The sequence below is a fragment of the Microbacterium sp. BH-3-3-3 genome (genome assembly GCF_001792815.1).
In the GTDB taxonomy this organism is placed as follows: Bacteria; Actinomycetota; Actinomycetes; order Actinomycetales; family Microbacteriaceae; genus Microbacterium.
Genome location: NZ_CP017674.1, coordinates 685,786 through 798,854, shown reverse-complemented (window position 1 = coordinate 798,854; position 113,069 = coordinate 685,786). Strand labels below are relative to the sequence as shown.

General features: G+C 71.0%; 108 protein-coding genes (2 of these 108 only partly in view). 83 read left to right on the top strand and 25 right to left on the bottom strand.

Features of this window, described 5'->3' with window-relative positions; translation table 11 throughout:
• Positions 1–768, top strand: the end of a protein-coding gene (infB, locus tag BJP65_RS03780; RefSeq protein ID WP_181015974.1) for a translation initiation factor IF-2. The gene continues 2,046 nt to the left of window position 1, outside the view; 768 of the gene's 2,814 nt are visible here — the last part of the coding sequence; its start codon lies off the left edge, out of view; it ends in the stop codon at positions 766–768.
• A 217-nt stretch (positions 769–985) separates the two neighbouring features.
• Positions 986–1,486: a 30S ribosome-binding factor RbfA gene (gene rbfA / locus BJP65_RS03775; protein ID WP_070408258.1), complete on the top strand. Its 501-nt coding sequence runs from the start codon at positions 986–988 to the stop codon at positions 1,484–1,486.
• Between the two features lie 359 nt (positions 1,487–1,845).
• Here rbfA and BJP65_RS03770 read toward each other — a convergent pair whose 3' ends face one another.
• Positions 1,846–2,724 (bottom strand): A/G-specific adenine glycosylase, encoded by an 879-nt coding sequence (locus BJP65_RS03770; RefSeq protein WP_070408257.1) that lies wholly within the window; start codon positions 2,722–2,724, stop codon positions 1,846–1,848.
• Between the two features lie 194 nt (positions 2,725–2,918).
• Here BJP65_RS03770 and BJP65_RS03765 point away from each other — a divergent pair, with 194 nt between their 5' ends.
• The 5 genes from BJP65_RS03765 to BJP65_RS03745 all read left to right on the top strand — a co-directional run bounded on the left by BJP65_RS03765 (position 2,919) and on the right by BJP65_RS03745 (position 6,244).
• Complete coding sequence (locus BJP65_RS03765; RefSeq protein ID WP_070408256.1) at positions 2,919–3,422, top strand: hypothetical protein; 504 nt, start codon at positions 2,919–2,921, stop codon at positions 3,420–3,422.
• Positions 3,422–4,315, top strand: a complete 894-nt coding sequence (gene truB / locus BJP65_RS03760; RefSeq protein ID WP_070408255.1) for a tRNA pseudouridine(55) synthase TruB — start codon at positions 3,422–3,424, stop codon at positions 4,313–4,315. Before BJP65_RS03765 ends, truB begins: the two co-directional genes overlap by 1 nt.
• On the top strand, positions 4,312–4,680 hold the full coding sequence (locus BJP65_RS03755) for a hypothetical protein (RefSeq protein WP_070408254.1): 369 nt from the start codon (positions 4,312–4,314) through the stop codon (positions 4,678–4,680). The genes truB and BJP65_RS03755 overlap by 4 nt, the downstream gene beginning before the upstream one ends.
• A 203-nt stretch (positions 4,681–4,883) precedes the next feature.
• Positions 4,884–5,303 carry a hypothetical protein gene (locus BJP65_RS03750; protein WP_055936972.1) on the top strand — a complete coding sequence of 140 codons (420 nt, stop codon included), beginning with the start codon at positions 4,884–4,886 and terminating at the stop codon, positions 5,301–5,303.
• Entirely contained in the window at positions 5,300–6,244 is a 945-nt protein-coding gene (locus BJP65_RS03745) for a bifunctional riboflavin kinase/FAD synthetase (RefSeq protein ID WP_070408253.1), read from the top strand. The genes BJP65_RS03750 and BJP65_RS03745 overlap by 4 nt, the downstream gene beginning before the upstream one ends.
• Before the next feature lie 101 nt (positions 6,245–6,345).
• Here the strand turns inward: BJP65_RS03745 and BJP65_RS03740 are convergent, their stop codons facing one another.
• Positions 6,346–7,713, bottom strand: coding sequence for an MFS transporter (locus BJP65_RS03740; protein WP_070408252.1), 1,368 nt, complete (start codon positions 7,711–7,713; stop codon positions 6,346–6,348).
• Positions 7,714–7,912: 199 nt separating this feature from the next.
• On the opposite strand from BJP65_RS03740, the gene BJP65_RS03735 reads away from it, so the two are divergent.
• From BJP65_RS03735 to BJP65_RS03725, 3 genes are all read left to right on the top strand, one after another.
• Positions 7,913–10,426 carry a cation-translocating P-type ATPase gene (locus BJP65_RS03735; protein WP_070408251.1) on the top strand — a complete coding sequence of 838 codons (2,514 nt, stop codon included), beginning with the start codon at positions 7,913–7,915 and terminating at the stop codon, positions 10,424–10,426.
• Positions 10,427–10,701: 275 nt separating this feature from the next.
• Entirely contained in the window at positions 10,702–12,861 is a 2,160-nt protein-coding gene (locus BJP65_RS03730; protein WP_070408250.1) for a DEAD/DEAH box helicase, read from the top strand.
• A 156-nt stretch (positions 12,862–13,017) separates the two neighbouring features.
• The gene (locus BJP65_RS03725; protein ID WP_055834994.1) at positions 13,018–14,046 is read left to right on the top strand and encodes a 6-phosphofructokinase; all 1,029 of its coding nucleotides are present in this window, start codon (positions 13,018–13,020) and stop codon (positions 14,044–14,046) included.
• Positions 14,047–14,285: 239 nt separating this feature from the next.
• Here the strand turns inward: BJP65_RS03725 and BJP65_RS03720 are convergent, their stop codons facing one another.
• Both BJP65_RS03720 and BJP65_RS03715 read right to left on the bottom strand, forming a co-directional pair.
• On the bottom strand, positions 14,286–15,179 hold the full coding sequence (locus BJP65_RS03720) for a hypothetical protein (protein ID WP_070408249.1): 894 nt from the start codon (positions 15,177–15,179) through the stop codon (positions 14,286–14,288).
• A gap of 402 nt (positions 15,180–15,581) precedes the next feature.
• A complete protein-coding gene (locus BJP65_RS03715; protein WP_070408248.1) occupies positions 15,582–17,696 on the bottom strand; it encodes a S9 family peptidase in 2,115 nt (704 codons plus the stop codon).
• 195 nt (positions 17,697–17,891) lie between these two features.
• Here BJP65_RS03715 and BJP65_RS03710 point away from each other — a divergent pair, with 195 nt between their 5' ends.
• The 4 genes from BJP65_RS03710 (at position 17,892) to BJP65_RS03695 (ending at position 22,003) form a co-directional block, all read left to right on the top strand.
• A complete protein-coding gene (locus BJP65_RS03710; RefSeq protein ID WP_070408247.1) occupies positions 17,892–19,106 on the top strand; it encodes an inorganic phosphate transporter in 1,215 nt (404 codons plus the stop codon).
• Positions 19,103–19,432: a peptidase gene (locus tag BJP65_RS03705; RefSeq protein ID WP_070408246.1), complete on the top strand. Its 330-nt coding sequence runs from the start codon at positions 19,103–19,105 to the stop codon at positions 19,430–19,432. The genes BJP65_RS03710 and BJP65_RS03705 overlap by 4 nt, the downstream gene beginning before the upstream one ends.
• A 61-nt stretch (positions 19,433–19,493) precedes the next feature.
• Positions 19,494–20,393: a phosphodiesterase gene (locus tag BJP65_RS03700; RefSeq protein ID WP_070408245.1), complete on the top strand. Its 900-nt coding sequence runs from the start codon at positions 19,494–19,496 to the stop codon at positions 20,391–20,393.
• A gap of 146 nt (positions 20,394–20,539) precedes the next feature.
• Entirely contained in the window at positions 20,540–22,003 is a 1,464-nt protein-coding gene (locus BJP65_RS03695; protein WP_055835015.1) for an aspartate ammonia-lyase, read from the top strand.
• Between the two features lie 149 nt (positions 22,004–22,152).
• Here BJP65_RS03695 and BJP65_RS03690 read toward each other — a convergent pair whose 3' ends face one another.
• The gene (locus tag BJP65_RS03690) at positions 22,153–23,019 is read right to left on the bottom strand and encodes a fumarylacetoacetate hydrolase family protein (protein WP_070408244.1); all 867 of its coding nucleotides are present in this window, start codon (positions 23,017–23,019) and stop codon (positions 22,153–22,155) included.
• Positions 23,020–23,102: 83 nt separating this feature from the next.
• On the opposite strand from BJP65_RS03690, the gene BJP65_RS03685 reads away from it, so the two are divergent.
• The 3 genes from BJP65_RS03685 to BJP65_RS03675 all read left to right on the top strand — a co-directional run bounded on the left by BJP65_RS03685 (position 23,103) and on the right by BJP65_RS03675 (position 25,485).
• A complete protein-coding gene (locus tag BJP65_RS03685) occupies positions 23,103–24,263 on the top strand; it encodes a PrsW family intramembrane metalloprotease (protein ID WP_070408243.1) in 1,161 nt (386 codons plus the stop codon).
• Between the two features lie 145 nt (positions 24,264–24,408).
• A complete protein-coding gene (locus BJP65_RS03680; protein WP_055835024.1) occupies positions 24,409–24,774 on the top strand; it encodes an FKBP-type peptidyl-prolyl cis-trans isomerase in 366 nt (121 codons plus the stop codon).
• A 150-nt stretch (positions 24,775–24,924) separates the two neighbouring features.
• The gene (locus tag BJP65_RS03675; protein WP_055835027.1) at positions 24,925–25,485 is read left to right on the top strand and encodes a YceI family protein; all 561 of its coding nucleotides are present in this window, start codon (positions 24,925–24,927) and stop codon (positions 25,483–25,485) included.
• Between the two features lie 123 nt (positions 25,486–25,608).
• Here BJP65_RS03675 and BJP65_RS03670 read toward each other — a convergent pair whose 3' ends face one another.
• From BJP65_RS03670 to BJP65_RS03660, 3 genes are all read right to left on the bottom strand, one after another.
• Positions 25,609–26,529: a DMT family transporter gene (locus tag BJP65_RS03670; protein ID WP_082509310.1), complete on the bottom strand. Its 921-nt coding sequence runs from the start codon at positions 26,527–26,529 to the stop codon at positions 25,609–25,611.
• 220 nt (positions 26,530–26,749) lie between these two features.
• Complete coding sequence (locus tag BJP65_RS03665; protein WP_070408242.1) at positions 26,750–28,051, bottom strand: MFS transporter; 1,302 nt, start codon at positions 28,049–28,051, stop codon at positions 26,750–26,752.
• Complete coding sequence (locus BJP65_RS03660; RefSeq protein ID WP_055835037.1) at positions 28,048–28,269, bottom strand: DUF167 domain-containing protein; 222 nt, start codon at positions 28,267–28,269, stop codon at positions 28,048–28,050. Before BJP65_RS03660 ends, BJP65_RS03665 begins: the two co-directional genes overlap by 4 nt.
• 179 nt (positions 28,270–28,448) lie before the next feature.
• Between BJP65_RS03660 and rpsO the strand changes: the two genes are divergently transcribed.
• The gene (gene rpsO / locus BJP65_RS03655; RefSeq protein WP_055835040.1) at positions 28,449–28,718 is read left to right on the top strand and encodes a 30S ribosomal protein S15; all 270 of its coding nucleotides are present in this window, start codon (positions 28,449–28,451) and stop codon (positions 28,716–28,718) included.
• A 560-nt stretch (positions 28,719–29,278) separates the two neighbouring features.
• On the opposite strand, the gene BJP65_RS03650 is transcribed toward rpsO, so the two are convergent.
• On the bottom strand, positions 29,279–30,355 hold the full coding sequence (locus BJP65_RS03650; protein ID WP_070408241.1) for an isopenicillin N synthase family oxygenase: 1,077 nt from the start codon (positions 30,353–30,355) through the stop codon (positions 29,279–29,281).
• 251 nt (positions 30,356–30,606) lie between these two features.
• Here BJP65_RS03650 and efeU point away from each other — a divergent pair, with 251 nt between their 5' ends.
• The 3 genes from efeU to efeB are packed head-to-tail and all read left to right on the top strand — an operon-like array spanning position 30,607 to position 34,144.
• Positions 30,607–31,611 (top strand): iron uptake transporter permease EfeU, encoded by a 1,005-nt coding sequence (gene efeU / locus BJP65_RS03645; RefSeq protein ID WP_070408240.1) that lies wholly within the window; start codon positions 30,607–30,609, stop codon positions 31,609–31,611.
• Complete coding sequence (efeO, locus tag BJP65_RS03640) at positions 31,608–32,837, top strand: iron uptake system protein EfeO (RefSeq protein WP_070408239.1); 1,230 nt, start codon at positions 31,608–31,610, stop codon at positions 32,835–32,837. Before efeU ends, efeO begins: the two co-directional genes overlap by 4 nt.
• Before the next feature lie 2 nt (positions 32,838–32,839).
• A complete protein-coding gene (efeB, locus tag BJP65_RS03635; protein WP_070408238.1) occupies positions 32,840–34,144 on the top strand; it encodes an iron uptake transporter deferrochelatase/peroxidase subunit in 1,305 nt (434 codons plus the stop codon).
• Positions 34,145–34,188: 44 nt separating this feature from the next.
• On the opposite strand, the gene BJP65_RS03630 is transcribed toward efeB, so the two are convergent.
• Positions 34,189–35,241, bottom strand: a complete 1,053-nt coding sequence (locus BJP65_RS03630; RefSeq protein WP_070408237.1) for an acyltransferase family protein — start codon at positions 35,239–35,241, stop codon at positions 34,189–34,191.
• Between the two features lie 180 nt (positions 35,242–35,421).
• Between BJP65_RS03630 and BJP65_RS03625 the strand changes: the two genes are divergently transcribed.
• The 3 genes from BJP65_RS03625 (at position 35,422) to BJP65_RS03615 (ending at position 38,120) form a co-directional block, all read left to right on the top strand.
• Positions 35,422–36,624, top strand: coding sequence for an LLM class flavin-dependent oxidoreductase (locus BJP65_RS03625; protein WP_156784934.1), 1,203 nt, complete (start codon positions 35,422–35,424; stop codon positions 36,622–36,624).
• 1 nt (position 36,625) lies between these two features.
• Complete coding sequence (locus tag BJP65_RS03620; protein ID WP_055835059.1) at positions 36,626–37,270, top strand: FMN reductase; 645 nt, start codon at positions 36,626–36,628, stop codon at positions 37,268–37,270.
• A 247-nt stretch (positions 37,271–37,517) separates the two neighbouring features.
• Entirely contained in the window at positions 37,518–38,120 is a 603-nt protein-coding gene (locus BJP65_RS03615) for a bifunctional 2-polyprenyl-6-hydroxyphenol methylase/3-demethylubiquinol 3-O-methyltransferase UbiG (protein ID WP_070408236.1), read from the top strand.
• A gap of 104 nt (positions 38,121–38,224) precedes the next feature.
• On the opposite strand, the gene BJP65_RS03610 is transcribed toward BJP65_RS03615, so the two are convergent.
• Positions 38,225–39,007 carry a DNA/RNA non-specific endonuclease gene (locus tag BJP65_RS03610; protein WP_070408235.1) on the bottom strand — a complete coding sequence of 261 codons (783 nt, stop codon included), beginning with the start codon at positions 39,005–39,007 and terminating at the stop codon, positions 38,225–38,227.
• Positions 39,008–39,121: 114 nt separating this feature from the next.
• Positions 39,122–39,733 carry a VTT domain-containing protein gene (locus BJP65_RS03605; protein WP_070408234.1) on the bottom strand — a complete coding sequence of 204 codons (612 nt, stop codon included), beginning with the start codon at positions 39,731–39,733 and terminating at the stop codon, positions 39,122–39,124.
• Between the two features lie 133 nt (positions 39,734–39,866).
• On the opposite strand from BJP65_RS03605, the gene BJP65_RS03600 reads away from it, so the two are divergent.
• Positions 39,867–41,831, top strand: a complete 1,965-nt coding sequence (locus BJP65_RS03600) for a GDSL-type esterase/lipase family protein (RefSeq protein WP_070408233.1) — start codon at positions 39,867–39,869, stop codon at positions 41,829–41,831.
• Positions 41,832–41,940: 109 nt separating this feature from the next.
• On the opposite strand, the gene BJP65_RS16930 is transcribed toward BJP65_RS03600, so the two are convergent.
• Positions 41,941–43,272 carry a lytic transglycosylase domain-containing protein gene (locus BJP65_RS16930; protein WP_070408232.1) on the bottom strand — a complete coding sequence of 444 codons (1,332 nt, stop codon included), beginning with the start codon at positions 43,270–43,272 and terminating at the stop codon, positions 41,941–41,943.
• A 301-nt stretch (positions 43,273–43,573) separates the two neighbouring features.
• On the opposite strand from BJP65_RS16930, the gene BJP65_RS03590 reads away from it, so the two are divergent.
• From BJP65_RS03590 to BJP65_RS03570, 5 genes are all read left to right on the top strand, one after another.
• The gene (locus tag BJP65_RS03590) at positions 43,574–45,871 is read left to right on the top strand and encodes a polyribonucleotide nucleotidyltransferase (protein ID WP_055937040.1); all 2,298 of its coding nucleotides are present in this window, start codon (positions 43,574–43,576) and stop codon (positions 45,869–45,871) included.
• Positions 45,872–46,096: 225 nt separating this feature from the next.
• On the top strand, positions 46,097–47,122 hold the full coding sequence (locus BJP65_RS03585) for an aldo/keto reductase (protein WP_070408231.1): 1,026 nt from the start codon (positions 46,097–46,099) through the stop codon (positions 47,120–47,122).
• Between the two features lie 78 nt (positions 47,123–47,200).
• Positions 47,201–47,803, top strand: coding sequence for a histidine phosphatase family protein (locus BJP65_RS03580; RefSeq protein WP_070408230.1), 603 nt, complete (start codon positions 47,201–47,203; stop codon positions 47,801–47,803).
• A gap of 65 nt (positions 47,804–47,868) precedes the next feature.
• Positions 47,869–48,681 (top strand): 4-hydroxy-tetrahydrodipicolinate reductase, encoded by an 813-nt coding sequence (gene dapB / locus BJP65_RS03575; RefSeq protein WP_070408229.1) that lies wholly within the window; start codon positions 47,869–47,871, stop codon positions 48,679–48,681.
• Positions 48,678–49,130 (top strand): hypothetical protein, encoded by a 453-nt coding sequence (locus BJP65_RS03570; RefSeq protein WP_070408228.1) that lies wholly within the window; start codon positions 48,678–48,680, stop codon positions 49,128–49,130. Before dapB ends, BJP65_RS03570 begins: the two co-directional genes overlap by 4 nt.
• 72 nt (positions 49,131–49,202) lie before the next feature.
• Here BJP65_RS03570 and BJP65_RS03565 read toward each other — a convergent pair whose 3' ends face one another.
• The 4 genes from BJP65_RS03565 to BJP65_RS03550 all read right to left on the bottom strand — a co-directional run bounded on the left by BJP65_RS03565 (position 49,203) and on the right by BJP65_RS03550 (position 51,610).
• The gene (locus BJP65_RS03565; RefSeq protein WP_070408227.1) at positions 49,203–50,123 is read right to left on the bottom strand and encodes a TIGR01777 family oxidoreductase; all 921 of its coding nucleotides are present in this window, start codon (positions 50,121–50,123) and stop codon (positions 49,203–49,205) included.
• The gene (locus BJP65_RS03560) at positions 50,116–50,541 is read right to left on the bottom strand and encodes an OsmC family peroxiredoxin (RefSeq protein WP_055835097.1); all 426 of its coding nucleotides are present in this window, start codon (positions 50,539–50,541) and stop codon (positions 50,116–50,118) included. Before BJP65_RS03560 ends, BJP65_RS03565 begins: the two co-directional genes overlap by 8 nt.
• A 105-nt stretch (positions 50,542–50,646) precedes the next feature.
• Complete coding sequence (locus BJP65_RS03555; protein WP_070408226.1) at positions 50,647–51,180, bottom strand: DUF4395 domain-containing protein; 534 nt, start codon at positions 51,178–51,180, stop codon at positions 50,647–50,649.
• Positions 51,173–51,610, bottom strand: a complete 438-nt coding sequence (locus tag BJP65_RS03550; protein WP_055835104.1) for a thioredoxin family protein — start codon at positions 51,608–51,610, stop codon at positions 51,173–51,175. The genes BJP65_RS03555 and BJP65_RS03550 overlap by 8 nt, the downstream gene beginning before the upstream one ends.
• Positions 51,611–51,703: 93 nt before the next feature.
• Between BJP65_RS03550 and BJP65_RS03545 the strand changes: the two genes are divergently transcribed.
• Genes BJP65_RS03545 through BJP65_RS03535 form a run of 3 tightly spaced genes read left to right on the top strand, consistent with a single transcriptional unit; the run spans position 51,704 to position 53,818 of the window.
• A complete protein-coding gene (locus BJP65_RS03545) occupies positions 51,704–52,564 on the top strand; it encodes a thymidylate synthase (RefSeq protein ID WP_055937062.1) in 861 nt (286 codons plus the stop codon).
• A complete protein-coding gene (locus BJP65_RS03540; RefSeq protein ID WP_070408225.1) occupies positions 52,561–53,061 on the top strand; it encodes a dihydrofolate reductase in 501 nt (166 codons plus the stop codon). The genes BJP65_RS03545 and BJP65_RS03540 overlap by 4 nt, the downstream gene beginning before the upstream one ends.
• 1 nt (position 53,062) lies before the next feature.
• Positions 53,063–53,818 (top strand): SDR family oxidoreductase, encoded by a 756-nt coding sequence (locus BJP65_RS03535; protein WP_070408224.1) that lies wholly within the window; start codon positions 53,063–53,065, stop codon positions 53,816–53,818.
• 51 nt (positions 53,819–53,869) lie between these two features.
• On the opposite strand, the gene BJP65_RS03530 is transcribed toward BJP65_RS03535, so the two are convergent.
• Positions 53,870–54,406, bottom strand: a complete 537-nt coding sequence (locus BJP65_RS03530) for an NUDIX hydrolase (protein ID WP_070408223.1) — start codon at positions 54,404–54,406, stop codon at positions 53,870–53,872.
• 102 nt (positions 54,407–54,508) lie between these two features.
• On the opposite strand from BJP65_RS03530, the gene BJP65_RS03525 reads away from it, so the two are divergent.
• From BJP65_RS03525 to BJP65_RS16750, 11 genes are all read left to right on the top strand, one after another.
• Positions 54,509–55,480, top strand: a complete 972-nt coding sequence (locus BJP65_RS03525; protein ID WP_156784800.1) for an endonuclease domain-containing protein — start codon at positions 54,509–54,511, stop codon at positions 55,478–55,480.
• Positions 55,481–55,588: 108 nt separating this feature from the next.
• The gene (gene dapA / locus BJP65_RS03520; protein WP_055937074.1) at positions 55,589–56,566 is read left to right on the top strand and encodes a 4-hydroxy-tetrahydrodipicolinate synthase; all 978 of its coding nucleotides are present in this window, start codon (positions 55,589–55,591) and stop codon (positions 56,564–56,566) included.
• 76 nt (positions 56,567–56,642) lie between these two features.
• Positions 56,643–58,319, top strand: coding sequence for a ribonuclease J (locus tag BJP65_RS03515; RefSeq protein WP_055835128.1), 1,677 nt, complete (start codon positions 56,643–56,645; stop codon positions 58,317–58,319).
• A 100-nt stretch (positions 58,320–58,419) separates the two neighbouring features.
• Positions 58,420–58,911 (top strand): GNAT family N-acetyltransferase, encoded by a 492-nt coding sequence (locus BJP65_RS03510; RefSeq protein ID WP_070408222.1) that lies wholly within the window; start codon positions 58,420–58,422, stop codon positions 58,909–58,911.
• 50 nt (positions 58,912–58,961) lie between these two features.
• Positions 58,962–61,697 carry a DNA translocase FtsK gene (locus BJP65_RS03505; protein ID WP_055937082.1) on the top strand — a complete coding sequence of 912 codons (2,736 nt, stop codon included), beginning with the start codon at positions 58,962–58,964 and terminating at the stop codon, positions 61,695–61,697.
• Positions 61,697–62,284 (top strand): CDP-diacylglycerol--glycerol-3-phosphate 3-phosphatidyltransferase, encoded by a 588-nt coding sequence (gene pgsA / locus BJP65_RS03500; RefSeq protein WP_055835138.1) that lies wholly within the window; start codon positions 61,697–61,699, stop codon positions 62,282–62,284. Before BJP65_RS03505 ends, pgsA begins: the two co-directional genes overlap by 1 nt.
• Positions 62,281–62,808: a CinA family protein gene (locus BJP65_RS03495; protein WP_055835141.1), complete on the top strand. Its 528-nt coding sequence runs from the start codon at positions 62,281–62,283 to the stop codon at positions 62,806–62,808. The genes pgsA and BJP65_RS03495 overlap by 4 nt, the downstream gene beginning before the upstream one ends.
• A gap of 202 nt (positions 62,809–63,010) precedes the next feature.
• On the top strand, positions 63,011–63,319 hold the full coding sequence (locus BJP65_RS03490; RefSeq protein WP_055835145.1) for a helix-turn-helix domain-containing protein: 309 nt from the start codon (positions 63,011–63,013) through the stop codon (positions 63,317–63,319).
• Positions 63,320–63,340: 21 nt separating this feature from the next.
• A complete protein-coding gene (locus BJP65_RS03485) occupies positions 63,341–63,565 on the top strand; it encodes a DUF3046 domain-containing protein (RefSeq protein WP_055835152.1) in 225 nt (74 codons plus the stop codon).
• Positions 63,566–63,815: 250 nt separating this feature from the next.
• Entirely contained in the window at positions 63,816–64,871 is a 1,056-nt protein-coding gene (gene recA / locus BJP65_RS03480; RefSeq protein ID WP_055835155.1) for a recombinase RecA, read from the top strand.
• Between the two features lie 359 nt (positions 64,872–65,230).
• Positions 65,231–65,833, top strand: a complete 603-nt coding sequence (locus tag BJP65_RS16750) for a regulatory protein RecX (RefSeq protein WP_181015972.1) — start codon at positions 65,231–65,233, stop codon at positions 65,831–65,833.
• A gap of 225 nt (positions 65,834–66,058) precedes the next feature.
• On the opposite strand, the gene BJP65_RS03470 is transcribed toward BJP65_RS16750, so the two are convergent.
• Positions 66,059–68,623 (bottom strand): LuxR C-terminal-related transcriptional regulator, encoded by a 2,565-nt coding sequence (locus BJP65_RS03470; RefSeq protein WP_156784799.1) that lies wholly within the window; start codon positions 68,621–68,623, stop codon positions 66,059–66,061.
• A 268-nt stretch (positions 68,624–68,891) separates the two neighbouring features.
• Between BJP65_RS03470 and miaB the strand changes: the two genes are divergently transcribed.
• Genes miaB through BJP65_RS03455 form a run of 3 tightly spaced genes read left to right on the top strand, consistent with a single transcriptional unit; the run spans position 68,892 to position 71,817 of the window.
• Positions 68,892–70,439 carry a tRNA (N6-isopentenyl adenosine(37)-C2)-methylthiotransferase MiaB gene (gene miaB / locus BJP65_RS03465; protein ID WP_070408220.1) on the top strand — a complete coding sequence of 516 codons (1,548 nt, stop codon included), beginning with the start codon at positions 68,892–68,894 and terminating at the stop codon, positions 70,437–70,439.
• A complete protein-coding gene (gene miaA / locus BJP65_RS03460; RefSeq protein ID WP_070408219.1) occupies positions 70,436–71,371 on the top strand; it encodes a tRNA (adenosine(37)-N6)-dimethylallyltransferase MiaA in 936 nt (311 codons plus the stop codon). The genes miaB and miaA overlap by 4 nt, the downstream gene beginning before the upstream one ends.
• Positions 71,368–71,817, top strand: a complete 450-nt coding sequence (locus BJP65_RS03455) for a GNAT family acetyltransferase (RefSeq protein ID WP_070408218.1) — start codon at positions 71,368–71,370, stop codon at positions 71,815–71,817. Before miaA ends, BJP65_RS03455 begins: the two co-directional genes overlap by 4 nt.
• A gap of 77 nt (positions 71,818–71,894) precedes the next feature.
• Here BJP65_RS03455 and BJP65_RS03450 read toward each other — a convergent pair whose 3' ends face one another.
• The gene (locus BJP65_RS03450; RefSeq protein ID WP_070408217.1) at positions 71,895–72,557 is read right to left on the bottom strand and encodes a pentapeptide repeat-containing protein; all 663 of its coding nucleotides are present in this window, start codon (positions 72,555–72,557) and stop codon (positions 71,895–71,897) included.
• Positions 72,558–72,695: 138 nt separating this feature from the next.
• On the opposite strand from BJP65_RS03450, the gene dapF reads away from it, so the two are divergent.
• Positions 72,696–73,550, top strand: a complete 855-nt coding sequence (gene dapF, locus BJP65_RS03445; RefSeq protein ID WP_070408216.1) for a diaminopimelate epimerase — start codon at positions 72,696–72,698, stop codon at positions 73,548–73,550.
• An 85-nt stretch (positions 73,551–73,635) separates the two neighbouring features.
• Here the strand turns inward: dapF and BJP65_RS03440 are convergent, their stop codons facing one another.
• A complete protein-coding gene (locus BJP65_RS03440; protein ID WP_055937108.1) occupies positions 73,636–74,280 on the bottom strand; it encodes a class I SAM-dependent methyltransferase in 645 nt (214 codons plus the stop codon).
• A gap of 99 nt (positions 74,281–74,379) precedes the next feature.
• On the opposite strand from BJP65_RS03440, the gene hflX reads away from it, so the two are divergent.
• On the top strand, positions 74,380–75,897 hold the full coding sequence (gene hflX / locus BJP65_RS03435) for a GTPase HflX (RefSeq protein WP_055835183.1): 1,518 nt from the start codon (positions 74,380–74,382) through the stop codon (positions 75,895–75,897).
• 175 nt (positions 75,898–76,072) lie between these two features.
• On the opposite strand, the gene BJP65_RS03430 is transcribed toward hflX, so the two are convergent.
• Genes BJP65_RS03430 through lexA form a run of 3 tightly spaced genes read right to left on the bottom strand, consistent with a single transcriptional unit; the run spans position 76,073 to position 79,714 of the window.
• Positions 76,073–77,959 (bottom strand): prolyl oligopeptidase family serine peptidase, encoded by a 1,887-nt coding sequence (locus tag BJP65_RS03430; protein ID WP_070408215.1) that lies wholly within the window; start codon positions 77,957–77,959, stop codon positions 76,073–76,075.
• Positions 77,959–78,990: a hypothetical protein gene (locus tag BJP65_RS03425; RefSeq protein ID WP_070408214.1), complete on the bottom strand. Its 1,032-nt coding sequence runs from the start codon at positions 78,988–78,990 to the stop codon at positions 77,959–77,961. Before BJP65_RS03425 ends, BJP65_RS03430 begins: the two co-directional genes overlap by 1 nt.
• Positions 78,991–79,024: 34 nt before the next feature.
• Positions 79,025–79,714, bottom strand: coding sequence for a transcriptional repressor LexA (lexA, locus tag BJP65_RS03420; RefSeq protein WP_055835192.1), 690 nt, complete (start codon positions 79,712–79,714; stop codon positions 79,025–79,027).
• Positions 79,715–79,971: 257 nt separating this feature from the next.
• Here lexA and BJP65_RS03415 point away from each other — a divergent pair, with 257 nt between their 5' ends.
• Genes BJP65_RS03415 through BJP65_RS03390 form a run of 6 tightly spaced genes read left to right on the top strand, consistent with a single transcriptional unit; the run spans position 79,972 to position 84,351 of the window.
• A complete protein-coding gene (locus BJP65_RS03415; protein WP_055835195.1) occupies positions 79,972–80,322 on the top strand; it encodes a LysM peptidoglycan-binding domain-containing protein in 351 nt (116 codons plus the stop codon).
• A gap of 45 nt (positions 80,323–80,367) precedes the next feature.
• The gene (locus BJP65_RS03410) at positions 80,368–81,462 is read left to right on the top strand and encodes a histidinol-phosphate transaminase (RefSeq protein WP_082509313.1); all 1,095 of its coding nucleotides are present in this window, start codon (positions 80,368–80,370) and stop codon (positions 81,460–81,462) included.
• Entirely contained in the window at positions 81,459–82,073 is a 615-nt protein-coding gene (gene hisB / locus BJP65_RS03405; RefSeq protein ID WP_070408213.1) for an imidazoleglycerol-phosphate dehydratase HisB, read from the top strand. Before BJP65_RS03410 ends, hisB begins: the two co-directional genes overlap by 4 nt.
• Complete coding sequence (gene hisH, locus BJP65_RS03400; RefSeq protein WP_070408212.1) at positions 82,070–82,720, top strand: imidazole glycerol phosphate synthase subunit HisH; 651 nt, start codon at positions 82,070–82,072, stop codon at positions 82,718–82,720. The genes hisB and hisH overlap by 4 nt, the downstream gene beginning before the upstream one ends.
• 46 nt (positions 82,721–82,766) lie before the next feature.
• Positions 82,767–83,513 carry a bifunctional 1-(5-phosphoribosyl)-5-((5-phosphoribosylamino)methylideneamino)imidazole-4-carboxamide isomerase/phosphoribosylanthranilate isomerase PriA gene (priA, locus tag BJP65_RS03395; protein ID WP_055835208.1) on the top strand — a complete coding sequence of 249 codons (747 nt, stop codon included), beginning with the start codon at positions 82,767–82,769 and terminating at the stop codon, positions 83,511–83,513.
• The gene (locus BJP65_RS03390; RefSeq protein WP_083285689.1) at positions 83,497–84,351 is read left to right on the top strand and encodes an SseB family protein; all 855 of its coding nucleotides are present in this window, start codon (positions 83,497–83,499) and stop codon (positions 84,349–84,351) included. The genes priA and BJP65_RS03390 overlap by 17 nt, the downstream gene beginning before the upstream one ends.
• Positions 84,352–84,665: 314 nt before the next feature.
• On the opposite strand, the gene BJP65_RS03385 is transcribed toward BJP65_RS03390, so the two are convergent.
• Complete coding sequence (locus BJP65_RS03385) at positions 84,666–85,091, bottom strand: DUF1844 domain-containing protein (RefSeq protein WP_374754276.1); 426 nt, start codon at positions 85,089–85,091, stop codon at positions 84,666–84,668.
• Between the two features lie 245 nt (positions 85,092–85,336).
• Between BJP65_RS03385 and infC the strand changes: the two genes are divergently transcribed.
• From infC to der, 28 genes are all read left to right on the top strand, one after another.
• Positions 85,337–85,987, top strand: coding sequence for a translation initiation factor IF-3 (infC, locus tag BJP65_RS03380; protein WP_374754282.1), 651 nt, complete (start codon positions 85,337–85,339; stop codon positions 85,985–85,987).
• 47 nt (positions 85,988–86,034) lie between these two features.
• Positions 86,035–86,229: a 50S ribosomal protein L35 gene (gene rpmI / locus BJP65_RS03375; protein WP_055835219.1), complete on the top strand. Its 195-nt coding sequence runs from the start codon at positions 86,035–86,037 to the stop codon at positions 86,227–86,229.
• A 29-nt stretch (positions 86,230–86,258) separates the two neighbouring features.
• A complete protein-coding gene (rplT, locus tag BJP65_RS03370; RefSeq protein WP_055835222.1) occupies positions 86,259–86,642 on the top strand; it encodes a 50S ribosomal protein L20 in 384 nt (127 codons plus the stop codon).
• A gap of 102 nt (positions 86,643–86,744) precedes the next feature.
• Positions 86,745–87,542: an RNA methyltransferase gene (locus BJP65_RS03365; RefSeq protein ID WP_055835225.1), complete on the top strand. Its 798-nt coding sequence runs from the start codon at positions 86,745–86,747 to the stop codon at positions 87,540–87,542.
• Positions 87,543–87,618: 76 nt separating this feature from the next.
• A complete protein-coding gene (locus tag BJP65_RS03360) occupies positions 87,619–88,377 on the top strand; it encodes an amino acid ABC transporter ATP-binding protein (protein ID WP_055835228.1) in 759 nt (252 codons plus the stop codon).
• 133 nt (positions 88,378–88,510) lie between these two features.
• Positions 88,511–89,410 (top strand): glutamate ABC transporter substrate-binding protein, encoded by a 900-nt coding sequence (locus BJP65_RS03355; RefSeq protein ID WP_070408211.1) that lies wholly within the window; start codon positions 88,511–88,513, stop codon positions 89,408–89,410.
• 60 nt (positions 89,411–89,470) lie between these two features.
• Positions 89,471–90,127, top strand: coding sequence for an amino acid ABC transporter permease (locus BJP65_RS03350; protein ID WP_055835234.1), 657 nt, complete (start codon positions 89,471–89,473; stop codon positions 90,125–90,127).
• A complete protein-coding gene (locus BJP65_RS03345) occupies positions 90,124–91,023 on the top strand; it encodes an amino acid ABC transporter permease (protein WP_070409826.1) in 900 nt (299 codons plus the stop codon). The genes BJP65_RS03350 and BJP65_RS03345 overlap by 4 nt, the downstream gene beginning before the upstream one ends.
• Positions 91,024–91,078: 55 nt before the next feature.
• Positions 91,079–92,119 (top strand): phenylalanine--tRNA ligase subunit alpha, encoded by a 1,041-nt coding sequence (pheS, locus tag BJP65_RS03340; RefSeq protein ID WP_055835237.1) that lies wholly within the window; start codon positions 91,079–91,081, stop codon positions 92,117–92,119.
• Positions 92,119–94,629: a phenylalanine--tRNA ligase subunit beta gene (gene pheT / locus BJP65_RS03335; RefSeq protein WP_070408210.1), complete on the top strand. Its 2,511-nt coding sequence runs from the start codon at positions 92,119–92,121 to the stop codon at positions 94,627–94,629. The genes pheS and pheT overlap by 1 nt, the downstream gene beginning before the upstream one ends.
• Before the next feature lie 347 nt (positions 94,630–94,976).
• Positions 94,977–96,026: an N-acetyl-gamma-glutamyl-phosphate reductase gene (gene argC, locus BJP65_RS03330; protein ID WP_070408209.1), complete on the top strand. Its 1,050-nt coding sequence runs from the start codon at positions 94,977–94,979 to the stop codon at positions 96,024–96,026.
• Positions 96,023–97,180, top strand: a complete 1,158-nt coding sequence (gene argJ / locus BJP65_RS03325; protein ID WP_070408208.1) for a bifunctional glutamate N-acetyltransferase/amino-acid acetyltransferase ArgJ — start codon at positions 96,023–96,025, stop codon at positions 97,178–97,180. Before argC ends, argJ begins: the two co-directional genes overlap by 4 nt.
• A complete protein-coding gene (argB, locus tag BJP65_RS03320) occupies positions 97,177–98,079 on the top strand; it encodes an acetylglutamate kinase (RefSeq protein WP_055835264.1) in 903 nt (300 codons plus the stop codon). The genes argJ and argB overlap by 4 nt, the downstream gene beginning before the upstream one ends.
• Complete coding sequence (locus BJP65_RS03315) at positions 98,076–99,293, top strand: acetylornithine transaminase (RefSeq protein ID WP_070408207.1); 1,218 nt, start codon at positions 98,076–98,078, stop codon at positions 99,291–99,293. The genes argB and BJP65_RS03315 overlap by 4 nt, the downstream gene beginning before the upstream one ends.
• A complete protein-coding gene (argF, locus tag BJP65_RS03310; RefSeq protein WP_055835270.1) occupies positions 99,290–100,213 on the top strand; it encodes an ornithine carbamoyltransferase in 924 nt (307 codons plus the stop codon). The genes BJP65_RS03315 and argF overlap by 4 nt, the downstream gene beginning before the upstream one ends.
• A complete protein-coding gene (locus tag BJP65_RS03305; RefSeq protein WP_083285688.1) occupies positions 100,192–101,316 on the top strand; it encodes a heparan-alpha-glucosaminide N-acetyltransferase domain-containing protein in 1,125 nt (374 codons plus the stop codon). The genes argF and BJP65_RS03305 overlap by 22 nt, the downstream gene beginning before the upstream one ends.
• A gap of 22 nt (positions 101,317–101,338) precedes the next feature.
• Positions 101,339–102,769, top strand: a complete 1,431-nt coding sequence (argH, locus tag BJP65_RS03300) for an argininosuccinate lyase (RefSeq protein ID WP_070408206.1) — start codon at positions 101,339–101,341, stop codon at positions 102,767–102,769.
• A gap of 51 nt (positions 102,770–102,820) precedes the next feature.
• Positions 102,821–103,468 carry a SatD family protein gene (locus tag BJP65_RS03295; protein WP_070408205.1) on the top strand — a complete coding sequence of 216 codons (648 nt, stop codon included), beginning with the start codon at positions 102,821–102,823 and terminating at the stop codon, positions 103,466–103,468.
• Entirely contained in the window at positions 103,465–104,175 is a 711-nt protein-coding gene (locus BJP65_RS03290; RefSeq protein ID WP_070408204.1) for a hypothetical protein, read from the top strand. Before BJP65_RS03295 ends, BJP65_RS03290 begins: the two co-directional genes overlap by 4 nt.
• A 116-nt stretch (positions 104,176–104,291) precedes the next feature.
• Complete coding sequence (gene tyrS, locus BJP65_RS03285) at positions 104,292–105,605, top strand: tyrosine--tRNA ligase (protein ID WP_055937169.1); 1,314 nt, start codon at positions 104,292–104,294, stop codon at positions 105,603–105,605.
• Position 105,606: 1 nt separating this feature from the next.
• A complete protein-coding gene (locus BJP65_RS03280) occupies positions 105,607–106,395 on the top strand; it encodes a DUF4184 family protein (RefSeq protein WP_070408203.1) in 789 nt (262 codons plus the stop codon).
• Between the two features lie 281 nt (positions 106,396–106,676).
• A complete protein-coding gene (locus BJP65_RS03275; RefSeq protein ID WP_082509317.1) occupies positions 106,677–107,579 on the top strand; it encodes a ParA family protein in 903 nt (300 codons plus the stop codon).
• Between the two features lie 82 nt (positions 107,580–107,661).
• Positions 107,662–108,501, top strand: coding sequence for a ScpA family protein (locus BJP65_RS03270; RefSeq protein WP_083285923.1), 840 nt, complete (start codon positions 107,662–107,664; stop codon positions 108,499–108,501).
• Positions 108,491–109,150 (top strand): SMC-Scp complex subunit ScpB, encoded by a 660-nt coding sequence (gene scpB, locus BJP65_RS03265; RefSeq protein ID WP_070408202.1) that lies wholly within the window; start codon positions 108,491–108,493, stop codon positions 109,148–109,150. Before BJP65_RS03270 ends, scpB begins: the two co-directional genes overlap by 11 nt.
• A complete protein-coding gene (locus tag BJP65_RS03260) occupies positions 109,147–109,953 on the top strand; it encodes a pseudouridine synthase (protein ID WP_055835286.1) in 807 nt (268 codons plus the stop codon). Before scpB ends, BJP65_RS03260 begins: the two co-directional genes overlap by 4 nt.
• A gap of 54 nt (positions 109,954–110,007) precedes the next feature.
• On the top strand, positions 110,008–111,141 hold the full coding sequence (locus BJP65_RS03255) for a prephenate dehydrogenase (RefSeq protein WP_070408201.1): 1,134 nt from the start codon (positions 110,008–110,010) through the stop codon (positions 111,139–111,141).
• Complete coding sequence (gene cmk, locus BJP65_RS03250) at positions 111,134–111,859, top strand: (d)CMP kinase (protein WP_070408200.1); 726 nt, start codon at positions 111,134–111,136, stop codon at positions 111,857–111,859. The genes BJP65_RS03255 and cmk overlap by 8 nt, the downstream gene beginning before the upstream one ends.
• On the top strand, positions 111,849–113,069 hold the 5' portion of the coding sequence (der, locus tag BJP65_RS03245) for a ribosome biogenesis GTPase Der (RefSeq protein WP_055835296.1). The gene runs 303 nt beyond the window's last position; only the first 1,221 of its 1,524 coding nucleotides appear in the window; it begins with the start codon at positions 111,849–111,851; the stop codon falls past the right edge of the window. Before cmk ends, der begins: the two co-directional genes overlap by 11 nt.

Here is a 113,069-nt window from a genome sequence, read left to right as displayed (position 1 = left end):
GCCGGCGACGTCTTCATCGTCACCGAAGAAGACCGCACCGCGCGTCAGATCGCCGAGAAGCGTGAAGCCGCCGAGCGCAACGCCCAGCTGGCCAAGGCCCGCAAGCGCATCTCGCTCGAGGACTTCACCCGTGCTCTCGAAGAGGGCAAGGTCGAGTCGCTCAACCTCATCATCAAGGGTGACGTGTCGGGTGCCGTCGAGGCGCTCGAGGAATCGCTGCTCAAGATCGAGGTCGACGACAGCGTCCAGCTGCGCATCATCCACCGCGGTGTGGGTGCGATCACCGAGTCGGACATCAACCTGGCCACGATCGACAACGCGATCGTGATCGGCTTCAACGTCCGTCCCGACACGAAGGCCCGCGAGCGTGCCGCCCGTGAGGGTGTCGACGTGCGGTTCTACTCGGTCATCTACAACGCGATCGACGATGTCGAGCAGTCGCTCAAGGGCCTGCTCAAGCCGGAGTTCGAAGAAGTGCAGTCGGGTGTTGCCGAGATCCGCGAGGTGTTCCGCTCCTCGAAGTTCGGCAACATCGCCGGTGTCATCGTGCGATCGGGAACGATCACGCGAAACGCCAAGGCTCGTGTCATCCGCGACGGTGTCGTGCTGGCCGATGGCCTGGCCATCGAGTCGCTGCGTCGCTTCAAGGACGACGTCACCGAGGTGCGTACGGACTTCGAGGCCGGTATCGGTCTCGGCAAGTTCAACGACATCCAGATCGGTGATGAGATCGAAACGACGGAACTCATCGAGAAGCCGCGAGGCTGATCCACGGGGCGGGGGTCGCGCTGTTCGGCGCGGCTCCCGCTTCGGCCTGCGGGGGTGCGCATTCCCCCGAGCAGAGCGGGGCCCCTACCCCGATGCTCGGGAGAATGCACACCCCCTCCGGCCTACGCTGGGTGCAGCGGCGAACGGCGCCACCTCACCCGGCGGATGAGCCACGGGGCGCTCGACTCGCGGCGGTAGTGAAACAAAGGAGAAGGCAGTGGCAGGAGAGCGACAGGCACGAGTGGCGGACCGGATCCGCGTGGTGCTCGCCGAACGTCTCGAGAAGGGGCTGCGTGACCCGCGGCTCGGTTTCGTGACGATCACCGACGTACGCGTCACGGGCGACCTGCAGCACGCGTCGGTGTTCTACACCGTCATGGGCGACGAAGCGCACCGCAACGACACCGCGGCGGCGTTGAAGTCGGCGACCGGACTGCTGCGTAGCGAGGTGGGAAAGAACCTCAACACGCGCCTCACCCCGTCGCTGGAGTTCATTCTCGACGCCATTCCCGAGAACGCCGACCACATCTCGGCGCTGCTGCGCGAAGCGCGCGAGCGCGACCAGTCGGTCGCCGGTCTCGCCGCCGCGGCCACGTACGCCGGCGACGCCGACCCGTACGTCAAGCCGCGCGAAGACGACGCCGACGACGAGCTCGACGGAACTGACGAGGACGCCGCCGACGACGCCCCCGACGACGAAGACGCACCGCGGGCCTGAGCCCGCGCGACGACACGGCCGGACGCCGCCCCTCGGGGCCGGCGTACGGCCGTTTCTCGTGTCGTGGGCGTGCCGAACTCCTGAGAATCGGCGCGCTGAGTGGTCGCGGAGCGGCTGTATGGCTGCGGAGAGGCGGCTTCTCAGGAGTTCGGCCCGGGGCGGCGGCAGAGACCGGCCCGGGCGGGGGCGCGGCGAGCGGCGTGAGCCGGGCGGCAGGGGCCCGGCACGACGCGGGCCGAACTCCTGAGAAATCTCGGGTGAGCGGGCTGTCGTCGACAGACGCCGCGTCGGGGAAGCAGCCGCTCAGGAGTGTGGCCCGGGCACGCCTCGGCGGCGCCGGCGGCAGCATCGGGCGGGACTCAGGATGCCGGGTGGCCCGGCAGGTGCAGAAGGCCGTCGGATGCCTCGGCGAGGCCGTCGGCGATGAGCGAGTCGATCGCGCGGTCGCGCTGAACGGCATCAGGCCAGTCGGGGACGACGGCGAACAGGGCGACGGGCGCGGGGGCGGCCTCGCGCAGTACCTTCAGCACCGCGCCGCGCGCCTGGCGGTCGCTGCCCTCGTACTTCGCCTGACGTCGGCGGCGGTCCTCCGACTCGGGGTATCCAGCCGCGCGCCAGGCGCACTGCGCCGCCAGCGGGCAGACCTCGCATCTCGGTGACCGAGCCGTGCACACGATCGCGCCCAGCTCCATCGCCGCCGCGTTGACGATGGCCGACTCGACGATGTCGTCGGGCAGCTCGGCATCCATCCGCGCCAGGTCGGCCTTGTTCGGGGACCCCGGCTGCGCGCGCCCCTCGACGACGCGGGCGAGGACGCGCCGCGTGTTCGTGTCGACGACCGGATGCCGATCCCCGTACGCGAAGACCGCGACCGCGCGCGCCGTGTAGTCACCGATGCCGGTGAGGGCCAGCAGCGCGTCGACGTCGCGCGGAACCACACCGTCATGGCGATCGCGGATCTCGACCGCCGCGCGGTGCAGCCACAGGGCCCGCCGCGGGTAGCCGAGATTGGCCCACTGCGTCACGGCGTCGGCCGGGGGAGCAGCGGCCAGGTCCGAGGGCGTCGGCCATCGCGTGAGCCATGCTTCGAGGTGGGGGATGACCCGTGCGACCGGGGTCTGCTGCAGCATGAACTCGCTGACGAGCGTGCCCCACGCGCCGAACCCCTCGCGGCGCCACGGAAGATCGCGCGCCGCGTCGCGGTACCACTCGATGAGCGGGGCGGCGAGTGCGGGCATCCGTTCAGCCTAGAACGCCGCGGGCGGGCGGAGCGTGCGGGGAGGTCGCGAGAAACGCCGATCGTGCCGAGACACGCGGTGTCGCGCCGTGTCTCGGGAGGATCCGCGTTTCTCGCCACGCGCGGGCCGGATACGCCGGGGGTGAGAGCCTCGGGCGGGGGTGCGATGTCGGTGGTCGACCGTAGGCTGGAGGCATGTCGTCCGAGAACACCGCCCCCGAATTGCCGCGGAGCCTGCGCGACCTGATGCGGCAGAACAACCGCGCGGGGCGCGTCGTCGTCGCCGTCGACGGGCTCGACGCCGAGGCGGCGGGCGCCTTCGCCGATGCGTTCGCGGCCGCTGTCGACGAGGAGGGCACGGCGGTCTTCCGCGTCGGCCTCGCCGACGGGGCGCCGCGCGCCCGTGAGCGCCTGATCGCGCCCTTCCGAGCGGGCGAGTCGTTCGGGTCGGGCGAGGCCGCCCCCGCCGACGCGGTGCTCGTCGTCTCCGGACGCTTCCTCCACGCCTCCGAGGTGCGCGGACTCTGGAACTTCTCGATCTGGCTCGAGAGCAACCCGCCCATCGGCACGCCCCGTCCGGAACTGCCCGACGCCGAGAAGCACTACCTCCGCACGGCGCGACCGAAGGCTGCGGCATCCGTCATCGTCGAGAACTCCGACCCCGCCCACCCCGTGCAGGTCTTCGGAGACTTCTGCTGATGGTGCGCCCCGGAATCCTCCTGGTCGACAAACCGGGAGGCATCACCAGCCATGACGTCGTGTCGCGGGCGCGCAAGGCGCTCGGCACCCGCAAGATCGGGCACGCCGGCACCCTTGACCCGATGGCGACCGGCCTTCTCGTGCTGGGCGTCGAGGGGGCGACGCGCCTGCTGACCTACATCGTGGGCGCCGACAAGACCTATGAGGCCACCATCCTGCTGGGTGTCGCCACCGACAGCGACGACGCCGACGGGATCGAGACGGCCCGAGCGGATGCCACGGCCCTGGCCGCCGTGACCGACGCGGCCATCGCCGCGGGTATCGCCGACCTGACCGGCGAGATCGAGCAGGTACCGAGCACGGTGTCGGCCATCAAGGTGGACGGGCGCCGCGCCTACGACCTGGCCCGCGCGGGGGAAGAGGTCGTGCTGAAGGCCCGGCGCGTGACGGTGTCGCGCTTCGCCGTTCGAGAGACCCGCCGGGGTGAGGCGACGATCGAGCTCGACGTCGTCGTCGACTGCTCCAGCGGGACCTACATCCGCGCCCTCGCCCGCGACCTGGGTGCGGCCCTCGGGGTGGGCGGGCACCTGACGATGCTGCGCCGCACGCGGATCGGCTCCTTCGACGTCGCCGTCGCGGCACCCGTCGACGACATCGCCGAGAACGAGCTCGTGCCCCCCGCGACCGCCGCGGCCGTCGTCATGGGGGCGTTGGCCGTGGGCGCCGACGAGGCCCGCGACCTGCGACACGGCAAGCGCATCGACGGCGGCGGGCGCCTCACCGGAGCCGTGGCCGCGGCCATCGATCCCGACGGTGAGCTGATCGGCGTCGTCGAGAAGCGCGGCGCGCAGCTGAAGAGCGTCATGAACATGCCGACGGAGGCCGCCCGATGATCCTGTGGTTCACCCTCGCGCAGGTCGGCATCGCCGTGCTCGCCGGTCTCGTCGCCATCGTGGCGGGGCTCGCCGGTCGCCGCCCGGGAGACGTCACGGTCGGCTCCCTCGCCCTCATCGAGCTGCTGCTCATCGTGCAGATCGTCGTCGCGATCATCGCGCCGTTCGCGGGAAACCCGCCGTCGGGCAGTCTGCTGGAGTTCTGGACCTACCTCGTGTCGGCGGCTCTCGTCCCCGTGGCCGGCGCCGCATGGGCGCTCATCGAGCGCAGCCGATGGAGCACGGTCATCATGGGCGTCGCCGCCCTCGCCGTCGCGGTCATGGTGTGGCGCATGCACGTCATCTGGACGGTGCAGATCGCCTGAGCGCCTCCGCCGACGACCCGGCCGAGCCGTCTCGCGCACGAGGCATCGCGCCATCAGGGTCCCCGACGGGCTCGGCGACCTCGTGCGGAGCGCATCCACGCCGGCGGCGGAGCCGTGCGGCGCGACCCCTCGACGGGCTCGAGCAGCCCGCGGCGGGGGAGCGCCGCTCGACGGCGGCGTGAGCGAACTAGAATCGTGGGGTCATGGCATCCACCACTCCCACCCGCTCCCGGGGGATGACCGGCATCGGCCGTGTCCTCGTCGTCGTCTACGGCATCATGGCGCTCGCCGCCACGGGCCGATCGTTCGTGCAGATCGTGCGCGAGTTCGACGACGCCCCGCTGGCGTACTCGCTGTCGGCGCTCGCCGCGGTCGTGTACATCCTCGCCACCCTCGCCCTCATCTTCTCGGCGCGGCCCGCGTGGTACCGCGTCGCCTGGATCGCGATCGGCTTCGAGCTCGTCGGCGTGCTCGTCGTCGGGACGCTCAGCCTCGTGCTGCCGGCGCTGTTCCAGCACCCGACGGTGTGGTCGGTGTACGGCTACGGCTACCTCTTCATCCCGCTCGTCCTGCCCTTCCTCGGCCTGTGGTGGCTCACGCGCCACCGCCGGATGGCACCGTGATCGTCTTCCGCGATCCGGCGGAGGTGCCGGCGGGGTTCGGCCCCTCGGTCGTCGCGATCGGCAAGTTCGACGGCGTGCACACCGGGCACCGGGCCGTCATCGATCGCGCGCGGGTCGATGCGTCCGACGGCGCCCGCGTCGTCGCCGTCACCTTCGACCGCAACCCGCTCCGCGTGCTGCGACCCGATCTGTGCCCGACCGACGTGATCGGTCCGCACCAGAAGCTCGAGCTGCTCGAGCGCGCGGGGGTGGATGCCACCCTGCTGCTGACCTTCGACGAGGCGCTCGCCGCCCTTCCCGCCGAGGAGTTCGTCCGCCGCATCATCGTGGACGCCCTGCAAGCGCGGACGGTGCTGGTCGGCAGCGACTTCCGCTTCGGTGCCGGGGGAGCGGGCGATCCCGCGCTGCTCACGCGCCTGGGCGCCCAGCACGGCTTCCGCGTCGACGTCGTGGACGACGTGCGCGCGGTGCACGCCGACCGACGGGTGTCGTCGACCTGGATCCGCGAGGCACTGTCGGCCGGAGACGTGACCACCGCGGCTCGACTGCTCGGCCGTGCGCCGTCGGTCTGGGGCGAGGTCGTGCACGGCCTGAAGCGCGGGCGCGAGCTGGGGTATCCGACGGCCAACCTGTCGAGCGACCTCGAGGGCTTCGTGCCCGCCGACGGCGTCTACGCCGGATGGCTCGTCGACGTCGAGGGCGGCCGGCGCATCAGCTACCCCGCCGCGATCAGCGTCGGCACCAACCCGACGTTCGACGACGTGCACTCCCGCCAGGTCGAGGCGTACGTGCTCGACGAGACCGACCTCGACCTCTACGGACACCACGTCGAGGTGCGCTTCGTCGAGCGGGTGCGCGAGATGACGGCGTTCGTCGGCATCGACGCGCTGCTCGTGCAGATGGCCGACGACGTGGAACGGACGCGCGCGATCCTCGCGTGAGGCGGGCCGGGGTCGGGTGGGCTGCGGGTCGGGGCGTCGGATGTGGCCCCGCGGTGGGGAGTGTGGCCGCGCGGCCACCCACGGCCGAGCGGATCCGGCCGTCAGTCCTGTCGCGACAGGTGATTGCGGATGCCGAGGAACGCGGCCGTGGCGCCCAGCACCATCAGTGCGGCGGTGACGACGGCCGCCCGGTGGAAGCCGCCGAGATCGAGCGCGCCGCCCACCACCGCCGACACGCCCGCGATGGCGAGGAGACCGGCGACGCGGGACACGGCGTTGTTGACCGCCGAGGCGATGCCCGAGCGCTCGGTGTCGATCGCGCCGAGCACGGCGGCGGTGAGGGGCGAGATGGTGGCGGTCAGCCCCAGGCCGAACACGACGATCCCGGGCAGCACCTGCGTCCAGTAGTCGAAGTCCTCGCCCACGGTGAGCAGCAGCAGCGAGCCGGCGGCCATCGCGAGCGGGCCCAGGGTCATGAACAGGCGCGGTCCGAAGCGTCCGGCGAGGGCGCCCATCCGGGAACTCAGCGCGATCATGAGCAGCGTGCTCGGCAGCGACGCGAGACCCGCGAGCGTGGCGGGCAGGCCCGCGCCCTGCTGCAGGTAGACGCTCACGACGAAGCCGTTCAGCGACAGGGCCGCGTACACGAACGCGGTGGCGAGGTTCCCGGCCCAGAAGTTGCGGGCACGGAACAGATCGAGCGGCATCATCGGATCGCGCGCCACGCGCTGACGCACGAGGAAGCCGACGAAGGCTGCGGCGCCGATCACCCCCGGCATCCAGATCACCGGTGAGGTCCACCCGAGGTTCGGCTGCTCGATGAGGGCGAAGACGACCCCGCCGAGACCCGTCGCGCAGAGCACCGCGCCGAGGATGTCGACCCGGGCGCCGGGGCGGCGATGGTCCCGCCGGCCCAGACGGGTGAGCAGCCACATCGTCACCGCGATCGGCAGCACGTTAACCAGGAACACCAGGCGCCACGACAGGGTGTCGACGAAGACGCCGCCGATCAGGGGTCCCGCGATCATGGCGACGGTGGTGGCCCCGGTCCAGATGCCGATCGCGCGGGACTGCGCGGGGCCGCGGAAGGTCGAGGTGATGAGGGCGAGAGAGCTCGGCACGAGCAGGGCCCCCGCCACGCCCTGCAGCGCCCGCGCCACGATGAGGAACTCCGCCGTGGGGGCCGCGGCGATTGCCACCGACGTGATGCCGAAGCCGATCAGGCCGACGCGGAGCACGACGACGCGGCCGAAGACGTCGCTGAGCGAACCGGCGACGAGGATGAACGCGCCAAGGGTCACCAGGTACGCGTCGACCACCCATTGCTGGGTCGACAAGCCCCCGCCCAGCTCACCGGCGATGGCGGGGAGGGCAACGTTGACGACCGTTCCGTCGAGGAACGACACGAACGAGGCCAGGACCGCGATCGCGAGAACGGTGCGCTGCTCGCGTGTCATCGGCTCGGCCATGGCTCCAGCGTAGGGTCGCGCGGCGGGGGCGGGTCCGGTTCGGCCGCGGGACGGGCGGCCGGGGGAGGGAGCTTCGTGCGGGAGAGTCGGCCCGCGGCGGGGCGCGGCGTGCGCGGCGGACCGCCGCATCGTGTCTGGGCGACGCCGCGGAATACCCCCAGGGGGTATCGTGTTGTGCCGGGGGACACGAGGAGGAGCCATGCGCGAGAACACGGATGCCACCGCACCCACCGCCGAGGCGGTGCTCGACATCGAAGGCATGACGTGCGCGAGCTGCGTCGCACGCGTCGAGAAGCGCCTGCGCCGCGTCGACGGTGTCGAGGCGGCGGTGAACCTCGCGACCGAGACGGCGCGCGTGCGCTACCCGGCCGAGCTCGACCCCGCCGCGCTGGTCGACGCCGTGCGGGCGGCCGGGTACGACGCCCGGGTGCGCACGCGCGGCGCGACGGCGTCGCCGGCCCCTGTGGCGGCGGCGGGGCCCACCCCCGTCGTGACGGCAGCACCGGCCCCCGTCGCGGCGGTCGCCGTGCCCGCCCCGGGGGGAGAGATCGACGCCGTCACCGGTCGTGACATCGTCGCGCCGCATGGTGGCGCGGCGTCGACCCCGGTTGAGGTCGAGACCGCCCGCGACGCCGCCACCGCCGGACCCGACGCCCGCACGCACGACCACGCCGGCCCCGGTGCCCCCGGCGACCACGATCACGCGCACTCTCCCGGTGCCCCCGGCGCTCACGCCCACGACCACGCCGACGCCCCCGGAACCACGCCCCTGCGCGTGCGCCTCTGGGTCTCGCTCGGCCTGGCGGTTCCGGTCGTCGCGCTCGGAATGGTGCCCGCGTGGCAGTTCCCCGCCTGGCAGTGGGTCTCGCTCGTGCTCGCCACCCCGATCGTGCTCTGGGGCGGGTGGCCCTTCCACCGCGCGACCCTGCGCAACGCGCGCCACGGCGCGGCGACGATGGACACGCTCATCACCCTGGGCACGTTCGCGGCCTACCTGTGGAGCGTGTGGGCGCTCGTGTTCGGCACGGCCGGGCGCATCGGCATCCGGCACGAGGTGATGCTGTTCGGTCCCGTGCACGACTCCACCTCGGTCGTCTACTTCGAAGTCGCCGCGGCCGTGACGGTGTTCCTGCTGCTGGGTCGTGTGATCGAGCAACGATCGACGCGTCGCGCCGGGGCGGCGCTCCGCGCTCTGCTCGACCTGGGTGCCCGTGAGGCCGAGCTGGCCGACGGTCGCCGCATCGACGTCGACGCGCTCGCCGTGGGCGACGAGTTCGTCGTGCGCCCGGGCGCCACCGTCGCCACCGACGGAGAGGTGCTCGAGGGGCGCGCCTCGGTCGACGAGAGCATGCTGACCGGCGAGTCGGTTCCCGTCGAGGTCGGGCCCGGGTCGCGGGTCACCGGCGGCACGATCGCGGCGGGCGGTCGCCTGGTCGTCCGCGCGACGGGTGTCGGCGAGCAGACGCGCCTCGCCCGCATCGCGCGCCTCGTCGAAGACGCCCAGCTCGGCAAGAGCCGCGTGCAGCGCCTCGCCGACCGCATCTCGGGCGTCTTCGTGCCCGTGGTCATCGTGCTCGCGGTGCTCACCCTCGTGGCGTGGCTCGTCGCCGGCCAGCCGGTCGCCGCCGGATTCACCGCGGCCGTGGCCGTGCTCATCATCGCCTGCCCGTGCGCGCTGGGTCTGGCGACCCCGATCGCCATCCTCGTCGGCACGGGGAGGGGCGCGCAGCTCGGCATCCTGGTCACGGGTCCGGCGGCACTGGAATCGGCCGAGCGCATCGACACGATCGTTCTCGACAAGACCGGCACCCTGACCTCGGGCCGCATGAGCGTCACGACCGTCACGGTCGTCGACGGAGGGGATGCCGCCGACGCCCTGCGGCGCATCGCGGCGGTCGAGCGCGGGTCGGAGCACCCCGTCGCCCACGCGATCGTGGCGGCCGCCGGTGACGGACCCGTCGCCGGCGACCTCGAGGCGCTCCCCGGTCGGGGGATCGTCGGCGTCGTCGACGGGGTGCGCGTGTTCGCCGGGCGTCCCGCGCTGGCCGCCGACCTCGGCGCCGCGCTGCCGCCGGCGCTCGCCGCGGCGGTCGAGGCGGGCGAGCAGCGCGGAACGGTGATCGTGGCCGGATGGCCCGACGATCTGGGCGTCGTGCACGCCCGCGCCGTCATCGAGGTCGCCGACACCGTGCGCCCCGAGAGCGCCGAGGCCGTCGCCGAGTTGCGCCGGATGGGTCTGGAACCGGTGCTCCTCACCGGCGACAACCCGCACATCGCGCGCGCGGTCGCCGCGGAACTCGGCATCGAGCGCGTCCGCGCCGGGGTGCTTCCCGAGGGCAAGGTCGCCGAGATCGCGGCGCTGAAGGCCGAGGGACGCACCGTCGCCATGGTCGGTGACGGGGTCAACGACGCCGCCGCCCTGGCATCTGCCGATCTGGGGATCGCGATGGGCGGGGGAACGGATGCCGCGCTGCACGCCAGCGACGTCGCCCTCATGCGCGACGACCCGCGCGGGATCGTCACCGCCGTCGCGCTCAGCCGTCGCACGATGCGCGTGATCCGCGGCAACCTGTTCTGGGCGTTCGCGTACAACGTCGCCGCTCTGCCGCTCGCCGCGCTCGGACTGCTCAACCCCATGGTCGCCGGGGCGGCGATGGCGTTTTCGAGCGTCTTCGTGGTGCTCAACAGCCTGCGCCTGCGCCGCGCGTCCTGAGCCGAGGCCACTCGCGTGGGGTGCCCATATTCGTCGCTTCAGCGGGCTCCGAGGCGACGAATATCGGCACCTCACGCGAGGAGGCGGTCGGGACCGCTAGAATATCGATGACCTCGTCATCCGCTTTCTCGCGAGCCGTTCCGGCGTAGACGCGTTGCGGGTCGCCGACACCGCCGCTTCGGCGGCGGTTCGCGCGACGATTCCCGGGGTCACTGATCCACCGGCATTCGCCGGACGCTCCGGACTGTCATCCGGACGACACGCTCAGGAGGAGCATGCCGACCACGGCAACCGCCGCCCGAGGCTCGAGCCAGCGGCGCAGGAAGACCACGTCATCCCGACGCGACGAAGAAGCCCCCGTCATCCCGATCCTCGCCCGCAAGGTGCGCGAGATCGAGGCCAAGGCTCAGCGCGGAAAGCTGGGGCCGACCAATCGCATCAAGTTCCAGGTCATCGCGTTCCTGGTGCGCGAAGAGCGCGCCCGGGTCAAGGCCGACACCGAGATCACCGACGCCGCGCGCGCCGAGCTGCTCAAGCGGCTCGACGGGGTGGCGACGATCCTCGCCAAGACCGCCGCGCGCGACACCTCGCTGATCCAGCTGCTCGAGGTCGACCAGACCACCTCGCCCGTCGCACGGCGCATGCGCCGCGACTGGCTGATCGAGTCGGGCGCCGAGCTGCCGCCCGACGAGCTGATCATCACCGACACCGCCCCGCAGGTGACGCCGATGGTCTCGGCGGCTCTCGCCGAGAAGCAGGTCGTGCCGGCATCCATCGAGGCGCGCCAGATGGCGAACCCGTTCCTCGCCCCCGACCTCACCCCCCGCGCGACCGGTGACGCCCCGCGGCGCCGCCTCGACGGCTGGGAGCTCATGGGCCCGCTGTACAAGGCGTTCGAGATCGGCGCCGGCGGCTCGGCCGCCAGCATGGAGCTGCCGCCCGTGCCCGAGTTCGACCGGCTCTCGCCGCGCGGGCTCGAGGTCATGCCGCACCAGTCGCGCTTCCTCGAAGCCGTGCGCGAGGGGCACCGCTCCTTCCTGCTCGCCGACGAGCCCGGCCTCGGCAAGACGGCCGAGTCGGTGCTCGCGGCCTCGGTCGCCGACGCGTACCCGCTGCTCGTCGTGGTGCCCAACGTCGTCAAGATGAACTGGGCCCGCGAGGTGCAGCGCTGGACCCCGCAGCGTCGGGCCACCGTCATCTCGGGCGGTGGAGCCGACATCGACGCCTTCGCCGACGTCTTCATCGTCAACTACGAGATCCTCGATCGTCACCTGTCGTGGCTGTCGTCGATCGGTCTGAAGGGCATCGTCGTCGACGAGGCGCACTTCATCAAGAACCTCACGTCGCAGCGCTCGCAGAACGTGCTGGCCCTGGCATCCCGTGTCCGCCAGCAGACGCGGGATCCGCTCATGCTGGCCCTCACGGGTACCCCGCTGATCAACGACGTCGAGGACTTCGACGCGATCTGGCGGTTCCTCGGCTGGACCAACGGCGAGAAGCCCGGTCCCGAGCTCATGGAGAAACTGGATGCCACGGGCCTGACGCCCGCCGACAAGGCGTTCTACCCCGAAGCGCGTGAGGCCGTCATCTCGATGGGCATCGTGCGGCGCAAGAAGAAAGACGTCGCCGCCGACCTGCCCGACAAGCTCGTGGCCGATCTGCCCGTCGAGCTCGACGACGAATTCGGCCGCTCGATCCGCCAGGCCGAGCGCGAGCTCGGTGCACGCCTCGCGGCGAAGTACCGCCGCATCATCGAGGCCCGCGGCGACCGCGGACTCGCCGCCGGCGAGATCGACGACGACATCGTGCGCCTCGTCGCCCACGGTGAGCTCGAAGAGGCCAAGGCCGCCGGTTCCGGCAGCGAGAACGTCTTCACGATGGTCCGCCGCATCGGTCAGGCCAAGGCGCACCTCGCGGCCGACTACGCCGTGCAGCTGCAGCGCTCGGTGGGCAAGGTGGTGTTCTTCGCCAAGCACATCGACGTGATGGATGCCGCCGAGGCCCACTTCAAGGCATCCGGGCTCAAAGCCGTGTCGGTGCGCGGAGAGCAGACGTCGACGGCCCGCCAGGCCGCGATCGACGCCTTCAACACCGACCCGAGCGTCGGCATCGCGGTGTGTTCGCTCACCGCCGCCGGCGTCGGCTTGAACATGCAGGCGGCGTCGAACGTCGTGCTCGCGGAGCTGTCGTGGACCGCGGCCGAGCAGACGCAGGCGATCGACCGCGTGCACCGCATCGGTCAGGGCGAGCCCGTGACCGCGTGGCGCATCATCGCCGCGCACACGATCGACACGAAGATCGCCGAGCTCATCGACTCGAAGGAGGGACTCGCCCAGCGCGCCCTCGACGGGCAGTCGGTCGAGGCCGGCTCCAGCGATTCCGTGCAGCTCTCGGCGCTCATGCACCTGCTGCGTCAGGCGCTCGGCGCGGCCTGAGCCGTCGCTTCTCGCACGCCCCGGGGCTTCGGTCTCGGGGCGTTCGTGCGCGGCGGCGCCCCCGCCGTGTGGCACCGCTCCCGTCTGCGGCGATAGGGTCGGAGACGGCAACGGCGCCGACCTCCACCCGAACCACAGCACTTGAGGACTCTGCCCATGAAGATCGGCATCCTGACCAGCGGCGGCGACTGCCCCGGGCTGAACGCGGTCATCCGTGGCGTCGTGCTCAAAGGCACGACCAACTACGACATCGAATTCGTCGGCATCCGAGACGGGTGGCGCGGCGTCGTCGACGGCGACTTCTTCCCCCTGACGCGTCACGAGGTGAAGGGGCTGTCCAAGGTCGGCGGCACCATCCTCGGCACCAGCCGCACCAACCCCTACGAGGGCGCGCGCGGCGGCGCCGAGAACATCTCGAAGACCATGTACGGGCACCGCATCGACGGCATCCTGGCCATCGGCGGCGAGGGCACGCTCGCGGCGGCCGACCGTCTGTCGAAGGACGGCATCAACGTGCTCGGCGTCCCCAAGACGATCGACAACGACCTGCGCGCGACCGATTACTCGTTCGGCTTCGACACCGCCGTCAACATCGCGACGGATGCCATGGACCGCCTCCGCACGACCGGCGACTCGCACCAGCGCTGCATGGTGGCCGAGGTCATGGGTCGCCACGTCGGCTGGATCGCGCTGCACGCGGGTATCGCCGCGGGCGCGCACGTCATCTGCATCCCCGAGGTGCCGATGTCGATCGACGAGATCGTCGAGCAGGTCACCCGCGCCCACGACCGCGGCCGCGCGCCGCTGGTCGTCGTGTCGGAGGGCTTCAAGCTCACCGGCATGGACGAAGCGTTCAGCGACAAGGGCCTCGACGCCTTCAACCGTCCCCGCCTCGGTGGGATCGGCGAGCTGCTCGCGCCCGAGATCGAGCGCCTCACCGGCATCGAGACCCGCTCCACGGTGCTCGGCCACATCCAGCGCGGTGGCTCGCCGTCGGGCTTCGACCGCGTCCTCGCGACGCGCCTCGGCCTGCACGCCGCCGACGCGTTGAACGAAGGCGCCTGGGGGCAGATGGTCGCGATGCGCGGCACCGACATCGTGCGCGTGCCGTTCGCCGACGCCCTCGGCGAGCTCAACAGCGTGCCCCTGTACCGCTACGAAGAGGCCGCCGCGCTGTTCGGTTGAGCCGCGCTCGTTCGACGCCCCGTCCCGCTCGCGCGGGGCGGGGCGACTGCGTTTCGTCGAGGCGCGTGTCCCACTTCGTGCAGCTTTACGGTCGCCTTCCTGCTCGAAGTGGGACATGCCCGTCGCGAGGCGACACACCTCACGATCTGCGGAGACGGTGATCTGGCCGCCTACCGGCCATGTCCCACTTTGTGCAGTCGAGGCGGAGGAAACCTGCACGAAGTGGGACATGCGAGCTGTCACTCACGCCAGCCCGCGCGTTCGAGCGCCTCCCGTACTTTTTGAACCGCCGGAGCACCGTCGGACCGCATGTGGTGGAAGAGGATGCGCACGTGCTCCCAGCCGCAGGCTCGGATGGCGTCCCATCGATCGGCATCCCGTGCGAACTGCCGCATGTCTTCGGCGTGGACGCGGCCGTCGTACTCGGCGCCGACCTTCCACTGGGGATAGGCGAGGTCGAGCTCGGCGACGAAGCGGCCTTCGGTATCGCGCAGCATCCAGGAGATCTCCGGCTCGGGCAGACCGTTGCGCACGAGCAACAGGCGAAGGCGGGTTTCGGCCGCCGAACGCGGTCCGTGACGGCTGAGCGCGAGCGCGCGGGCGAGCGCCTTGCCCTCGCTATCGCCCATGCGGACGATCTCGGCGCGAAGGTCATCGGCATCGACCCGCGGGCGCAGTTCGGTGAGCAGGAAGTCGGCCGCTGCGACGAGGTCGTCGATGCGCCAGAGAGTCGCGCACTGTCGCCCTGCCCTGACGGGATCCTCGACGGGCCAGCCCTCCGGTGTGTGCGCGGTGGCCGCGTCGCGCGTCTGAAGTCGATGGCCGCGGACGCCGCCGATGCGCGGCTCGCGTTTCGGGCGATGCGCCGACACATGGATGCCGGGAAGCCAGGGAAACGGAGGCAACGGAACGCCGAGCAACCCCAGCGCGGTTTCGTGGCTGAAGAACTGTCCGTCGCGAAGGCGCGGCGCGTACTCGGCGGCGCGGGCGCGCAGATCGTCGGGAGGCGCAGGCGCAGCGATGGAACGAACGCCGCGGTACGGCATCCGCATGCCGACGTGGCGCAGAGCGAAGCGCGAGCGCCCCGACGCCACGGCATCGCGGACGGAGAAGATCAGCGGATCGTCGACCATCACTCGAGGATGCAGGCACCGCGACTGCGGTCACGAGTGCGCGGGGCGTTCTGTGGATGGTTGCGCGGATGGGCGCGCGGGGGAGGACCGTCCCCGCCCGACGGTGCTCAGCAGGCGGTGAGCGGCCGCCGTGCGCCCGTGTCCCACTTCGTGCGACTTTGGTGCGCGATAGCTGCACAAACTGGGACATGCCTGCGCGAGCGACGGCAGGCGGCCGCCGCCTCGGCCGACGGCGAGCGGTCGCCGTGCGCCCGTGTCCCACTTCGTGCGAGATTCAGGCGCGATAGTCGCACAAAGTGGGACACGCCCTGCAGCCCACAAGGCCGAACGCCCCGCCGCACGAAGCGACGAGGCGTCCAGCGACGAGGCGTCCAGCACCGAGGCGTCCGGCGGCGGCTCGGCCTACTCCGCCAGGCCCAGCACGTCGAGCAGCCACGCGATCTCGAAGGCCCGCTCGCGCCAGGCGTTGTAGCGGCCGCTGACGCCGCCGTGGCCGGCGACCATCTCGCACTTCAGCAGCGCGTCGGCGCCCACTTCGCGCAGGCGCGCGACCCACTTGGCGGGCTCGACGTACAGCACTCGGGTGTCGTTGAGCGAGGTGACCGCCAGGATGCGGGGGTACTCGACGCCCTCGCGCACGTTCTCGTACGGCGAGTACGACTTCATGTAGGCGTACACGTCGGCGTCGTGCAGGGGGTCTCCCCACTCGTCCCACTCGATGACGGTGAGGGGGAGCGAGGGGTCGAGGATGGTCGTCAGCGCGTCGACGAAGGGCACATCGGCGAGGATGCCGGCGAACAGCTCGGGCGCGAGGTTGGCGACGGCACCCATGAGCAGTCCGCCCGCACTGCCGCCCTCGGCGACGATGCGGTCGGGCGTGGTGTACCCGGCATCGACGAGGTGACGGGCGGCGGCGACGAAGTCGGTGAACGTGTTGCGCTTGGCGCGCATCTTGCCGTCTTCGTACCACTGCCGACCCATCTCGCCGCCGCCGCGCACGTGCGCCACGGCGAAGACGACGCCGCGGTCGAGCAGCGAGAGACGCGGCACCGAGAAGCCGGGCTCGATGGAGTGCTCGTACGACCCGTAGCCGTACAGGTGCACGGGACGCGGAGCCGCACCGGGCTCGCCGAACGAACGCTTCCACACCAGCGACACGGGCACCTGCGTGCCGTCGTCGGCGGGGGCCCACACCCGTGCCTGACCGTAGTCGTCGGGGTCGAAGCCCCCGAGCACGGGCTGGCGCTTGCGCAGCAGCAGCTCGCCGGTGGCGACGACGTAGTCGAACACGGTGCCGGGGGTGACGAACGAGCCGTAGCCCAGCCGCAGGACCGGGGGAGCGTACTCGGGGTTGCCGCCGGTGCCGACGCTGTACAGCGGCTCGTCGAAGGCGATCTCGGTCACCGCGCCATCGGCGTACGACAGCATCCCCAGGCGCGCGAGGCCGTCGCGACGGTAGCCGACCACGCCCCAGTCGCGGAACGTGTCGACGCCGAGCAGCCGCTGACCGGTGCGGTGGGGGATCACCGTCTCGCGGGGGCCTTGGGGATCGGATGCCGAGACCCGCACGAGTTCGAAATCGAGGGCGCCGTCGTTGTGGAGCACGTAGAGCACGTCGTCGCCGTCGACGACGGCGTGCGACGAGGAGTACTCGACGCCCTCGCGTCGCGGCCACACCACGCGGGGCTCGCCGCGGAGGTCGTCGGCGTCGAGCAGCCATTCCTCGGAGGTGATCGAGGAGCCCATCTCGATCACGAGGAAGCGATCGCTGCGGGTGAAGTCGGCACCGACCCAGTAGCGGTCGTCGGGCTCGTGGAACAGCTTCACGTCGGCATCCACGGGGGTGCCGATCTCGTGCAGCCACACGGTGTCGGGACGCCAGGCGTCGTCGACGGTCGTGTAGACGATGAAGCGTCCGTCGGGCGAGAAGGTCGCCCCCGAGAAGGTGTCGGGGATCTCGTCGGCCAGCGTCTCGCCGGTGGTCAGGTCGCGCACGCGCACGGTGTACCGCTCGTCGCCGGCGACGTCGACGCCGTAGAGCATGCGGGTGCCGTCGTTCGAGATCTCGAAGCTGCCGAGCGAGAAGAAGTCGGTGCCCTCGGCCTCGACGTTGCCGTCGAACAGCACCTGCTCGCCGGCGACGGGGGTGCCGGGCGAGAGAGTGGGCGGGGTCCAGTCGTCGGGGGAGTCCAGGGGTGCCCGGCACTGGATGCCGTACTGCGCGCCCGCGACGGTGCGGCCGTAGTACCACCAGTCGCCGCGGCGCGCGGGGACCGAGAGGTCGGTTTCGAGGGTGCGGCCCTTGATCTCGCCGAAGATCGTGTCGCGCAGGCCCGCGAGGTGCCCGGTGCGGGCCGTCGTGTAGGCGTTCTCGGCCTCGAGATGCCCGGCGACCTCGGCGTCGTCTTTCGCGCGCAACCACTCGTACGGGTCGTCGAAGGTGTCGCCGTGGTGCGAGCGCGAGACGGGCCGGCGGGCGGCGACGGGCGGGGTGGGCTGCGGGTCGAGGTCGGTCACCGTTCCACGGTAGTGCGCTCCTCCGACGCGGGCTTCGGAGAACGCTCAGCGAGCCGCGCGCGTTTGACCCCCGGGGTCCCCGATGACAGGATGTGGACGCGACCCCGGTGAACGGGTGTCGAACTCCAGGTGAACTCTTCGTTCGTCGCGCCGATCCCGTCGGCATCCCTTCTTCCTTCTCACGGAAAGCGAACGGTGGAGAGCGCAGCCCTCATCATCGTGCTGGTCATCGCGCTGGCACTGTTCTTCGATTTCACCAACGGATTCCACGACACCGCCAACGCGATGGCCACCCCCATCGCCACCGGTGCGTTGAAGCCGAAGGTCGCCGTCCTCTTGGCGGCCTCGCTCAATCTGGTGGGCGCGTTCTTATCGACCGAGGTCGCCAAGACGATCTCGGGCGGCATGATCCGCGAAGACCAGTTGAGTCCCGACATCTTCCCGCCCATCATCTTCGCCGGTCTGATCGGCGCGATCACCTGGAACATGCTGACGTGGCTGCTGGGGCTCCCCTCGAGCTCCTCGCACGCGCTGTTCGGCGGCCTGATCGGCGCGACGCTCGTGGGCGTCGGCGCCTCGGCGATCGACACGGGCGTGGTGCTGAGCAAGGTGATCCTGCCGGCGTTGATCGCCCCTCTGACGGCCGGCATCATCGCCTTCACCGTCACCAAGATCGCCTACGGCATCACGCGCCGGTACGACATGAAGGCCGACGGGCGCGACGGCTTCCGCTGGGGCCAGATCTTCACCTCGTCGCTCGTGGCTCTGGCGCACGGCACCAACGACGCGCAGAAGACGATGGGCGTCATCACCCTTGCCCTCATCACCGTCGGGTGGCAGTCGTCGGCGAACGCCGACCCGCAGCTGTGGGTCGTCTTCGCCTGCGCGATCACGATCGCGCTCGGCACCTACATGGGCGGGTGGCGCATCATCCGCACGCTCGGCAAGGGGCTCACCGACGTCAAGCCCGCGCAGGGCTTCTCGGCCGAGACCTCCACGGCGGCCACGATCCTGGCATCCAGCGCCCTCGGCTTCGCGTTGTCGACGACGCAGGTGGCCTCGGGATCCGTCATCGGTTCGGGCCTCGGCCGCCGCGGCTCGACCGTGCGGTGGAACACCGTGGGCCGCATCATGATCGGCTGGGTGCTCACGCTTCCCGCCGCCGGCGCCGTGGGCGCCGCCGCGGCCCTGATCGTGGTCTGGCTCGGCGGATGGGGCGTGGCGGTGGATGCCGTGATCGCGGTCGTCATCGTTCTCGGTCTGTTCCTGCGCTCCCGGCGCGACTCGGTGACCTCGGCCAACGCGATGAGCGAGGTCGCCGACTCCGGCGCCGCCGTGAAGGTGCCGCGCAAGCCCGAGCCCACGCGCGGCCAGCGCCGCCACGACGACGCGAGGAAGGACCGCGCGTGAGCATCGACTGGGAAGCCTTCCTGCACGTCTTCGTCGCCGCCCTGCTCGGGGCGACGGTGGTCGTGACGTTCTACGCCCTGGGCTTGCGCCTGCTGGTGCGCGGTGGCCGTCCGCCGCTGGTGGCGCCGGCCGAGTTCACCGACGCCATCACCGTGCTCACCGACAAGCAGAAGCGTCGCGCCGAGAGGGCGGTCGCCAAGGCCGCCGCGCGCAACCCGCTGAGCGAGGGGCAGAAGAGCCTCTCGCTGGTCGCCGCCTACCTCTGCTTCGCCGTGTGCGCCGCAGTCGTGCTCGGCGCGCTGCTGCTGATCCTGCTCAACCACTGATCCTGCTCGCCCACGGAGGCGCCCGGGGAGCGGTGTCGGAGGCCCCTCGTAGGCTGGGGGCATGGCATCCGTGCAGTTCGGTCAGCATGCGCCCGCCGCGCGCGTGATCCTCCACCTCAGCGACACGCACCTGCTGGGCGGCGACCGGCTGCTCGGCGATCGCTACGACACGGCGCAGCACCTGCGCCGCACGCTCGCGGCCGCCGAGGCGACCGGGGTGCGACCGGATGCCGTGGTCTTCACCGGCGATCTGACCGACCTCGGCGAGCCCGAGGCCTACCGGGCGCTGCGCGCCGAGGTCGAACCGTGGGCGGCGCGTCTGGGGGCGCCGGTCGTCTGGGTGGCCGGCAACCACGATGAACGGCCCGCGCTGCGCGCCGAGCTGCTCGACGGCGAGCCGAGCGAGGAGCCCGTGACCGGGGTGTACGACCTCGGGGGACTCCGGCTCATCGCGCTCGACTCGACCGTGCCGGGGTGGCACCACGGCGACCTCGACGCCGCCCAGCTCTCGTGGTTGCGCGCCGAGCTGGCCGAGCCGGCGCCGCGGGGCACGATCCTGGCGCTGCACCATCCGCCGCTGCCCTCGCACATCCCGTTCTTCGACATCCTCGAGTTGCGCGATCAGCGCGGTCTCGCCGACGCGATCGCGGGCACCGACGTGCGCGCGATCCTCGCGGGCCACCTGCACTATTCGACGTCGGGGACCTTCGCCGGGGTGCCGGTGAGCGTGGCCGCGGCCTCCTGCTACACGATGGACCTCGCCCGCCCCGCCGACGAGGTCAACGGAATGGACGCCGGGCGCGCGTTCCACCTCGTGCACGTGTGGGACGACACGATCACCCACGCGGTGGTCCCGGTCGTCGACGCGCAGGCCACGGGCTTCTTCACGTCCGAGTGGACGGCGCGCATGGCGGCGTTGAGCCCCGAGGAGCGACTCGAGGCGTTCTCGCGCAAGCGGTGACGCCGCCGCGCGACGGCCGCCGCGTTCGGTATACGCGCGGGAGCGTGTCGGTCGGGCGACAGGCCGCGGCGTCGAACGACCGCGACAGGACCGGTGGCTAGGCTCGTGGCATCCCTGCTCGCCGTGACAACCCACGAGGACACCACATGGCTTTGGACGCAATGACGCGCACCCGTACCGAGACCGATTCCCTGGGATCCCTCGAGATCCCCTTCGAGGCGTACTGGGGCATCCACACCGCCCGCGCGCTCGAGAACTTCCCCATCGCGAAGCGGCCGATCTCGGTCTACCCCGATCTCGTGCGAGCCCTCGCGATGGTCAAGCAGGCCTCGGCCCGCGCGAACCGCGAGATCGGCGTGCTCGACGCGGCGAAGGCCGACCTCATCGACCGCGCCGCCCAGCGCGTGATCGACGGTGAGTTCCACGACGAGTTCACCGTGGGCGTCATCCAGGGCGGGGCCGGCACCTCGACCAACATGAACGCCAACGAGGTCATCACCAACATCGCCCTCGAGCTCGCCGGCCGCGAGAAGGGCGACTACGGCTTCCTCTCGCCCATCGACGACACCAACCGCAGCCAGTCCACCAACGACGTCTACCCGACGGCCATCAAGATCGGGCTGGCGCTCACCCTGCAGAGCCTGCTCGAAGAGCTCGCGCTGCTGCGTCAGTCGTTCCTGACCAAGTCCGAGGAGTTCCACGACGTCCTCAAGGTCGGCCGCACCCAGCTGCAGGATGCCGTGCCCATGACGCTCGGACAGGAGTTCCACGGCTTCGCCACGACGCTGGGCGAGGACTACAGCCGCCTGACCGAGAACGCCTACCTGCTGTACGAGATCAACATGGGCGCCACGGCCATCGGTACGGGCATCACCGCCCACGCCGGGTACGGAGCCGCTGTTCTGCGGCACCTGCGCCAGATCACCGGGCTCGATCTCGAGACCGCGACCGACCTGGTCGAATCCACGAGCGACACCGGCGCGTTCATGTCGTTCTCGTCGTCGCTCAAGCGCAACGCCGTCAAACTGTCGAAGATCTGCAACGATCTGCGCCTGCTCTCCAGCGGTCCGCAGGCGGGCCTCGGCGAGATCAACCTTCCGGCGCGCCAGGCCGGCTCGAGCATCATGCCCGGCAAGGTCAACCCCGTCATCCCCGAGGTCGTGAACCAGGTCGCGTTCTCGGTCGTGGGGGCCGACATGACGGTGACCATGGCGGTCGAGGGCGGGCAGCTGCAGCTCAACGCCTTCGAGCCCGTCATCGCCCACTCGATCTACCAGTCGATCACGTGGATGCGGCAGGCGATGTGGACCCTGCGGGTCAACTGCGTCGACGGCATCACCGCGAACCGCGAGCGCCTGGGAGCCATGGTCGGCTCCTCGGTCGGCGTCGTGACGGCGCTGACGCCCTTCATCGGCTACGCGGCGTCGGCGGCCCTGGCCAAGACGGCTCTGCTGACGCACCGCAACGTCGCCGACCTGGTCGTCGAGGCCGGGCTGATGACGCGCGACGAGGTCATCAAGCAGCTCTCGCCGGCGCGCCTGTCGGGCCTGCACCCGATCACCGAGGCGATCCCGGTCATCCGTGCCGTCGAGGACGTCGTCGAAGGCTGAGACGAACGAACGCCGGGGCCGGGACCAGTGGTCGCGGCCCCGTCGTCGTGTCGAGGGTGAGCGCCGAGTCGCCCGCCCGGGGGTCTGGCGTCGGTCACCGGGCAGCCGTCACCGGCGGTCCGGCGGCGCCGTCGCCGCGCGGGCGTGGCTCAGTCGACGATCCGGCAGTGCGTGGTCAGCTCGCCGATGCCGTCGATCCCGACGGTCACCGTCGAGCGGTCGCGCAGGAAGATCTGCGGGTCGCGCGAGTAGCCCGCTCCGCCGGGGCTGCCGGTCGAGATGAGCGTGCCGGGCAGCAGGGTCGCCGACTCCGACAGCTTGTGGATGAGCGTCGCGACCGTGCGCACCATCTGGCCGGTGCTGGCATCCTGCACCGTGTGCCCGTCGACGACGGTCCAGATGTGCAGATCCTGCGGGTCGGGGATCTCGTCGGCGGTCACCACGAACGGGCCCGTCGGGGTGAAGCCGTCGAACGACTTGCACCGCGACCACTGCGCCTCCGAGAACTGGATGTTGCGCGCCGTGATGTCGTTGACGACGGTGTAGCCCCACACGTGGTCGAGGGCGTCGGGCTCGGCGACGTCGCGCCCGGGGCGCCCGATGATCACGCCGAGTTCGGCCTCGTAGTCGACGGCCTCGCTGAGCTGTCGCGGCCACGTCGTCGTCGCACCGTGGGCGGTGAGGGAGTTGGGCCACAGCACGAAGACGGTGGGCCCGGTGTCGGTCTTCAGCCCCAGCTCGCCCGAGTGGGCGGCGTAGTTCAGGCCGACCGCGAGGATCGCCGGGGGAGCGAGCACCGCCGAGGCGAAGGCGACGCCCGAGAGCGGATGCCGCGGTGCACCGGCGGACGCCGCGCGCACGCGCTCGAGCAGGGCGTCACCGCCGGCGATGAGCTGTTCGAGCTGGCGGGGGGCGCCCTCGAAGAACTCGTCGACGAACGAGAACTCGTCATCGTGGACGCTGACGAGACGGGGGGACTCCGCCCCCTCCGGGGAACGGACGTGGGCGAATCGCATGCCTCCACGCTACCGGGCCGCACCGGCGGGGAGTCGTCGCAAGCCCGGGATGCCGTGTCGCCGGCCGCCCCTAGGCTGTGCGCATGAGCTACCCCTCGCCGTTGGCGCAGCCCGGTTCCGCGGAGCCCGCCCCCATCTCCCCGGCACCGCAGGCGGCCGGCTCGGCCGCGCCTCCGCGCCGGCGCCGCGGGGGCATCGCCCTGTGGGTGGTGGCCGTGCTGCTGGTGCCGGTGCTCGCCCTGCTCGTCCGCTACTTCACGGGCGTGTTGGGAACGGCGGCCTCGTTCATCGGGCTCGTGCTGGCGGTGATCCCGTTCGTCATCGTCTGGTTCGCGGTGCGCTACATCGACCGGTGGGAGCCCGAACCGAGACGACTGCTCGTGTTCGCCGTGGCCTGGGGCGCGGTGGCGGCCGTCGCCCTCGCGCTGGGGGTGGACCTCGTCCTCACCCTGGCGGTGGGCCGGCTGCCGGCCGAGTTCAGCTCGGTGGTGCAGGCACCGATCGTCGAAGAGCTCGCGAAGGGCCTCGGCGTGCTCCTGATCTTCGTGTTCGCCCGACGGTTCTTCGACGGCCCGGTCGACGGGATCGTCTACGGCGCGCTGATCGGTGCGGGCTTCGCCCTGACCGAGAACGTGCAGTACTTCGCCATCAGCTACCTCGAGGGCGGCCCGGGCCAGGTCGCCACGACCTTCTTCCTGCGGGCGGTGCTGTCGCCGTTCGCGCACGTGATGTTCACCAGCCTCACCGGCTTCGCGTTCGGCCTCGCCGCGCGTCGCGGACTGCGCGGGGGCGGTGCCCTCGCCTACGGGATCCCCGGAGTGCTCGCCGCGATCGTTCTGCACGGGCTGTGGAACGGTTCGGCCACGTTCGCCAACTTCTTCGAGGTGTACGCCACGCTGCAGGTGCCGCTGTTCCTGGCGTTCATCGCCGGCATCCTGGCCCTGCGGCGCGAAGAGACGCGTCTCACCCGCGCACGGCTGGGCGAGTACGCCGTCGCGGGCTGGTTCACGCCGCAAGAGGTCGACATGCTCGCCACCCGCCCCGGGCGCCGTTCGGCCCTCGCGTGGGCGCGCACGTTGCCCGGTGACCGCACGGCGGTGATGAAGGCCTTCATCGCGGATGCCACGGCACTCGCCGCCGCGCGCCAGCGCGCCCTGTCGGGGCGCGATCCGCAGGCTGTCACCACCGAGCGGTACCTGCTCGAGCGCACCACCGACGCGCGGGCGGCGCTGCTCGCGCCGTGAGGTCTTGACAGCGCGGCGAGGCGGGAGCACCATCGATGTAGGCCAACTCAGCGCCCGGTAGACACGCAGGCATCGCCGCGGCACCGGGCGCTGAGTCTTTGTCCAGGGGCCGTCATCGACCGCCGGGCCGTGCTTGGATGGAGGCATGACTGATCGCACCAAGCCGGAGTTCGACGCTCCCAGCGGCCCCGCCCCCTCCGACCTCGTCATCCGCGACATCGCCGTCGGCGACGGCGCCGAGGCGAAGCCCGGCGACACCGTCACCGTGCACTACGCCGGTGTGGAGTACGAGTCGGGCGAAGAGTTCGACTCCTCGTGGGGCCGGGGCGAGAGCATCCAGTTCCCCCTCCGTGGCCTCATCCAGGGCTGGCAGGACGGCATCCCGGGCATGAAGGTCGGCGGTCGCCGCGAGCTCGTGATCCCGCCGCACCTGGCCTACGGTCCCGCCGGCGGACACTTCCTGGGTGGCAAGACCCTCATCTTCATCATCGACCTGCTCAAGGTCGGCTGACCAGCCGTTCTTCACGGAACGTTCACGAACCCGAGGGGGCTGCGGCTCCCTCAGGTTCGTTATTTTCCTCGATCGTGGAATACATTCGTGTGAATGGGAGTTGGATCCCGGCAGGACGCCGAAGCGGCTCCCCAGACCTCTAGGAGTGACATGACTGACACCACCGCCCTCGACATCCCCGGCTACAAGACCGGCACCTGGGTCCTCGACCCGTCGCACAGCGAGGTCACCTTCTCGGTGCGCCACATGATGATCTCGAAGGTGCGCGGCACGTTCGGTGTGAAGAGCGCCACCATCGTCGCCCCCGAGAACCCGCTCGAGGCCACCGTCGAGGCCTCCGTCGACGTGACCTCCGTCGACACCAAGGACGAGGGCCGCGACCAGCACCTGCGCTCGGCCGAGTTCTTCGACATCGAGACCTACCCGACGATGGACTTCCGCTCCACCGGCGTGCGCGTCGAAAAGGGCGACTTCCTCGTCGACGGCGACCTCACCATCCGCGGCATCACCAAGCCCGCCACCTTCTCGCTCGACTTCGGCGGCTTCGGCACCGACCCGTGGGGCAACTACAAGGCCGGCGCAACCGCCAAGACGGTCATCAACCGCGAAGACTTCGACCTGACCTGGAACGCCGCCCTCGAGACCGGCGGCGTGCTGGTCGGCAAGGACGTCACCATCGAGCTCGACCTGCAGCTCGCGCTCCAGGCGTGATCTTCGCGAAGGCCCCGGGTGCTCGGCATCCGGGGCCTTCGGCGTTTCTCGGGTGACCCCGGGTGCTCGGCATCCGGGGTCGTTGTGGTTTCTCCGTCGTGCGCGGAAGCCACCCGCGGTGCGTCACCCCGCGGTGACGCGACGCCGCAGGCGCAGCCTCTGCTGTACGAGCAGGATGCCGACGAACACCACGGCCGCACCCACGGGTTCGTTCCACGAGATGCGCTCCCCGAGCACGAGGATGCCGAGAGCCACCCCGACCACGGGGGTGATGTACGTGACGGTCGAGGCCCGGGTGGGGCCCCACGCGCGCAGAGTGTTCTGGTTCCAGACGTAGGCGATGCCGGTCCCGAGTACCCCCAGGGCGACGATGCTGAGCACCACCGGGGTCGTCAGGTCCATCGGCTCGGCCAGGATCACGGGCGACAGCAGCACCATGAACGCCGCCGCCGGGCCGATGTAACCGAAGGCGAAGGCGATGCCCGACAGTCCGGTGTCGCCGAGGAACCGACGCATGTACGCGAGGCTGAAGCCGTAGCAGGCGGTGGCGCCCAGCAGCGCGATCTGCGCGACCGTGCTGTCGCCCACGTCGGCGACCGCGCCCGGCGCGATGATCACGACGACCCCGGCGATGCCCACGGCGATGCCGAGCAGCTGCCCGGGCTTGAGGCTCTCGACGCGGAACACCGCCCACGCCATGATCGCGGTCATGATCGGCGTGGTCGCGTTGAAGATGCTCGCCAGTCCCGACGAGACGTGCTGCTCGGCCCAGGCGAACAGCAGGAACGGCACGACGCAGAACGTGGCCGCCAGAACGCACAGGTGACCCCACACCCGTCGGCTGCGGGGGAGGCGTTCGCGTCGGATCGCGACGATCGCGGCGAGAGCGAGCGCACCGAACAGCAGCCGCCCGCCGGCGACCTGCGCCGGGGTCATTCCGGTGAGGGCGATCGCGATGAAGAGGAAGCTCGAGCCCCACACGATGCCCGTGAGCACGAACTGCACGGCGATGGAGACGGGGGAGGGAGAGGAACCGGATGCCACGATCCCGACCCTAGGCCCGAGCGCCGACATCGCGCGGGCGAAGCGGATGCGACGGCGGAAATCCGCCGACGGTCGGCAGTGCGGGTGCGGGGCGGTGCTCGCACGGAGCCGCGACACGAGGGGTCCCGGGTCCCCGCGCGGAGAAGACCCGGGGACGGGTGCCCTCCGCGGAGCGGGGTGCGCGCGATGCGCTGCACCGCGGCTCTCGTCGCGCTGGGGGTCAGGGCTGCGGGTTCAGCGCGTCGTACGCGCGGAACCGGGGCGTGAAGCGCACCAGCGTGCCGACGAGGCCGAGGATCACGATGCCGCCGAACAGCGGCGGCACCCAGAGGGCCGTGGCCGTCGCGAGGGTGCCCGCGTACAGGGCTCCCACGCGTGGGCCGCCGGCGACCACGACGATGAAGATGCCCTGCAGGCGCCCGCGCATGGCATCCGGGACGGCCGCCTGCATCATGGTGGAGCGATAGATCGCGCTGACGTTGTCGGCGGCTCCCGAGACGGCCAGCACCACGGCGGCGAGGGCGATCAGCGCGACCGCGGCGTGCGTCTCGTCGACGACGTCGGGGCGCAGCCAGCCCAGGGTGGCGGCGAGCAGGACGAGACCGAACAGGCCGATCGCGAGGCCGTAGACCTGGATCGCGCGTTCGATGCCGAGCCCCTGTCGACGGACGCGGCCGATCGGCCCCGAGAACAGGCTGGAGAGGAACGCCCCCGCCGCGACCGCCGCGGTCAGCACCCCGGTCGTGATCGCACCGCCGCCCAGCAGCACCGCTCCGATGGCAGGGAAGAGTGCCACCGGCTGGCCGAAGGTCATGGCGATGATGTCGAGCACGTACTGCAGGCGGATGTTGGGCGCGCGTTTCAAGAACCGCGCGCCGTCGCGCAACGACTCGAGGCCCGGGCGCACCACGACGCCCTCGGGGCGGAGCCGGGGGAGCGACCACAGCCCGAGGAACAGCGAGCTCATGAGCAGCACGTCGAGCGAGTAGGTCCACGCGTACCCCGCGACGGCGACGAGCACACCGGCGAGGGCGGGTCCGGCCATCACCATGATGCCGACCGTCACGCCCTGCAGGGCCGCGGCGGCGGGAAGGAGGTCGCGGGGGATGAGGCGTGGGGTGATCGCCGACTTCGTCGCCATGACGATGGAGTTCGCCGCCGAGTTCACGACGCTCAGGACGAACAACCAGCCGACCGTCTCGAGCCCCGACCACGCGAGGGCGGCGAGCAAGCCGGTCGACGCGAAGGTGACGAGGGCGGCGAGCAGGGCGACCGTGCGGCGGTCGAACGCGTCGGCGAGCATGCCGCCGTAGAGGCCCGCGATGACCATCGGCACCAGTCCCGCCACGGCGATCATCGACACGGCCAGCGTGCTCTGGGTCAGCTCGAACACGTGCAGCATGACCGCGACGACCGTCAGCTGCCCGCCGAGCCCCGACAGGGTGGAGCCGATCCACAGACGGGCGAAGGCAGGCGACGTGGTGAGGGGCCGCAGGTCGATGAAGGCGCTCTGACGGCTCACTCGTCGACCTCGAAGCGCTTCACGCGAGCGGTGTGGCCGCGCACGACGCGGACGCGGCTCGGGGCGACGTCGAAGTGCGCCGCGAGCACGCGCGCGGCGCCGGCGTTCGCGGCCCCGTCGACCGCGCGTTCGCGGACGTGCACCACCAGGCCGTCGGGCCCGTCTTCGACCAGCGGGCCGCGGCGGGAACCCGGCTTGACGAAGACGGTGAGCTGCACGGATCGAGGCTACGCCAGCCCTCCGACATCGCGTCGCCGCAGGCACAGAGCATCGGGCGTGTGTGAACGGGTGAGCCGTGCTGTAGACTCATGCGGTTGCCGTTTGATCGGCCGCGGATAAAGAGAGCCCACGTATCAGGCGTCGGGCGCCGCGCAATGAGAGAAAGGGGATCCCATCTATGCCACTCGAATCTGACGCCAAGAAGGCGATCATCGAACAGTACGCGACGCACCCCGGTGACACCGGATCCCCCGAGGTGCAGGTCGCGATGCTGACGCAGCGCATCAAGGACCTCACCGAGCACCTCAAGGAGCACAAGCACGACCACCACTCGCGTCGTGGTCTGTTCTTGATGGTGGGTCAGCGCCGCCGTCTGCTCGGCTACCTCCAGGACATCGACATCGCGCGTTACCGCTCGCTGATCGAGCGCCTGGGTCTCCGTCGCTAAGCGCGACCCCGCGTATATCGCTTTCTCGAAGGCCGTCCCACGGTGTGGGGCGGCCTTCGCTGTTCCCGGATGCCGGGCGCCCGGCATCCGGGGTCTGGCGCTGATGCCCGCGCCTCGTCCCCATAAACGCCATTCCTGCGCATAAACGCGGTGTCTGAGCTTTTATGCGAAGGAATGGCGTTTATGCGTGCCCGGAGGGAGCGCGGCGTCGGGCAGGACGTGACCCGATGCATCGTCGGGGCCCGTGGCCGGGGCTGTCCCGGCTCGGCCGACCGATCCGCCCGCCCCGCTCTCATAAACGCCATTCCTGCGCATAAACGCGGTGTCGGAGCGTTTATGCGCAGGAACGGCGTTTATGCGTGCCGGGAGGGAGCGCGGCGTCGGGCCGGATGAGACCGGGTACCTCGTCGAGCCCCGTACCAGGGGCTATCGGGGCCGCGGCCCGCCCCCGGTGCGCACGCCTCGCCGCGCCCGCCCCGCCGCGCCCGCCCCGCCCCCGCCCAGCACGGCGAACGCCCGCCGCCGGCCGGACCGACGACGGGCGTTCGAGAGACGCGGACTCAGGATGCCGCGCGCGCGGCCACCAGGTCGGAGTGCCACCGCTCGGCCACGTCGGGGTGCGCGCGCAGGCGCGACTTGAGCGCGTTCTCGCCGTAGGTGGCGTGGATGGGGTTGGTGGGGTCGTCTTCGACGCCGTGGGCCTCGGCCGCGAGGTCGGCCGGCAGCTCGATGATCGGCAGGCGCGCGTCAAGGGCCGGGTTGAAGAAGAACGGCACCGAGATGCGCTCGTCGGGGAACCGCGGCGAGATCACGCGGTGGTTCGTCGCCCGGAGGTAGCCCTGCGTGGCGTACTCGAGGAGCTCTCCGATGTTCACGACGAAAGCGCCCGACACCGGAGGGGCGTCGACCCACTCGCCGTCGCGCTCGACCTGCAGTCCGCCCTTGCCGGGCTCGACCCAGAGCAGCGTCAGGACGCCCGAGTCCTTGTGCGCACCGACACCCTGTTGGGGCGTGGGGTCGTCCTTGCCGGGGTAGCGGACGATCTTGATGAGCGTCTGCGGGTCGCCGAAGTGGCGGTCGAAGTACTGCTCCTCGGCGCCCAGGGCGAGGGCCCACGCGCGCAGGAGCTTGCGGGCGACGCCGGTGAGGTGGTCGTGCCACTCGGTGACGACCTCTTTGAGCTCGGGCTGCGCCGCCGGCCACAGGTTGGGACCGATCAGCCGGTCGTACCCGGGGCCGTCGGGGTCGTCCCCACGCCCACTCGTCGCGTCGCTTGCGCGCCGCGGCGAGCCTCCGGGCGTGTGGGCCCAGATGGCCTCGCGCTCGGGTCCGATGTCGATCTGCTCGCGCCAGTCGACCCGGCCCTGCGTGCGCTCGCCGCCGACCCGCGTGTATCCGCGGAAGTGCGGGCTCGTGACGTTCTCGATCGCGAGCTTGTCGGCCTCGGGCAGCGCAAAGAAGTCCTTCGCGGCCTCCAGCAGGCTCGCCTCGAGCGCGGGGCTCACCCCCGTGCCGGTCAAGTAGAAGAAGCCGACGTCGTGGGTCGCGGCGCGCAGCTCGTCTCGGAAGCGGGCGGCGGCATCCGGACCCTGGTCGAGGAGCGAGAGGTCGAGCACGGGGAGAGTGAGGTCGGACATGCGACGAGGCTAGGTCGATCCGCGTGGCGCCGCGCGAATGTTGCCGATGGTTACCGACGGAGCCTTCGTGGACGGCGGAACGGAGGGGGCGCGAAGGCGGGTCGATCGCACTCCCGGGGCAAACCCCGCCGATCGGCGGGGTGCGAACCGGCCAGGGAGATGCGTATCGTGTCCTGGTCAGGTGAGGCTGTCCTTACCTTCCCGCAGTGCCGCGGCGCCCCACCCGAAACCCGAGAGTCGGAACCCCGCCCGTGCTTGCCAGCTTCTTCGCCACCTTCCTCATCGGCCTTCGCGAAGGCCTCGAGGCCGCGCTCGTCGTGGGCATCCTCGTGGCCTACCTCACGCGCCTCGGGCGTCGCGACGCCCTCCCGCGGCTGTGGATGGGCGTGGGGCTCGCGATCGCCCTCGCCCTCGCGGTCGGCGCCGTGTTCACCTTCGGCGCGTACATGCTCACGTTCGAAGCGCAGGAGCTGCTCGGCGGCGGGCTGTCGCTGCTCGCGGTGGCGATGGTGACGTGGATGATCTTCTGGATGCAGCGGGCCGGCCGCACGCTCAAGGCCGGTCTCGAGGGGGGCGTCGACAGGGCGCTCCGCGGCGGCGTCTGGGCGATCGTCGTGATCGGCTTCGTCTCGGTGGCGCGCGAGGGGGTCGAGACGACGCTGCTGCTGTGGTCGATGGTGCAGTCGTTCGGTGACACGCCCGCGGCCCTTCTCGGTGCGCTCGTCGGCCTGATCGCCGCCGTTCTGCTGGGCTGGCTGATCGCGCGGGGGATGCTGCGTCTGAACCTCGGTCGCTTCTTCACCTGGACCGGCGGCTTCCTCGTCGTGGTCGCCGCCGGGGTGCTCGCCTACGCGCTGCACGACCTGCAGGAAGCCGGTGCCCTTCCCGGCCCCTTCGGCAGCGCCGCCCCCCTCGACCCCGTCACCGGCCTCGTGGCGACGGGCTGGAGCGGGTTCCCCTTCGGCTGGGCGTTCGACGTCTCGGACACCATCGCCCCCGGTGAGGCGCTCGCCGCGCTGCTGCAGGCCACGGTCGGCTTCATGCCCGCCATGACCTGGCTGCAGGTCATCGCCTGGGCCCTGTACATCGCGATCGTCGTGCCGCTGTTCGTGCGCGGAGTGCGCGCGAACCGGCGACCGAAGCCCCGCGCCGCCGACGCGGCGTCGGATGCGAGCGTGAGCCCCACCCCACAGACCCTCGACGCCGCTCGCGTACCCGACGCCGCGGCATCCACCCATCCGAATGGAGCATCATGACCTCGACTCGCCTCCTCGCGGCCACGGCCGTCGCCGGCGCGGCCGTCCTCGTCCTCTCGGGCTGCGTCGCCAAGACCGACGCGGCCGCCTCCGGTGCCCTCACGGTCACCTCGACCGGTGACGGGTGCGCCGTGTCGGCGGGATCCGCCCCCAGCGGCACCGTCGCCTTCGACGTGAGCAACAAGGGCGACCAGACGACGGAGTTCTACCTGCTGGCCTCCGACGGCCTGCGCATCGTCGGCGAGGTCGAGAACATCGCCCCCGGCGCGTCGCGCAACCTCACCGTCGTCGCGCAGCCCGGCGACTACTTCACCCTCTGCAAGCCCGGCATGGTGGGCGACGGCGTGGGCCGGGCAAGCTTCTCGGTCACCGGCGACGCCGTGGCCGTGACGGGACCGGATGCCGAGCAGAAGCAGCAGGCCGTCGACCTGTACGCCGCCTTCGTGAAGGACCAGGTGGGTCAGCTGCTCCCCGCGGTGCAGACCTTCGTCGCCGCCTACGAGTCGGGCGACGACGCGGCTGCGCAGACGCAGTTCCCGCGCGTGCGGGCCTACTACGAGCGCATCGAGCCGATCGCCGAGGCCCTGGGCGATCTCGACCCGCGCATCGACTACCGCGAGGTCGACGCCGTGGCGGAGGGCCTGGACTGGACCGGCTTCCACCGCATCGAGAAGGACCTGTGGGTTCCCGCGCAGGACGCGCTGAACGCGGACGGCGAGACGCCGGCGTGGAAGGACTGGGCGCCGTCCACCCCGGCCGAGCGCGCCACCTACGGCGACAAGCTCATCGCCGACACGCAGGAGCTGTACGACTACGTGCACGGCGACGAGTTCGTGCAGGCGCTGGACGCGCAGGGCGTCGCGGGCATCTCGAACGGTGCGATCGCGCTGCTCGACGAGGTCGCCACGGGCAAGATCAGCGGCGAAGAGGACTGGTGGTCGGGCACCGACCTGTACGACTTCGCCGCCAACGTCGAGGGTTCGAAGATGGCCTTCTCGCTCGTGCGGGACTTCGCCGAATCGAAGGGCGACAAGGGCACGACCCTGGTCACCCGCATCGACACCGGGTACGCCGACCTCGAAGCGGCCCTGGCCGCGCACGGTTCGGCCGACGCGGGCTTCGTCGCCTACTCGCAGCTCACCGACGCCGACAAGCGCCAGTTCACCGATCTCATCAATGCGCTGGCCGAGCCGCTCTCGCAGCTCACGGTGACCGTTCTGGAGTGAGCGTGACCGACGAAGAGCAGACCCCGACCACGGTCTCCGACCCGACCCCGGAGGCCACCGGCCTGTCCCGACGCGGCCTGATGGGGCTCGCGATCGGGGCGGGTGCGGCCGGCCTCGCCGTCGGCGCCGGCGGCGGGTTCGCGGGCGGTGCCGCGTACGGTCAGGATCAGGCGCGGCGGGCGATGGATGCCACGGCCCCGGCCTCCGGCATCCATCAGGTCGGCATCACCACACCGGTGCAGGACCACCTGCACTTCGCCTCGTACGACATGATGGCCCGCACCACCCGCGACGATCTCGCCGAGCTGCTGTCGGACTGGACGTACGCGGCCACCCGCATGATGCAGGGGCTCGACGTCAGTGCGACGGGGGCGGTCGGCGGGTCGCCGCAGGCACCGCCCGACGACACGGGCGAGGCGGTGGGGCTCCCGGCGAGCAACCTCACGATCACGGTCGGCTTCGGTCCGACCCTGTTCGACGCGCGCTTCGGCCTCGAGGGGCAGCGTCCGGCGGGGCTCGAGCGGCTGCCGGCGTTCCTCGGTGACGACCTCGACCCGCTGCGGTCCGACGGCGACCTGTGCATCCAGGCCTGCGCCGACGATCCGCAGGTGGCCGTGCACGCGATCCGCAACCTCAGCCGCATCGCCTTCGGGCGGGCGACGATCCGGTGGTCGCAGTTGGGCTTCGGTCGCACGTCCAAGACCACGGCCGCGCAGGCCACCCCGCGGAACCTCTTCGGGTTCAAGGACGGCACGGCCAACGTGCTCGCCGACGACACCGCCGCCCTCGACGACAACGTCTGGGTGTCGGCATCCGAGGGTCCGGCGTGGCTGGTCGGCGGGTCGTACCTCGTGGCGCGGCGCATCGCGATGCTCATCGAGACGTGGGACCGCACCCGCCTCGCCGAGCAGGACCGCGTGATCGGCCGCGACAAGGGGCAGGGAGCGCCGCTCTCGGGTGGCGACGAGTTCACGAAGCCCGACTTCCAGGCGACGGATGCCGCGGGGCAACCGCGCATCGACCCGCGCAGCCACGTGCGCCTGGCGCACCCCGACACGAACGGCGGCATTCAGATCCTGCGCCGCGGGTACAACTTCGTCGACGGGACGACCGATCTCGGGCGGCTGAACGCCGGGCTCTTCTTCCTGTCGTTCCAGAAGGCCCCCGACCGCTACGTCACCCTGCAGCGGTCCCTGTCGACCGATGCGATGAACGAGTACGTCCGTCACGTCGGGTCGGGGCTGTGGGCCGTACCGCCGGCGCCGGCCGCGGGGGAGTCGGTCGGGGCGGGGCTGCTCGGCGCGTGAGGAAGCCGACGCCTGCGTGACGCGCGCGGGGCGCTGAGGGACACCTACCGCGACCCGCGACCCGCCCCCAGCTCCCGGTCGCGGAAGAGCCACGGCATCCGGGGTTCCACCAGGGGGCGGGCGAGTCGGCGCGCGGGGCCGCTCGACAGGCCGACGGCGATCGCCACGCTCGCGACGGCGATGAGGGGGATCCACAGCGCCGCGGGTTCGAGACCCCGCAGGACGCCCGACTGGCGGAACGGGTACAGCACGAACGTGTGCAGCAGGTAGACGTACATCGTGCACCGGCCGAGGTGCGTCCACGACGTCTCGCGGCGCGGGACGAGCAGCAGGAACGCCGTCATCAGCACGAGCGCGAGCGCGATGATCGCGAGCCGTACCCCGCCCGCCCACCAGTGCGGGGCGCCCAGGTCGGCGTACGTGTCGACGAAGAAGAACCACGTGCCCAGGCGCACGTCGCGCCAGACGTCGACGAAGGCGAACGCGATCGCCCCGGCTCCGGCCAGGACGAGGGCGGCGACGATCCGCAGCCACACCGGTCGGGCGTCGAGCAGCCCCCGGCGCGCGACGACGTCCCGCTCGCGCAGCCACCACCCGAGGGTGAAGAACGGCAGCAGGCCGAGGAAGCGCGAGAGCGAGAGGGTCGAGTCGATGCCGGGGAGGTACCCGGCGACGATCGAGATCGCCAGCGCCCACAGCACGGGCGCGCGCAGCAGCGCGAGGTACGGCAGCACGAGTCGGAACAGCGCCAGCGCCAGCAGGAACCACAGCGTCCACGACGGCTGGGCCGGATCGAGGTCGGTCCGGCCGGTCACGAGCAGCTGGGTGATCGTCCAGAGCGTCTCGAAGATCAGGTACGGCGCGATCAGGTCGGTGAACAGTCGCGCCATCCGTCGGCGGGTCGGTTCAGCCGACGACGAGAAGTAGCCCGCGACGAGGGCGAACAGGGGCATGTGGAACGCGTAGACGAGCAGGTACAGCGCCTCGGCGGCATCCGAATCGTAGGTCAGTCGCTGCACGGCGTGACCGAACACGACGAGCACGATCGCGGCGAAGCGGGCGTTGTCCCAGAAGGGCACACGGGTCGGTGTCGTCATCGCCAGCGACGATATCCGCGCCGGGAGCGGCGGTCCACGGGGGTGGATTCCGGATGCCGATGAGGTAACGCGGAATAAAGCTCGGCCTCGCACGTTGGAGCATGTATATTCAGTTGCATACAAATAAGAGGGGCGCTGATTCAGATGAGCACGGTGAACGAGACGAACAACTGGCCCGGAATGCAGTTCGGCGTCATGACGGTGAGCGACATCACCCAGGACCCGACCACCGGTCAGACGCCCAGCGAAGCGCAGCGCATCAAGGACACGCTGACCATCGCGAAGCACACCGAAGAGGTCGGCCTCGACGTCTTCGCCCTCGGCGAGCACCACAACCCGCCGTTCTGGTCGTCGTCGCCCACGACCACGCTGGCGTACATCGCCGCGCAGACCGAGCGCCTCATCCTCACGACCTCGACGACGCTCATCACCACGAACGACCCGGTGAAGATCGCCGAAGACTTCGCCATGCTGCAGCACGTGTCGGGGGGCCGCGCCGACCTCATGCTCGGCCGGGGCAACACCGGACCCGTGTACCCCTGGTTCGGCAAGGACATCCGCCAGGGTCTGCCCCTGACCATCGAGAACTACGACCTGCTGCACAAGCTGTGGCGCGAGGACGTCGTCGACTGGGAGGGGAAGTTCCGCACCCCGCTGCAGGGCTTCACCTCGACCCCGCGTCCCCTCGACGGCGTCGCGCCGTTCGTCTGGCACGGCTCCATCCGCACCCCGGAGATCGCCGAGCAGGCCGCGTACTACGGCAACGGCTTCTTCGCCAACAACATCTTCTGGCCCAAGGAGCACTACCAGCGTCTCATCACGCTGTACCGCGAGCGCTTCGCCCACTACGGCCACGGCACGCCCCAGCAGGCGATCGTCGGGCTCGGCGGACAGGTGTTCATGCGCTCCAACTCGCAGGACGCCGTGCGGGAGTTCCGCCCCTACTTCGACAACGCCCCCGTCTACGGCCACGGCCCGAGCCTCGAGGACTTCAGCGAGATGACCCCGCTGACCGTCGGCTCGCCGCAGCAGATCATCGACCGCTACGCGTCGATGCGCGAGACCTACGGCGACTACCAGCGCCAGCTGTTCCTCATCGACCATGCGGGGCTTCCCACCAAGACGGTGCTCGAGCAGCTCGACATCCTGGGCTCCGAGGTCGTGCCGGTGCTGCGCAAGGAGCTGCAGAAGAACCGCCCCGCCGAGGTGCCCGACGCGCCCACGCACGCCAACATGGTCGAGAAGGCGTACGCCGGTGCCGCTCCGCGCCAGGCCGTTCCCGCCGCGAACCGCGGCGACAACCTCACCGCGGGCAGCCCGTACCAGGATGCCGTGAAGGCCGGCAGCGCCTTCGGTTCCGCCGCGACGCGCGTGGGGGCCTGACGTGGCCGCCCGCCGCATCGCGGTGATCACCGCGGGACTGTCCACGCCGTCGTCGACGCGCATGCTCGGTGACCGCCTCGCCCACGCGGCTCTGGCCGAGCTGCGCGAGCGCGGCATCGACGCCACCAGCGACGTGTTCGAACTGCGCGACTACGCGCACGACCTCACCGACAACCTGCTCACCGGCTTCGCACCCCCGGCGCTGGAGCAGATGATCAACACGGTCGTGTCGGCCGACGGCATCATCGCCGTGACGCCGATCTTCTCGACCAGCTACTCGGGCCTGTTCAAGTCGTTCATCGACGTGCTCGACCCGCAGGCGCTGAACGGCACGCCCGTGCTGATCGGCGCGAACGCGGGGACGGCGCGTCACTCGCTCGCGATCGACTACGCCATCCGGCCGCTGTTCACCTACCTGCACGCCAATCCCGTGCCGACCGGTGTGTTCGCGGCATCCAGCGACTGGGGATCGAACGCCGACGAGGTCGCCCCGCTGGGCTCGCGCGTCGACCGCGGAGCCCGGGAGTTCGCCGACGCGATCGCCGCGCGCGAGCCGGTACGCGACGCCGATCCGTTCGACCCGTCGTCGTACCTCGGCGAGGGCCGCTCGTTCGGCCACCTGCTGGGTGGTCTGTCGGGGGAGTGACCCCGCATGACGCCCCGTCGCCCTCGCGGGCGGCGGGGCGTCGTCGTGTGCCGGGCCGGGCACAACCTCGGTCATGAGCACGACCTCAGCCGGGAGGGGCCCGTTCGGGCTGAGGTTGTGCACATCGCTGAGGTTGTGGCGTCGGAGTGGGCGGCCGCGCGCGCGTTCGAGGAACCGCATCGCTGAGCCCGTGCACCCGGCCCGGAGCGAACCCGCCCTAGGGTGGGGGCGAGCAGAAGGAGCCGCGATGGATGCCGCGCAGTGGGACGAGCGATACCGCGCCTCGGCCGGAGGAGTGTGGGCCACCCAGCCGCCCGCCGCCGTGCGCGAGATCGCGGCGACGCTGCCGCCGGGAACCGCCATCGACGTCGCGACCGGCGACGGGCGCACGGCGCTGTGGCTCGCCGGGCGCGGCTGGAGCTGCACGGGAGTCGACTTCTCGGGCGCCGGTCTCGCGCTCGCCGCGGCGCGGCCCGGGGGTGACGCGGTCACCTGGACACGTGCAGACGTGCACGAGTGGGAGCCCGCGACTCCCGTCGACCTCGTCGTGTCGTGCTACCTGCACCTGCCCGACAGCGCCGCCGCCGTCGCGCGGATCGCGGAGTGGGTCGCACCCGGGGGGTCGCTCGTCGTGATCGGTCACGATGTCGACAACATCGCCGCCGGTGGTCACGGACCGACCGACCCCGCGATCCTGTACACGCCCAAACTGCTGCGCAGCGCCCTCGACGAGAGGTTCCGCATCGAGCGCTGCGAGCGCATCACGCGCACGAGCGCCGATGCCGAGCTGCGGGGCGGGCACGCCTCCGCGGCGATCGACACCCTTCTGCACGCGGTGCGGGTGGGTTGACGCGCCGGGTCGGCGGCCCCGACGTCGCGGGGTCGTCGCTCGCGGAGGCGTCGACGGGCGAGCCGCCGTGCTGCGCGGGGTAGCGAGGCGTCGGCGCGCTCGCCTCACAGCACGATGTCGTCGGCGCTGCGCAGTTCGCGCGCCGCGACCGGGCGCAGCCCCCGCCGCACGAACGTGTCGGCGGCCTGCAGCGGCCCCACGTCGACACCCGCCTCGGCCGCGATGTCGGCGATGGGCACCTGGAACGTGCGGAACGCCCCGAGCGGTGCCACCGTCAGAGCCTGCCGCGTGTCGACGAGCGCGCTCTGATCGAGCACGAAGCCCGCCGCCGCCAGGGCGTCGCCGTCGCGCCAGGCGGCGATCTTCCAGAACCGCAGGGGCACGCGGATGCCGCGATACGGCGGGTCGTCGGCGCCCCGCACCGGGGCGGTGAACACCGCGAGACGCCGGTCGGTCGTCTCGGCGTAGGCGAGCACGTGGTCTTCGAGGCCCAGCCAGAGCTCTTTCGACTGGTTGAAACCCGCAGCCTGGGGAGCGGCGTTCGTGTAGAAGAACGTCGCCTCGGTGGCAGCTCGAGCCTCGGACGCCGAGCCCCAGCCCGGATCGCGCCGCCGCACGAGATGGCCGCGGTCGAGGTCGTTGCGGCTGTAGACCTCGGGTCCCGCCTGCGCGTCGGCGGAGACGCGCGGATCGAGCCGCCACTCGCCCGTGCGCGGCTGCTCGCGCAGCGTCGCCCCGTCGATGACCACCCCGGTGACGGCGGCGAACCGCCGCTCCTCGTCGAGGAGCACCGAGAACCGCGGGTAGTCGAGCCGGGTGACCGGCGCGGTGGGGGAGGGGAGGGGCAGGGGGATGCCGAGGAAGTCCGGGTCGTAGCCGTCGCTCATGCCCCCATGCTGCCCGGGGCCTCCGACATCGCGACAGACGCGCGCGGAGAACATCGTGTGAAGACCCGGCCCGCGTCGGCGTCGCGCCCGGGGTCCGGCATCCGCCGCCGACGATCAGCCCCGCGACGCCACCCTGCGCTTCGCACGACGCGCCAGCACGAGATCGATCCCCACGCCGATCCCCACCGCCACGACGATCGACACGACCACCGCGACGACCGGCCCGCCCGGCACCACCGCGGCCACGATCGCGCCGATCACGGCCTGGTACGCCGCCCAGGCGAGCGCCGCGACCGCCGCCACCCCGAGGTAGCGCGCCGGAGCCACCCGCGCGGCGCCCGCGGCCAGGTTGACCGCGAGGCGCGCGAAGGGCACGAACCGCGCGGTGAACAGCACCACGGCGGCGTTGCGTTCCAGGCGCGCCCGCGCCCAGGCGAGGGCGGCGCGCACGCGGGGGCGGCGCATCCACGCCCAGCGCTCGACGCCGACCGTGCGACCGACCAGGTAGCAGCAGGCGTCGCCGGCGAAGGCCGCGGCTGCGGCGACGAGCACGACCCCGACGAGCGGCGGCGTGCCGTGCGACACCGCCAGTGCCCCGAAGGCGGTGACGGCCGCCTCGCCCGGGATGACGACGAGGAAGGCGTCGGCGAACACGAGGACCGCCATGCCGAGCAGGGCCCACGGGCTCGCGGCGATCGCCTGCAGCCACCCGTCGACACCGTCCATTCCGTCACTCTCCGCCGCCGATCGAGACGCCCCGCCCACGCGGCGGTGACGCCCAGCGGAGCATCGGGTGAACATCGCGAACCTGGCCCCGATCCGGCCCCCACCGGCCCGCCCGAGGTCCCACCCTGGAGGCGTGAGAGTCGCGCTGCTGGCCGAATCCTTCCTTCCCCACATGAACGGGGTCACCGGTTCCGTTCTGCATGTGCTGCGCCATCTGGCCGAAGCGGGGCACGAGACCCTGGTCATCGCTCCGAAGTCGGGCGATGTCACCGCCGATCTGCACGGCGCCCGCACCGAGCTGCTGCGCTCGGTGCCGCTGCCGTCGTACCCCGAGGTGCGCGTGGTGTTCGCCCGGGCGGCCCGCCTCGGGGCCCTCCTGCGTGACTTCGATCCCGACGTGGTGCACCTGGCATCCCCGTTCGTGCTCGGCTGGCAGGGGCTCGCCGCCGCCGACGCGCTGAGGATCCCCTCGGTCGCGGTCTACCAGACCGACGTCGTCGCCTACTCGCAGAAGTACGGCCTGCCCCACGCCACGGCGCTCGTCGCGGGGCACGTCGCCCGCCTGCACCGCCGCGCCACGCTCACCCTCGCGCCGTCGTCGGCGTCGACGCGCCAGCTCGAGGGTCTGGGCGTCGACCGCATCCGCCGCTGGGGTCGGGGAGTGGATGCGGTCCGCTTCGCGCCCGAGCACCGCGACGACGCGTGGCGGGCCGAGGTGGCCCCGAACGGTGAACGCATCGTGGGGTACGTCGGGCGCCTCGCCCCCGAGAAGCAGGTCGACGACCTGCGCGCGCTCGCCGACGTACCCGGCACGCGCCTGGTGATCGTCGGCGACGGCCCCTCGCGGCCCGCGCTCGAGGGGGCGATTCCGGATGCCGTCTTCACCGGGCACCTGTCGGGTGCGGCGTTGGCGCAGGCCATGGCCGGCTTCGACGTGTTCGTGCACCCGGGTGAGAGCGAGACGTTCGGCCAGACCATCCAGGAGGCCCTCGCCAGCGGTGTTCCCGTGGTGGCGACCGGCGTGGGCGGGCCGCTCGACCTGGTGCGCTCCAGCGTCGACGGCTGGCTGTACCGTCCCGGCGACCTCGACGACCTGCGCGCCCGCGTCGCCGATCTCGTCGGCGACGAGTCGAAGCGCCGCGCGTTCGCCCGCGCCGCGCGCGAGGCGGTGCAGGGGCGCACCTGGCAGGCCCTCACCCGCGACCTGGTCGGGCACTACCAGGATGCCGTCGCCCTCCGCGCCGTCGACGACAGCATGCTGCTGCGCGGGGGAACGCGACCGGCCGCCCTGTCGGCATCCCGCACCCGGGGGCGGTGGACGCGCTTCGTCGCGCTCGGCGACTCGTTGACCGAGGGCCTGTGCGACGCGTCGCGCATGCCGGCGGGGCAGTACCGCGGGTGGGCGGATCGTCTGGCCGAGCTGCTGGCGCACACCAGCGACGCGGGCCCTTTCCGCTACGCCAACCTGGCCGTGCGCAGCCGTCGGGTGCGTCACCTGATCGACGAGCAGGTCCCCGCGGCGCTCGCCCTCGAGCCCGACCTCGTGTCGATCCTCATCGGCGCCAACGACCTCGTGGGACCGGCGCCCGTCATCCCGGCCATCGTCGCCGAGGTCGAGTCCGCCGTGCGCGCGATCCGCCGGACGGGCGCCGACGTGCTCCTGGTGACGACCTTCCTGCCCCGACGCGCGGCGGCCCGCATCTTCGCGCGACGCTTCGCGACGTACAACGTCGAACTGCGGCGCATCGCGCAGGAGCAGGGTGCGATCCTGCTCGACCTCGAGGCCGTCGCCGACCTCGGCGAGCTGCCGCACTGGGCCGACGATCTGGTGCACCTGCGTTCGGCCGGGCATCGCCTCGTGGCCTATCGCGCGGCCGAGGCCCTGGGGGTGCCCGACGCGTCGGCGCTGCTCGGACTCGACGAGGCGCTGCACGCCGACGATGACGCCCCGCACGGCGCCTGGCTCACGCGCGACGCCCTGCCGTGGGTGTGGCGCCGCGTCCGCGGACGCACCGCGGGCGACGGCATCCGGGCGAAGCACGCGGGCTACGTCGAGCTGCCCACCCGCGGCGATCGCGAGCGTACCCGCGCCGTCTGACGAGGGCCTTGTCGCGGACGTCGTGGTGGTGTCGTCGAGAGCACACGCCACGGCCCGTGCGTTCGCGAAGGACGGGTGGTCTCGTGAGCTAGCGGGCGGCGGGGCCGCGTCAGTACCAGCCGGTGCGTTCCGAGTGCGCCCATGCGCCGCAGGGGCTGCCGTAGCGGTCGGCGATGTAGCGCAGGCCCCACGAGATCTGCGTCGCCGCGTTCGAGCGCCAGTCGAGACCCGCCGAGGCCATCTTCTCGCCGGGAAGGGCCTGGGGGATGCCGTAGGCGCCGCTCCCGGGGTTCAGCGCGTCGGCCCGCCAGCCCGACTCGCGGTTCCACAGCGACACGAGGCACGAGAACTGGTCGTCGCCCCAGCCGTAGCCGCTGATCGCTCCGCGCGCGTGGGTGCGCGCCTCGCTCGGGCTCATCACCGGGCCGGCGGGGGCCGTCGAGCCGCCGCCCGAGCCGCCGCCGCCGTTTCCGCCACTGCCGCCGTCGGAGTTCCCGCCGCCGCCTGAGTCCCCGCCGCCGCTGCCGGAGCCGCCGCCGTTCCCGCCGCCGGGATTCGACCCGCCCCCGGAGCCGCCGCCGTCGCCGGACCCGCCGCCGGGAGTGGACCCGCCGCCCGAGTCGCCGCCGCCGGAGCCCGAGCCGCCGCCGGACCCACCGCCCTCGCCCCCGGAGCCTGGACCGCCGCCGGTCGACCCGCCGGGCTCGGCGGCGTCGCGTTCGGCCTTCTCGCGCTCGCGCGCCGCGCGCTCCTGCTCGGCGGTCGTGCGCCGCAACTCGGCCAGCTGCGCGTACAGGTCGTTCAGCTGAGCCTGGGCGGCGGCGACGGTCGCCGTCTCGGTCGTGGCCTCGGCGGCGGCGGCCGCCGCCGTCGTCTGCGCCTCGCCCGCCAGGCGTGCGGCCTCGGCGCGGGCCTGCTCCGCCTGGGTGCGCAGAGACGTGGCGACGTCGGCCGCGCTGCGGGCCTGGCCGGCCGTGCGCGCCGCGACGGTGGCCATCCGATCCAGGATGCCCAGACGCGACAGCACGGAGTCGGGATCGGCGCCCGTCAGCAGCTGCGCCACGAGGGGGCCGCTCCCGGTGGTGCGGTAGAGGCGCGAGGCGCTGGCGCCCGCCCGGGTGCGGGTGGACGAGAGGTGCGCGTCGGCGGCGGTGCTCTGCGCCGTCAGCGTCTCGGCGCGGGCGGCGGTGGACTCCGCGAGCAGTCGGGTGCGCTCGGCGGTCGCCGAGGTGTCGAGCGCGCGACGCGACGCCGACGCGGCGGACTGCTCCGCGGCATCCAGCGCCTGCTTCACCTGGGCGACGGCCGCCTCATCGACGGCGGCGGTCACGGCCCTCGTCGCGGAGGCGGGTGAGGCGGCGGCGGCCGACAGAGGGGCCATCGCCGCGCCGAGGAGCACGCACACGAGGAGCGTGTGACTGCTGCGACGGATGATGCCCATGAGGTCACGCTAAAGCACGAAGCCGTGCGGTGACCACCCCGTTCCGCGCGGCGCTGGTAGGGTGAGGACGATGCCGTCTTGGCATCCGCTCAATTACACATGAGCTCACGGAGCAGGCCGGCAGACGCTGGTCCCCTGTGGTGGACTCCCCGTCGTTTGCCGGGTGGTCGTCTACTGGTGGCCAGTCGCCGGGATTTCCGGGCCGACACGTCGGCGCGCCCTTTCTGCCTGTTCCTGCTCCTTCGCATGCAGCTCGTCGCCCACACGGGGCGGCGAGCCTAAACAAAGAAGGAGGGACCTCTTGGAAGGTCCAGAAATCACCGCCGCTGAAGCCGTTCTCGACAACGGCCGTTTCGGCACCCGCACCATCCGCTTCGAGACCGGACGCCTCGCTCAGCAGGCCCAGGGCGCTGTTGCCGCCTACCTCGACGAAGAGACCATGCTCCTGTCGGCCACCAGCGCCGGCAAGCACCCGCGTGAAGGCTTCGACTTCTTCCCGCTGACCGTCGACGTCGAAGAGCGTTCGTACGCCGCCGGCAAGATCCCCGGCTCGTTCTTCCGCCGCGAGGGTCGCCCCTCGACCGAGGCCATTCTCGTCTGCCGCCTCATCGACCGCCCGCTGCGCCCCTCGTTCGTCGAGGGCCTGCGCAACGAGGTCCAGATCGTCGTCACCGTGCTGTCGATCGCACCCGGCGAGTTCTACGACGCCCTCGCGATCAACGCCGCGTCGCTGTCGACCCAGATCTCGGGTCTGCCCTTCTCGGGTCCCATCGCCGGTGTGCGCCTCGCGCTCATCCCCGGCCACGGTGAGAACGCCGACCAGTGGGTCGCGTTCCCGACCGTCACGCAGCTCGAAGAGGCCGTCTTCGACCTCATCGTCGCGGGCCGCGTGCTCGACGACGGCGACGTCGCCATCATGATGGTGGAGGCCGAGGCCACCGAGGGCAGCTGGAACATGATCAAGGGCGGCGCCACCAAGCCCAACGAGCAGGTCGTGGCCGAAGGCCTCGAAGCGGCCAAGCCGTTCCTGCGCCAGCTGGTCGACGCGCAGAACGAGGTCGCCCGCACGGCGGCCAAGGAGATCCAGTCGTTCCCCGTCTTCCCGGCCTACAGCCAGCAGACGTACGACTTCGTCGCCGGTCGCGCCTACGACCGCCTCGTGCCGGTGTACCAGATCGCCGACAAGCAGGAGCGTCAGAACGCCGACGACGAGATCAAGACCTCGGTCAAGGCCGAGCTCGTCGCCGCCGTCGAGTCGGGTGAGCTGCCCGCCGTCGCGACGCTCGAGTTCAGCGCCGCGTACAAGTCGGTCACCAAGACGATCGTCCGCGGTCGCATCCTCGCCGAGGGCGTCCGCATGGACGGCCGTGGTCTGGCCGACATCCGTCCGCTCGACGCCGAGGTGCAGGTCATCCCGCGCGTTCACGGCTCGGCGATCTTCCAGCGCGGCGAGACCCAGATCCTGGGCGTCACCACGCTGAACATGCTCAAGATGGAGCAGCAGATCGACTCGCTGTCGCCCATCACGAGCAAGCGCTACCTGCACCACTACAACTTCCCGCCGTACTCGACCGGTGAGACCGGTCGCGTGGGCAGCCCCAAGCGTCGCGAGATCGGGCACGGCTTCCTGGCCGAGCGCGCGCTCGTGCCCGTGCTGCCCAGCCGCGAGGAGTTCCCGTACGCGATCCGTCAGGTGTCCGAGGCCCTCGGGTCCAACGGCTCCACCTCGATGGGCTCCGTCTGCGCCTCGACCCTGTCGCTGCTGAACGCGGGTGTGCCGCTGCGCGCTCCCGTCGCCGGTATCGCCATGGGCCTGGTCACCGACCAGGTCGACGGACAGACGCGCTACGCCGCCCTGACCGACATCCTCGGCGCCGAAGACGCCCTCGGCGACATGGACTTCAAGGTCGCGGGTACGTCGGAGTTCATCACGGCGATCCAGCTCGACACCAAGCTCGACGGCATCCCGTCGTCGGTGCTCGCCGCTGCCCTCACCCAGGCGAAGGAGGCTCGTCTGACGATCCTCAACGTCCTGAACTCGGCCATCGACGCCCCCGACGAGATGGCGCCCACCGCGCCCCGCGTCATCAGCGTTCAGATCCCGGTCGACAAGATCGGTGAGCTCATCGGACCCAAGGGCAAGACGATCAACTCCATCCAGGACGAGACCGGCGCCCAGATCTCGATCGAAGACGACGGCACCGTGTACATCGGCGCGACCGACGGCCCCTCGGCCGAGGCTGCCCGTGCGCAGGTGAACGCGATCGCCAACCCGACCAACCCCGAGGTCGGCGAGCAGTTCCTGGGCACGGTCGTCAAGATCGCGACCTTCGGTGCGTTCGTCTCGCTCCTGCCCGGCAAGGACGGACTGCTGCACGTCAGCGAGGTCCGCAAGCTCGCCGGTGGCAAGCGCGTCGAGAACGTCGAAGACGTGCTGTCGGTCGGTCGCAAGATCCTCGTGCGCATCACGAAGATCGACGACCGCGGCAAGCTGTCGCTCGAGCCGGTCGTCGACGAGGCCGCTGACGCGACCGAGCCGGCCGACACGCAGAGCTCGGCCGCCGCGAGCGAGGGTCCCGAGGCTCCCGCCGAAGGCTGATCCTCTCGTCTGATCGGATGCCCGTCCCGCTTCTCGCGGGGCGGGCATCCGTCGTGTGACGGGTGTGACGCATGGGGTGATCGGTGCACAAGCGTTACGCAATGTTTATCGCCGGGGCGGGCGAATCGGCGGCCCACCGCGGGCGAAGCTTTAGCCTCGAAGTACGTCGGGGGGCGTGCAGTTACGGGTTCGCCGTACCGTCGCCCGGCATCGAGGGGATTCACCATGAGCGGCCCGGGCGTCGACGAGACGGCCTCGCCACGCCTGCGTCGTGATCGCGCGTCGCACCCCTCTTCTCCGATCACCCTGCAGGGGCCCGGTCTGGGCTCCCACGTGCGGGTTCCGCTCGGTGAGACCGGCTTCGAGGTCTTCCCGCTCTTCCTCGGTGGGGGGGAGTTCGGCTGGAACGTCGACGCCGGCGCCAGCCACGACATCCTCGACGCCTACGCCGAGCTCGGTGGGAACGCGCTGCACACCGCCGACAGCTACGCGGCCGGCCGCAGCGAGTTCATCATCGGTGAGTGGCTGCGCACCCGGCGCATGCGCGACGAGGCCGTGGTCACCGTGCGCATCGGAGGACACCCCGACAACCCCGGGCTCGACTCCGTCAACCTCGTGCGTGCCGTCGAGGCGTCGCTCACGCGCCTGGGCACCGACCGTATCGACGTGCTGTCGCTCGACGCCCCCCGCGGCGACACGGCCCTGCTCGAAGACACGCTCGCCACCAGCGAGTGGCTCGTCGATTCGGGCAAGGTCCGGGCCATCGGTGCGCACGGGTACACCGCCGCGCAGCTCGTCGAGGCCCGCATCCTGTCGTCGGCGGGCTACCCGCGCATCTCGGTGCTCGACGTTCCCTACAACGTGCTGCGCCGGAACGAGTTCGACGGCGACCTGCGACTGATCGCGTCGGCGCAGGGGATGGCCGTGACGCCGTCGCACGCCCTGGCGCACGGTTTCCTCTCCGGCGAGACCCGCACGCGCGACCAGTCGTCGCAGTCGGTGCGGGGGTTCCAACTGGCCGCCAACTTGAACCGCCGGGGGACTCGTGTGCTGCGCGCCCTCGACACCGTCGGCACCGAGCTCGGCATCCCGGATGCCGCGGTGGCCGTCGCCTGGCTGCTCGCGCAGAAGATCGTCACGGCCCCCATCGTCAACGCCTTCGCGCCTCGTCACGTCGTCGAATGCATGCGCGCCGTGGGCGTGCGCCTCAGCCGGGCCCAGCTGGCGGATATCGCACGCGCCGCCGAGTGACCGGCCCGCGCGCGAGAGCGTGACGTAGGCTGGAACACGGGGCCGGGGGACGGCAGATCGACGACGAGGTGAGCTGACGTGACGCACTACATCTATCTGGTGCGCCACGGCGAGCACCAGGATGCCGAGCACGGGCTCACAGACGGCCCCCTGTCTCCGCGTGGTCAGCGTCAGGCGGCCCTGCTCGCCGACCGGCTGTCGGGGCTTCCGCTCGACGCGGTGTGGCACTCCCCGCTCGAGCGTGCGGCGCAGACGGCGCGAGCCGTCGCCGAGCGTCTGCCGTCGGTGGCTCCGGAGTCGTCGGCCCTGCTGTTCGACTGCGTGCCCACGGGGATGACGCCCGAAACGCCCGCGGCCTACGAGTCGTTCTTCGGGTCGGTCTCCGAGGCCGAGATCGAGGCCGGCCGCGCGCAGATGGCCGACGCCACCGCCGAGTTCCTCGCCCGCAAGACGGGGGAGGTGCACGAGCTCGTCATCACCCACAACTTCGTCATCTCGTGGTTCGTCCGCGAGGTGCTGCAGGCCCCCGACTGGCGTTGGATGACGATCAATCAGGCTTACTGCGGCTTGACCGTCATCGCGCAGAAGAAGGGCCGGCCCTGGACGCTGCTCTCGCACAACGACCTGGCGCACCTGCCGGTCGAGCTGCGCACGGGGCTGATGGACCCGCTCCCGGTCTGACGGACCGCGCACCGTACATCTGTGGACAGCGCGTCGAACGTGTGCGCGCCGCCTAGGCTGGACGCATGACGACGCGTGTGGCCATCGTGGGCGGTACCGGCAAACTGGGCGGGGTGATCCGCGAGGTCGTCGAGGCCGAGAACGGGTACGAGGTCTCGGCGATCCTGACCTCGACCTCCGACCTCAGCGAACTCGACGGCGCCGACCTGGTCGTCGATGCCTCGACCCCCGCCGTCTCGATCGATGTCGTGCGCGCCGCGATCGAGCGCGGCATCAACGTGCTCGTCGGAACGTCGGGCTGGTCGAACGAGCGCATCGCCCTCGTCCGCTCGCTCGTCGAAGCCAGTGGCACGGGTGCCGTGTTCATCCCCAACTTCTCGCTCGGATCCGTCATCGGCAGCGCCCTGGCGGCCGCGGCCGCCCCGTTCTTCCCGTCGATCGAGATCGTCGAGGCCCACCGCGAGACGAAGATCGACTCGCCGAGTGGAACCGCCGTACGCACCGCCGAGCTCATCGCCGCGGCGCGCGCCGAGGTCGGTCCCGTCGACTCGCCGCACGTCGACCAGCGCGCACGGGGTCAGCGGGTGGCCTCCGTGCCGATCCACTCGCTGCGGCGACCGGGCGTGGTCGCTCGCCAAGAGACCGTGCTGTCGGGGGCCGGTGAGTCGCTCACGATCGTGCACGACACGGTGGAGCCCGCCACGGCCTATGCCCCCGGCATCCGCATCGCCCTCGCGGCGGCGCGCGAGGCGCGGGGCGTCATCGTCGGGCTCGACAGCTTCATCGACATCGGCGTGCGCACCCGCCCGATCGAGCCGGGGGCCCCGATCGCCGACGGCGACGTCTCGGGCCAGGTGGCGGGCGCCACCAGCGCATGAAAACGCGCATCGCCGTCGCCGTGATGACGGTGCTGCTTCTGCTGTACGTGGTCCTGGCCGGACAGCGGGCGATCGTGCTGCTCACGAGCGGCGACGGGGTCGGGATCGCGATGGGCGTCGCGCTCCTCGTGCTTCCGCTGCTGGCGCTCTGGGCCATCGGCCGGGAGCTGTGGTTCGGCGTGGGCGCGCAGCGCCTGGGGGAGCGCCTCGATGCCGAGGGCGGGCTGCCCGACGAAGACCTGCCGGTGCGTCCCAGCGGGCGCATCGAGCGCGAAGACGGCGACGCCCTCTTTCCGCAGTACCGCGCCGACGTCGAGGCGCACCCCGAAGACTGGCGGGCCCGATACCGCCTGGCCCTCGCGTACGACGCGGCGGGTGATCGACGCCGTGCCCGCGAGTCGGTGCGCACGGCGATCCGACTCGAGGGCGCGGAGCGCCGCGCGCGCTGAGTCGCAGCCGGGGCGCCGACGGCGCCGCGACCGCACCGCGCCGGGCGAGAAGCACTGCCCGGCGCGGGCGTCTCAGGCGGCGTCGTGGGCGGGGACGGCCGAGGCGACGGCCTCGTCGACCGTGCGGTGCGTGAAGGTGAAGCCGTCGTTCTCGAGGGCGGTCGGACGCACGTCGGCGTCAGAGGTCAGCAGCGCCTCGGTGGCGTCGGCGCCGAGAGCGAGCTTGACGCCCCAGATCGGGGCGCGCAGGGCGTAGGGCCGGTTCATGCGTCGGGCGAGGGCGAACCCCAGATCGTTGGCGGTCGCCCGCGTGGGACCGGTGAGGTTGACCGGGCCGTCGAGGTCGGAGTCGATGACGTGCCGGATGGCGCGTACCTCGTCTTCGAGCGTGATCCACGGCCACACCTGAGTGCCGCGGCCGATGGGGCCCGAGATGCCGAGCTTGGTGAGCAGCAGCAGGGGCTTGAGCACCCCCTGCTCGTGCACGACGGGAGCCGTGCGCAGGAACGCGACGCGAGCCTTGTCGCCCGCCCCGCGCGCCGCGGCCTCCCATTCGACGCAGATGTCGACGAGCAGACCCCGACCCGAACGGGCCTCCTCGGTCAGTACGACGCCGGGCTGCGAGCCGTAGAACCCGGTGGCACTCGCGTTGATCAGGGCCGGAGCGTCGTCGCCCAGCGCGCGTACGGCCGCGGCGAGGGTGCGCGTCGGCGTGATGCGCGACCACAGCAGCTCGCTCTTGTACGACGGCGTCCAGGGGAAGTGTCCGATCGATGCGCCGTTCAGGCACACGACCGCGTCGGCTCCGGCCAGCACGTCGGGATCGAGCGGGGCGGCGTTCTGGAGCCACTGCACCTCGTTCGCGTCGCGCGGCTCGTGTCGGACGAGAGCGGTGACCTCGACGCCGTCGGAGCGCAGCGAATCGGCCAGAGCGGAGCCGATGAGGCCCGACGCGCCGGCGATGACGACGCGTCGGGCCGAAGACTCAGGCAAGCGTGGCCTCGAGGGTGATGTCGATGCCCGCGAGCGCCTGCGACACGGGGCAGTTGGCCTTCGCGTCGGCGGCGATCTTCTCGAACGTCGCGGCGTCGAGACCGGGCACGACGGCGTTGACGTTCAGGTGGCTGCCCGTGATGCCGGTGCCGGGCTTGAACGTGATCGACGCGGTGGCGTCGACCGACTCGGGAGGGGTGCCGTTCTCGGCGAGGGCGTTCGACAGCGCCATGCTGAAGCACGCCGAGTGCGCACCGGCGAGAAGCTCTTCGGGGGTCGTGACCGAGTTCGACCCCTCGCTGCGGGCCTTCCAGTTCACACCGAAGGTGCCGATGCCGGACGAGGTGAACGTCACCTCACCCGAACCTTCGAACAGGCTGCCCTTCCAGGCTGTGGCTGCTTCGCTCGTGACGGCCATGGGGACCTCCATCATCACGCGCGGTCCGGATCGACCGCGACGCGGCCAGCCTAACGAGGGTCTGCCACACCGCTCGGGTCTTGACAGCCTCCGCGAAGGTGGCTGTCAGGCGGATGCCGTGCCCCGGCGCCCGATGAGGCCGACGCGCTGCAGAACGAGGTAGAGCTGGCAACCGAGGCACAGCCCGAACGCGGCGTTGAGGAAGGCGGCGACGAAGGCCATGGCGGCGGCGATCGGGAGGGCCCAGGGGACCCCGGCGAGGTGCAGGACGAGACCGACCGCGGTGACGAACAGGCCGACGCCCTGGGCGAACCGCGGGGGACGCGGGTCTTCGAACTCGGTCGGCGGCGACAGGCGCGGTCGGACGACCCGGCGGAAGAGCACACCCCAGGGGGCGGTGCGCGGGGAGGCGACCCCCCAGACGAACAGCAGGGCGATGACGAGCAGCAGGAGGAAGCCGGGGTCGACGATCCGCGCGCCGACCGAGACCTGCGGCAGCAGCCAGGTGCCGGGGGACGACGTCTCGTGCGCCGTCGCGACGCCGATCAGGCTGAGCACCGTGGCGATCAGCAACAGGACGGCGGTGATCGACGCGGCGAACCGGGGGCCGCGGACGTCGATGCGGGCGTTCTCAGACATGCGGGGCCTCTTCGTGCAGACGATCGAGTTCGGTTTCGACGACGGCGCGGGTCGGTGCGCCGGCGATACGGGTGCGGATGGTGCCGGTGCGGTCGAGCACGAGGGTCGTGGGGGTCTGGAGCACGCGGAACCGCTGGGCGAGGTCGGGGCGATGGGTGAGATCGACGTCGAGGTGGCGGACACCGGTGCGCTCGTCGGCGACCGCCGACAACAGGCGATGGACGCCCGGGCAGCGCGAGCACAACTCGGTGCTGAACTGCAGAAGGGTCGCGTCCTCGCCCAGGGGGCCCGTGCCGAGCGTGCGCGGGTCGATCGACTCGGCGGAGTCGACGGCGCGGACGCGCCCCTGACCGCGCCGCAGGAGCAGGCCCACCGCGGCGGTCGCCGCGAGAAGCGCGGCGGCGATCACGAGGGCGAGAGTCAGGTCCACGATCGTCAACGGTAGCCGCCGCCACCGACACCGGGGCGGATGAGTCGTCGCGTGACGGGAGTACCCCTCCTCCCCAGATGGCGGATGTCCGCGATGCCGTACGGGCACGGTCGTCGCGGGCCCCGCGCGGGTATCGTGAAGCGCGTGACCGCCGACATCCTCACCCCGTACGAAGACCTGCTGCGCGACGTGTTCGAGAACGGCACGCACAAGTCCGATCGCACCGGCACCGGCACCACGAGCGTCTTCGGCCGACAGATCCGGTTCGATCTCGCCGACGGGTTCCCCCTCATCACGACCAAGCGCGTGCACCTCAAGTCGATCGTGTACGAGCTGTTGTGGTTCCTGCGCGGTGAGTCGAACGTCGGCTGGCTGAAAGAGAACGGCGTCTCGATCTGGGACGAATGGGCCGACGCCGACGGCGAGCTCGGACCCGTGTACGGCGTGCAGTGGCGCTCCTGGCCCACCGCCGACGGCGGCACGATCGATCAGATCGCACAGGTCGTCGAGCAGATCCGGCGCGACCCCGACTCCCGTCGGCTGATCGTGTCGGCGTGGAATCCCGCCGACATCCCCGACATGGCTCTCGCGCCGTGCCACGCGCTGTTCCAGTTCTCGGTCGCCGACGGAAAGCTGTCGTGCCAGCTGTACCAGCGCAGCGCCGACATGTTCCTGGGGGTGCCGTTCAACATCGCCTCCTACGCGCTGCTGACCCTGATGGTCGCTCAGCAGACCGGCCTGGAGCCCGGCGAGTTCATCTGGACGGGCGGCGACTGCCACGTCTACGACAACCACCGCGCGCAGGTGCAGGAGCAGCTCACGCGGGAGCCGTACGCCCTGCCCACGCTGCGATTCGCCCGCACGCCCGACTCGATCTTCGACTACCGCTACGACGACGTGATCGTCGAGGGCTACCAGCACCACCCCGCCATCAGGGGAGCCGTCGCGGTATGACCTCGATCGGGCTCGTCTGGGCCGAGGCCCACGGCGGCGTCATCGGCGCCGACGGAGGAATGCCCTGGCACGTCCCCGAGGACCTCGCGCACTTCCGCGAGGTCACCGGGTCGTCCGACGTCATCATGGGTCGGCGTACGTGGGAATCGCTCCCGCCGCGCTTCCGGCCGCTGCCCGGCCGGCGCAACATCGTGGTGACGCGCTCCGACGACTGGTCCGCCGAGGGTGCCGATCGCGCGCTCTCCCTCGACGCAGCACTCGACCGCGCCGAGGGAGAGCGTGCGTGGGTCATCGGGGGCGGGCAGCTCTACTCCGAGGCGATCGGCCACGCCGACCGCATCGAGCTCACCCGTCTCGACGTCGCCGTCGACGGGGACACCCACGCTCCGGGCCTCGACGGATGGTCGCTGGTCGCCGCCACCCCCGTCGAGGGATGGCACGTGTCGCGCAGCGGCATCCGGTACCGCTTCGAGACTTACGAGCGCCGGGGCGCCTGACATGACGCGCACCGCTCTCATCACGGGCGCGAGCTCCGGTCTGGGCGCGGAGTTCGCCCGCCAGCTCGCCGCGCGCGGCGCCGACGTCGTGCTCGTGGGCCGCAATCGCGAGGCACTCGAGGCCGTCGCCGCCGACGTGCGTGCCGCGCACGGCGTCGGGGTCGAGGTCGTCGTCGCCGACCTTCTCGACGACGACGCCGTGGCCCTCGTCGAGAGGCGGGTGGCCGCGGGCGTCGACATCCTCGTCAACAATGCCGGTTTCGGACTCGACCTCGCGTTCGACGAGAACGCCGTCGACGACGAGGTGCGTCACCTGCGTCTGCACGTCGAGGTCGCCCTGCGTCTCACGCACGCCGCGCTGCCGGCGATGCTCGCGCGGGGGAGTGGACGCATCGTCAACGTCGCCTCGGTGGCGGGTTTCGTGCCGCGCGGCACCTACGGCGCGGCGAAGGGGTGGCTGATCTCCTTCAGCCGCTGGGCCAACGTCGCCTACCGTAAGCGGGGCGTCAGCGTCACCGCGGTGTGCCCGGGGTTCGTGCACACGAACTTCCACGAGCGTCTGGGCCTGCCTCCCGGCGAAGAGGGGGTGCCGCCGGGAATGTGGTTGACGGCCACAGACGTCGTGCGCGAAGGACTCCGCGATGCCGCGCGCGGACGCGCGGTGTCGGTACCGTCGCTGCGGTACAAGGTGCTGGTCGCCGCGTCGCGTCTGCTGCCCGACGGGCTGGTCGTGCGCGCCGCCGCCCGAGGGCGCTGAAACTCCCTGAGCCGCGGCCGGCTCGGGCCACCGCGACGGCCGGGTCGCTGCTCAGCGGAAGCGTCCCAGGTGGATGCCGGCGAACGCGAGGGCGGCGATCGTCTCGCCGTCCGAGACGGTGCCGTCGGCCACGAGGGCCAGCAGCTCCGCGAACGGGATCCATCGCACCTGGTCGATCCCCTCCTCGTGCTGGGACGCCGTGGCATCCGTCGTCTCGAGACCCCGCGCGAGGTACACATGCTCCGGGGCGTCGGCGATGCCGTTGAGGGCATTCATGCGGCCGAGGTAGTGCCACTCGGATGCCGTGACCCCGGTCTCCTCGAGGAGTTCCCGCTTCGCGGCCTCGAGCGGATCCTCGCCGTCGGAGCCGCCCGCGGGCACTTCGAGCGAACGCCCGGTCGTGTAGCGCTCGAGCTCGATGACGCACACGCGCTCGTCGTCGTCGAGGGCGATCACGAACACCGCCGGGTGCTGCACGCGGACGACCCCGTAGATGCCGTCGCCGTGGGGCCCCGTCACCTCGTCTTCGCGCACGTGGATCCAGCGGTTCTCGTAGACGGTGCGCGATGCGCGGGTGGTCCAGGCCATGAGGTCACCCTACGGCGCGGCTCGTGCCGTGGTTCAGATGCAGGAGCGGGCTGGGCGCGACGGCTCCATTCGCCACATCTGTGCGCAGGCGCACCAGCGATCATGCATATCGACCGCCCACCGCGCCCGCCGCCCGCCGGGCAGGCGGGGCCGGCGGGCGGGCTGTTATCCACAGCCGCGCCCGGAGGCGCCCGAGCGCGGGTCGCGCTCGGGCACGCTGCACGAGTGCGCACATCCACCGCCATCGAACTCGTGGCGCGAGCCGGGGGCGTGATGCGGCGAGCCGACCTGATCCGCCGCGGTGCCACGCATGCCGACGTCCGCCGATTCGTGCGGGGCGAGGTGTTCGAACGCCTGCGCGACGGCGTGCTCGCCCTGCCCGAGACCGATCCGCTCGTCGCGACGGCGGCGATGCACGGCGGATCCGTCGCGTGCGCCTCCGCCCTCCGCCGGTACGGGGTCTGGTTGTGGGAGGACGACGCGCGCGTCCACGTGTGGCTGGGCACCTCGGGTCGCCGCCACGGTCATCCCGGATGCCGGTGCGTCAACCACCACGATGCCGGGACTGCCTCGTTCGGTGTCGTGTCGATCGTTCAGGCTCTCGTGCAAGTGGCGACCTGCCTCGGAGACGAGGTCTTCTTCGCCGCCTTCGAGTCCGCATGGCGCAAGGGGCTGATCGATCGTGCACAACGGGCAGAAGTGAGGGCGGGACTGCGCGCTGGACGACGAGGGCTCGTCGACCTCGCGCGTCCCGATGCCGACAGCGGGCTCGAGTCGATCCTTCGGCTGCGGTTGAGTCGTCTCGGCATCCGCCTGGAGAGTCAGGTACGCATTCCCGGCGTCGGCGTGGTCGATTTCCTGCTCGACGGGCGGATCATCCTGGAGGTCGACGGCCGCGAGAACCATGACGGGGTGTCGCTGCGGCACAAAGATCTGCGCCGGGACGCGATCGCCGCGGCGCAGGGCTTCGAGACCTTGCGCTTCGACTATGCGATGGTGCTGCACGAATGGCATCTGGTGGAGGCGGCGGTCCTGGCGCGCCGCGCACACGCGCGCGGTGGTCGGTATGCATGACCGGCATCATGCAGCAGGGGCACTTCGACGCCCGATGTTCACTGCTGCCCCACCGATCATGCAGATGGACGCCGCGGAGAGCGGGCCGCGAACCGATATCCTGGGTGCATGACGCACTCCGGCAATCCCTTCGGTCAGGTGCTCGTCGCGCTCATCACCCCGATGACCGCCGACGGCGAAGTCGACTGGCCCGCCGTCGAGAAGCACATGGACGACGTCATCACCGCGGGCGCCGACGGCATCGTCGTCACCGGCACCACCGGTGAGACCTCGACCCTGACCGACCCCGAGAAGCTGCGTCTGGTCGAGGTCGGCAAAGACGTCTCGGCGGGCCGCGCCAAGATCCTCACGGGCGGCGGGTCCAACGAGACCGCGCACGCGATCGAGCTCTACAAGGCCAGCGAGAAGGCCGGCGCCGACGGCATCATGATCGTCACGCCGTACTACAACAAGCCCACCCAGGCCGGCATCCTGACGCACTTCCGTCTCGTCGCCGACGCGACCGACCTCCCGGTGATCCTGTACGACATCCCCGGCCGCACCGGTGTGCCCATCAAGTACGAGACGATCCTGCGCCTGGCGAAGCACCCCAACATCCTCGCGATCAAAGACGCCAAGGGCGACTTCAGCGAGGTCAGCCGGGTGCTCAACCAGACCGACCTCATGTACTTCTCGGGTGACGACGCCAACGTGCTGCCGCACCTGTCGATCGGTGCGAGCGGGCTCATCGGCGTGACGGCCAACATCGCCGCCGCGCCTTACCGCACGATCGTGGATGCCGTGAACGCCGGCGATCTCGCCACGGCCACCGCCGCACACCGGGGCCTCGAGCCGCTCGTGCGCGCCGTCATGACGCACGTGCCCGGCACGGTGGCCGCGAAGTACATCCTGCACGGCCTCGGGCGCATCGCCAGCCCGCGCGTGCGCCTGCCCCTGGTCGGCCCCGAAGAGTGGGAGGCCGCGGTGATCGAAGACGAGCTCGCCCTGGTCGCCGACGTCGCGGGTGCCGACTTCTCAAACTTCCGCCCCGACCGCAACGCGGCCGCCGGCGGTGCCCTGCCGAAGGTGCACGGCACCACGAGATAGACATGGGCGTCCGCCGATCCGCGGCCTGGGACGCCACACGAGGGGATGCCACGCGGTGGCATCCGAGGAGGCACTTATGCCCACGACTGTTTACGATCCCCCCGCACTCGCGCCCGGCACGCTGCGCGTGGTCCCGCTCGGCGGTCTCGGCGAGGTCGGACGCAACATGACCGTCTTCGAGTACGAGGGCAAGCTGCTCGTCGTCGACTGCGGCGTGCTGTTCCCCGAGGAGCACCAGCCCGGCGTCGACCTGATCCTGCCCGACTTCGAGCCGATCAGGCACCGTCTCGACGACATCGTCGGCGTCGTTCTGACGCACGGACACGAAGACCACATCGGCGCTGTTCCCTACCTGCTCAAGCTCAAGGGCGACATCCCCCTCATCGGGTCGGGACTCACGCTGGCGCTGATCGAGGCGAAGCTCAAAGAGCACCGCATCCGCCCCTACACCCTGACGGTGAAAGAGGGGCAGCACGAGAAGGTCGGGCCCTTCGACCTCGAGTTCATCGCGGTGAACCACTCCATCCCCGACGCGCTCGCCGTGGCGATCCGCACGCCCGCCGGCCTCGTGCTCGCCACCGGTGACTTCAAGATGGATCAGCTTCCGCTCGACGGCCGCATCACCGACCTGCGCGCGTTCGCCCGCCTCGGTGAAGAGGGCGTCGACCTGTTCCTCGTCGATTCCACCAACGCCGACGTCCCCGGGTTCACGCCCACCGAGCGGGCCATCGGTCCGGTGCTCGATCAGGTCATCGCGCGCGCTCCGCGCCGCGTGGTCGTCGCCAGCTTCTCGAGCCACGTGCACCGTGTGCAGCAGGTGCTCGACGCCGCGCACGCGAACGGTCGGCGCGTGGCATTGCTGGGTCGCAGCATGGTGCGCAACATGGGCATCGCCGCCGACCTCGGGTACCTCAACGTCCCCGACGGCGTGCTGATCGACTACAAGAAGGCCCGCGACCTGCCCGACGACAAGATCGTCTACATGTCGACCGGTTCGCAGGGCGAGCCCATGGCCGTGCTCAGCCGCATGGCCAACCTCGACCACGCGATCGAGCCGGGCGAGGGCGACACGATCATCCTGGCATCCAGCCAGATCCCGGGGAACGAGAACGCGATCTACCGCGTGATCGACGGGCTGACCAAGCTCGGCGCGACCGTCGTGCACAAGGGCAACGCGAAGGTGCACGTGTCGGGTCACGCCGCCGCGGGTGAGCTGCTGTACTGCTACAACATCCTCAAGCCCAAGAACGTCCTGCCCGTGCACGGCGAGTACCGCCACCTCATGGCCAACGCGAAGCTCGCGCGCGAGACCGGGATCCCCGAAGAGAACACGATCCTCGGCGAGAACGGCACGGTCGTCGACCTGCGCGACGGCGTCGCCCGCGTGGTCGGTCAGATCGACATCGGCTTCGTCTACGTCGACGGCTCGTCGGTGGGCGAGATCACGGATGCCGACCTCAAGGACCGCCGCATCCTGGGCGAGGAGGGCTTCATCTCGGTGATCGTCGTCGTCGACTCGGCGACCGGCAAGATCATCTCGGGTCCCGAGATCCACGCCCGTGGTTTCGCCGAAGACGACAAGGTCTTCGACAGCGTCAAGCCCAAGATCGCCGCGGCCCTGGCCGAAGCCGCCAAGTCGGGTGTCCGCGACAACCACGCGTTGCAGCAGGTCGTGCGCCGCACGATCGGTCGCTGGGTCAACCAGTCGCTGCGCCGTCGGCCGATGATCGTGCCGATGGTCATCGAGGCCTGACCCGCGTTCCGAAGCGCCGCCGGACGACCCTCGGGTTCGCCGGCGGCGCTTCGTCGATTCACCCGGCGCGGGAGCGGCGCGCCGCCGCTATCATTCGGGCATGCCCGGTCTCCCGATCCGCGCGGCCGTCGCCTCCGACGGCGCCTTCCTCGCCGACATGACGGTCGAGGCCGCCCTGTGGCGCGCGGGAGCGGCACGTGCTCGTCACGAGATCGTGAGCAGCCCCGAGTACCGCCGGTACATCGCGGGATGGATGCGTCCCGGAGACGCCGGCTTCATCGCCGAGTCGCCCGGGGGAGAAGCCGTCGGCGCGGCCTGGTACCGGATGCTGCCGCGCGACGAACCCGGATTCGGATGGGTGGGCACCGGGGTGCCCGAGCTGATCATCGGCGTCCGGCCCGTCTGGCGTGCCCACGGCGTCGGGCGCGCGCTCCTGCAGCGCCTCGTCGATCAGGCCCGTGCGCAGGGCTACGCCCGGATCAGCCTCAGCGTCGAGCGCGGGAACTACGCCGTCAGCCTGTACCGATCCGAGGGCTTCGCGGTCACGCGCCCCGGGATCGGACGCGACGTGATGGTGAAGCGCCTGGGCTGAACCCCGCGTCGGTGCGGGCGAATGTCGGGGGTCCCGCCTACCGTGGAGGCATGGCTCGCAGTTCGTCCCCCACCGGCGGTCGCGCCCCCGCGAAGGGGTCTCCGCGATCGAAAGCCTCGGCTCCGGCGCCGAAGCGCTACGTCGACGAGCCCGAGAAGCCCTCGGCCGCCGTCCGCGCCTGGATGGCGCTCGCCCACGGGGTGGGCGGGATGTTCCGCACCTTCGGCCCCGAGAACCTCGAGCGGGATCAGCGTCGAGACGGCTTCCCGTTCTTCCTCGTCGTGCTCGCCGTCGTCGGTGCCGTCGTGGAATGGTTCTTCATCGGGACCGAGGCGGCGGCGCTGATCAGCGCGTACAGCTTCGGGCTCCTCTTCGGGCGTGTCGCCTTCGTGCTCCCCGTGCTGTTGCTGCTTCTGGCGGGATGGCTCTTCCGGCATCCCTCCTCTGTCCACGACAACGGCCGGGTCGGCATCGGCTTCGGCCTGTTCGTCGTCACCGTGTCGGGCTTCTGTCACGTCGCGGGTGGCCGACCAGCCCCCAACGAGGGCGGACCGCCGGTCCTCAGCCGCGCCGGGGGGATCGCCGGCTGGATCGTCGGAGAACCGCTCACCCTGCTGACCGAGGTGGGCGCGTACATCGCCCTGTCCCTGCTGGCCGTGCTCAGCGTCCTCATCCTCACCAAGACGCCGCCCAACCGCATCGGCCGTCGCCTCGGCGACCTCTACGCCTGGATGTTCGGCGCCGAGCGCGTCGAGCGCGACGCGACCACCAAGGTCCTCCCCGTCGACGATCATGACGACGAGCCGGCCGAGAAGTCGCTGCCCTGGTGGCGGCGCAACAAGTCCGGTCGCGAAGAAGACACCGACGGCGCCCTGGGGTCGGACGACCTCACCACCCTGCTCAGCCCCGGCACCACGCAGGGCGGCTTCGAATCCGCGGTCGTGGCACCTGAGCCCGTCACCGCCCCCCTTCGTCCGCCGGTGCCGTCGACCCCCACGCCCGATGCCCTCACCGAGGTGTTCGACGCGCGCGCCCTCGCCGGAGCCGCCGCCGGTCGGGGGCTGCACGACGACTCGCCCGTCGACGACGCACCCGACCACGAACTGCCCGGCATCTCGGGCCTCGGCGGCGACAATGCGGGGGCCCCGCCCGCGGCGAACTACCGTCTGCCGGCGGTCACCGCGTTGGCCGCCGGAACCCCGCCGAAGGCGCGTTCGGCCGCCAACGACGCGGTGGTCAAGGCCATCGAGAGCGTCCTCGAGCAGTTCAAGGTCGACGCCCGGGTGACGGGCTTCTCGCGCGGCCCCACGGTCACGCAGTACGAGATCGAGGTCGGACACGGCGTGAAGGTGGAGCGCATCACCGCGCTCACCAACAACATCGCCTACGCCGTCGCCTCGAACGAAGTGCGAATCCTCGCGCCCATCCCCGGCAAGAGCGCGATCGGTGTCGAGATCCCCAACGCCGACCGCGAGATCGTCACGCTCGGCGACATCCTGCGCTCTGACGCGGCCACGTCGTCCACGCACCCGATGACGATCGGCGTCGGCAAGGACGTCGGTGGGGGATTCGTCGTGGCGAACCTCGCGAAGATGCCCCACCTCCTGGTGGCCGGCTCCACCGGATCCGGAAAGTCGAGCTTCGTCAACTCGATGATCACGAGCCTGCTGATGCGGGCCAAGCCCTCCGACGTGCGCATGGTGCTCATCGACCCCAAGCGCGTCGAGCTGACGTCGTACGCCGGCGTTCCGCACCTCATCACGCCCATCATCACGAACCCCAAGAAGGCCGCCGAAGCGCTGCAGTGGGTCGTGAAAGAGATGGACATGCGTTACGACGACCTCGCGTCGTTCGGCTTCCGTCACATCGACGACTTCAACAAGGCCGTCGTCAACAACGAGATCACGCTGCCCGCGGGCAGCGAGCGGGTGCTCAAGCCGTACCCGTACCTGCTCGTGGTCGTCGACGAGCTCGCCGACCTCATGATGGTGGCGCCCCGTGACGTCGAGGACTCCATCGTGCGCATCACGCAGCTCGCCCGTGCGAGCGGCATCCACCTCGTGCTCGCCACGCAGCGTCCGTCGGTCGACGTGGTCACCGGTCTCATCAAGGCCAACGTGCCCTCGCGTCTCGCGTTCGCCGTGACGAGCGTCACCGACTCCCGCGTCATCCTCGACCAGCCGGGTGCCGACCGTCTCATCGGTCAGGGTGACGGGCTCTTCCTGCCGATGGGGGCCTCGAAGGCCGTCCGCGTGCAGGGGGCGTGGGTCAGCGAGCAAGAGATCGAGAAGGTCGTCGCGCACGTCACCCAGCAGGCGCGGCCCGAGTACCGGTCCGACGTGCAGGTGGCCGCCGAGAAGAAAGAGATCGACGCCGACATCGGCGACGACCTCGAGCTGCTGCTCGCTGCGGCGGAGCTCGTGGTCTCGACGCAGTTCGGGTCGACCTCGATGTTGCAGCGCAAGCTCCGCGTCGGCTTCGCGAAGGCCGGCCGCCTGATGGACCTGCTCGAATCCCGAGAGATCGTGGGACCGTCCGAGGGATCGAAGGCCCGCGACGTGCTCGTCACCAACGAGCAGCTTCCCGCGGTGATCGCTCGTCTGCGCGGCGACGACGCCCCGTCGGCACCCGCGCCGGCAGCGGCTCCGTCGGCGGCATCGGCCCTCGCCGATGACGACCGCTACGGTACCGATGCCATCGCGTCTCAGTACGATGGCCTCCCGGTCGTCGAGAGCGACGACGACGAAGGCTCGGAAGACGCCTGGCAGCTGACAGGACGCGACTGATGGCAGTGCACCCCCAACTCCCCAATGCGATCACCATCGCGCGCATCCTGTGCGCGCCGGTGTTCCTGTGGTTGCTGCTGGCCGATGACGGACGGGGCGGAGGACTCCGGTGGGCGGCCGCGGTCGTCTTCATCGTCGCGATCGCGACCGACGGCATCGACGGGTACATCGCCCGTCGGTACGACATCGTCAGCGATCTCGGCAAACTCCTCGATCCGATCGCCGACAAGGCTCTGACGGGCGTGGCCTTCGTCGGTCTGTCTCTGCTCGGCGAACTGCCCTGGTGGGTGACGATCATCGTGCTGATCCGAGAGATCGGCATCACGATCTACCGCTTCATCGTCGTCAGCGACCACGTGCTGGCGGCCGCATGGATGGGCAAGCTGAAGACCGTGGCCCAGGCCGTGGCGCTCTCGATCGCGTTGGTTCCGTTCGCCGGTCTGTCCGACGCGAGCGCGTGGCAGAACACCGTCTGGTGGGTGAGCGTGATCACCATGACGATCGCGGTCGTGCTGACCATCGCCTCGGGCCTCGATTACGTCGTCACCGAGATCAGAGCGGCGCGCAAGGGCCGAGTCGCCCGATGATCGACGGCGTTCCCGAGGACTTCGACGAGACCTTCGTCCGGGACCCTCGTGAGAGTGCGGCGTCGTTGATCGAGCGGCTGGTGGAGCTGGGGTGGACCGTCGCGGTCGCCGAGTCGCTCACGGGTGGGCTCGTGGTGTCGTCGCTGGTCGATGTGCCGGGGGCGTCACGCGTCGTGCGGGGCGGAGTCGTCGCGTACGCGACCGATCTGAAGCACAGCGTGCTGGGCGTCGATGCGGCTCTGCTCGAGGCGCACGGGGCCGTGCATCCCCGCGTGGCGCGCCAGATGGCTCGCGGTGTCCGTGACGTGCTCGGCATCGATGGCGCGGCGGCTCAGGTGGGGATCGCGACCACCGGCGTCGCCGGTCCCGACGAGCAAGACGGACAACCGGTGGGTACCGTGCACATCGCCGTCTCCACGCCCCTGGGAACGCGAGTCGACTCGCTCGTGATCGCGGGAGATCGTGATCGCATCCGTCACGAGACGGCCCACCAGGCGATCCGACGGGCTCTGGCGGCGCTGTGACGGCGACTCGCGACCGGACGCCGAGACCGTCCGCGAGCCGTCGCGAGAACCCGCCCGAATTCGCGGGAACAAATGGTCGCACATCCCGGTTTCGTCTAGCGATTCCCATCCGGTGCACAGCGCGCGGCATTAGGGTGACACAGACGGTGTTTACAGTTGTCCACCCGGACAGCGACGGAATCAGCAGTGAGGAGGGCCCGAAATGATCCTGGTTCGTCAAGAGATCGGCGAAGTCCTGCGTGACCTCCGCCAGCAGAAGGGTCGCACCCTCCGCCAGGTCGCGAGCCGCGCGAGCGTGGCCCTCGGGTACCTCAGCGAAGTCGAGCGTGGCCAGAAAGAGGCGTCGAGCGAGATCCTCGCCTCGGTGGCCGAGGCCCTCGACGTTCCCATCTCCACCATCATGCGCGAAGTCGGAGACCGACTTTCCGTCCTCGAGGGGCTCCAGACGTTCCCCGACGTCGTTCCCGACGAGCTCGTCGCATCGGTCGAACCCGAGCTCTCGCTGCGCTGAGCAGCCGACTCGTCGTCTTCCATGCGTCGTAGCGAGTTCGATCGCGCCGTGGCAGATGAATTCGGCGCACGCGGCGGCTCTCTGCTGACCGACCTCGTCCTGTCCGCGGTCGGCGGCCGCACGAGCGTCGACGCATTGGCGGCGGGAGTCGACCCGCGCGACGTCTGGCTGGCGTTGTGTGCCGAGACCGACGTGCCCGCCGACCGTCGGTACGGCGTCGGACGCCTCGAGCCGCGACGACACTGAGGTTTCGGGAGTCGGACACGCCGGGCGCGGCGGTCATCGAATCTTCGTTCGATTGTCGGTAGGCTTCTTCACAAGAGCGATTGCGACGCGTTCATCCCCATCGGGGAGGTTCTCCTCCGCCAATGTCGGAGGCCCTCCCTAACGTGGACAACGTCGAACGACACTCTGAACGCCTTGTCGGGCAGCCCCATCGTCGATGGGGAGCGCGACAGCCTATAGGCGACCGGAACGCGAGCAGAAAGTAGACGTCATGCCCTCACCCGCAGAGCGCGAAAAGGCCCTCGAGTCAGCCCTTGCCCAGATCGACCGGCAGTTCGGAAAAGGCTCGGTCATGCGCCTGGGCAGCGACGACCGTGCGCCCATCGCGACCATCTCCACCGGTTCCGTCGCCCTCGACGTCGCTCTGGGGATCGGCGGACTGCCCCGCGGCCGCATCATCGAGATCTACGGCCCGGAGTCCTCGGGTAAGACCACGCTGACCCTGCACGCGATCGCCAACGCGCAGCGCGCCGGCGGCATCGCCGCGTTCATCGACGCCGAGCACGCGCTCGACCCCGAGTACGCCAAGAAGCTCGGCGTCGACATCGACGCGCTTCTGGTCTCGCAGCCCGACACCGGTGAGCAGGCGCTCGAGATCGCCGACATGCTGATCCGTTCCGGAGCCATCGACCTCGTCGTCATCGACTCGGTCGCCGCTCTCGTGCCCGAGGCCGAGATCAAGGGCGAGATGGGCGACTCGCACGTCGGTCTGCAGGCTCGTCTGATGTCGCAGGCGCTGCGCAAGCTCACGGGTGGGCTCAACACCACCAACACGACCATGATCTTCATCAACCAGCTGCGCGAGAAGATCGGTGTGTTCTTCGGCTCGCCCGAGACGACCGCCGGGGGTAAGGCGCTGAAGTTCTACGCGTCGGTTCGCCTCGACATCCGTCGTATCGAGACGCTCAAGGACGGCACCGAGGCAGTCGGAAACCGCACGCGCGTCAAGGTCGTGAAGAACAAGATGGCTCCGCCGTTCAAGCAGGCAGAGTTCGACATCCTGTACGGCGTGGGCATCTCGCGAGAGGGCAGCTTGATCGACTTCGGTGTCGAGCACGGCATCGTCAAGAAGTCCGGGGCCTGGTACACCTACGACGGCGAGCAGCTGGGTCAGGGTAAAGAGAACGCCCGAAACTTCCTGATCAAGAACCCCGACATCGCCGGAGACATCGAGACGAAGATCAAGAACAAGACGGGCATCGGCGCACCTCCCGTTGTCGCCGAAGCTCCCGCTGACGACGAGCTGGCTGCCCGCCGCCCGGCCTGATGACGGAACACGAATCGGGTTCTGGTCTTCGTCCGTTCAGACGGGCGGGCGGCGACCAGAACCCTGACGATGTAGACGACCGAGGGCTCGGCGCCGTCGACGCGGGCTCCGTCGGTGAGGTCGCGTCGAGCGACGAGGCCTCGCTCGGCGTCGACGACGCACGGGGTGCGCGGCCGGCGCTGCGCGCCCTGGACGACGACACCCTCGCTCCCGTCATCCCGCTCTTCGGAAACGGCGGAGCGAAATCGGCTCCGCACCCCTCGCGAGGCGCATCGGACGATGCTCCCGCCGGATCGTCGTCCTGGCGCGACCGGAACGAGCACCCGGCGCAGCGCGGCTCACGAGGATCAAAACGAGGGTTGTCACGAGTCGACGACCCCGGCGACGCCGACGAGGGGCTCGCACCCGAAGAGGCTGCGCCGGGCCCCGACGAGATCCGCGAGCGCGCCGAATCCGTGTTGCTACGCAAGCTGAATTCCCGCTCGCTGTCGTTGTCCGAGGCGCGGACGGTTCTGCGCGGTGTCGACGGTGTCGACGACGCGATCACGGCCGAGATCATCGATCGCTTCCTCGACCTCCGCTATCTCGACGACGCCTCGTTCGCCGAGCAGCTGGCCATGTCGGCGACCGAACGTCGTGGGCAGGGTCGTCGTGCCGTGGCCGAGACTCTGCGCAAGCGCGGCATCTCGCGCGATGTCGCCGAGGCGACGATCGCCGAGATGCCCGACGACGACGCCGAGCGGGCGTTGGACTTCGCGCGATCGAAGGTGCGGTCGGTGGGCGGCAAAGACTTCGACACCGATCTGCGCCGCCTGGTCGGCCAGCTCGCGCGACGCGGTTACCCGTCATCGGTGGCGTTGACGGCGGCGCGGACGGCGCTCGACGAGGCCGGACTGGGTCGCGGTCGTTCGACGTTCCGGTCTTCGCCGTCGACGAGCGTTCGTTTCACACCCGACGACTGAGGCCCGCGCGTCGCCGGGCGGGTCCCGGACGCCGGATGTCGGCGGACCCGCTCAGCGCCCCCGGCGCGCCCGCTTACCGCATTCCGGCCTGCCGGCTTGCCGCTTTGCGGCGTACCGGTCACCGCACCGCGGCGTACCCGGTCACCCCACTCCGGCGTGCCGCACCGCGGCGTACCCGCTCCCCGCACTCCGGCGTGCCGGCTCACCGCACCCCGGCGTGCCCGCTCACCGCACCCCGGGCGGCACAGGCACCACGCCGGCGGCCACCATGCGGCCCAGATCGCGTCGACTCGCTGCCCCCACCTTCAAGCGCGCCTGGTACACGTGCGATTCGACCGTGCGTACCGACAGGAACAGTCGCGTCGCGATCTCCCGGTTCGTCAGGCCCTCGACGACCAGCACGGCGATCTCGTGCTCGCGTCGGGTCAGTTCCTCGCCCGAGGCCAGGGCTGGGGAGTGCGCGGGGAGCCGCTCGATCCCTCCCGGTTCCGCCGACCGCTCGCCGTGATCCGCGGTCCACAGGTTGTGCAGGCGCAACTCGTCGACGGGAGTCGATTCCTCTTCCGCCGAACGGGCCGACAACCGCCGCACCGCCTCGGCGGCGAGGGGGAGGTCTGTGGTGGCGGCGAGCTGGATCAGTTCGTCGGTCTCTTCCCGGGTGGCTGCTCCCAGGGTCGATAGGCGGAAGAGGTCGCGGATCCGCAGCGCCGCGGCGGTCGTCCCGGCCGTCACTTCGGCCGCCGCACGAGCGGTCGCCCGTGCCTCCTCGTCTCGCCCTTCGGCCGCGAGGATGGTCGTTTCGACGTACCGCATGCCGTGGAGGAGCATCGGGCTGGCTTCCAGGTCCAGACTCGCCAAAGAGGCGCGTGCCTCCTTGGTTCGTCCGCTCATCGCGAGTTCCTCGGCGACGCCGAGCTCGATCATCGCGGCGTTCGAATCCGTGACGGCGAGCGGCTGCCGGCCGAGCGCCGCCTCCCACTCCCGCTGCGACTCCACCGGTCGGCCCTCGCCGGCGAAGGCGATGGAGGCGGCAGCCCCCGCGAGCGTCAGCTCGGCGGCCCCGCCCTCGCGTGCCGCGATGTGCAGCTCTTCGTCGAGCCGCTGGCGCACGTCGTTTCCATCGGCCCCCGCCACCTGGTATCCGGCGAGCATGAACATCACGGCTGACAATCGGTCCTTGGCGGAGATCCCCGTGACCTTCTGGCGGGAATCCAAGAGTCTTTCCGCGGCGCGGTAGTACCGGTAGGCGGCGCTCCACCCGCCGCGAAAGGCCGCCGAGGTTCCGGCGGTGATGAGTGCGCGCAGACGCGCCTCGGACGACGCGGCCTGCACCGCCACGGCTTGAGCCGCGAGGTCGGCGGCCGCAGCCCAGTCGAGGGCGTCGCCCGCTTGGCCGGATCGCACGAGTAAGACTTCGATCCGGGTGTCCGCGTCACCCTCGGCACGCGGGGCTGCGGAGTCCGGGGCGCTCGCGCGCCGTCGCGCGCGCAGCCGGGCGAGTCGCCGAAGGACGTCGCGATCCGACGCGTCGACGCCGGACTCGGAATCGCTCCATCCGCCGCTGGCCAGCACCGCCTCCAGTCGGAGGTCGGGGTGATCGTAGGCGCGCAGGCCCCGTGCGGCGTGTGCGGCCGCGTGAGCGGAATCGCCTCGATCGTTGGCGATCCTCGCCGCGTCGAGCGCGATCCGTGCGCGGACGAGGGGATCGACCTGCGGGGCGTCGGCCGACGAGGAACCGTCACGGTGCCACTTCTCGGCGACGTGGAGCGAGATCGGCAGGCTCCACCATTCGTCTGCCTCGGCCAGCATGCGCTCACAGGCGGCGTCGATGACCGCGCGCACGCACGCCGACCCGAGTTGACGTTCGCCCTCGCGCGCGATCAGATCGTTCGCCGTGAGGCGCCGAGCCGGAGTGCCGTCGGCGTGCATCAGTCCGCCGGCCACCAGACCGTCGACGGTGTCGGACGGGAACAGGCGTGTCGCCACGCTGAGCTCGAGGTGGGGGAGTCGGTGGACGACGGAGAGGCACATGAGGTCGTCGGGGGCGATGTCGGCGACGTGACTCTCGACAGCGACGGCCAGGCGGCTCTGCGGTGCGATGTTCTCGAGCGCGCGGAGGGGATCACGTCCCGCGGCCACGGCCGAGAGGGCCTCGAGAAGGAGGTGCCGCAGAAGCGTGCGGGAGCCGTCGGCGCGCCACACGAGCCCCGCGCGGGTGGCGCTGTCGAGAGCCTCACTCCCGGGGAAGAAGGCCACGAGCTCCTCGGCGTCGACGGAGATGAGCTCACCGAGATCGATCCGCTTCGCGAAGCCGTCGTGCCACAGCCCCAGGGCGAGGCGCTGCGCGTCGGATTCTGCGGTGGGGCGGGCTGCCCGTGCCCGCGCGGTGCGCACGCCGATGAGGACGGTGACCCGCCGCGCGGCCGCCGCGCGGACGATCGCGGTCGTGGAGGCGGTATCGAGCGCGTCGACGTCGTCGACGATCACGATGGTGCGGGCGGAGTCGGGTGGCGGGCCGTCCCGCAGAGCGGCCGCCCGAGGATCGTCGGTGGCGTCGATCGCGCCGAACGGGATGTCGCTCAGGAGGGTGGACGGACGCAGCACGACGGGCGCAGGCCCCCAGCGTTCGAGCTCGGCGGCGACGGTGCGGAGCAGGTAGCTCCGTCCACTTCCTCGTGGCCCCGCCACCACGAGAGAGGTCCCCTCTCGCAGTCGGGATGCCAGCGCGCCGGCATTCCTGTCTGCCCCCACGAGGGCTTTCGCCCACTCCCTCGATCGTTCTTTCCGCATGCCCATCTCCCCCCGGAAAAAACCCGCAGGCGGACGGGTTATGGCGTACGACCGAAAGGCTACCTACTGAGCGCAGCATCTTCCGGCCTCTATCCGCAGCGTATTGCGCCTTTTGCGCCGAAGGCGGCAGACAGGTAGTCCCCATCTCTCGAGACCAGTAGTGCCCCCCAGTAGTCTCCGGCGACGAAGGTCGCTCCGATCCTGTCCTCGTGGCGCCGAGATCCCGCCCGAGGCGCGTCCCGCCCCGGCGCTTAGACTTGCTCGCATCATGACGACCCCCGTTTCCTCCCCGACGCTCATCGCTCCCTCTCCCGCCGCACAGGGCGAGACGGGCGCCCGCACCTACGAGGTGCGCACCTTCGGATGCCAGATGAACGTCCACGATTCGGAGCGCCTGTCGGGATCGCTCGAGAGCGCGGGATACGTCCGCGCCGATGTCGGGTCCGAGGCCGACGTCGTCGTGATCAACACGTGCGCCGTGCGAGACAACGCCGCCGGCAAGCTGTACGGCACGTTGGGGCACCTGAAGTCCCGCAAGGACGCCCACGCGGGCATGCAGATCGCGGTCGGCGGGTGCCTGGCGCAGATGGACAAGGACGCCGTGCAGCAGAAGGCGCCGTGGGTCGATGTCGTCTTCGGCACGCACAACATGGGATCGCTGCCCGGAATGCTCGAGCGCGCCCGCCACAACGGCGAGGCCGAGCTCGAGATCCTCGAGTCGCTCGAGATCTTCCCCTCCACCCTGCCCACCAAGCGCGACTCGGTGCACAGCGGCTGGGTGTCGATCTCGGTGGGATGCAACAACACCTGCACGTTCTGCATCGTGCCGAGCCTGCGCGGCAAAGAGAAAGACCGTCGCCCCGGCGACATCCTGAACGAGATCCGCCTGCTGGTCGACGACGGTGCCATCGAGGTCACCCTCCTGGGCCAGAACGTCAATTCGTACGGCGTCGAATTCGGCGACCGTCTCGCCTTCGGCAAGCTCCTGCGCGCGGCCGGCGAGATCGAGGGCCTCGAGCGCATCCGGTTCACGAGCCCGCACCCCGCCGCGTTCACCGACGACGTCATCGCGGCGATGGCCGAGACGCCCGCCGTCATGCCGCAGTTGCACATGCCGTTGCAGTCCGGTTCCGACCGCGTGCTCAAGGCGATGCGCCGGTCTTACCGGAGCGAGAAGTTCCTCGGCATCCTGGATCGGGTGCGTGAGCGCATGCCGCACGCGGCCATCACGACCGACATCATCGTGGGCTTCCCCGGCGAGACCGAGGAGGACTTCCTCGAGACGTTGCGGGTCGTCGAGGCATCGAGGTTCGCGACCGCCTTCACGTTCCAGTACTCCATCCGCGAGGGGACGCCGGCGGCCACCATGCCCGACCAGGTCCCGAAGGCCGTCGTGCAGGAGCGCTACGAGCGGCTCATGGCGCTGCAGGACCGCATCGCGGCCGAAGAGAACCAGAAGCAGCTCGGACGCACGCTCGAGGTGCTCGTCTCGGCCGGCGAGGGCAAGAAGGACGCCGCGACGCACCGCCTCACCGGTCGCGCCGAAGACAATCGTCTCGTGCACTTCGAGGTGCCGGCGGGCTCTCCCGTCCCACGCCCCGGCGACGTGGTCTCGGTCACCGTGACGCACGCCGCGCCCTTCCACCTGCTGGCCGACGCGCCCGATGCCGCCCCCCTGCGCATCCGTCGGACGCGCGCGGGAGATGCCTGGGACCGTTCGCAGGCGGAGTCCTGCGGCGTCCCGGCGCCGGCGGGCGACGCCGCGACCCCGCGCGCGGTCTCGCTCGGTCTGCCGTCCCTGCGCGTCGGAGTGTGAGTTCCGCCGCGCCGCGCGTGTGGGCCGTCGTCGGGGCCACCGGCACCGGCAAGACGGGGCTCTCCCTCGATCTCGCCGAGGCCCTCGCCGCCCGCGGACGCGCGGCCGAGATCGTGAACGCCGACGCCATGCAGCTGTACCGGGGCATGGACATCGGGACCGCGAAACTCCCGGTCGGTGACCGCCACGGCATCGCGCATCACCTCTTCGACGCTCTCGCCGTGACCGACGAGGCGGCGGTGGCCTGGTATCAGGATGCCGCCCGCGCGGCGATCGCCCAGATCCACGGGCGCGGAGCCGACGCGATCCTCGTGGGCGGCTCCGGCCTGTACGTCTCCGGAGTGCTGTGGGACTTCCGGTTCCCCCCGCGCGACGAGGCCGTCCGGGCGCGGCTCGAGGCGGAGCTCGACCGTCTCGGCGCGGGTGCGCTGTACGCGCGCCTGCGCGAGGCCGATCCCGCCGCCGCCGAGCGCATCGATCCGCGCAACGGTCGCCGGGTGGTGCGGGCACTCGAGGTGCTGGCGCAGGGCGGCGAGACGCACGGCGGCGCCCTTCCCTCCGCGCCGGAGTTCTGGCATCCCGATACCCGGATCATCGCGACGACCGTCGACCGCGAACAGCTCGTGCCGCTCCTCGACGCCCGCGTCGAGGGCATGTGGGCCGCCGGCATGGTCGACGAGGTCGAGCGGCTGCGCGGCGACGGGCTCGAGCGCGGGGTCACCGCCGCACGGGCGATCGGGTACGCACAGGCCCTCTCGCAGCTCCGCGGCGACCTGACACGAGACGAGGCGGTGGCCGAGACGCAGGCCCTCACTCGTCGGTACGCGCGGCGACAGGTGTCGTGGTTCCGCCGCTACGCCGAGGCTCGATGGGTCGACGCCCGCACCGTGGATGCCACGACCCTGATGTCCGCGGGGGAGGCGGGGGAGTGAGCATCATCGTGCGGAGCTTCGAGCTCGACGACGAGGACGCCGTCGTCGCCCTCTGGGAGGAGGCGGGTCTCACCCGACCGTGGAACGACCCCCGAGCCGACATCCGCCGCAAGCTCACGGTGCAGCCGGAGTTGTTCCTCGTGGCCGTCGACGGCGACACCGTGGTCGGCAGCGTCATGTCGGGCTACGACGGCCACCGCGGATGGCTCTACTACCTGGCCGCGGCGGCGTCGCACCGCGGTCGAGGTGTCGGTCGCCTGCTCGTGGCCGAGGCGGAGCGGCTGCTCGAGGCGCTCGGCTGTCCGAAGGTGCAGCTCATGGTGCGTCCCGAGAACACGGGTGCCCGGGGCTTCTACGACGCCCTGGGGTACGAACCGTTCGAGACGTGGGCCACCGGGAAGAGGCTCGTCGTCGACGGACCGGGCGGACCGCCGCCACCCGGCTGAGCGCGGCGGTCTGCGTTCCCGGCGCTGGCCTCACGCGTCGGGCCCACGGGTCTATCGCCGACCCGCGCCCGCTCGTGTCAGTCCCGGACGGTGATGCCACGGTCCGCGGCCAGGAGCGGGGCCAGCTGCTGCAGCTGCATCGACGAGATGGTCGCGCCTCGCAGCGCCGACAGACCCGCGAGGCCTTCCAGCTCGGCGCCGCGGAGGTCGGTGTGCTGCAGCGTCGCCTGCTCGACGATGAGCTGCGAGATCCGGGTGCCGTTCGCGGCGAAGCGGGTGACCCGGGACTGCCCCAGGTCGAGTTCGTCGATCGTGCAGTCGGTGAAGGCGACGTCTTGCAGGTGGGACCCGCGCAGGTTCACGAATCCGAGTCGGCAGTTGACGAAATGCACGCCGTTCCAGGTCGACTCGTAGGCCTCGAGCGATCCCGTACGCGAACCCTCGATCTCGACGTCGCGCCACGTGGTCCGCGCCGACCGGACGATCGGCACGTCCCAGCCCGACAGCGCGGATTCGGACAGGTGCGCGTACCGCAGCGTGACCTCGGGCACGCGGAGGCCTTCGATGCGGCACAGCGTCAGTTCCGCGCTCTCGAGGTCGAGACCGTCGATGCGGAGGTCGCGGAACGACAGCCCCTCCAGGGCCGCCCGGGGAGCGAGGGCCGCAGGCGCTCCGGCATCGAGATCGTCCAGCGGAGGGCGATCGAACGAGGGCGCGACCAGGGCGGCGGGCTTGGGCATGGGTCTCCTCGAATCGGACGGGGCGGAGGGCTGGGACAGCCTAGCGACCGCCGCGAGGAGCGCGTGCAGTCACCCGCGCGGTGCCGTTTCGCAGACGCCCCGGGAAGCGACCCCGACGCCCGCTCCTAGACTGGTCGCATGGCGACTCTCGCGTTCACCAAAGGCCACGGCACCGGCAACGATTTCGTGGTCGTGGCCGACCCCGACGGCGAGCTCGACCTGTCCGCCGCGCAGATCGCCGCGCTCTGCGACCGCCACTTCGGCATCGGTGCCGACGGCCTGCTGCGCGTGGTGCGCTCCTCGGCGATCGACGAGGGGGCGGATGCCATGGCATCCGGCGCCGAGTGGTTCATGGACTATCGCAACGCCGACGGGTCCGCGGCAGAGATGTGCGGGAACGGCACGCGCGTGTTCGCCCGCTACCTCACCGACACCGGCCTCGCCTCGATCGAGGGAGGCCTGCGCATCGGCACCCGCGCGGGGGTCAAGACCCTCACCCGCAGCGATCGCGGCTTCGAGGTCGATCTGGGGGCCTACGCGATCGAGGCGGAAGAGACCCTCGTCCGCGCGAAGGGGCTTCCGGTGGCGCGACCGGGCGTGGGCATCGACGTGGGCAACCCGCACGTCGTCGTCGCGCTGTCGTCCGAGGCGGAGCTCGACGGCCTCGAGCTCGCCTACCAGCCGGTGCTCGATCCCGCGCCGCGGCACGGGGCGAACGTGGAGTTCGTCGTTCCCGCCGATCCGCTGGTGCGTGACGGCGTCGGCGCGATCCGCCTGCGCGTCTTCGAACGCGGAGTCGGCGAGACGCTCAGCTGCGGCACCGGCGTCGCGGCCGCCGCCCTGGCCGTGCGGCACTGGGCGGGGGCGGCTGCTCCCGACTCGTGGGTCGTGGACACCCCCGGCGGCACGCTCGGGGTGCGGGTCGCCGAGGGGCGCGTGTTCTTGTCGGGGCCGGCATCGCTGGTGTTCACCGGCGAGGTCGCACTGGCCTGAGCTTGTCGATGGACCGCGGTCCGGCGCGAGCCGAGGGGCATCCGGCCGACGGTCGGGATCGTCGCTGCGCCTGAACGACGGCGACTCAGGCGATGATGTCGATCGGCTCGCTCGGCGGCGAGCCGTGACGGCGCACCCGGAGCACACGGAAACCGCGCCCGGTGGCGGCCCGCTGCACGCTGTAGCCGTTCTCGAACGTCGTGGACAGCCAGCGCTGCAGCGAGTCGGAGCCGAGGTTGCGCTGCACGACGAACCACCCGTCGCTGCGCTCGGTGAGCCGCGGGATCCAGTGCTCGAGCATGCCGTGCAGTTCGCTCTTGCCCACGCGGATCGGCGGGTTCGACCGGATGGTCCGGAACGACACGTCGTCGGGAACATCTTCCGGTCGCACCGCGTTGATGTTGGTGAGGCCGAGGGACTGTGCGTTCCGCCTCACGAGATCGAGAGCACGTTCGTTGACGTCGACCGCCCAGATGGTCGCGTGCGGTGAGGCGAGCGCGAGCGACAACGAGATCGGACCCCACCCGCACCCCAGGTCGAGGAAGTCCCCGCCGGCGGGAGGGGGAGGGGTGTTGTGCAGCAGCACCGAGGTTCCGGCATCCACGTGATCGGGACTGAAGACGCCACCCGCCGTCACGGCCTCGAATTCGCGCCCCGCGAGTGTCACTCGGATACGGCGGAGCTGTTCGGGACTCGACGGCGACGCGCTGAAGTAGTGCTCGCTCCCCATCCCCACAGAATATCCGACCCGGCCGCGCGACGCCGCGGGCGGCTAAAGTGCGAGAACACCAGGAGAAACCGCGGGAACACCCGCGGACGGAAGGAACACATGACCGAACAGACCACACCCCCGAGCACGGACGCGACGCCGGTCGACCCGGTGGACCGCGTGCTGTCGCGCGCCGAAGCGCACCGCGGGGTCCGGGTCTTCGGTGCAGCGCAGGCGCTCCAAGACGCCTCCACGGCCTACGGCGGCGACGCCGACGGCGACCAGTGGGACCGCGAGGAACGCGCAGCGCTGCGCCGCGTGGCCGGTTTGTCGACCGAGCTCGAAGACGTCACCGAGGTCGAGTACCGCCAGCTGCGCCTCGAGAACGTCGTTCTCGTCGGCGTGCACCCGCAGGGCGAGCAGGCCGATGCCGAGAACTCCCTGCGCGAGCTGTCGGCGCTGGCCGAGACCGCCGGGGCCGTCGTGCTCGACGGCGTTCTGCAGCGCCGTCCGCATCCGGATCCCGCGACCTACGTCGGTCGGGGTAAGGCGGCGGAGCTGCGCGACATCGTCGCCGCCGTCGGCGCCGACACCGTGATCGCCGACACCGAGCTCGCCCCCAGCCAGCGTCGCGCGCTCGAAGACGTCGTGAAGGTGAAGGTGATCGACCGCACCACGGTGATCCTCGACATCTTCAGCCAGCACGCGAAGAGCCGCGAGGGCAAGGCGCAGGTCGAGCTCGCGCAGCTCGAATACCTGCTGCCGCGTCTGCGCGGCTGGGGTGACTCGATGTCGCGCCAGGCTGGTGGACAGGTCGGTGCCGGAGGCGCGGGCATGGGCTCGCGCGGTCCGGGTGAGACGAAGATCGAGCTCGATCGTCGTCGCATCCGCACGAAGATGGCTCTGCTGCGCAAGCAGCTGCGCGACTTCGCCCCGGCGCGCGAGGCCAAGCGTGCCGAGCGCAAGCGTCACACCATCCCGTCGGTCGCGATCGCCGGGTACACCAACGCCGGAAAATCCAGCCTGCTCAACCGCCTCACCAGCGCGGGCGTGCTGGTCGAGAACGCGCTGTTCGCGACCCTGGATGCCACGGTCCGCCGTTCCGAGACGACCGACGGGCGCGTGTACACGCTGACCGACACGGTCGGCTTCGTGCGCAACCTGCCGCACCAGCTCGTCGAGGCGTTCCGCTCGACGTTGGAAGAGGTCGGCGACGCCGACGTCATCCTGCACGTCGTCGACGCGTCGCATCCCGATCCGGCCGCGCAGCTGATGACGGTGCGCGACGTGATGGGCGATGTCGACGCGAACTTCGGTCAGGAGATCGTCGTCTTCAACAAGGCCGACCTCGTGACCGAGGACGAACGCCTGGTGCTGCGCGGCCTCGCCCCGAACGCGAAGTTCGTCTCGTCGCGCACGGGCGAGGGGATCGAGGAGCTTCGCGCCGCCATCGAGGACGCTCTGCCCCTCCCCGCCGTCGAGGTGCAGGCGGTCGTCCCGTACGACCGTGGTGACCTCGTGTCGGCCGTGCACGAGAGCGGACTCATCGTGGCGCAGGAGCACCGCGACACGGGGACGTTCCTGCACGCTCACGTGGGGGCGCGCCTGGCGGCCGAGCTGGAGCAGTTCGCGGCCTGACGGCCGTCGCACGACGGGCCCCCTCCGATCGCGGTGGGGGCCCGTCGGCGTGCGGTTCGGGGGCGCGCACCGTCGACGCCGACCTCGCCCTCGACGCTCTCCCGACGCGCGCGCCGACGCCTCGGCTTTTCCCGCACCGAGAGCCTGCTTCGCCCGCTTCAGCCGCGCGACAGCCTCAGCTCAGCTCCAGCGGCGGAACCCCGGGGGTCTCGAAGCCGAAAACCGCCCCGAGGAAGCCCAGTTCGCGTCGCAGGGAGTCGATCACCGTCTCGGCGCGGCGGAAGCCGTGGCCCTCGCCCTCGTACAGGACGTACGCGTGGGGAACCTCGTGCGCCGCGAGGGCGTCACGGATCGCCTCGGCCTGCGACGGCGGCACGACCCGGTCCTCGCTTCCCTGCAGGATGAGCAGGGGAACGCGGAAGCGCTCGGGATGGCTCAGAGGCGAGCGCTCCACATACACCGCTTCGGCCTCGGGCAGCGGTCCGATCAGGCCGTCGAGATACCGGGCCTCGAAGTCGTGAGTGTCTTCGGCGAGGGCACGGGCGTCGCCCACGCCGTAGCGCGAGATCCCGGCCGAGAACACGTCGGTGTTCGTCACGGCGGCGAGCACCGTCCATCCGCCGGCGGAGCCGCCGGCGATCGCCAGGCGCTCGGGGTCGGCCAGACCCGCCTCGGCGAGGGCGGAGGCCGCGGCGGCGACGTCATCGACATCGACCACGCCCCACTGACCCTTCAGCCGGTCACGGTAGTCGCGACCGTATCCGGTGGAACCGCCGTAGTTCACGTCGAGCACGCCGATGCCGCGGCTCGTGAAGAACGCCGTCTTGGCTGACGGCGCCGGACCCACGTGCGAGGTGGGGCCACCGTGCACGAGCACGACGTAGGGCGGGCGCTCGTTCTCGGGCGCGGCGACGTCGGGGTTCGTGGGCGCGTAGGCGAAAGCGTGCACGGGTCCGTGCGGCCCCTCGGTCTCGAGGGCGCGGGCCGTCGGCATCCATTCGTCGCCCCAGGCCCCGGATCCACCGGTCACCAGGTCGACGGTGCCGGCGTCGAGGTCGACCGCCCACAGCCCCGAGCGGCCGCCGGCGTCGGAGCCCGACACGAGCACGCGGTGCCCGCGCACGTCATCGATCGCCGCGCCGGCCACGACGGGCACGTCCACCGGACGCACGCCGGACGGCGCGATTTCGACGATCTCGTCGGCACCGTCGGTGCGGACGGCGACGATGCGCCCGTCGTCGGTCGCTCCGAACCACCGCGTCCCGAGCACCCACAGCCCGCCGCCCGTGTCGGCGTCGACCGGCGACACCGGCTGCGGCTCGCCGTCGAGGGGACGGCGGAACAGGTTCCACCGGCCGTCGGGGTCGTCGGCGTACAACAGCTCGTCGTCGCCGAGCCACACGGGCTGCAGCGGAGCGCGGCGCGGGGTGTCGGCGATCTCGCGCACCTCGCCGGTGCCGATCTCGGTCACGCGCAGGGTCGTGGCATCCCAAGGCATGTCGGGGTGGTTCCACGCCACCCACGCGAGAGACCGGCCGTCGGGCGACAGCGCGGGCTGCGCGACGAAGTCGCTGCCCTCGGCGAGCACGTCGACGGCGCCGTCGAGCGAGATGCGCACGATGGCGCGTGCGGGAACGCGGTTACTCCCGTGCGTCTCGCGGACGGCGAGCAGGGTGCCGTGCTCGAACCGCAACCCGCCGTGGCGCACCGTGTCGTCGGCCGGCGTCAGCGCGCGCGCCTCGCCGCCCGGGCGAAGGGCGTAGACGCGCTGGTCGGTCTTCTCGACGTAGAACAGCTCCCCGTCGTCGGAGGCGGTCCAAGCCCCGCCGCCGTATTCGTGAACGGCGGAACGGGCGTTGGCGGGTGCGGGCAGCACCGCCTCGACCGCACCGTCGGTGCGGCGCCGCTTCACCGCGACGCGACCCGCCTCGGCGGGCACGGATTCCGCCCACCACACCTCATCGCCGACGAACAGCGCGCCGTCGATGCGGGGGGAGGACTGCGCCACCGACTCGGGAGTGATCGGGGAGGGCCAGGAACCGTAGGGGAGGGTGTCTGCCATCACTCCAGCGTAGGCCGGGGCTCCGACATCCGTCGGGGGCGGGCACGCCGGACGAGCAGGACGCCCGCGATGCCCGCGACGAGGCCGATGCCCAGAACCGTGCTCGCGGTGCCCACGAGACCGGACGACAGCTGCCGCACCACGGCGTCGACCCCGGCGGCGTCGAAGCCCCGCAGAACGGCGGTGCGGTGCGCCTGCGCCGCGCCCACGGCGACCGCCACGAGCACCGTGGCCGAGCCGACGGCGACCGCGATGCCGGCGCCGATCAGCGCGCGCCGTCGACGGGGAGCGACGACGACCCCGCCGACCAGGAGCACGCCCACGAGCAGGGGTGCCGCCACTCCCGCCGTGGTGGCGGCCGCGTACGCCGACCGCACGGCCTGCAGCGTCGTTCCGTCGCCGAGGACCACGACCCGGTCGATCGGGGGGACCAGCGCGGCCACGGGCGATCCCTGCAGGTCCAGCTCGGCGACGATCGCCGAGACCACCCCGCCGATCTGCACGCCCAGGCCGTCCGGGGACTGCACGATGATGCCACCACCGTCGGAGGTGGCTCCGAAGACGAAGGCGCGGTGCGCGGTGCGCACGACCCCCGACCAGACGTCGGAGAACCGATCGGAGTGCACCACGTCGGTCACCGCCTGCCGCGTGATCGATCGCAGCGAGTCGGCCGACGGCTGTGCCACCAGGCCGAGGACGCGCGCCGCTTCCTGCGGCACGCCGAGGGCGACGAGACCGTCGACGCCCGCGCCCGCGATCGCCGAGAAGTCGACCGACGCCGAGATGGCGCTCGTCGTCTCGGCGATGACGAGGTCTTGCACGGCGGGGTCGGACGAGAGGGGCGCGAGAGTGGCGACGAAGGAGTCCTCATCGACGAGCTGCACGCGCGCCCACGAGGCGACGAGGGCCAGCGGCGTGAGCAGGGCCACCACGATCAGCACCACGACGGATGCCGTGACGCGCACCACGGGTGACGGCTTCGCGACGCGTTTCGTCGAGGTCGATGCGGTCGAGGGCGGGCCGACGGTCATGGCGCCATTGTGGCCCGCCGCCGCGACGCACGGTTCACACCGCGCGCAGCACCGCCACGATGCGCCCGAGCACGACGGCCTCGTCGCCGAGGATGGGCTCGAACGCGCTGTTGCGGGGGAGCAGCCAGGTGTGGCCGTCACGGCGACGGAACGTCTTCACCGTTGCCTCGCCGTCGAGCATCGCGGCCACGATCTCGCCGTTCTCCGCATTCGCCTGCGAGCGCACGACCACCCAGTCGCCGTCGCAGATCGCCGCATCGATCATCGAGTCGCCCGAGACCTTGAGCATGAATAACTCGCCCTTGCCGACGAGCTGGCGGGGGAGGGGGAAGATCTCCTCCACGTGCTGGTCGGCGGTGATGGGCACGCCCGCCGCGATCCGGCCCACCAGGGGCACGAGGGCGGCGTCGCCCACGGCGGGGGCGGAGTCGGCGGGGTTCTCGGCGGCGGTGCCGGGAAGGTCGATCAGCACCTCCATGGCGCGGGTCTTACCCGGGTCGCGGCGCAGATAGCCGCTGAGCTCGAGCTGGTTCAGCTGATGCGTGACGCTCGACAGCGACTTCAGGCCGACGGCGTCGCCGATCTCGCGCATGCTCGGCGGATAACCGTGCCGCGCGATCGATCGCTGGATGACTTCGAGGATCGCGAGCTGCTTGTCGCTGAGGTTCTTGCGCCGTCGCGTCTGCGGTCGTTCGCGCCCTGCGGCGGTCGTCGCGTCGGTCATCTGTGCTCCCCTCGCGCCGCGGGAAGGGCGGCGGAAATTCGAATGTCGGAGGTTGGTGATGAGGTCTCCGTGTCGAAACCGTATCCGGTCGACGACACGAATGACACGGAGCCGCACGCGTGTCGCGTTCGATTCGTTTCCGACAACCGGTGTGTTGACACCGTCGCAGTATCGAAGATAGATTCGGAATACAGATTCGCACACCGCCCTCCCGGCCGAGGGCGGGGTGCGAATCTCTCCCCACCAAGGAGCACACCATGAGCAGCATCACCTCCACCGCCTCGACGACCCGCCTGCGTATCACCGCCCGCGGGCGCCGTGTCGTCGCCTTCGTCGTCGCCCTCCCGCTCGCCGTCGCCCTGGGCGTCGCCGCCGTCGGTGGGGGAGCAGCACTCGCCTCGGGCGACGCCGGCGCACCGGCCGGTTCGTTCACGGAGATCACGGTCATGAGCGGCGAGACCCTGTGGTCGATCGCCGAAGACATCGCCCCCGCGGCCGATCCGCGCGACGTCGTCGCCGAGATCACGCGTCTGAACGCCCTCCAGGGCGGCTCGCTCGCGGCCGGTCAGCGCATCGCGATCCCCACCGAGTACATCCAGGCCGGCTGACCTCCGCGGGTGCGCGATGAGCCGCTCCTCGGCACGCCGCCTACGATGGGTGGGGTGACCGTACGCCTCGACGACCTGCCTCTTCGCGACGATCTGCGGGGGATGACCCCCTACGGAGCCCCGCAGGCCGCCCTGCCCGTGGCTCTCAACGTGAATGAGAACACGCATCCGGTTCCGCCCGAGGTGGCCGATGACATCCTCGACGCCGTGGCTCGGGCCTTGCGCGACGTCAACCGGTATCCCGACCGCGAGTTCACCGCTCTCCGAGAGAGCTTCGCCGCATACCTCGGTCATGGCCTGACGCGCGAGCAGATCTGGGCGGCCAACGGCTCCAACGAGGTGCTCCAGCACATCCTGCAGGCCTTCGGTGGACCGGGCCGGACGGCCATGGGCTTCGCACCCACCTACTCGATGTACCCGATCCTCACCCGCGCGACGGGCGCGCGATGGATCGCCGGGGAACGCGCGCACGACTTCTCGCTGAGCGCCGAGGCCGCCGCGGCCCAGGTGCGTGAGCACCGCCCCGACATCGTCTTCCTCTGCGCGCCGAACAACCCCACGGGTACCCCGCTGCGTCTCGATGTGATCGAGGCCGTGTACGCCGAGACCGACGGCATCGTGATCGTCGACGAGGCTTACCAGGAGTTCGCTCCGCGTGACGAGCCCTCGGCCGTGTCGCTGCTGCCCGGTCGCCCGCGTCTGGTGGTGTCGCGCACCATGAGCAAGGCCTTCGCCTTCGCCGGCGCACGCGTGGGGTACCTGGCGGCCGATCCTGCTCTGGTCGACGCGCTGCGACTCGTCCGTCTTCCGTACCACTTGAGCGCGCTCACGCAGGCCGCGGCGACGGCGGCCCTCGTGCACGCCGAGACGATGCTGTCGATGGTCGACGAGATCGTCGCGCAGCGCGACCGCATCTCGGCCACCGTGGCCGCCCTCGGGTACACCGCCCACGAGTCGTGGACGAACTTCGTGCTCTTCGGCGGCGTCGACGACCCCGCCGCCACGTGGAAGGCGCTGTACGACCGCGGTGTGCTCATCCGCGACGTCGGCATCGCGCACCACCTGCGTGTCACGGCCGGTACCGACGACGAGACCACCGCGTTCCTCGACGCCCTCGCCTCGGTAGGATCGCGGTCATGACCGGCCCCGCCACGCCCCGTACCGCCTCGATCACGCGCGAGACGAGCGAGTCGCGTATCGAACTCGAACTCGACCTCGACGGTCGCGGGGTCAGCGACATCCAGACCACGGTGCCGTTCTTCGACCACATGCTCACGGCCTTCGCCAAGCACTCGCTGACCGATCTGCGGGTGCGCGCGACGGGCGACACCCACATCGACGCCCACCACACGGTCGAGGACACCGCGATCGTGCTCGGTCAGGCGATTCGTCAGGCCCTGGGCGACAAGTCGGGGATCGCCCGCTACGGCGACGCGCTCGTTCCCCTCGACGAGGCGCTGGCGCAGGCGGTCGTCGACATCAGCGGTCGCCCGTACCTCGTGCACACCGGTGAGCCCGTGGGCTTCGAGCACCACCTCATCGGCGGCCACTTCACCGGTTCGCTCGTGCGTCACACGTTCGAGGCCATCTCGATCCACGCCGGCCTCACGGTGCACGTGCGCGTTCTGGGTGGGCGCGACCCGCACCACATCGCCGAGGCCGAGTACAAGGCGCTCGCGCGCGCCTTCCGTCAGGCCAAGGCCCTCGACCCGCTGGTCGACGGCATCCCCAGCACCAAGGGTGCGTTGTGACGCGCAAGCCCGTCGTCGCGGTCCTCGATTACGGTTCCGGCAACGTCCACTCGGCCGTCAAGGCGCTCATCGAAGCCGGTGCCGACGCCCGACTGACCTCCGACCGCGCGCTTCTCCTCGACGCCGACGGGCTCCTCGTGCCCGGTGTGGGTGCCTACAGCGCGGTGATGGGGGCCTTGAACGCCAGCCGCGGGGGAGAGATCATCGACCGGCGGCTCGCCGGGGGCCGCCCGGTGCTCGGTATCTGCGTCGGCATGCAGGTGATGTTCGAGCGGGGGGTCGAGCGCGGTGCCGACACCCCCGGGCTCGGTGAGTGGCCGGGCACGGTGCACGAGCTCGAAGCGCCCGTACTCCCGCACATGGGTTGGAACACCGTGGCGTCCGGAGACGGGTCGCGCCTGTTCCAGGGCATCGAGAAGGAGCGCTTCTACTTCGTGCACTCGTACGCGGCGCAGCAGTGGTCGCTCGAGGTCACGCCGCCGTTCCCGGAGCCCGTGCTGACGTGGTGCACGTATGGCGCACCGTTTCTCGCGGCGGTCGAGAACGGTCCGCTGTCGGCGACGCAGTTCCACCCCGAGAAGTCGGGCGAAGCCGGCATCCGGCTCCTGGCCAATTGGATCGACGGGCTGCGCACGACTACTGTGTGACCTCGTGCCCAGGCTCGGCGAAGTGCGCTGACGGGTGCGAGGAGCCATGAACGATTTCGCGTCGACGCCCGAACTTGTCCTGCTTCCCGCGGTCGATGTGGCCGACGGCAAAGCCGTCCGCCTGACCCAGGGTGAGGCCGGCACCGAGACCAGCTACGGCGACCCCGTCGACGCCGCCGCGGACTTCGCACGCCAGGGCGCTCAGTGGATCCACCTCGTCGACCTCGACGCCGCCTTCGGTCGCGGCAACAACGCCGCGGTGATGCGCAAGGTCATCAAGCAGGTCAAGGGCGTGCAGGTCGAGCTGTCGGGCGGCATCCGCGACGACCGCTCCCTCGAGGCCGCCCTCGAGAGCGGCGCGAGCCGCATCAACCTCGGCACGGCCGCACTCGAGAACCCCGAGTGGGCCGCCGATGTCATCAACCGTTACGGCGAGGCGATCGCCGTCGGCCTCGACGTGCGCGGCACCACGCTCGCCGCGCGCGGCTGGACCCGCGACGGCGGCGACCTGTGGACCGTCCTCGACCGGCTCGAAGACGCCGGCTGCAGCCGCTACGTCGTCACCGACGTCACCAAAGACGGCACGCTCCGCGGCCCGAACATCGAACTGCTGCGCGAGATGACGCAGCGCACCCCGAAGCCGATCGTGGCGTCGGGCGGGGTGTCGAGCCTCGACGACATCGCGGCGCTGCGCGACCTGGTGCCGCTCGGCGTCGAAGGCGCGATCGTGGGCAAGGCACTGTACGCGGGGCAGTTCACCCTCGCTGAGGCACTGGATGTCGCCGGACACTGACGGTCCGCACGGCCACGGCGCGCACGGGCACGACCAGCGTGCGCACGCTCCGCACACGGACGCCCTCCATTCGGACGCCGCCAACGCGGATTCCGCCGGCGTGCCGTGGGAGGGACGCAGCTTCCAATCCAACCCGCACTCGGGTGACGACGGTTCTGCCGACCCCGCCCTGCTCGCAGCTCTTCTGGCGTTCCGCGCCGGTGAGGGCGACGCGCGTGCGGTGGTCGACGCCTACCGCGAGGCGCGCCTGCTGATCCCGCTCGTCGCCGAGAAGGGCGACCACGGCATCGGCGCGCACGGCCTCGAGGTCGACAAGACGCAGGAGCTGTCGATCGTGACGGTCGCCGCTCCCGACGGCCGCAAGGTCCTGCCGGTGTTCACGTCGGTGACGGCGCTGCAGACCTGGGACGCCCTGGCCCGACCGGTTCCCGCCGACGGGCGTCGCACGGCCCTGGCCGCAGCCTCCGAGGACACCGAGCTCATCGTCGTCGATCCGGGTTCGGAGACGGAGTTCGTCATCCGCCGCCCCGCCGTCTGGGCGATCGCACAGGGCGAGGCGTGGGAGCCCGCGCACACGTCGCCCACGATCTTCACCGGCCTGCAGGAGAGCATCTCGGGCGAGCTGGCCGTGCTCGATCTGGCCGTCGAAGCGGGAGACCCGACCGGACGCCTCCGCGGTCCCGAGCTGGTGGTGCATCTGCAGCTGATGTCGGGTCTCGCGCAGGAGGAATTGGATGCCGTGCTCGCCCGCGTCGCCCGCCGCTGGGCCGCCGACGACCGCATCGCCGTGCTCGTCGACTCCCTGACGGTCAAGCTGCACCGCAGCACCGAGGCCTGAGTCCCGCGTTCTTCCGGGAGCCTGTCTGCCGGGAGTGGGCAGCGTCGTCCGTAGGGGGAGGGGCCCACTGCCCCCTACCCCTACGGGTGTCACGGTGCAGTCGGCCTGCGGCACAGGGCGCAGGGATGCCATCCTCCCGAGGCAATCGGGGAAGGGGCACCGCCTCATACCCCTACGGGTGTCACGGTGGAGTCGGCCTGCGGTGGCAGAGGGCGGAGGAATGGCCCCTCCCCGGGGCAATCGGGGTAGGGGCCCTGCTCTTGCCCCGGGGAGGGGCCATTCCGGAGCCCGGTACCCCCCCCAGAACGAACGACCTACGTGACGGGCCCCGTCCACTTCTCGCCCGGCCCCTTACCGATGGGGTCGGGGATCACCGACGCCTCGCGGAAAGCGAGCTGCAGGGAGCGGAGGCCGTCGCGCAGGGAGCGGGCGTGCATGTCGCTGATCTCGGGGGCTCCGGCGGTGATGAGGCCGGCGAGGGAGTTGATGAGCTTGCGGGCCTCGTCGAGGTCGAGCTGCTGCGCGGGGTTGTCGGCCAGGCCGGTCTTCACCGCGGCGGCGCTCATGAGGTGCACGGCGGCGGTGGTGATGACTTCGACGGCGGGGACGTCGGCGATGTCGCGGGTGGCGGAGGCGGAGGCGCGCTCCTGCTCTTCCCAGCGGGCGAGGCGCTCGTCTTCGGCTCCGTGGCGGTGTGCGGCGCTGTCGTCGGCGGGCTGGTCGGGGGGGATCGTGTCCACGTGAATCTCTCTGCTAGACTATGGCGGGCTTCGGAGTGCTTCACTCCGAACGAAAGAGGATGACATCCCACCCGCGCTTGCCGCTCCAGGCTACCGGGTTCCCGCACTCCGCTCCGTTTCGCACGGGGTTGTCTGGGTGCAGAAGCCGGTGCTGGTAGCACTGTGCCGGGTGGCGTGTTTCTCCTCTTCGCCCGCGATTCCCTTGGATCGCGGCGGCCGTCATCCGTAGACAAGAGGAGTTCCGCATCAGCGATCCCCGCACCAACGAGCGCATCCGAGTCCCGGAGGTCCGTCTCGTCGGACCCAACGGCGAGCAGGTCGGCATCGTCCGCATCGAAGCTGCGCTGCGCCTGGCCCAGGAAGCGGACCTCGACCTGGTCGAGGTTGCGCCGAGCTCGAAGCCGCCCGTGGTCAAGATCATGGATTACGGCAAGTTCAAGTACGAGGCCGCTCAGAAGGCCAAAGAGACGCGCCGCAACCAGGCCAACACCGTGCTCAAAGAGGTGCGGTTCCGCCTGAAGATCGAAGCGCACGACTACATAACCAAGCTGAAGCGCGCCGAGGGCTTCCTCCAGGCGGGCGACAAGGTCAAGGCCATGATCCTGTTCCGTGGTCGCGAGCAGTCGCGTCCCGACCAGGGCGTGCGTCTGCTCCGCAAGTTCGCGGAAGACGTCGCCGAGTTCGGCACCGTGGAGTCCAGCCCCACGATCGACGGTCGCAACATGGTCATGGTGGTCGCGCCTCACAAGAACAAGTCCGAGGTCAAGACCGAGCAGAACGCGCAGCGCACGGCGAACCGTGAAGCAGCACGCAGCGCCGCCCGCGGCGACTCGGACTCCGAGGGCGAGCCCACCGCGGCTCCCGCAGACCAGCCCACCTCGGCCCCCGCCGAGTAAGGCCCCCCAGGCTCCCGCCCGGCGGGAAACACAACGAAGGAAGAGACATGCCGAAGCAGAAGACCCACTCCGGTGCCAAGAAGCGTTTCAAGTTGACCGGCAGCGGCAAGCTCATGAAGCAGCAGGCCGGCATGCGGCACAACCTCGAGGGCAAGGCGTCCAAGCGCACCCGTCGCCTGAACCAGGAGCAGGTCCTGGCCAAGGGTGACGCCAAGGTCGCCAAGAAGCTCCTCGGCCTCTGAGCGCCGACGCACGTTAGGAAGAAGAAGAAATGGCTAGAGTCAAGCGGGCAGTAAACGCCCACAAGAAGCGTCGCGTCATCCTCGAGCGCGCGTCCGGTTACCGCGGTCAGCGTTCGCGCCTGTACCGCAAGGCCAAGGAGCAGGTCACCCACTCCCTCGTCTACGCGTACCGTGACCGTCGCAAGCGCAAGGGCGACTTCCGTCGTCTGTGGATCCAGCGCATCAACGCGGCGTCCCGCCAGAACGGCATGACGTACAACCGCTTCATCCAGGGCCTCGGCCTCGCGGGTGTGCAGGTCGACCGTCGTATGCTCGCCGAGCTCGCCGTGAACGAGCCGGCCGTGTTCGCCTCGCTCGTCGCGACCGCGAAGGCGGCGCTGCCCAGCGACGTCAACGCCGCGAAGACCGCGTAATACGCAGTTCCTCGTCAAACGGGCGTCCTCTTCGGAGGGCGCCCGTTCGTCGTTCCTGCGCGGCGTCCGGAGCGCATACCGCAGACGCCATACACTGAGGACGTGCTCGAGAACCCCCGTTCGCCCCGGGTGCGCGCCGTGGCAAAACTCAGCAAGCGCGCCGCCCGTCAAGAGACCGGTCTGTTCCTCCTCGAGGGACCGCAGGCGGCCCGCGAGGCGTTGGCGTGGGCACCCGAGACGGTGATCGAGATGTACGCGACCCCGACAGCGCTCGAAAAGCACGGCGACCTGCGCGAGGCCGCCGAGGCCGCGGGCGTCGACCTGCAGTACACGACCGAAGCGGTCCTGGATGCCATGGCCGACACCGTCACGCCGCAGGGCATCGTCGCCGTGGCCCGCCAGTCGCCGACCGCCCTGAAAGACGTTCTGGCAGCGGGCCCCCGCCTCATCGCCATCTGCGAAGAGGTGCGCGACCCCGGCAACCTCGGCACCATCATCCGCGCGGCCGACGCGGCGGGAGCCGACGCGGTGATCCTGACCGGTCGCACGGTCGACCCGTACAACCCCAAGGTGGTCCGCTCGACCACGGGGTCGCTCTTCCACCTGCCCGTCGCCGTCGACCTCGAGCTGGCCGACGTCGTCGCGCGGGTGCACGAGGCGGGGATGCGGGTGGTGGCCGCCGACGTCGAAGGCGGCGACTTCTTGGCATCCCGCGACATGCTCGCCGAACCCACGGCGTGGCTGTTCGGGAACGAGGCGCGCGGTCTCGACGACGAGGCGTTGGCGCACGCCGACATCGCGTTGCGGTTGCCGATCTACGGGCGTGCCGAGTCGCTCAACCTCGCCACCGCGGCCAGCGTCTGCCTCTACGAGACGGCGTTCGCGCAGCGCGATCGCTGAACCCCTGCTGTTACAGATCGGTTAAGGCGCGCGCCGGAATGTGGTCGGGCGCCCAGCATCCTCATAGGGTGTTGACATGGCATCCGTTCCCCCGAAGACCGAGCCCCTGGTCGTCGTCAGCGACGTCCAGAAGCACTATGGACAGTTCCAGGCTCTGAAAGACATCGACCTCACCGTCGACCGCGGCGAGGTCGTCGTCGTCATCGGACCCTCGGGTTCGGGCAAGTCGACGCTGTGCCGCACCATCAATCGCCTCGAGACCATCACGAGCGGGACGATCACCATCGACGGCAAGGAGCTTCCCAAAGAGGGGAAGGGCCTGGCCGAACTGCGCGCCGACGTCGGCATGGTGTTCCAGTCGTTCAACCTGTTCGCCCATCTCACGATCCTCGAGAACGTCACGCTCGGCCCCCTCAAGGTCCGCAAGATGAAGAAGGCGGATGCCGAGAAAGAGGCGCGCGCGCTCCTCGAACGCGTGGGCGTCGGTCACCAGGCCGACAAGCTCCCCGCCCAGCTCTCGGGCGGTCAGCAGCAGCGCGTCGCGATCGCCCGTGCTCTGGCCATGAAGCCCAAGGTGATGCTCTTCGACGAGCCCACCTCGGCGCTCGACCCAGAGATGATCAACGAGGTGCTCGACGTGATGGTCGGTCTCGCCAAAGACGGCATGACGATGATCGTCGTGACGCACGAGATGGGCTTCGCGCGCAAGGCCGCGAACCGCGTGGTGTTCATGGCCGACGGGCAGATCGTCGAGCAGGCGACGCCCGAGCAGTTCTTCACGAAGCCCGAATCCGATCGGGCGAAGGACTTCCTGTCGAAGCTCATCACCCACTGACGCTCTTCCCTTGACGGCGATGAACGAGGAGGTTCTCCCGCCGACCGCATGGTTGCCGTTCCCCCCGGTCTATCTCGCGCGCCGTCACCGACGACCCTTATCCGCACAGCACACGTAACCAAGGAGACATCACATGCGTAAGACACGTTTTCTCGCCGGCGCGAGCATCGTCGCCGCCGGCCTTCTGGCCCTGACGGCCTGTAACAGCGGCACCCCGGGCGCGGCTCCCGGCGCCGAGGGCGGCACCGAATCGACTCAGCTGTGGGAGGTCGCCTCCGACGTCTCCCTCGACGGCAGCCCCACCTACGACCGCATGGTCGCCGCCGACAAGGTCATCGTCGGTGTGAAGGAAGACCAGCCCGGTCTCGGCTTCAAGGACCCGGTCAGCAACGAGCGCGGCGGCTTCGACGTCGAGATCGCTCAGTGGATCGCGGCCTCGCTCGGCTTCGACGCGGACCAGATCGAGTACAAGACGATCCCCTCGGCCAACCGCGAGCAGGAGCTCGTGAACGGCAACGTCGACTACTACGTCGGCACCTACTCGATCACCGACAAGCGCAAGGCGCAGATCGACTTCGCCGGCCCCTACCTGATCACCGGTCAGGGCCTGCTCGTCGCCGCCGACAACGAAGACATCACCGGCCCCGACGACCTCGCCGGCAAGATCGTCTGCTCGGTCACCGGTTCGACGCCGCTGCAGCGCATCCGCGACGAGTACGCCCCCGGCGACACCGTCGAGTACGACACCTACACGCAGTGCCTCGAGCAGCTGCGCGCGGGTTCGGTCGACGCGGTGACCACCGACCAGGCGATCCTCGCCGGTTACGTCGCCCAGGAGCCCGACGCGTTCAAGATCGCTGGCGACACCTTCAGCGAGGAGCGCTACGGCGTCGGCCTGCCCAAGGGTGACACCGTCCTGAAGGACCACATCAACACCCTGTTCAACGACGGCGGCGACGTCTGGACGGCGCTGTTCGAGAAGAACCTCGCGCCCGCCGGTATCAAGGGCGACCAGCCCACCGCTGACGAGTGATCCGTTCGGGGGCGGTGCACCGCACCGCCCCCGAATCCCCGACCAAGATAAGGAGCACGCATGGGCGTCATCACCGACAACCTCGACGTGTGGAGCGAGGCGCTCGGCGGAACCCTTCTGCTGTTCTTCGCGGGCGGAGCGCTGGCCCTCGTGCTCGGCCTCATCGTGGGCGCCATGCGCGTCTCGCCCGTGCCGATCGCCCGCGGTGTCGGCACGTTCTATGTGAGCGCGATCCGCAACACCCCCCTCACGCTCGTCTTCTTCGCGTTCGTGTTCGCGCTGCCCCCGCTCCTGGGGCTGCGTCTGACGGGCGACGTCTCGCTGACGCTCGGGATCTGCGCCCTCGGTATCTACACGGCGACGTACGTCGCCGAGGCGATCCGGTCGGGCGTGAACACCGTCCCCGTCGGTCAGGCCGAGGCCGCTCGAGCGCTCGGCCTGGGCTTCGGCCAGGTCATGACGCTCGTCGTGCTGCCGCAGGCGTTCCGTTCCGTGATCCCCCCGATGATGAGTGTGTTCATCGCGCTGCTCAAGAACACGACCGTCGCCGCGGGCTTCTCGATCGTGAACCTGGGTTCGGTTCGCAACTACCTCAGTGAGCGCGGAGAGAACGCGTTCGTCGTCATCCTGTGGGTGATGGTCATCTTCGTCGCGCTCGTCCTGCTGCTGTCGTGGCTGCAGCGAACGCTCGAGAACCGATGGAGGGTCGCACGATGAGCAGCGTCCTGTACGACGTCCCCGGTCCCAAGGCCGTCGCCCGCAACCGCGTCCTCGGTGTCGTCACGATCCTGGTCGTGCTCGGCATCATCGGATTCTTCGTCTGGCGTCTCGCCGACACCGGTCAGTTCACCGCCCAGAAGTGGTCGGCGTTCACCTACACGAACGTGTGGGCGCAGATCGGCGAGGCCACGATGCGTACCATCGCCGCCTTCGTCGTGGCCGCCGTCGGTGCGCTGGCCCTGGGCTTCGTGCTCGCGATCGGTCGCCTGTCCGATCACAAGTGGGTGCGCTGGCCGTTCACCGCCGTGATCGAGGTCTTCCGCGCGATCCCGGTGCTCGTGTTCATGTTCCTGCTCTACTACGGCTTCCCCGTCCTCGGCATCCGCATGGAGCCGTACTGGGCCGTCGTCATCGCCCTCATCTGCTACAACGGCTCGGTGCTCGCCGAGGTCATCCGCGCGGGTGTGGAGTCGCTGCCCAGCGGGCAGGCCGAGGCGGGCTACGCCGTGGGCCTGCGCAAGGCCGGGGTCATGCGCCTCGTGCTGCTGCCGCAGGCGATCCGCGCGATGATGCCCGTCATCATCGCCCAGCTCGTCGTGACCCTGAAGGACACGGCTCTCGGCTTCATCATCACGTACCCCGAGCTGCTGTTCTACGCGAAGTACATCGGTGCGCAGCCGAGCGTGGGCTCGCCCATCATCCCGGCGACGATCATCGTCGGCGCGATCTACATCGCCCTCTGCCTGCTGCTGTCTTACGTGGCGACCCTGGTCGAGAAGCGTCTGCGCCGGTCGCCGCGCGTCGGCCAGGTGGCCGCCCCCGTGCAGCCCCCGCAGCAGGGCGGCACCGACACGGCGCTCATCGTCGCCCAGCGCGGCGGTCCGGCGATCTGATCGAATCCGCCGACGGGCGGGGGAGTGTCCCCGCCCGTCGGTAGACTCTCATCTCGTGTCCGACGCACCCGAGATCACCCCCGAGGCCGTCGCCTCCGCCGTCGAAGCCGCACTCGCGGCCATCGCCGCGGCCGCGACCACGGCCGACCTGAAAGCCGCCCGCTCCGCGCACACGGGGGAGCAATCCTCCCTCGCGCGGCTGAACGCCCAGATGCGCGCCGTCGCCCCCGAGCACAAGGCCGCTTTCGGCAAGCTCGTGGGTCAGGCCCGCGGCCAGGTCACTCAGGCGCTCGCCGCCCGCGAGGCCGAGCTGGCCGAAGCCGAGACCGCCGCCCAGCTCGAGGCCGAGCGCATCGACGTGACGGCGTTGCCGCAGCGCGCGCGCGTGGGGGCACGGCATCCGATCTCGCTCCTGCAGGAGCAGGTGTCGGACATCTTCGTCGGCATGGGATGGGAGATCGCCGAGGGGCCCGAGCTCGAGCACGAGTGGTTCAACTTCGACGCCCTCAACTTCGACGTCGACCACCCGGCGCGCCAGATGCAGGACACGTTCTTCGTCGACCCGGTCGCGCGGCACCTGGTGCTGCGCACGCACACGAGCCCCGTGCAGGTGCGCTCCATGCTCGAGCGCGATCTGCCGATCTACGTGCTGTGCCCCGGCCGCGTGTACCGCACCGATGAGTTCGACGCGACGCACCTGCCGGTGTTCACGCAGTTCGAGGGCCTCGTCATCGACAAGGGCATCACGATGGCCCACCTCAAGGGCACCCTCGACCACGCCGCGCGCGTGCTGTTCGGGCCCGAGGCCAAGACGCGTTTCCGCGCGAACTTCTTCCCGTTCACCGAGCCGAGCGCCGAGCTCGACCTGTGGCACCCCACCTTCAAGGGCGGGGCACGCTGGATCGAGTGGGGCGGGTGCGGAATGGTGAACCCCAATGTGCTGCGCGCCGCCGGCATCGACCCCGAGGAGTACTCGGGCTTCGCCTTCGGCATGGGCATCGAGCGCACGCTCATGTTCCGCAGCGACGTGCAGGACATGCGCGACATGGCCGAGGGCGATGTGCGCTTCAGCGAGCAGTTCGGAATGGTGGTCTGATGCGCGTCCCGCTCTCCTGGTTGCGCGAGTACGTCGACGTACCCGTGACGGCCACGCCCGAAGACGTCCTCGCGGAGTTGGTCTCGGTCGGATTCGAAGAAGAAGACGTGCACCGCTTCGAACTGTCGGGCCCGATCGTCGTCGGCGAGGTGAAGGAGTTCACCGCCGAACCGCAGTCCAACGGCAAGACCATCCGCTGGTGCCAGGTCGACGTCGGTGCCGACAACGGGGGAGTGCGCGGCGTCGTCTGCGGTGCCGGCAACTTCTTCGAGGGCGACAAGGTCGTGGTGACCCTGCCCGGTTCGGTGCTGCCCGGCCCGTTCCCCATCGCCGCGCGCAAGACCTACGGCCACGTCTCCGACGGCATGATCGCCTCGGCGAAAGAGCTGGGGCTCGGCAGCGAGCACTCCGGCATCCTGCGTCTGATCGACCTCGGCATCGACGCGCCCGTGGGAACGGATGCCATCGCGCTGCTGGGGCTCGACGACCTCGCGGTCGAGATCAACGTCACCCCCGACCGCGGCTACGCCCTGTCGCTGCGCGGGGTCGCCCGCGAGTATTCGCACGCCACGGGTGCCGACTTCCGCGACCCCGGTGCCGGTCACGACGAGGCCGTCTCACGCACGCCCTCGGGCTTCGCGATCACCGTCGACGATCAGGCGCCGATCCGAGGTCGTCACGGCGCCACCGAGTTCGTGGCGCGCATCGTGCGCGACGTCGACCCCTCGCGTCCGACTCCGCCGTGGATGATCACGCGGCTTTCGCTCGCCGGTATCCGGTCGCTGGGCGTGCTGGTCGACATCACGAACTACGTCATGCTCGAGCTCGGCCAGCCGATCCACGGCTACGACCTCGACCGCCTGCAGGGCGGCATCACGGTGCGCCGCGCCGCGCCGGGCGAGAAGCTCGAGACCCTCGACGGCCAGGTGCGCACCCTGAACGCCGAAGATCTGCTCATCACCGACGAGTCGGGCCCCATCGGCCTGGCCGGTGTCATGGGCGGTGGCCCCACCGAGATGAGCGACGCCACCCGCAACGTGCTGATCGAGGCGGCGACGTTCGACCAGGTCTCGATCGCGCGTACCGCGCGGCGGCACAAGCTGCCCTCCGAAGCGTCGCGCCGTTTCGAGCGCGGCGTCGACCCGCTCGTGCCGTACGTCGCCGCCGAGCGCGTCGCGTCGCTGATGGTCGAGCTCGCCGGCGGCACGCTCGACACCGAGCTCGGCGGTTCGCTCTCGTCGGCGTACCGTCGCGACGCGATCACCCTGCCGGCCGGGTTCGTCTCGGGCTTGATCGGCGTCGAGTACACCGACGACGAGATCGTCTCGGCGCTCCGGCTCATCGGATGCACCGTCGAAGAGCGCGAGTCGGGCTGGTCGGTGGTCGCCCCCTCGTGGCGCCACGACCTCACCGACAAGTGGACGCTGGCCGAAGAGGTCGCCCGCATCGAGGGATACCACCGCATCCCCTCGGTGCTGCCGACGCCTCCCTCGGGCCGGGGTCTCACCGCCGCGCAGCAGGGTCGTCGTCGGGTGACGAACGCGCTGGCCGCGGCCGGTTTCGTTGAGACGCCGTCGTTCCCGTTCACCACCGACGAGCAGAACGCCCTGCACGGCTCGCCGTCGGGCGACGCGCTGCCGAGCGTGAAGCTCGCCAATCCGCTCGACGGTCTTGCGCCGTACCTGCGTCGTTCGCTCGTGCCCGCCCTGCTGCAGGTCGCACACCGCAACGTCTCGCGCGGCATCGTCGATCTCGCGCTGTTCGAGATGGGCACCGTCTTCCTGCCGAAGCCGGGCGTGCAATACGGCACCGCGTCGGTTCCGCCGCTGGCGGTGCGACCGGATGCCGCGACCCTCACCGCTCTGGACGCCTCGATCCCGCCGCAGCGCCGACACGTCGCCGTGCTGCTGGCCGGGAACGCCGTCGCCAAGCAGTCCGGGCAGCCGGCCGTCGCGGCCGACCTGGCCGATGCGGTCGACGCCGTGCGCGTGCTGGCCTCGGCGGCGGGCCTCGACATCGAGCTCGTGCAGGCTCAGCGCGCAGCCCTGCACCCCGGACGCACCGCACGCGTCCTGGCCGCGGGGCAGGACATCGGCTACGTCGGCGAGCTGCTGCCCGCCGTCTCGGCCGACGCCGACCTGCCGGGCCGGGTGCTCGTGGCCGAACTCGACCTCGACGCGATGCTCGAGCTGGCGCAGGCGCGCGTGGTCGCGGCATCGCTCTCGGGCTTCCCGGCGGCGACGCAGGACGTCTCGCTGACGGTCCCGGTCGAGGTGTCGGCGGGGTCGGTGCGTGCCGCGCTCATCGAGGGTGGGGCCCCGCTGCTCGAGGGGGCGCGTCTGGTCGACGACTACCGCGGCCCCGGACTCACCGACGGCACCAAGAGCCTGACGTTCGCGCTGCGCTTCCGCGCCGACGACCGCACCCTGACCGCGGCCGAGGCGACGGAGGCCAAGCTCGCCGGCGTCGCGGTGGCCGCCGAGCGCTTCGGCGCGGCCATTCGCGACTGACGCCCTGATCGAACGGAGCGCCGCCGGCTCACGCCGCGCGGCGCTTCGTCGTCTCGGCGGGCTCCGCGAACGCGACGCCTTCGCGCGGCCGGTCATTCGCTGCTCTCACGCGGGCGTGCACACGGTCGCTGATTTGCCCTCGCCCGGGCGCGGCGGATAACCTCGCCTCATGTCGTCGACCGTCGTGTGCACCGAGGAGCTCTCCGTGAGCCCCGTTGCCGTGCGTCGACGTCGGGTCGCACGCCGAGTTTCGGCGACCTCGTAACCCGCCGACGGTCGGGCATGCGGGCGTCGCCGCCCCGGTTATCGCTGAGTTCAGCACCAGCCCCGACTCCTAAGGTGGACACATGACCCTCTCGGTCGCCGTTTCCGGCGCTTCCGGCTACGCGGGCGGCGAGATCCTCCGTCTGCTGGCCGATCATCCCGACGTCCAGGTGCGAACGGTCACGGCGCACTCCAGTGCTGGCCAGCCCCTCGTCGCCCATCAGCCGCACCTGCGCTCTCTCGCGCATCTCGAACTGAAGCCGACGACACCCGAGGTGCTCGCCGGTCACGACGTCGTCTTCCTCGCCCTCCCACACGGCCAGTCCGCGCAGTACACCGACGCGCTGGCCGACACCCCGCTCGTCATCGACGCGGGTGCCGACCACCGCCTGACCTCGCCGGACGACTGGGCGGAGTTCTATGGCGGAGCGCACCCCGAGCCGTGGGCCTACGGTGTTCCCGAGCTGCCCGTCGGGGGTCGCAAGCAGCGTGAGCTGCTGCGGGGCGCCGCACGTATCGCCGCTCCGGGATGCAACGCCTCGACCGTCGCCCTCTCGCTCGCGCCGGGGATCGCGGCGGGGGTCATCGAGCCCGGCGACATCGTCTCGGTGCTCGCGGTGGGCCCGAGCGGGGCAGGAAAGTCGGCCAAGACGAACCTCCTCGCCAGCGAGATCCTCGGGACCGCCAACCCATATGCCGTCGGCGGCACACATCGTCACATCCCCGAGATCCGCCAGGCGCTGGCCGCCGCGGGGACGCCCGCCGCTGGCATCCGCATCTCGTTCACCCCCGTCCTGGTTCCCATGGCGCGCGGGATCCTCGCGACGTCGTCGGCCCCGATCCGTGAGGGGGTCTCGGATGCCGAGATCCGCGCCGCGTGGGAGCAGGCCTACGCCGACGAGCCCTTCGTCGAGTTGCTTCCCGAGGGTGTGTTCCCGCGCACCGCCGACGTGCTCGGCGCCAATGTCGCCTCGCTCGGTCTCGCCATCGACCGCGCGGCGAACCGCGTGGTCGTGGTCGCCGCCGTCGACAACCTCGTCAAGGGCACCGCCGGTGCCGCCGTGCAATCCATGAACATCGCGCTGGGCCTCGCCGAGACCACCGCCCTCCCCTTGAACGGAGTCGCCCCGTGAGCGTGACCGTCCCCGCAGGATTCGAGGCAGCCGGAGTCGCTGTAGGCCTGAAGTCGACCGGTGCGCGCGATGTCGCCGTCGTCGTGAACCGCGGCCCTCTCAAGGTCGGTGCGGCCGTCTTCACGTCGAACCGTGCCAAGGCCAATCCGATCCTCTGGTCGGAGCAGGTCGTGAAGGACGGCGTCATCGAGGCCGTCGTGCTCAACTCGGGCGGGGCCAACTGCTTCACGGGCGCATTCGGGTTCCAGACGACGCACCAGACCGCCGAGCGTGCCGCCGAGCTGCTGGGTGTCGGCGCCGGAGACGTGGTGGTCTGCTCGACCGGGTTGATCGGCACGGGCGACGAGGTCTTTCGCGCCAAGGTGCTCGCCGGTGTCGACACGGGTATCGCCACTCTCTCGACCGACGGGGGAGAAGACGCGTCGCTGGCGATCATGACCACCGACTCCCGCCCCAAGCGCGCCGTGCACGTCGGCGACGGATGGAGCATCGGCGCGATGGCGAAGGGCGCCGGCATGCTGGCTCCGGGCCTCGCCACCATGCTCGTCGTCGTCACCACCGACGTCGTGCTCGACGCCGACGAAGCCGACGCGGCCCTGCGGGCGGCCACGCGCGTGAGCTTCGATCGTCTGGATTCCGACGGCTGCATGTCGACCAACGACCAGGTGACGCTGCTCGCCAGCGGGGCCAGTGGCATCCGGGTACCCGCCGAGCAGTTCGCCACGGCGCTGGCCGCGGTGTGCGACGACCTCGCCGCGCAGCTGCAGGGCGACGCCGAGGGGGCGAGTCACGACATCACGATCCGGGTGACCCAGGCCGCCTCCGAGGACGAGGCCGTCGAGGTGGGCCGCTCCATCGCGCGCAACAACCTGTTCAAGGCTGCCGTGTTCGGCAACGATCCCAACTGGGGGCGGGTCCTCGCGGCGATCGGCACGACCTCGGCCCGGTTCGACCCGTACGACGTCGACGTCTGGATGAACGGCGTGCGCGTGTGCACCGCGGGTGGCCCCGACCGCCCTCGCGAAGACGTCGACCTCACTCCGCGCGCGCTCGACCTCGTCGTCGACCTCCGTGCCGGCTCGGCCGAGGCCACGATCCGCACCAACGACCTGACGCACGATTACGTCCACGAGAACAGCGCCTACTCCTCATGACACACATCGACCTTCAAGACACCGATCCCGCCCAGGCCAGTGACCGGGCGGTCACGCTCGTCGAGTCGCTGCCGTGGGTGCGCAAGTACCGCGACCAGGTCGTGGTGGTGAAGTACGGCGGAAACGCGATGGTCAGCGACGAGCTGCAGGACGCTTTCGCGGCCGACATCGCCTATCTGCGTTACGTCGGGGTGAAGCCGGTCGTCGTGCACGGTGGCGGACCTCAGATCTCGTCGATGCTCGACCGCCTCGACATTCCGAGCGAGTTCCGCGGCGGCTACCGCGTGACCTCCACCGAGGCCATCGGCGTCGTGCGCATGGTGCTCACGGGACAGATCAACCCGCAGCTCGTCGCGAAGGTCAACGCCCACGGTCCGCTGGCCACGGGACTGAGCGGTGAAGATGCCGGCCTGTTCGGCGGTCGTCGTCGCGGTGTGGTCGTCGACGGCGTCGAGCACGACCTGGGCCGAGTGGGCGACGTGGTCACGGTCGACCCGCAGCCGGTGCTCGATCACCTCGCCGCGGGCCGCGTGCCCATCGTCTCGAGCATCGCGCCCGACCTCGACCACCCCGGCGCGTCGTTGAACGTGAACGCGGATGCCGCGGCCGCGGCGCTCGCGGTGGCGTTGAACGCCAAGAAGCTCGTGGTGCTGACCGACGTGCCCGGCCTGTACGCCGACTGGCCCAATCGCGACTCGCTCGTGTCGCACCTGACCTCGACCGAGCTGCGCGAGATGGTGCCGCGTCTGGAATCGGGCATGATCCCCAAGATGCAGGCCTGCCTCGACGCCGTCGACGGGGGAGTGCCCTCCGCGGCCATCATCGACGGCCGTGTGCCGCACTCGGTCCTCGTCGAACTGTTCACCAGCAAGGGAATCGGAACGGAGGTGGTGGCATGACCACCGCAACCTGGCAAGAAGACGCCGGACGCGACCTCGTCCGCAGCTTCGGCGACCGCATGGCACTGTTCGTGCGCGGCGAGGGGGCCTACGTCTGGGACGCCGACGACACGAAGTACCTCGACTTCCTGGCCGGAATCGCCGTCAACGCCCTCGGCCACGCGCACCCCACCTTCGTCGAGGCGCTGACCGCCCAGGCATCCACCCTGGCGCACGTGTCGAACTACTTCGCCACGCCGCCGCAGCTCGCGCTCGCCGCGCGTCTGAAGCGTCTCGCGGGCACGGGCGAATCGGGCCGGGTGTACTTCGGCAACTCGGGTGCCGAGGCGAACGAGGCGGCGCTCAAGCTCGCGCGTCTGCACGGTCGCGGCACCGAGCGTACCCGCATCCTGACGCTCAAGGGCGGCTTCCACGGGCGCACCATGGGCGCCCTCGCGCTCACCGGCAAGCCCGCGCTGCAGGCCGACTTCCTGCCCATGGTCCCGGGGGTCGAGCACATCGACGCCACGATCGAAGCCCTCGAGGGCGCTGTCGACGACCGTGTCGCCGCCCTGCTCGTCGAGCCCATCCAGGGCGAGGCCGGCGTCGTGGAGCTGCCCGAGGGTTACCTGCAGGCGGCCCGCGAGATCACCGCCCGCCACGGCGCGCTGCTGATCATCGACGAGATCCAGACGGGCGCCGGTCGCACCGGTGCCTGGTTCGGCTTCCAGCACTCCGGGATCGTGCCGGATGCCATCACCGTGGCCAAGGGCATCGGCGGCGGCTTCCCGATCGGCGCGCTCATCACCTTCGGGGCGGCCAGCGACCTGTTCTTCCCCGGTACGCACGGCTCGACCTTCGGCGGCAACGCGCTGGGGACCGCCGTCGGCGGCGCCGTGCTGCACGAGATCGAGTCGTCCGGCCTCGTCGAGAACGCCGCCCGCCGCGAGACCGAGCTGCGTGAGGGTATCGCCGGGCTGGGCTCGCCCCTGGTCGCCGGCGTCCGCGGGCGTGGCCTGCTGCTCGGCATCGGTCTCACCAGCCCCGTCGCGAAGGCCGTCGTCGCCGCGGCCCAGCAGCACGGGCTCATCATCAACGCGGCGAACGACGACACCATCCGCATCGCGCCGCCCCTCACGATCGGCGATGCCGAAGTGGCCGAGTTCCTCTCGCTCTTCGGCGCCGCGCTCGCCACCGTTTCCGACGCCCTCATCCTCGAAGGAGCCCCCGCGTGACCCGCCACCTGCTGCGCGACGACGACCTGAGCCCGGCCGAACAGGCCGAGATCCTCGACCTCGCCATCGAGCTGAAGAAGGACCGCTGGGCGCAGAAGCCGCTCGCCGGCCCCCAGACCGTCGCGGTGATCTTCGACAAGTCGTCGACCCGCACGCGCGTGTCGTTCGCCGTGGGCATCGCCGACCTCGGCGGCTCGCCGCTCATCATCTCGACGGCCAACAGCCAGCTCGGCGGCAAGGAGACCCCCTCCGACACCGCCCGCGTGCTGGAGCGTCAGGTCGCGGCGATCGTCTGGCGCACCTACGCGCAGGCGGGCCTCGAAGAGATGGCGCGCGGCACGCGCGTTCCCGTCGTCAACGCGCTGAGCGACGACTTCCACCCGTGCCAGCTGCTCGCCGACCTGCTGACGATCCGTGAGCACAAGGGCGAGCTCGCGGGGCTGACGCTGTCGTTCTTCGGCGACGGGCAGAGCAACATGGCCCACTCGTACGTGCTCGCCGGCGTCACGGCCGGAATGCACGTCCGTGTCGCAGCTCCCGCCGACTACGCGCCCCGCGCCGACGTCATCGCCGATGCCGAGCGCATCGCCGCCACCACCGGCGGATCGGTGACGCTCACCAGCGACCCCGAGGCCGCGGCATCCGGAGCCGACGTCGTCGTCACCGACACGTGGGTGTCGATGGGCAAAGAAGAAGAGAAGCTCGCGCGCATCCGCGACCTGGGCGACTTCAAGGTCACGAGCGAGCTCATGACGCGCGCCGACGAGGGGGCGATCTTCATCCACTGCCTGCCCGCCGACCGCGGCTACGAGGTCGACGCCGAGGTCATCGACGGTCGCCAGAGCGTGGTGTGGGACGAGGCCGAGAACCGGCTCCACGCCCAGAAGGCGTTGCTGGTGTGGCTTCTGCGCCAGGGCTGACCACGCGGATCGGCCGCACCTGGACCCGCTTCGACGGGCCGGGGCGGCTGATCGGTGTCGACCTGGCCCGGGGCCTCGCGGTCCTGGGCATGCTGGCCGCGCACCTGCTCGACACCGAGGACTTCGTCGCGCGCGACCCGTCGTCGTGGCTCGACGTGGTCAACGGGCGCTCGTCCATCCTCTTCGCCGTGCTGGCGGGCGTGTCGATCGCGCTGGTGACCGGCGGTCCCCGTCCGCTCGAGGGACCCCGGCGCGCTCGCGCGGCCGCGCGGTTGGCACTGCGCGGGGCGCTGCTGTGGGTGATCGGCATGCTGCTGGTGTTCACCGGGGTGCCGGTGTACGTGATCCTGCCCGCGTACGCGCTGCTGTTCGCGCTGTCGCTGCCGTTTCTGGGGATGCGTCCGCGCGGGCTGTTCCTCACGGCGGGGGCCGTCGCCCTCGTCATGCCGTGGATCCAACCCGTGCTCGATGCGGCTCCCCTCTGGAGCGGCCGGTTCGGTGAAGAGATCTCCGCCGCGCTCGGCTGGAACTACCCGTTCCCGGTATGGATCGCGTTCCTGCTGGCGGGCATGGGGCTCGGACGCCTCGACCTGCGTCTGCTGCCGGAGCAGACCCTGATGCTGCTGTCGGGTGGCGCCCTCATGCTCGCGGGTTACGGCCTGGCCCTGGTGACGGAACCCGCCGTCGCCGGCGATCGGTACCTGTCCACCGTCCTCACCGCCGAGGACCACTCGGCGGGGCTGTGGGAGGTCATCGGATCGGGCGGTTTCGCGATCGCGACGATCGGGCTCTGCCTGCTGCTGTGCCGGACGCCGGTGCGGTGGCTCGCGATCCCGCTCCGCGCCGTCGGTTCCATGCCGCTCACGGCCTACGTGCTGCAGCTGGTCGTGTGGGCGTTCGTCGCGCTCGCGGTGCTGGGCGACACGTCGGACCTGTGGGGCATCCGCGCCCTGGGCCTCTTCGGACCGCTGACCCTCGGCCTGGTCGTCGGCTGCACCGCGTGGGCGCTGACGGTGGGGCGCGGGCCCCTCGAGGCGCTGATCGACGCCGTGGTGCGCTTCGTCGTGGGCCGGGATGCCGCGACCCCGGCCGCGGTTCGCTGAGACGCCTCGGTAGGCTGGGGGCATGAGTCACGAGAGCGGTCAGTCGACGAACGAGGGCGCCCTGTGGGGGGCCCGTTTCTCGGGCGGCCCCTCTCCCGAGCTGGCGGCCCTCAGCCGTTCCACGCACTTCGACTGGGATCTCGCCCTGTACGACATCGCGGGCTCGCACGCGCACACCGCCGCCCTCGAGGCGGCGGGCTACCTCGACGCCGATGAGGCCGCAGCCATGCACGCCGGTCTCGACGACCTGGCCGCGCGCCTGCGCGCGGGCACCCTGGTCGCCGCTCCCGGCGACGAAGACGTGCACGGCGCCCTCGAACGCGTGCTGATCGAGACCGTGGGGCCCGCGCTCGGGGGCAAGCTCCGCGCCGGCCGCAGCCGTAACGACCAGATCGCCACCCTCGTGCGGCTGTACCTGCTCGACCACGCGCGCACGATCACCCGCGAGGTGCTGCGCCTCATCGACGCGCTCGTCGCCCAGGCCGAGGCGCACGACACCGCGATCATGCCGGGCCGCACCCACCTGCAGCACGCGCAGCCGGTGCTGCTGGCCCACCACCTGCAGGCCTACGGCTGGGCCTTCACGCGCGGCATCGAACGCCTCCGCGACTGGTCGGTGCGCGCCTCGGTGTCGCCGTACGGCGGCGGGGCGCTCGCCGGGGCGACCCTGGGCCTCGACCCGCAGCTGGTCGCCGATCACCTGGGCCTGGCCCGTCCGGCCGAGAACTCCCTCGACGGCACCGCGTCGCGCGACGTCGTGGCCGAGTTCGCGTTCATCTCCGCCATGATCGGCGTCGACCTGTCGCGCCTGTCCGAAGACGTCATCCTGTGGAACACGCGCGAGTTCGGCTTCGTCACGCTCGACGACGCCTACTCGACGGGCTCGAGCATCATGCCGCAGAAGAAGAACCCCGACATCGCCGAACTCGCGCGCGGCAAGGCCGGCCGCATGATCGGCAACCTGTCGGGCCTGCTGGCCACTCTCAAGGGTCTTCCGCTCGCGTACAACCGCGACCTGCAAGAAGACAAGGAGCCCGTGTTCGACTCGGTGCGCACGCTCGAGCTCGTGCTGCCGGCCTTCTCGGGCATGATCGCGACGCTGCGGTTCCACACCGAGCGCATGGCCGAGCTCGCCCCCCAGGGGTTCTCGCTCGCGACCGACGTGGCCGAGTGGCTCGTGCGTCAGGGCGTGGCCTTCCGCGACGCGCATGAGATCTCGGGGGAGCTCGTGCGCGCCTGCGAGGAGCGCGAGATCGGCCTCGAAGACGCCGATGACGCTCTGCTGGCCTCGGTCTCGCCCCGTCTTACTCCGGCGGTGCGCGAGGTGCTCTCGATCGAGGGGTCGGTGTCGAGCCGCACGGGCGCGGGGGGAACGGCGCCCGCACGCGTGAGCGAGCAGCGTCACGAGCTCGTCTCGCGCGCGCAGACCGCCGCTCGCACACTCGTCGACTGAGTATCAGCTTTTCGCTTATCAAACCGTAAAGATAAGCGATACGCTTATGTCATGAGTATCGCCGTGATCGCTGACATCGTCGCCTCGAGGCAGCTCGTCGACCGCGCCGCCGCACAGCGACGCATCGCGCGGGTCGTCGGCGACGCCGACCGCGATCTGCCGGTCGCGAGGCAGCCCCTCGAGGCCGTCGTGGGCGATGAACTGCAGGGGGAGTACGACCGACTCGGCGACGCGCTGGGGTCGCTGCTGCTCGTGCGTCTGGCACTCCCCGACGGGATCGACTGCCGCTTCGGTGTCGGTGTCGGCGCGGTACGACCCATCGAGCTCGACGGACGCACCGTGCCCGAAGGGCCGGCCTGGTGGGCAGCCCGCGCCGCGATCGAGAGAACCGCACGACTGCAGCAGCGCGCCGCGCCGTTCGCGCGCACGTGGATCGAGGCCGCCGAGGGAGAGGATGCCGCCATGGTCGACACCATCTCGCTCGCCAACGCCTACGCGCTCAGCCGCGACCAACTGGTCTCGACGATGAGCGAACGCACGCGCCGCCTCACCTACGGCCGGTGCCTGGGTCGCTCGCAGCGCGAACTGGCCGAGACCGAGGGCGTCAGCCAGTCGGCCGTCTCGCAGGCCCTGGCCTCCGCCGGCTCCGCCGCGATCGTCGAGGGCTTCGCCGCCCTCACCCGCGGAGCGCGCTCGTGATCGCCGCGGGACTTCTGCTGCTGGCCGTCGGGTCGGTCGACCTGGTGCGCCAGATGATCCGTTCCCGCCGCTGGATCGCCTTCGCTGCGGCGGCGGTGGCGCTCGTCGTGGTGTCGGCGGGACTGGATGCCGTGATCGCGGGCCTGCTCGCCGTCGCCGTCGCCGCGATCTGGACGTGGGTCGTGCCCGAGCACGGTCCCGCGCGCGCGGGCCTCTGGCCCGTGGCCCTGCTGGCGCTCGCCGCGGCGGCCTGCGTGGTCATCGCCCCGGGCCGCGTCCGCCCCGGCGTGTTGGGCGAGATGTGGACCACCTACCGACCGGCCGACGCCGTGTCGGTCGACGTGATCGTGCTGGTCGTCGGGTGCCTGGTGTTCCTGCTCGAGTCCGGCAACGCGGTCGTGCGCATCGCGCTCCGCTCCGAGATGGGTGGCCGCGTCGTCCCCGACGAGACGGCGACGCCGACGCTCAAGGGTGGACGCCTCATCGGACCGCTGGAGCGCATCCTGGTCTTCGTGCTGACGCTCGCCGGGGCGTACACGCTCATCGCCGCGGTGCTGGCCGCGAAGGGCATCGTGCGCTTCCCCGAGATCTCGCGTGACGGCGACGGGGGAGACCGCGCGGAGTACTTCCTGATCGGCAGCCTCGTGAGCTGGGTGACGTCGTTGGCGGCGGCGTTCCTCGTGTGGTGGGGCGTGCACGCGGGCTGACGGCAGCGCGCGGCCGCGCGTGCGGACCGAGCGGCAGGTGACGAGCGCGGGGCGAGCGCGTCGGCGGCGGGGTCTCGGCATCCGGAGCCCCACGACCCCGCTGATACCCTGGGCCGGTGTCTGCACCGATCGACGCGGCGCCCGTGAGCGCCCTCACCCCCGCCAACGACCCGACCTTCGACAACGTCTGGGACGAGCTGGTCTATCGGGGGCTGATCCACGTGTCGACCGACGAGGGCGAGCTGCGCGAACTGCTCGGCGGAGACCCGATCGTGTTCTACTGCGGCTTCGACCCGACCGCGCCGAGCCTGCACCTGGGCAACCTCGTGCAGCTGCTCACGATGCGTCGCCTGCAGCTCGCCGGCCACCGCCCGCTGGGCCTCGTCGGCGGCTCCACCGGTCTGGTGGGCGACCCGCGCCCCACGGCCGAGCGCACGCTCAACACGCGCGAGACCGTCGCCGAGTGGGTCGCCAGCCTGCGGGCGCAGGTCGAGCGCTTCCTGAGCTTCGAGGGCGACAGCGCCGCCCGCATCGTCAACAACCTCGACTGGACGGCGCCGCTGAGCGCCATCGACTTCCTGCGTGAGATCGGCAAGTACTTCCGCGTCGGCACGATGCTCAAGAAAGACGCGGTGAGCGCGCGCCTGAACTCCGAGGCGGGCATCAGCTACACCGAGTTCAGCTACCAGATCCTGCAGGGGCTCGACTACCTCGAGCTGTACCGCGCCTACGGCTGCGTGCTGCAGACCGGCGGCAGCGACCAGTGGGGAAACCTCACCAGCGGCACCGACCTGGTGCGGCGCGCCGAGGGCGCCTCGGTGCACGCGATCGGCACGCCGCTGATCACCAACAGCGACGGCACGAAGTTCGGCAAGAGCGAGGGCAACGCCATCTGGCTGGATGCCGAGATGTGCAGCCCGTGGGCGATGTACCAGTTCTGGCTCAACACCGACGACCGCGACGTGCTCGAGCGCCTCAAGGTGTTCACGTTCCTCACGCGCGCCGAGATCGAGGAGTACGCCGCCCAGGTGGAGGCCGAGCCCTTCCGGCGCGCGGCGCAGAAGCGTCTCGCCCGCGAGGTCGTCACGACCGTGCACGGCGCCGAGGCGACCGAGGCCGTCATCGCCGCCACCGAGGCCCTGTTCGGTCAGGGCGATGTGACGGCCCTCGACGCCGCCGTGCTGCGCACCGCGCTCGAGGAGCTGCCGCACGCGACCGTCGCCCGGGGCACGACCGTGGTCGAGGCGCTCACCGCCACCGAGCTGTCGGGCAGCCTCAGCGAGGCCCGCCGCGCGATCGCGCAGGGCGGGGTGTCGCTCGACGGCCAGAAGGTGACCTCCGACGACGCCGTCGTCGAGGGGACGCTCCCGGGCGGTGTGTCGGTGCTGCGCCGCGGCAAGAAGACGCTCGCCGGCCTGTTCCTCGACTGACATGCCGTTCACGGTCAGTCACGCCGTCGTCGCGCTGCCGTTCCTGCGCACACCGCTCGTGCCGGCGGCCATCGCGATCGGCGCGATGACGCCCGACCTTCCGCTGTTCCTGCGCGGGATCGTGCCCCCGTACTCGGTGACGCACGATCTCGCGTGGCTGCCGGTGACGGTGGTCATGGCGTTCGTGCTGCTGCTGGTGTGGAGGTGCGTCCTGCGCCCCGCGACGCGGGAGCTGACTCCCCGCGTCGTCGCGGACCGTCTCCCCGACGGGTGGGATGCCGGGGCTCGCGCCGCCGCCCGCGAGACGCTGAGCGGGGGAGTGCGCGGCATCGTGTGGCTCGTGCTCTCGCTCACGATCGGTGTGGTCACGCACGTCGTCTGGGACTTCTTCACGCACGAGGGACGGGCGGGCGAGGCGCTGCTGCCCGTGCTGGAGCAGCAGTGGGGGCCGCTGCTCGGCGTGAAGTGGCTGCAGTACGGCTCGGGGGTGTTCGGGCTGGCGGGTCTTGCGGCGTTCGGGCTGTGGTGGTGGTCGCGGCGCGCGGCGACGCCCGTCGACCGCGTGCTTCCGGATGCCGTGCGCGTCGCGTGGTGGCTGTCGCTGCCGGCCGCGCTGGTCGTCGCGTCCATCGTTGCGCTCGCTGTCGCGGGCGGCTTCGACGCGGGCTACACCCCGACCCACCTCATCTACGGTGTGCTGGTGAAGGTCGCCGCCGCCTGGGGAGCGGCGACGCTGGTGCTCGCGCTCGCCGTGCAGGCCCGCAGCGCCGCGGTGCGTCGCAGCCGCTGACCCGCGTCCGGCGGCCCCGCGCCCCCCGCGCCCGGCACCGCCCGGCGTCGAGACCGCATGCGATTGCCGAGGCCGTACGGCTTCGACGCCCATCCCGTGCGTCCTGGTCAATCGCGTGCGTCTTCGGCGGGCATCGCCCGCGTCCGGCGGCACGCCCCCCGCCCGGCGGCCGCCCCCTGCGGCCCGTCCGGCGGCCTCCGAGCGGTCTCGGCACCGACCGGGCCGGCGTCCGGCGCGTGCACCGGGCGGGGGAGCGGGCGGCGGTTAGACTCGGGGGCGTTATGACGAAGGCGGGAGACTCGGTGTCGGCGAGCACGAAGGGCAAGAAGACGGTCGCGGACGAGGTCATCCTCGGACCCACCGGTCGCCCCTACCAAGGGTTCCCCACCCCGGCCGCCCTCGATAGCCACGGTCCGGCGCGCATCATCGCGCTGTGCAACCAGAAGGGTGGCGTCGGTAAGACGACCACCACCATCAACCTGGCCGCCGCCCTCGCGGGGTACGGGCGCCGCGTGCTCGCCATCGACTTCGACCCCCAGGGTGCGCTGTCGGCGGGTCTCGGCATCCAGACCCACGACGTGCCGACCATCTACGACCTGCTGCTCGACACCAAGCGCGACCCGCGCGAGGTCATCGTGGCGACGCGCGTCGAGGGCCTCGACATCCTGCCGGCCAACATCGACCTGTCGGCGGCCGAGGTGCACCTCGTCAACGAGGTCGCCCGCGAGACGATCCTGGCGCGCGTGCTGCGCAAGGTCGCGGCCGACTACGACGTCATCCTCATCGACTGCCAGCCCTCGCTCGGCCTGCTCACCGTCAACGCGCTGACCGCGGCGCACGGCGTGCTGATCCCGCTCGAGTGCGAATTCTTCGCCCTGCGCGGCGTCGCACTGCTGGTCGAGACGATCGACAAGGTGCGCGACCGCCTCAACCCGGCGATCGAGCTCGACGGTGTGCTGGCGACGATGTACGACCCCCGCACGCTGCACTCGCGCGAGGTGCTCGAGCGCGTGGTCGAGGCATTCGGCAACGATGTGCTCGAGACGGTCATCGGCCGCACGGTCAAGTTCCCCGACGCCTCGGTGTCGGGCATGCCGATCACGGAGTTCGCACCCGAGCACGCCGCAGCCCAGGCCTACCTGCGGTTGGCGCGGGAACTGGTCGCCCGTGGCGCCGTCGCCTGACGACACCGCTTCCGCCGCGCCGCAGGACGGCGCCCCCGCCGCGACGCTCGATGCTCCGGCCTCGGACTTCCAACCGGCGTCGGTGCCCGAGCCAGCGCCCGAGCCCGCGCCGGTGACCGAGCCCGCCTCGGCCCCCGAGCCCGCGGGCTTCCGCGTCACCCTTCCCGATTTCGACGGTCCCTTCGACCTGCTGCTCACGCTCATCTCGCGGGCCGAGCTCGACATCACCGAGGTCGCCCTCAGCCGCGTGACCGACGAGTTCATCGCCTACCTGCGCGCGATGGGGCCCGACGGCGATCTCGATGAGGCGTCGGAGTTCCTGGTGGTCGCCGCGACCCTGCTCGACATGAAGATCGCGGGTCTGCTGCCGCAGGGCGAGCTGGTGGATGCCGAGTCCGTGGCGCTGCTGGAGGCACGCGACCTGCTGTTCGCCCGCCTGCTGCAGTACCGGGCGTTCAAAGAGGTGTCGGCGTGGTTCGCCCGCTGCCTGCAGCGCGAGGACCGCCGCCATACGCGTGCCGTGCGCCTCGACGAGAAGTACCGCAGCGCCGTGCCGGAGCTGAAATGGACGCTGAACGCCGCGGACTTCGCGGCGCTGGCGGTCGTGGCGCTCGCCCCGAAGCAGATCCCCACCGTCGGCCTCGATCACCTGCACGCCCCGCTCGTGAGCATCCGCGAGCAGGCCGCCATCGTCGTGACCCTGCTGCGCTCCGCCGGTACCCTGAACTTCCGCGACCTCGTGGCCGGGGTCACCGAGACCGGGGTCGTCGTGGCACGCTTCCTGTCGATCCTCGAGCTGTACCGCCACGCCGCCCTGTCGTTCGAGCAGCTCGAACCCCTGGGAGAATTGACGCTGCGCTGGACCGCCGAACGGTGGTCGGAAGAGAACCTCGCCGCCCTCGGAGCCGACTATGACCGTTGATCCCCCCGCCGTCGCCGTCGACGCCGCGGCGACCCCCGTCGACGCCGCCGCGGCCGCGGAGCAACCGGCGCCCGTCGCCCGCCCGACCGATCCGGCATCCGTCGCCCGTCGACTCGAGGCGATCCTGCTCGTGCTCGACGAGCCGCAGAGCCTCGTGAGTCTCGCCGCCGCGGTCGCCGCTCCCGTGCCCGCGGTGCGCCAGGCCGTCGCGGGCCTCGTCGCCGACTACGACGGGCAGACCGGCGGACCCGTGCGCGGCTTCGAACTGCGCGAGGTCGGCGGGGGATGGCGGTTGTACGTGCGCGAGGAGTACGACGACGTCGTCGGCGAGTTCGTCAACACCCAGGCACCCTCGCGCCTGTCGCAGGCGGCGCTCGAGACCCTGGCCGTCATCGCGTACAAGCAGCCCGTCACGCGCGGGCAGGTGGCATCCATCCGCGCGGTGAACGTCGACTCGGTCGTTCGCACCCTGCTCTCGCGGGGGCTGATCGCCGAGGTCTTCACCGACCCCGACACGGGCGCCATCCACTACGGGACCACCGACCAGCTGCTGGTCAACCTCGGCATCAACTCGCTCGACGAGCTGCCGCACATCTCGCCGTTGCTCGACGACGGCGCCGACGGATTCGACGGAGAGGTACTGACATGAGCGACGCTTCGACAGGCGCAGCGACCGGGGGCGCAGGCTCCGCGAGCGACGAGGGCATCCGGCTGCAGAAGGTGCTCGCCAACGCGGGCGTGGCCTCGCGGCGCGTGGCCGAGAACATGATCGTCGAGGGACGCGTGCGCGTGAACGGCGAGACCGTCACCGAGCTGGGCTCGCGCATCCACCCCGAGACCGACCTCGTCGACGTCGACGGCGTCGCCATCCAACTCGACGAGTCCAAGCGCTACGTGGTGCTGAACAAGCCGACCGGTGTCGTCAGCTCGATGAACGACGACCGCGGTCGCCCCGACCTGCGGGAGTGGGCCGACGAGTGGGAGGAACGCCTCTACAACGTCGGACGACTGGATGCCGACACGAGCGGCCTGCTCGTGCTGACCAACGACGGCGACCTCGCCCACGTGCTCGCCCACCCCTCGTTCGGGGTGACGAAGGTGTACATCGCCAAGGTCGAGGGGCTCGTCACGCCGCAGACCATCGCGAAGCTGACCCGGGGCGTCGACCTCGAGGACGGGCGGATCGCCGCCGACAAGGCACGCCTGCTCGACGCGTCGCGGGGCGAGAGCCTGGTCGAGCTCACGCTGCACTCGGGGAAGAACCGCATCGTGCGGCGCATGATGGACGAGGTCGGACACCCGGTCATCGAACTCGTGCGGCGGCAGTTCGGTCCCCTCCACCTGGGAACTCTCCCGGTGGGCAAGGCACGCGAGTTGACTACAGTAGAACGAGGCGCCCTTCTCACGCTGTCTCGTCGAGACGGCGACACCTCGGCCGATCCGGCTGAGTGACGTGCGGCGCGTCTCGCGGCGCGAGCGGCGCCGCCCAGGGCAGCAGGAGACCCGATGACCGAACCGAAGGAAACGTCCGCGCGCGCGGCCGGGCCTTTGGCGACCCGCACGAGCGGCACCGTCCGCATCGTCGGCTCGGGGCTCCTCGGCGCGAGCATCGGACACGCGCTCACGGCCCGCGGCGTCGACGTCGTGCTCGTCGACGCGTCTCCGTCGCAGCTGCGTCTGGCCATCGATTACGGCGCCGGCCGCGCCGAGCACCCTGATGACGCGCCCTCGCTCATCGTCGTCGCCACGCCTCCCGACGTCGTCGCCGACGTCGTGCAGCGCGAGCTCGCGGCGTTCCCGGATGCCGTGATCACCGACGTCGCGAGCGTGAAGCTCGAGCCGCTGCGCACCCTGCGCGAGCGCGGCGTCGACCTCACGCACTACATCGGCTCGCACCCCATGGCCGGGCGCGAGCGCGGGGGAGCCATCTCGGCCCGCGCCGACATCTTCGTGGGGCGTCCGTGGGTGGTCTGCCGCGACGGCGAGACCTCGGCCCACGACCTGTCGCTCGTCGAAGGGCTCGCGCTCGACCTCGGTGCGACGCTCATCGAGATGACGCCCGAAGAGCACGACGAGTCCGTCGCGCTCATGTCGCACGTGCCGCAGCTGGTGGCGAGCCTGCTCGCCGGGCGCTTCATCGAGGCCCCCGACGGCTCGCTGCGGCTCGCGGGCCAGGGCGTGCGCGACACGACGCGCATCGCGGCGTCGGCCCCCGAGCTGTGGGTGCAGATCCTCGGCGCGAACGCGGCCCCCGTGGTCGAGGTGCTCGATCAGCTCGCCGCCGACCTCGGCGACGTCGCCGACGCCCTGCGCGACCCCGACGTGCCGGGAGCCCGCCGCACGGTCGCCGACACGATCCGCCGGGGCAACGAGGGCGTCGAACGCCTGCCCGGCAAGCACGGCCAGAACCGCCGTTTCGATACTTTCGTCGTCATGGTCGACGACACCTCCGGCCAGCTGGGTCGCCTGTTCGGCGAACTCGGTGACCTCGACGTCAACGTCGAAGACCTACGCCTCGAGCACTCGCCCGGTGCCCCCTTCGGCTTGGCCGAGATCAGCGTCGTCCCCGACGCGGTCCGCCGTGCCGTCGATGGACTCCAGCAGCGCGGATGGCGGATTGCGAGCACCACCCATGACTGACTCCACCCCCTCGCTGACCACGACGCCCGCGGGAGCAGCAGCTCCCGTCGTCGTGGCCGTCGACGGCCCGGCCGGCAGCGGGAAGTCGAGCGTGTCGAAGGCCGCCGCGACCCGCCTCGGGTACGGCTTCCTCGACACCGGCGCCGCGTACCGCGCGCTCGCCTGGCACGCGCTGCAGCACGGGATCGACACCTCCGACGCCACGGCCGTGGTCGAGGTGTTCGGCGACTTCGACTACGGGATCTCGCTCGACGCGTCCGACCGCTGGGTGCGCGTCGGTGGCACCGACGTGACCGCCGCGATCCGCGAACCCCGCGTGACCGACGCCGTCAGCGGCGTCGCGCGGGTGGCCACCGTGCGGCACGCGGTGAACGAGCTGTTCCGCCGGCTCGTGGCATCCGCGGGTCTTCGTGGTGTCGTCGTCGAGGGCCGCGACATCACCACGGTCGTCTTCCCCGACGCGCCCGTGCGCATTCTTCTGACCGCGGCGCCCGAGGTGCGCGCCGCGCGTCGCAGCGCCGAGCTGACAGGGCACGACGCCGCCAAGGTCGCCGCAGCTCTGCACCAGCGCGACGCCGCAGATTCCACGGTCGTCGACTTCCTCACCGCCGCCCCCGGCGTGCAGGTCGTCGATTCGACCCACCTCGATTTCGAACAGACCGTCGACGCCGTGCTGAGCGTCGTCGACTCCACGATGGGAGCCCGCGATGGGCGTTGAAGACGAGTACGAAGGCGGGCCCGACCAGCTCGCCGAAAAGATGGAGCAGCTCGACGAGGTGCTCGCCGAACAGCGGGCCGAAGCGTTGCGCGCGGGACTCGAGGACTTCGACCTCGACGAAGAGGATGCCGCGCTGCTCGCGGGCCTCGCGTCGGGCGAAGGAGCCATCGAGTTCCTGCCGGCGCTGCCGGTCGTCGCGATCGTCGGCCGGCCGAACGTCGGCAAGTCGGCGTTGGTGAACCGCATCCTCGGGCGCCGTGAGGCGGTCGTCGAGGACACCCCCGGTGTCACCCGCGACCGCGTCACCTACAAGGCCGAGTGGCTCGACCGGCGGTTCTCGCTCGTCGACACCGGCGGCTGGGAGCCCGACGCGCGCGGCATCGACCGTTCGGTGGCAGCTCAAGCCGAGGTCGCGATCGACCTCGCCGACATCGTGCTGTTCGTGGTGGATGCCACGGTGGGGGCGACCTCGACCGACGAGCACGTCGTGAAGCTGCTGCGCAAGAGCGGCAAGCCGGTGTTCCTCATCGCCAACAAGGTCGACGACGCCCGCCACGAGCCCGAGGCCGCCGCCCTCTGGAACCTCGGCCTGGGCGAGCCGCACCCCGTCTCGGCCATTCACGGCCGCGGCGTGGCCGACCTGCTCGACGAGATCATGAAGGTGCTTCCCGAGGTCTCGGCCGTGGCACGGTACGAGATCGGCGGCCCGCGTCGCGTCGCGATCCTGGGACGCCCCAACGTCGGCAAGTCGTCGCTGCTCAACAAGGCGGCGGGCGAAGAGCGCGTCGTCGTCAACGAGCTCGCGGGCACCACCCGCGACCCCGTCGACGAGGTCGTCGAGCTCGGCGGCAAGCTCTGGACGCTGGTCGACACCGCCGGCATCCGTCGTCGCGTGCACCTTCAGCAGGGTGCCGACTTCTACGCGTCGCTGCGCACCTCGACGGCGCTGGAGAAGTCGGAGGTCGCGGTCGTCGTGATCGACGTCTCGCAGCCGATCAGCGTGCAGGACCTGAACATCATCGATCTGGTGCTCGAATCGGGTCGCGCGCTCGTGCTGGCGTTCAACAAGTGGGACCGCCTGAACGACGACGACATGGAGAACCAGGACCGTCGTCGGTACCTCGAGCGTGAGATCGAGCAGGACCTCGCGCACGTCGCGTGGGCCCCGCGCGTGAACATCTCGGCCCGCACCGGCCGCCACCTCGACAAG

What these genes read in the sequence shown, in the direction of transcription:
- cmk (WP_070408200.1), top strand. Translation starts at nt 111,134, where the DNA reads ATGACTGACTCCACCCCCTCGCTGACCACGACGCCCGCGGGAGCAGCA.
- BJP65_RS03570 (WP_070408228.1), top strand. Translation starts at nt 48,678, where the DNA reads ATGAAAACGCGCATCGCCGTCGCCGTGATGACGGTGCTGCTTCTGCTG.
- BJP65_RS03490 (WP_055835145.1), top strand. Translation starts at nt 63,011, where the DNA reads ATGATCCTGGTTCGTCAAGAGATCGGCGAAGTCCTGCGTGACCTCCGC.
- BJP65_RS03410 (WP_082509313.1), top strand. Translation starts at nt 80,368, where the DNA reads ATGGGTGGGGTGACCGTACGCCTCGACGACCTGCCTCTTCGCGACGAT.
- dapA (WP_055937074.1), top strand. Translation starts at nt 55,589, where the DNA reads ATGACGCACTCCGGCAATCCCTTCGGTCAGGTGCTCGTCGCGCTCATC.
- recA (WP_055835155.1), top strand. Translation starts at nt 63,816, where the DNA reads ATGCCCTCACCCGCAGAGCGCGAAAAGGCCCTCGAGTCAGCCCTTGCC.
- BJP65_RS03750 (WP_055936972.1), top strand. Translation starts at nt 4,884, where the DNA reads ATGGCATCCACCACTCCCACCCGCTCCCGGGGGATGACCGGCATCGGC.
- BJP65_RS03700 (WP_070408245.1), top strand. Translation starts at nt 19,494, where the DNA reads ATGGCATCCGTGCAGTTCGGTCAGCATGCGCCCGCCGCGCGCGTGATC.
- BJP65_RS03680 (WP_055835024.1), top strand. Translation starts at nt 24,409, where the DNA reads ATGACTGATCGCACCAAGCCGGAGTTCGACGCTCCCAGCGGCCCCGCC.
- dapB (WP_070408229.1), top strand. Translation starts at nt 47,869, where the DNA reads ATGACGACGCGTGTGGCCATCGTGGGCGGTACCGGCAAACTGGGCGGG.
- hflX (WP_055835183.1), top strand. Translation starts at nt 74,380, where the DNA reads ATGACCGAACAGACCACACCCCCGAGCACGGACGCGACGCCGGTCGAC.
- BJP65_RS03255 (WP_070408201.1), top strand. Translation starts at nt 110,008, where the DNA reads ATGACCGAACCGAAGGAAACGTCCGCGCGCGCGGCCGGGCCTTTGGCG.
- miaB (WP_070408220.1), top strand. Translation starts at nt 68,892, where the DNA reads ATGACGACCCCCGTTTCCTCCCCGACGCTCATCGCTCCCTCTCCCGCC.
- BJP65_RS03545 (WP_055937062.1), top strand. Translation starts at nt 51,704, where the DNA reads ATGCCGTACGGGCACGGTCGTCGCGGGCCCCGCGCGGGTATCGTGAAG.
- BJP65_RS03495 (WP_055835141.1), top strand. Translation starts at nt 62,281, where the DNA reads ATGATCGACGGCGTTCCCGAGGACTTCGACGAGACCTTCGTCCGGGAC.
- BJP65_RS03450 (WP_070408217.1), bottom strand. Translation starts at nt 72,557, where the DNA reads ATGCCCAAGCCCGCCGCCCTGGTCGCGCCCTCGTTCGATCGCCCTCCG.
- BJP65_RS03605 (WP_070408234.1), bottom strand. Translation starts at nt 39,733, where the DNA reads ATGGACGGTGTCGACGGGTGGCTGCAGGCGATCGCCGCGAGCCCGTGG.
- BJP65_RS03625 (WP_156784934.1), top strand. Translation starts at nt 35,422, where the DNA reads ATGCAGTTCGGCGTCATGACGGTGAGCGACATCACCCAGGACCCGACC.
- BJP65_RS03650 (WP_070408241.1), bottom strand. Translation starts at nt 30,355, where the DNA reads ATGTCCGACCTCACTCTCCCCGTGCTCGACCTCTCGCTCCTCGACCAG.
- rpmI (WP_055835219.1), top strand. Translation starts at nt 86,035, where the DNA reads ATGCCGAAGCAGAAGACCCACTCCGGTGCCAAGAAGCGTTTCAAGTTG.
- argB (WP_055835264.1), top strand. Translation starts at nt 97,177, where the DNA reads ATGACACACATCGACCTTCAAGACACCGATCCCGCCCAGGCCAGTGAC.
- rplT (WP_055835222.1), top strand. Translation starts at nt 86,259, where the DNA reads ATGGCTAGAGTCAAGCGGGCAGTAAACGCCCACAAGAAGCGTCGCGTC.
- BJP65_RS03280 (WP_070408203.1), top strand. Translation starts at nt 105,607, where the DNA reads ATGCCGTTCACGGTCAGTCACGCCGTCGTCGCGCTGCCGTTCCTGCGC.
- argH (WP_070408206.1), top strand. Translation starts at nt 101,339, where the DNA reads ATGAGTCACGAGAGCGGTCAGTCGACGAACGAGGGCGCCCTGTGGGGG.
- BJP65_RS03275 (WP_082509317.1), top strand. Translation starts at nt 106,677, where the DNA reads ATGACGAAGGCGGGAGACTCGGTGTCGGCGAGCACGAAGGGCAAGAAG.
- priA (WP_055835208.1), top strand. Translation starts at nt 82,767, where the DNA reads ATGAACGATTTCGCGTCGACGCCCGAACTTGTCCTGCTTCCCGCGGTC.
- lexA (WP_055835192.1), bottom strand. Translation starts at nt 79,714, where the DNA reads ATGACCGACGCGACGACCGCCGCAGGGCGCGAACGACCGCAGACGCGA.
- BJP65_RS03505 (WP_055937082.1), top strand. Translation starts at nt 58,962, where the DNA reads ATGGCTCGCAGTTCGTCCCCCACCGGCGGTCGCGCCCCCGCGAAGGGG.
- BJP65_RS03735 (WP_070408251.1), top strand. Translation starts at nt 7,913, where the DNA reads ATGCGCGAGAACACGGATGCCACCGCACCCACCGCCGAGGCGGTGCTC.
- BJP65_RS03525 (WP_156784800.1), top strand. Translation starts at nt 54,509, where the DNA reads ATGCATATCGACCGCCCACCGCGCCCGCCGCCCGCCGGGCAGGCGGGG.
- BJP65_RS03685 (WP_070408243.1), top strand. Translation starts at nt 23,103, where the DNA reads ATGAGCTACCCCTCGCCGTTGGCGCAGCCCGGTTCCGCGGAGCCCGCC.
- BJP65_RS03555 (WP_070408226.1), bottom strand. Translation starts at nt 51,180, where the DNA reads ATGTCTGAGAACGCCCGCATCGACGTCCGCGGCCCCCGGTTCGCCGCG.
- pheT (WP_070408210.1), top strand. Translation starts at nt 92,119, where the DNA reads ATGCGCGTCCCGCTCTCCTGGTTGCGCGAGTACGTCGACGTACCCGTG.
- BJP65_RS03515 (WP_055835128.1), top strand. Translation starts at nt 56,643, where the DNA reads ATGCCCACGACTGTTTACGATCCCCCCGCACTCGCGCCCGGCACGCTG.
- BJP65_RS16930 (WP_070408232.1), bottom strand. Translation starts at nt 43,272, where the DNA reads ATGGGCATCATCCGTCGCAGCAGTCACACGCTCCTCGTGTGCGTGCTC.
- BJP65_RS03430 (WP_070408215.1), bottom strand. Translation starts at nt 77,959, where the DNA reads ATGGCAGACACCCTCCCCTACGGTTCCTGGCCCTCCCCGATCACTCCC.
- BJP65_RS03355 (WP_070408211.1), top strand. Translation starts at nt 88,511, where the DNA reads ATGCGTAAGACACGTTTTCTCGCCGGCGCGAGCATCGTCGCCGCCGGC.
- BJP65_RS03350 (WP_055835234.1), top strand. Translation starts at nt 89,471, where the DNA reads ATGGGCGTCATCACCGACAACCTCGACGTGTGGAGCGAGGCGCTCGGC.
- BJP65_RS03725 (WP_055834994.1), top strand. Translation starts at nt 13,018, where the DNA reads ATGAAGATCGGCATCCTGACCAGCGGCGGCGACTGCCCCGGGCTGAAC.
- BJP65_RS03610 (WP_070408235.1), bottom strand. Translation starts at nt 39,007, where the DNA reads ATGAGCGACGGCTACGACCCGGACTTCCTCGGCATCCCCCTGCCCCTC.
- BJP65_RS03740 (WP_070408252.1), bottom strand. Translation starts at nt 7,713, where the DNA reads ATGGCCGAGCCGATGACACGCGAGCAGCGCACCGTTCTCGCGATCGCG.
- BJP65_RS03755 (WP_070408254.1), top strand. Translation starts at nt 4,312, where the DNA reads ATGATCCTGTGGTTCACCCTCGCGCAGGTCGGCATCGCCGTGCTCGCC.
- efeO (WP_070408239.1), top strand. Translation starts at nt 31,608, where the DNA reads ATGACCTCGACTCGCCTCCTCGCGGCCACGGCCGTCGCCGGCGCGGCC.
- BJP65_RS03765 (WP_070408256.1), top strand. Translation starts at nt 2,919, where the DNA reads ATGTCGTCCGAGAACACCGCCCCCGAATTGCCGCGGAGCCTGCGCGAC.
- BJP65_RS03260 (WP_055835286.1), top strand. Translation starts at nt 109,147, where the DNA reads ATGAGCGACGCTTCGACAGGCGCAGCGACCGGGGGCGCAGGCTCCGCG.
- BJP65_RS03730 (WP_070408250.1), top strand. Translation starts at nt 10,702, where the DNA reads ATGCCGACCACGGCAACCGCCGCCCGAGGCTCGAGCCAGCGGCGCAGG.
- rpsO (WP_055835040.1), top strand. Translation starts at nt 28,449, where the DNA reads ATGCCACTCGAATCTGACGCCAAGAAGGCGATCATCGAACAGTACGCG.
- pgsA (WP_055835138.1), top strand. Translation starts at nt 61,697, where the DNA reads ATGGCAGTGCACCCCCAACTCCCCAATGCGATCACCATCGCGCGCATC.
- BJP65_RS03315 (WP_070408207.1), top strand. Translation starts at nt 98,076, where the DNA reads ATGACCACCGCAACCTGGCAAGAAGACGCCGGACGCGACCTCGTCCGC.
- BJP65_RS03560 (WP_055835097.1), bottom strand. Translation starts at nt 50,541, where the DNA reads ATGGCCGTCACGAGCGAAGCAGCCACAGCCTGGAAGGGCAGCCTGTTC.
- BJP65_RS03425 (WP_070408214.1), bottom strand. Translation starts at nt 78,990, where the DNA reads ATGACCGTCGGCCCGCCCTCGACCGCATCGACCTCGACGAAACGCGTC.
- argC (WP_070408209.1), top strand. Translation starts at nt 94,977, where the DNA reads ATGACCCTCTCGGTCGCCGTTTCCGGCGCTTCCGGCTACGCGGGCGGC.
- BJP65_RS03675 (WP_055835027.1), top strand. Translation starts at nt 24,925, where the DNA reads ATGACTGACACCACCGCCCTCGACATCCCCGGCTACAAGACCGGCACC.
- dapF (WP_070408216.1), top strand. Translation starts at nt 72,696, where the DNA reads ATGGCGACTCTCGCGTTCACCAAAGGCCACGGCACCGGCAACGATTTC.
- BJP65_RS03585 (WP_070408231.1), top strand. Translation starts at nt 46,097, where the DNA reads ATGAGCGGCCCGGGCGTCGACGAGACGGCCTCGCCACGCCTGCGTCGT.
- BJP65_RS03540 (WP_070408225.1), top strand. Translation starts at nt 52,561, where the DNA reads ATGACCTCGATCGGGCTCGTCTGGGCCGAGGCCCACGGCGGCGTCATC.
- BJP65_RS03510 (WP_070408222.1), top strand. Translation starts at nt 58,420, where the DNA reads ATGCCCGGTCTCCCGATCCGCGCGGCCGTCGCCTCCGACGGCGCCTTC.
- BJP65_RS03770 (WP_070408257.1), bottom strand. Translation starts at nt 2,724, where the DNA reads ATGCCCGCACTCGCCGCCCCGCTCATCGAGTGGTACCGCGACGCGGCG.
- BJP65_RS03615 (WP_070408236.1), top strand. Translation starts at nt 37,518, where the DNA reads ATGGATGCCGCGCAGTGGGACGAGCGATACCGCGCCTCGGCCGGAGGA.
- BJP65_RS03345 (WP_070409826.1), top strand. Translation starts at nt 90,124, where the DNA reads ATGAGCAGCGTCCTGTACGACGTCCCCGGTCCCAAGGCCGTCGCCCGC.
- BJP65_RS03535 (WP_070408224.1), top strand. Translation starts at nt 53,063, where the DNA reads ATGACGCGCACCGCTCTCATCACGGGCGCGAGCTCCGGTCTGGGCGCG.
- BJP65_RS03695 (WP_055835015.1), top strand. Translation starts at nt 20,540, where the DNA reads ATGGCTTTGGACGCAATGACGCGCACCCGTACCGAGACCGATTCCCTG.
- BJP65_RS03295 (WP_070408205.1), top strand. Translation starts at nt 102,821, where the DNA reads ATGAGTATCGCCGTGATCGCTGACATCGTCGCCTCGAGGCAGCTCGTC.
- BJP65_RS03440 (WP_055937108.1), bottom strand. Translation starts at nt 74,280, where the DNA reads ATGGGGAGCGAGCACTACTTCAGCGCGTCGCCGTCGAGTCCCGAACAG.
- BJP65_RS03720 (WP_070408249.1), bottom strand. Translation starts at nt 15,179, where the DNA reads ATGGTCGACGATCCGCTGATCTTCTCCGTCCGCGATGCCGTGGCGTCG.
- truB (WP_070408255.1), top strand. Translation starts at nt 3,422, where the DNA reads ATGGTGCGCCCCGGAATCCTCCTGGTCGACAAACCGGGAGGCATCACC.
- BJP65_RS03485 (WP_055835152.1), top strand. Translation starts at nt 63,341, where the DNA reads ATGCGTCGTAGCGAGTTCGATCGCGCCGTGGCAGATGAATTCGGCGCA.
- BJP65_RS03360 (WP_055835228.1), top strand. Translation starts at nt 87,619, where the DNA reads ATGGCATCCGTTCCCCCGAAGACCGAGCCCCTGGTCGTCGTCAGCGAC.
- hisB (WP_070408213.1), top strand. Translation starts at nt 81,459, where the DNA reads ATGACCGGCCCCGCCACGCCCCGTACCGCCTCGATCACGCGCGAGACG.
- BJP65_RS03470 (WP_156784799.1), bottom strand. Translation starts at nt 68,623, where the DNA reads ATGCGGAAAGAACGATCGAGGGAGTGGGCGAAAGCCCTCGTGGGGGCA.
- BJP65_RS03630 (WP_070408237.1), bottom strand. Translation starts at nt 35,241, where the DNA reads ATGACGACACCGACCCGTGTGCCCTTCTGGGACAACGCCCGCTTCGCC.
- scpB (WP_070408202.1), top strand. Translation starts at nt 108,491, where the DNA reads ATGACCGTTGATCCCCCCGCCGTCGCCGTCGACGCCGCGGCGACCCCC.
- BJP65_RS03390 (WP_083285689.1), top strand. Translation starts at nt 83,497, where the DNA reads ATGTCGCCGGACACTGACGGTCCGCACGGCCACGGCGCGCACGGGCAC.
- BJP65_RS03415 (WP_055835195.1), top strand. Translation starts at nt 79,972, where the DNA reads ATGAGCAGCATCACCTCCACCGCCTCGACGACCCGCCTGCGTATCACC.
- BJP65_RS03530 (WP_070408223.1), bottom strand. Translation starts at nt 54,406, where the DNA reads ATGGCCTGGACCACCCGCGCATCGCGCACCGTCTACGAGAACCGCTGG.
- BJP65_RS03690 (WP_070408244.1), bottom strand. Translation starts at nt 23,019, where the DNA reads ATGCGATTCGCCCACGTCCGTTCCCCGGAGGGGGCGGAGTCCCCCCGT.